A 115,343-nucleotide genomic window follows, 5' to 3' on the forward strand; every position below is an offset into this window, starting at 1 on the left:
CCCGGCCTCGACAGGAAGGACACCGCCATGGGTCGCGTCATGTTCCTGCTCGACGAGGTCGAGCAACTCGCCGATGCCTGCCTGAGCGCCAGGCGCCGAACCACCACCAACCCCGAGGCACTCCACTCGACGCCGGCAGCGCTGCGGGTCATGCACGACGAGTTCCACCGGGTCTACCTGACCGGCGACAACAGCTCCGTGGGTGAGCACCACCGCCTGCGGCCCGTCACCTGCGGCCTCGTCGGCTGGCAGGAAACCCCAGTGCTCGCCGGGGAACTCACCGGCAGGCACTACCGGCGGCTGCACCCCGGCTGTCTCGGCGACATGCCGCTGCACGGACCCGAACGCGACCTGCTGCACCTCATCCAGTCCGGCATCGACGCCGGCTGGAGCATCCTCGTCGTCGACTACGTCAACGACGCTCTCATTGCCGGTGTCGGCCGCGGGCGCTTCCGCACCCCGCGCTGACACCCTCCGATCGGGCCGGCAGCGCCATCCCTCAATCCGAAGGATGGCGCTGCCGCCCGGTCAGCCCGGCACCCCACCTCATGCCCCACCGGCTACCGCGACCGCCGCCGGTGGCCCGACCAGCCTCTGATCCCTGCGGCGGTGTCGACCGGGCACGCCGGGCCACGACCAGCCGGCACGGTTAGTCCCGCCCTCGACCCCACCTCGTAGACGGGCCGTCGTGCCTGGTCGGTGATTCGCCAGCCGCCCCTGGCAGGGGCACCTGCTGCGTCACCGGCCGACGACACGGCCGCCCTTTCCCTCTTCCACCGCCACCCCCGGTAGCGACATGTCCGCATTGGTGACCCGCCGTGGGGTCGCTCCATCGAAGTCGACGGCGACCAGGTCCCTGGTCGCTGACATCACCCTGTCTGGAAGGACGAACACGCCATGATCCAATTCCCGACCTGCCCTGTCTGCCACGACCCGGTGGTAGACCAGCCCGCCAGTGACTGGACCAGCGCCTATCGCGGCCGCGGCGGCTCCTGGTGGCACCTCGCCAACGACCGGCCCATCTGCCCGGACGCGAACGGAAACCCCTCCCCGCCGGCCTTCGTCGAGGACCACCTCCCCATCGACAGCGAGACCAGTTCCTGGCTCGAGACGATGGCCGACCTGTTCGCCATCGATGGTCCCTACAGCCCCGCCCGTCTGGGCAGCGCCCTCACCGCCGCCGAGCACCTGAACCGGTGGCTGCACACGGCCACCGGCCCCTTCAGCGCGCTGCTGTCCCTGGACACCACCGCCGACGTCGCCTCCCTGATCGGATACCTGCACCGCACCAGCCGACTCCTCGCCCGGGTCCACGTCCAGACCGGATCCCACCTGCTCGACCAAGCGCGGGAGACCTCGTTCACCGGCCTCGACGACAGCGGCAGCGTAAGCGACGCCGCCGCCGACATCCAGGTATGGCTACGCGACGCCGCCGCCTGGTCCGCCGAGTCCGCGCGGGCGACCGGCATCGCCTGGGCCCGCGCCCACACACTCGCCACCCCGACCAGAGCAACGTCCCCCACACGGACGGACCAGCAGCAGCCAGGGGGGATCAGCACGTCCCGCGAAGGGAAAAGCGCTGTGTTCCTGCGCGGCCTCGTCCAGCGATTCCGACGGTGGGTGTCCCCCGGCCCGGCCACCAGAGGCGTTCCCGGGAACCAGGTCGTGGCGTGGAAGCCGCTCGACATGTCCCCCGACCACTTGGCCGAGTTGATCGGATCGACCTTCGGTCACGACACCGACGTCAGCGCGGAACGGGCCAGCACCGCAGCGCGGATCCTCGAGATCACCGCCACCTACCTGGTCGACTACTTCAGCCCCACCCGATCCGCCGCCGTACCCACACCGCGCGATCTCACCGATCTCGCCGTTTCGCTGACCCCTCTCCTGCGGATCCTCACCACCGGGCTGCGGCACCTCGCCGACAGCCCGCAGGGCATCGACAGCTACGGCCTCGACCACGGCGACGCGACCGCGATCCAGGAAACCCTCACCGAAGCGGCCGCCGCCCTGCGCTTCGTCGCGAGCAACCTGCTTCCCGGCCCCAACACCGCCGGTTTCGAGCAGCGGACTGAGGAGCAGCGGTGACCGGCGGCAGCATCCCTGTCGGCGACGCCGACACAACCCCACCGAACCTGACGGTGGTGGACCGGAGCTTCGGCGAACGCGGGGCAGGCTACGACCTCACCGAGGTCCGCCGCACTACAGGCGGCCACCGACTGCGGGTCCGGATCCACCGCGACCCCTACCCGCAGCAGAGCCACGCCCTCGTCGAGGTCCTCACCCCCGCCATGACCTGGACCCCACTCGCGGACGAACCCACCTCCACCTGGCATCCCGCTACGCCATCGCGCAGCACCACCCCGACACCGCTGCAGAACCTCACCGAGCGGCTCTTCCAGCGGGCCGTCGCGATCCTCCACGCCGAGTAGGTCGTCCCCGCACCCGCCAACGTCCCGACCGCTACAAACCCCGCACTGGTCCGACCGCTGCGGATGCCGGCGACACGAACCGCCTACGGCGCCGAGCCGTGGCCGGACCTGACCGCCGCGCCCGGCGCGCCGACGGGCCTCCCGAGATCCGGGCACGCACTTGATCACGGCCGCCGTCGAAGCGTGCATCAGTGCACGCCACCACACATCGGACAACCAATGAGGAGAACATGATGGACAGTGAACCCGAGCAGACCGCGCCGCCCAGCGCGCTCGACCGGGTCGCCGCCGCTCTGGCGGCACTCGGCCAGGACACCGCGGCGGCGATCGCCCAACGAGCGGGGGTGGGCTACTCCACGGCCACCAAACGCCTGCGGCTGCTGGAGGACACCGGCCAGGCGGAGACGTTCCGCGCCGACGACGGGCGCACGCTCTGGCGCCAGCCAACCACGCGTTCAGAACGCCACGACGACGGCGGCCCGTCGGCCAGCACGACCGTCCCCGCCCACCCCGAGCCCGACAATCCGGAGCCCTCGGTGCCGCAGGAACAGGCCGCGACCACTGCGGTCGGGGCGGAACCGGGACACGAGCCAACCGAGAGCCCACCGGCCGGTGCGCCCTCACCGACACCCCACGACGAAGCGGACCAGCCGCCGTCGCAGGACGCGCCAGCCCGGTCAGACACCGGCGACAGCGAACATGCCCTCACCGCGACCCACGACGACGGCCAACCGGCCGGCGTCAACGAGGCGACGGCCGGGACCGCCGATGCGGCCTCCGGGCAGGTTCCCGAACCCGAGGCAAGCGACGACTCGGACGTGGCCAACCGGACAGGCGAGGCCGCGAGCGCGTCGGCCGGTGGGAAGCCACGCCGATCCAAGGGCAGCCTGCGCGGCGCGATCCGCGACGTGCTGGAAGCCCATCCCGGCCAGCCGCTGCGGACCAGCCAGTTGTGCAAGGCCATCGACGAGGCGAACGCGGGCAGCGGCGCGGCGAGGGCCAGCGCGGGCGCGGTCGTCAACGCCGTGCACAAGCTCGTCGCCGACGGCCTGGCGGTCCAGGTCGTCGAGAGGCCGGCGGCCTTCCAACTCGCCGCGCGAACCGACCGCTGATCCCACACCCGTGGTAGCCCGGGGTGGGCGTCGAACTTGGCGGAACCACGCCCACCCCGGTGCTCCTTCACCAACAAGGAGTGATGCCGAGTGTCTCACCTGTACCCCTACCTGACAGCGGCTGGCGGCGTGCTCGCCGGATTCGCCGCCGCCGTGTTGCCGCTCCTACGGCAGCGGCGGATCATCGACCACCAGCGGCGGACGCTGGACGACCGTGAACAGGACCGGTCCCACTGGCGCCGTCTGGCCACCCACAACGACACCAGTGACCTGCCGAACCGGCGTGCTCTGCGCACCGTCCTGGATGTCATGTTCTCGCTCGGGGAGCCCCTCGGGCTCGTCCTGATCGACCTCGACCGGTTCAAGCAGGTCAACGACACCCACGGCCACGAGGCGGGCAACGACCTGCTGTACGAGGTCGGCCAGCGTCTGGTCACCCTCGGCCCGGCGGTGGTCCTGGCCGCGCATCTGTCCGGCGACGAGTTCGCCCTCGTCGTCCACGGCGACGCCGCCGACGTCGAGTCCGCCGCCCGGGCCGCTCACCGGAGTATCTCGGGCGACCCGTACGACATCGCGGGCCGCCAGGTCGCGCTGACCGCCAGCGTCGGCTACGCCACCGCGGAGCCGCACATGCTGCCCCGCGACCTCCTGCACGCCGCCGACCAGGCCATGTACCTGGCCAAACACGTCCGCGGCGGTCCGCGCGCCCACGACCCGGGCCGCACCCCGGCGCCGGGGGCTGGCGTCCGCTACCGCGACCTGCGGTAACGCATCCACCCCCGCCCGACAGGAAGCCCTTCCGCCACCACGTGAGCCCCGCAGGCCGGCCGGTCTGCGGGGCTCACACACGCAAGGAGCCGATCACCGTGATGACCTTCAACGCTATCCGCGCCCTCACCGGATGCCTGCTGGACGTCGAGGCCGACGCCGACCTCCATACCTGGGGCCAACCGCCCCTGCTGCTGCTCGCCCAGGACCGGCCCGCCCCCTCATCAGCCAGCGGCACACGACGCCAGATGCGCGTCGCCCACCTCCCGCTCGACGCCCACCGCTTGGGCCGCTACCGCGCCGGACTCGTGGACTTCCTGCCCGATCTCGCCGACGCGCTGCGCGCTGACCGTCCGGTCGGCCGGCCCACCCTGGCCGCCTGCGTCGACATCTGCCTCATCGTCGACCTGCTCGCCGATCCCACTCCCGGGGTCCGGCTGCTGGCCTGGGGCATCCGCTACGAGGACGTGCGCGTCGCCTCTGACGACATCCACGAGGTCCGCCGGATCGACGCCGTCGACGTCGACCTCCGCAGCTACCAGATCACCCGGCAGCGCCACGAACCACGGCCCGTGGTCCGCGTCGACGACCACGTCGGCCACGACGACGCCCCCGCCATCCGCGCCGGGCTGACACGCCTCGTCCAGGCCACCAGCCGGCCCGCCCCGAAGCGAACGACTTGACCTTCGCGAAGAGGTAAGCGTCGATCAGTGTCGCCATCGTCCGCGCCGTTCATCAGGCACGACACCGCCGACCTCGATCGGGCGATGGCCCCTGCCCGAATCTGGAAGGAAGGTCGTCCGCCATGTCTGACCGGAGCCGCAACCGCCCCTCCCACCGGGCCCTGGTGCCCAGCGACGTCACCGACCGGCTGCTGTGGCGGCTGGCCGTTGACGTCCTCACCGCCCACCAACCCGGACCCGACAACCGATGCGTCAACCTGCGGTGCGCCGACCAGGGGACCGGCCCATGCCTCGCCGCCCGGCAGGCACAACACGCGATGCGCGCCGCCCGAGGCGCGGCATCCCCGCCACCTCCTGTGCCGCAGCCGGCCGTCACCAGCCGCCCGCGAGCACCCCAGCGGCGGGACGCCGGCGGTTTCGTCGGCTGGTTCACCGCCGGACTCGCCGCCACCGCCACACACCTGCGGTCACGCATCCCGCAGCGGCTGCCACGCCGTATCCCCGGCGCGACGCTCACCGCCGCCTACGCCGTGTGATCCCCAGCCCACACCTATACGGAGCCTGCGGGCACCTAAGCTCACCCGAGAGGACGTTCGAACCTGCTCACCGAATCACTCTTCCCGGCTTCGCGCGTGCTGACGTCACGATGAAGACCCGCACGCACGGGTACTGCGCCAGCATCGCCGGACCACCGCAAGTGGCTAGATCCACCGCACTCGGCTGATGTCTCTCCTGCCCGGCCGAAGGTCAGCGGTCACCGCTGCGGGCGAGCGTTGATCTGCTCGATGGGCGGGAACTGCCGAACGGGTTCATCGCCGATGGAGTAGGTTTCCAAACAGGACAGATAGCCCTCACCGTCGATGAGTAGCACGACGCCGGCGTAGAAATCGCTGTCACTGATGTCAGCCGATACCGGCGCACCGGACAGCACCGGGGCCGGAGCTGCGGCGTGGTCCACAACAAGGTTGACGGTCGCACAGCCGCAGCTGCAGTGACCTGCGACAGTCGTGAACGGCAACTGGGCGCGGAGCTCGTCGCGCCCAGGGAACGGCACCGCGAGCAGACGCGTGATGACGCCTCGTTCGATGTCACTAAGCGGACGAGGCGCGTCGCCTCTTGTCATAGCGCCGCCTGCTGGGGCAGGCCGGCGTGGAACCGCAGTAACCGCACCTTGTGCTCGCCGAGAATCGGGCGAGCATGCTCGATCAGCTTGTCGAGTTCGGTCGCGCGCTCGCGGGACGGACCGTGGTAGGTCGTAGCCGCCTGCCGATCGAGCCACGCGGTGAGGTCCGCCCGCGCACTGCCACGCAACCGGTCGTCGGGATCATCGAGCAGCCGCAGGTTGATGGTCAGCCGTTGCCAGGCGTTCCCCGCCCTCAAAAGCCGGTAGCCCGCGAACCGGACATGAGGCGCGTTGCCTAGACCGAGCAAGGCCTGCAGCATTCCCGGGTCAAGGATGCCGAGGTCGTGTCGCAGGGCAACCACCACCTGGCGGGTCACCGCTCCAGACTCGTCGCGCAGCAGTGGTACCAGTTCAGCCAGACCGGTCACGCCGAGGCGACGCAAGGCTCGGACCGCTTCGACCCGACCGCGCGAACGTGGATGCGCCAGCCATCGCCGAACCAGGCCGGCGTCCTCGGCGTCACCGGTCTCGCCCAGCCCGGCAATCGCCCCCGGTGCCGGTGGTTCCCACCCGGCGAGCAGGCGATAAGAGTCTGCGGGATCCGCGCCGCTGCGGCGGAACGCGCCCTGAGCGATGGCCCGCACCAGGGGATGCCGATCAGGCAGCGCCGCTTCAGCCGCCCTCAGATCACCGACTGCGGTCACGGCCTGAAGCGCCTCAGCCCGAACCAGCGCAGTACGGCTGACAAGCAGCCCACGCAGCTGAGCCGGACTCGTCGCGGACTCCACGGCAGCACGGGCACAGAGGGCCCGAATCGGCAGGTCGTCGTCTTTCATCGCGGCCGCTGTCAATCGGCGCACACTCAGCAGGCCCCTGGTTGTCGCAGCGCGATACGCAGCCCGCCGGGTCCGGCGGTCCCGCGCTATCAGCAACGGCTCCAAGCCGTCCAACGGCAGGTCCCGCAGGACACCCTCAACGCGCTCGACCAACCAGCCACCCTCACCCCGACCGCACAGGGCGAACGCCATCTCCGCAAACTGAGTCAACGACCCCTGCGATGACGACAGCCAGCTCTGTATCGCGCCCCTTGCCCGCTGACGCACCTCAGCGACCCAGTCGACCGTCCGAAGAGCCAGCACCGCCAGCGCCGCCGGGTGCGGGTGATCAGCCAGGTGAGCGACCGCCACCTCGCGGATCCGCCCGTCACGGTGGCAGCCGGCTATGACCAAGTTCAGTAGCTCCACCTCACCGTCAGCCAATTCCGCCGCGAGGCTGCGCGACCAGCGAGGCACCGACCACCACTGCTCCCGCAGCGCTCCATCCACCGCCAACCACCACCGTGCCTCGGCGGAGGCGAGCACGCCCAGGGCCGCAGCCCGCATACCCGGCTCACCATCGCGGGCCACCGCCAGCAACCCGGCAGCAAACTCCGCTGGACTAACAGTTCGATCGAGCCCGCCAACCCCAGAGGTCAGCCACTCGACGGGCGGCAGTTCAGGTAGATAATCATGTTCAGGCAACTCGCTCGACCCGACACTCATGTCGCGCAGCCACCGCAGCAGCGTTGTCCCCAGCGACACGCCCACCGGCGCTCCCGTCCCCGATCACCATGGCCGCGGCCATTCTGTCGCACTCCTCTCTGAGTGTCGTGATCCCGTCTCCGGCATTGGTCGGTGCAGTCGGGCCGCTACGGTGCGCCGCATGAACCTGGACGACACCGCCCGCGGGCAGATCATCAGCGCGTACGCCGACGGGCAGGACGCCGCCGAGATCGGACGCCGATACGGCCTCACCCGCCACGACGTCGAGCAGATCGTCGCCGGTGACAACCTCGAGCTGAGCGCAGCCGCAGCTCTCCGGCAGCCAGCGCCAGCGCCCGTCATGGCGGCCGTGGTCGTCGTCGCGCTCTACAGCACCGTGCAGCTCACCGCAATCGTCGCCCACCCATACCTCGACGGCCCGATCTTCAAGCTGATCAGCGTGGCCTTCGGTGTCCTCATCTACGGTTCGCTCGCCTACGGGATCTGGCGGGGCTGGCGGGCGGCCCAGTGGATCGGGGTCCTCGGCGGGGTCCTGGCCGTCATCGGCGCTGCGCTCGCCGACCAGCGCGACACCCTGGGCATCCTCGGCGGCGCACTGCTCGTCGGACTGCTGGTCGTGCCCGAGCAGTCGCGGGAGTGGTTCGCCCGGCGCTAGGCCGGGACGCTCTCCAGCCGGTACACGTCGATCCGGTCCAGAACCAGCGTGCCAGTGGACTCGTCCCGCTGCGGCGACTGACCCTCTTCGCGGCGAACCGACCAGGACACCCGGTAGACGACCGTCGGTACCTGGTCCAAGCGACCAGGTCGGTAACGCCGCCGCCATCGTCACCACCGGTGCCCGCCTCGCCGTGCCCGTCCAAGGGTGGGTGATCGCGGTCGCCACCGCGATGCAGGAAAGCACCCTGCGCAACCTGCCCAGCGGTGACCGGGACTCGGTCGGGTTGTTCCAGCAGCGCCCCAGCCAAGGCTGGGGCACCCCGGCCCAACTCCGGGATCCCGTCTACGCGGCGGAGAGGTTCTTCGGCAAGCTGGTCACCATCAGCGGCTGGCAGGCGATGCCGCTCACCGACGCCGCGCAGGCCGTGCAGATCAGCGCCTACCCCGACGCCTACGCCACGTGGGAGGCCCCGGCCACCGACCTCGTCACCACGATCACCGACACCACCGGCATACCGTCTGCCAGCCTGGCCGGGTGCGAGGCTGCCGCCGGCCCGTGGACCCAACCCGTGCTCGCCCCGGTCGGATCCGGATTCCACACTGCGGGCCGCCCCGGCCATCACGGCGTCGACCTGATCGCCCCACGAGGCACGGTCATCCGCGCGGCGTCCGCCGGCACGGTCCGCACCTTGCGTTGCAACGCCGTCCACGCCAGCACGGGCGCGCCGTGGGGCTGTGACCGCGACGGCGACCCCGACCTGACAAGGGGTTGCGGCTGGTACGTCGACATCGACCACGCCGCCGGACTGCTCACCCGCTACTGCCACATGGACCAGCCGCCAACGGTGGCGGTTGGGCAGCGGGTCACCGTCGGCCAACCGATCGGCGTTGTCGGCTCCACCGGCCACAGTTCCGGCCCGCACCTGCACTACGAGGTGCACCACCACGGCGACGCCAGCGCCACCGGCGCGATCGACCCGGTGCCGTTCATGGCCACGCGGAACGCCGCGCTCGTCGCGGTGCGGTGAGGGAGCACCGTTCAGGGGCGGTCGTGTAGGAACCAGGCGTCACTGCGGGTGAGGGCGATCGCGAGTTGCCACTGTTGGCACTGCAGGCTGCCGCCGACGGCCATCAGCTGTCCGGCGAGTTCCCATGCCTGCGGGCCGGGTGAGGGCTGGCGTTGCGCGGTGAACTGCAGCATGGTGCCCCAGGCGGCGATGAGGGCGGCGCCCCACCGCTGCTCCCACTGCCGCATCGCCGCCGCCCACGCCGCAACGCCGTTCCCGGAGGGCGTCCCGTGGTACTGCAGCCAGGCGGGAGCCAGCCATTGCGACGTCGTCGGCAGTAGCACCAACTGCACTTCGGAGAACGTGTGCCACTGCCGGGTGCCGATGAGGTGCTCGTAGCCGCGGACCACCCGGGCGGCGAGGTGCGGGTTGGCGAGAAGGGTGTCGTAGGTCCACCGGGCCAGCGCCTTCGCGGTGGTCGGTAGCCCCAGCTGCTCCATCGCCGGGGTGACCATCTCGTCACCCAGGAACGCCCGCACGTAGCGCTCCACGTCCGCTTGGTGCTGTGGCTCGTCGACGCGGTGACGCGTGAACACCGGCCACGGATCGAGGGTCTGCGCCTCTCGGCGCAGCTCGGCGATCTCCGCGGCGGACGGGCCGTGGTGTAGCTCGCCCGGCAACGTGAAGACGGGCCATCGGCCGGTCACCGGCATGGCCGCGTGAGCGGCCTGCCACGCCTCGAGCAGGTGCGCGGGATCGATCCCGCTCACCACGAACGTCTCGCCGATGTCCGGCCGAATCACGTGGCCCTGCAGGTAGGTCCCCCGCAGGGCGGCCGCGATGTGTTTCGCGCGCCTCATGGGTGCCGCCATGGCGCGCACGGTAGCGCCGACCACCGACAGCCCCCGTCCGCCCACGGGCTGGGCTGCGTCCCCGGCGAAGCGGTCGGCACGGAGGAACTCCCGCGCGGTGGAGAACACGCGTCTCCCCGTAGGACCCCGATCGCGGATACCGACGCGGTGCCGCGATCGACCCCAGCTCGGTGATCCCCCCTGGGCGACCACCGCGACCCCATCCCCATTCCTGAGGAGGAGAGAAGGCACATGAGTACACCCACGTTGATCGGTGTCGCCGCGTTACGCGGCAGGTACACCGCCCGTCGGCTCCAGTTCGGTGATGCTCCGGAGACCCTGGTGCCGGTGCTGCGCCGGATCTGGACCGACACGTTCGGCCGTGACACCGACGCCATGGGCGTCGCGCTGCTGGCCCACGACTGGTGGACCCTCGCCGTCAACCCCAAGCGTCGGCGGTGGGACCGGCTGCCGCCCGTACCGGGACTGGGCTACCCGACCGGGACCGGCGCGGTCCGGCAGGGCTCGCTCCGCGAGGACCTCGACGGGGTCGTCGAGTGGATGTACCTGCTGCACCTCGACCAGCGGCGGCTGGTGGTGTACGAGGCGACGGTCCACGGCCGCTGGCTGCGGCACAGCGCCCACCACCTCGACCCTGTCGAGGAACTGTTCGTCACCGAACCCGCCGACGACGGCGGCCCGGGGATGACGGTGTGCACCGTCTGCGGGGCGGTCGACGAGATCGACCACGTCGAGGTGCCGTCCATGGCCGGCTACGGCTACGACACCGTCACCAGCTGCACCCGCTGCGGCTCCTCGGTCGCCACCGACCCGATGTTCGGCGACCACCTCGTCCGCAAGCCCTGGCCCCCACAGCCCCCAACGGGCGGCACGACAGGCGGCACCCCATGAGCATGCCCACCCCGATGCCGTCGCCTCCCGGCGGCCTGTCCTGTCCCCTCACTGATCGGAGCACACCATGAACTACCAGCCCGGCCAACGCGTCACCCTGGTCCACACCGACGGCCCCCACACCCGGCTGCGGCCCGGTGACACCGGCACCGTCCGCTACCACGACCAGCGGCACCACACCGTCGAGGTCACCTGGGACAACGGCTCGACCCTGGCGATGTGCCTCGACAACGGTGACCGCATCACACCAGCCACCACGGCGGCGCCGACCGGCGGACTGGTCGACGAGGCCACCGGATGGGCCACCACGCTGCGGCGGATACGCGCCGCAGGCACCGAGGCCGGACGCACCGCCGCCCAAAGGTGGGCGCAGGACACCATCAGCGCCCGGGCCAGCGGCGACACCCGCCTGGCCGCGCGTCGGATCCTGGCCGGTGTCCAGGACGGCGACCCCGCCGTCCTCGACACCCTGCCCCACTTCACCCTGGCCGGAGAGCCGGTCGACACCCTGGGGTGGGAGCTGTTCGCCGACGCCACCGGCGACACCACGGGCTGGTTCGGGCTGCGCCTCCAGCAGCGCGACGAGGCGATGGCCGTCTACCGCGACGCCTACGACACCGCCGCCACCGACCGCGTCGCGGAACTGTGTCACCTCGCGGCCAGCCCCACCGGCCGCGACGTGTCCCACCTGCACCCCGACCGGGTCCGTATCGGCGCCGTCGGCGTGTTCGCAGGCGACTGGGCGCGCACCACCGGCCCGGACGGCGACGACCGGATCGCGGTCGGGTTCGTCGGCACCCTGATCGACTTCTTTTTCCGGGCCACGTAGTTCATCGATGTATCGAGAGTGGGATGCGAGACGATTCCTCTTATGCGCGAGCCTGCCGCCTGGCAAGCCCGCTGGGCTTTGATGAAGCCGGATTCCAGACTTAGGAGTTGGTGAAATAGCGGCTCGCCGTGTCCATCGGACACGGCGAGCCGAGTGCTATCCGGATAGTACATGCGTAAGGATCTAGCGGCAGTCCCAGAACTGCCGAATTAGCCAAGCGGCAATTTCCCGAGCGACTCCAGAAAACACGCCGCGTACCGCAGCGGCAATCAGCATCATGTGACGACGCCGCTCCTCCGAGGGGAGATCATTCATGGCCGATCCTTTCTCAACGAGGATTGCACCTCCTCAGAATCGGCGACTCCAAAAGTGCCCGAGCGATATCTGTTACGGTCGGTAAGCGGATTGACGAGAGGTCGGCTCGACCTGCCGGCGACTGACGTGCGATACTGTCACCTGACAAAACCTGACGGCGGCTGACGAGGTAGATCTGTGGCGGGGGTGCCTGTACCGGACATCCAGCGGCTACCCCCAGGGCCGCGTCGGGAGCTTGTGCTCGCAATACACCGTTTGTACGGTTTGGCCGGAAAGCCGGCAATCCGGACGCTGAGCTCGAAAATCCGCAGTCGTGACGACCTGCCTGGCACCCTCAGCCATGAGGGCGTGAGCGCAGTGCTGCGCGGTTCAGGCGCGTCACATCGATGGGCGAACCTTGAGTCGCTTGTCCGCCTGCTGGCGGAACTCGCGATCACTCCGTTAGACATCGACGCCGAGGTCGTGCGGATTCATGCGCTATGGCTAGCGGTTGATGGGGCGGATGTGTCGGGGGCGTCGACTACATTCACCTCAGCGAATAATCATCACAGGGACGTCGCGAGGAACACTGATCACGCATCTAGAGGCGGCGGCGATGGGGAAGTGTCCGTTGGTCGAGCGAGTCCTCCTGCAATACCAAAAAAGGCGCGCGGCATGGGTGCTCACACTGCGGCCGAAACGGAATTTCCAATACTGGAGGTGTCGACGCTTCCCGAAGGCGAGTCCCAAGATGCGACCGAGGCCAAGGGTGAAGCTCCATTGGTGCGCTGGAATCCGCGACTAAGGACGCTTGATGTGTTTGACAGGCAGATGGCCATTCACGTCGTTGAAAACGTGAGGGATCTCGATGACTAATCAAGATGACCGGGCCATTGCCGACGCCGCAACTCCCGATGAATCGGATTCCCGAGGAAACTTCGGCGGTCACTCGGAGCGCGAGCATGGATCGGGGGAGGTTACGGGCCCGGGCCTCTCGTCTGCGCGGCATACGAAGATCCAGTCGAAAGAAGTGTTGGCTCCAGCGCAGGAGGCGGTCAGCATCCGCAGGCGTCTGGCCGAGGCGAACCCAGACGTCTACCTGCCTGACCTCGCCGCATCCCTGAACAACCTCGCTGCATCCCTGTCCGCACTGGGTCGGCGGGAAGAGGCGTTGGCTCCAGCGCAGGAGGCGGTCAGCATCCGCAGGCGTCTGGCCCAGGCGAACCCAGACGTCTACCTGCCTGACCTCGCCACATCACTTAGCAACATGACGGCGTTCATGTCTGAGGTCGGTCGGCGGGAAGAGGCGTTGGCTCCAGCGCAGGAGGCGGTCAGCATCCGCAGGCGTCTGGCCGAGGCGAACCCAGACGTCTACCTGCCTGACCTCGCCGCATCCCTGAACAACCTCGCTGCATCCCTGTCCGCACTGGGTCGGCGGGAAGAGGCGTTGGCTCCAGCGCAGGAGGCGGTCAGCATCCGCAGGCGTCTGGCCCAGGCGAACCCAGACGTCTACCTGCCTGACCTCGCCACATCACTTAGCAACATGACGGCGTTCATGTCTGAGGTCGGTCGGCGGGAAGAGGCGTTGGCTCCAGCGCAGGAGGCGGTCAGCATCCGCAGGCGTCTGGCCCAGGCGAACCCAGACGTCTACCTGCCTGACCTCGCCGCATCCCTGAACAACCTCGCTGCATCCCTGTCCGCACTGGGTCGGCGGGAAGAGGCGTTGGCTCCAGCGCAGGAGGCGGTCAGCATCCGCAGGCGTCTGGCCCAGGCGAACCCAGACGTCTACCTGCCTGACCTCGCCACATCCCTGAACAACGTTGGAAGCACGTTGTCGAACGTAGGCCGAGTCCAGGAGTCTCTGACGATCGGTCAGGAGGTTGTGAACATCTATCGCGGCCTCGTCGCTGCGAGCCCGGACGCCTATCTGCCGGACTTGGCAATCTCGCTAAGCAACATGGCCGTGGCGCTGTCCAGGCTGGGCCGGCTCGATGAATCTCTGGCAATCGGTCAGGAGGTTGTGAACATCTATCGCGGCCTCGTCGCTGCGAGCCCGGACGCCTATCTGCCGGACTTGGCAATCTCGCTAAGCAACATGGCCGTGGCGCTGTCCAGGCTGGGCCGGCTCGATGAATCTCTGGCAATCGGTCAGGAGGTTGTGAACATCTATCGCGGCCTCGTCGCTGCGAGCCCGGACGCCTATCTGCCGGACTTGGCAATCTCGCTAAGCAACATGGCAGGTGACCTTGTGGCAATGGGCCGCATTGAAGAATCCCTCACGCTAAGCCGGGAGACAGTCGAAATTTACCGCCGGCTTGTGGCAGCCAATCCCGCTGCATACTTGGCTGACCTAGCAGCCTCGCTCGACAATCTTGCGCGCACGCTGTCCAGTATGGGGCGAATTTCGGAAGCACGGGACGCGGCCAATTCTCTGGCAAACGCTCAGCACCTTCTGCATGCCACAAAAGACGAAGACCGCAGTCTGGTCCTTCGCTTTCAGCACGGACGCGATTTCGTAGTGGCGCCAGGAAATCCAGTGGTTCTTGGCCGCGACCCAGGCCTCTCGCCATTCGCATCCGCGCTTGCACCCTTCAGTAATGTATCGCGCAGGCACGCTACGGTTCGAATCGACGCACGCGGACACGCTTGGATCCGCGATGAGCACACACCCAATGGAACTTTCGTAAACGGCACGGAACTCGCGCCTGGAAAGGATGTGCCGCTGTTTGATGGCGACCTGGTGAAGCTCGCGAGTGACGCCAGCGCCGTTGTGCAGTACTCGGCAAGCCAGACGGAAAGACCCGCTCAATATTCCTCGTTTGAGCAGTTCTTCTCGGAAGAGTACCCTCGCGTTATTCGGCTATTGTCTCGAGTTGGCGCAAGCTACGAGGAGGCCGAGGATGCAGCGACAGAGGCGATGCATGAGGCTTACCGGCGATGGGAGACCGTGACCTCGCCATCCGCCTGGGTCAGGCGGTTGGCGCTGCGGGCTCACGCTATAAGCGTATCTCGGAAAGGAAGGCAAGGTCGTGGGGTCGAGACCGCCTCCGCTATTGAGAGAAGTAGGTCATCGTCTGAAGCCTTCGAGTATCAGGGCGATACAGATCTCATAGCGCAGCTAATTCGTGCTCTGCCGACGAGGCAGCGCGAGGTGTTTGCTCTATTCTATGATGGATTGAGCACTTCCGAGATCGCTGAATCCTTGGGCATCTCCGAGGCCACTGTTCGCTCTCAGCTCCGTCTTGCTCGGTCGAAGCTTGCAAGCAGCTTCCGCCGGGATGCAGACATTGCCCAGTGAAGCGTCTCAGGTTGGGCGGCGCTCAGGATCGTGGATCATGGGAATTCCCAGTTGGACAGCGCCGGGCGACTGACCCGACCGGTCGAGGGTGGCCAGCTTGGCGCTGGCGGCGTTGAGGCTGATTTGAAGTCCCTGGACTTCACCGAGCCATCCGTTGGCCCGCGCTTCATCGATGCGGTCGGAGAGGTTGCGGATGATCTCGATCAGGCGTGGTCGCTGTTTAGGGTCGACTCGGAGCATGGAGCACCGGACACAAGCGTGCTCGTGTTTGCAGGGGGTTCCGTAGGGGCGGCCGCAGGTTCCGAGTTCGAGTTTGCGGAGTTCGAAATGTTGCTGGAATTCGCGCCACTCGTCGTCGGTGGGTTCGCGGTACTCGGCTGCCGGTCGCACCGCGCGACGTGCTTCGACGAAGGCCCGGTAGGAGCGGACGAGGTCGTCCTGGAAGACGGCGAGGTACGCCTGGGTGGTGGTCAGGCTGGCGTGGCCGAGCAATCGGGCGGCGATGTGGACGGGCAGCCCGCCGGTGACGGCGTCGGTGGCAAACATACGTCGGAAGTCGTGGGGTGTGTAGCGCAACGGCCGGCGGGCGTTGTCCCGAAGCCCCGTTCGGGTGAGGACCCCGTTGATGAGGCTTTTGACCGTGGTGGTGCTGAACACCTGGTTGCGCCACCCGTGTCGGTGCTGGAACAGGTGCGGCAGCGGCGGTCCGGTGATGCGTTCATGCTCGTCGTAGCGGGCGACAAGCGGGATGACGCCGCCGTTGGTGCTGCGGAGCCGGTTGATGATCGTCGCCAGGACGTGGGCAAGTTCGGGGGTAACCAGTAGCAGCCGCTCCTCGTTGCTCTTGGACGGCACGACCTGCAGCAGCGGCAGGATCTCGCCAGTGTCGGGTAGCCGGTAGGAGACCAGGGCCAGGTGGGTGATCTCCAGTAGTTCCTCCAGGCGGACCCCGGTGTGGCGCAGGGTCTCGATGGTCGCCCAAGCCCAGAAGGCATCCGCTTCGGCTCGAGTCACGTCGATCCGTTCGCCGGTGGCAACGTTCTCTACCAGGATCGCCGGGTGGCTGTCTGGCCCGAACCTGCCCTGGGTCTTGTGATTGACCCGCCGCCAGCGGGTTCCCTCATGGTCGAAGCTGTCCCCGACGGCAGCGGCGTTGGCCGCGACCAGCAGTGTGGCCTGCTCGGCGCGGTGCCGCTCGGCTGTTTCGACCAGGACCGGCAGCTGCGGCAGGCGCTCACGGATCCGCTGGTGCATCTGCGAGGTCACCTTCTTATGGTGAGCGGCGATGCCCTCCGTATCGATGCGGCGGATCGGGCTGGCCACTGCCCATGGTGCCCAGGACGGATCCTCCAGCGCCCATTCGGCGATGTCGAGGTAGAACGCCCGGACTCTGATCATCAGTTCCAGGTAGGACTTTCGTGGCCGGCCTTCCCGGCCCGGCTTGGTCGTGACCAGGATCCGCTGCTTCCACGCCTCGGCGACATCGGCGGGCAGGTTCAGCGTGTCCAGCCCGGGGTGGTGTTGCTCGATGTCGCTCCAGAAGCTGCCGGCCAGGGTGCCGAGCAGGGTGCGAAACGAGCTGTAGTCGATAGCGGGCCGGCGTTCGTCGAGGTAGCGCATGAGCACGTCCCGGATCGGCTGGCACTGGATCTGGTAGCTGTCGACGAGTTCGGCCGTGGGTCGTTGGCCTCGACGCAGCGCCGCTGCGAGTGATCCCTCCACGGCCAGTACGCCACTGTGACGGAGAAGTTCCCAAGCGGCATGCACGCCATGCGGCGAGTGGCCACGCGGATCGTGGCGCACGCCGTGGTTGCGGTACCTGTAGATGTCGTCGACGGTCAGCTCGCCGGGCTCGCGGCCGGTGTGCAGGACCATCTTGGAGATCACGGCCAAGCCGCCAGAGAGATCGCGGGGCCGCATCCCGGCCGCCGCGGCGGCCTGTTGGATACGGGCGAACAGCTCCGGTTGGAAGACCTGCCGGACGTTCTCATAGAGTCGCAGCGGCCGGAAGGCGGCCAGGAACTGGTAGCTGGGTACCACCACCCGGCACAACAGCAGACCGTTGACGCCACTGGTGATCGCAACGCGTTTCTGCGCGACGGAACGGGAGTGATCGTACGGGACGGCGTCGATCCATGTGGTGTCTTTGTCGGCGCCTGCCGCCAGCCACCGTTGCTGCCAGCCCTCGCCGGGAAAGGAGTGTAACCAGGTCAGGACAGCTTCGGCGCCGCGCAACCGACGCGTCTGCTCGCGGGTATCCAGTCCTGACCAGGACGGCAGTTTCGGCAGGAGCGCCAGGACGTCACCGACGGTCAGTCCATTTCCGCAGCCGGCACGGTTCTCCTCAGTCAGGTCGTCGTGCGTCGCCAGCCGCGGCCGCTTCGGTGTTGCAACGGTGGTTGCGGTCATGTCCTTGTCTCCCCGAGCAGCACGGCCAGGTCGGCTTCGGCGTAGCCGTCAGGCATCGAAGCCCGGGACGTTTGCGGTGCCGGCTCCTCCTTTGCGGTGAGGTGCTGGTGGACGCGGCGGATGACTTCGTGATCGTCCTCTTCGAGGTAGACCTGGGTCGTGGTCAGGTGAGCGTGGCCGAGGATGACCTGCACGTCGCGCAGGGTCAGATTCTTGTCGCGAAGCATCCGCAACGCGCAGGTGTGCCTCAGGTCGTGCATCGACCAGTTGGTGCCGAGCCGTTCGTTTGCCCGGCGCAGCACCGCACGCAGTGCCTCGTAGGTCATCGGCTGCCGCCGCAGTCCACCGCCGCCCCGGCGTCGCCGGCGCAGGGTCAGCCAGATCGGCTCGTTGGCCGCCACCGGGCCGATCTCCTCGAAGTAGAGGCGAAGCCACACGAACGCGTCTGGGCTCGCCGGGAGCCACTGCTCGGCGCCGGTGCCCTTGCGACGGACCCGAATCAGATGCTCGCCCCAATCGACGTCGCCGCCACGGACACCGAGCAGCTCACTGGCCCGGGCGGCGGTGCTGATCGCCAGCGCGAGGATCGCCCGGTCCCGGTTCGATTGCATCTGCGCGAACAGCGCGACCCACAGTTCATCGGGCATCGCCCGGACGCGACGCTTCGGTGGCCTTGGGTTGTACCGGAGCCGGCCCTGCGCTCGGAACGGCTCCAGCGGGTTGCGGTGCGCATACGGGCGCCGTCCGTGCACACGCTCGCGCGGCACCGGGTTGACCAACGGCCCCTCGCCCAGGTCGATCCAATACTCGTAGAAGGTGCGAAGCACGGCATTGCTGTGCCTCACTGTGGTGACCATGTACCGGTCGTCCTGGTAGCGCTTGCGGGTTACCGGGTTGACGGTGCCGGCGGTCATGGCCGACCTCTGGCGCGGTGCCGACGGCGTCTTGCGTGCCTGTTTGATCCACAGGACGAAGTCGCGGACCTCGGCGGACGTGGCCTTGTCCCACTCGACTTCGATCGCGCGGAGGAACCGCCACCAGCGCAGCAGATCGTAGGCGTAGCTTCGCACGCTGCCGGCCGCGTTCCCCCGGGCGACGAACTCCCGGAGGAACCGCCGGATCGGCTCAACCGGCCCTCCATCGGCATCAAGCACTTCGAACGGCGGGATGCCACCGCGGGGAGCGACCCGCCCCCACCGCGCCAGCCGAATTTCGCCGATATCGCGTACTGGATCGTCGGACACCATCACGCCGCAACTCCTCTCGAAGGTTGCGTGCCTTGGTACCGGTCCCTCCGCCTGGGCAGCGCCCGACACACCGGCGTGTCCGTCCGTAGTCCGGTCAATGGGCTGGAACGGATGGGCGGTGTTCTCCTGCACCCGCCCGGTGGCCGAGGAGATCGTCGCCGACCAGCAGCGCCACCGCGACCAGCACCGCCACCACCTCCGCGAGCAGGGCGTTCCGGCCGACGACCTGGACCGGCGGGTCGACGAAGCGTTGGCCGACCTGTCCTTCGACGGCGACGTCATCATCGCCGACCAACGCGCCCTGTCCGGCGACCCGGACGCCATCGACCGCATCACCCCCGACAGTGACGGCCGGTACGTGGTGATGGGCCGCACCTGGTGCTGGGAGGCCGTCGACCCGTACGCCTGCGACCGGATCATCGGCGACCTGCCCCACCCCGACCAGGCATAAGGGCCAGAGCCGGCCGGACCGGAACCGGCCAGTGGTTGCCGCCAGCCGAGACAGGGGCCGTGACGGCGCGGCCAGCACACCGGCCTGCGAATTCCGATCCCGAACGCACACGCCTACCGGTAGGCGTTCGGCCTGAACACCGCTCCGTGTAGCCGAGCACGGCTACGCGCCCTCTTCCCGCCCGCTGTGGCCCACCCTGCCGCCGGGCGTCCCCGGGAAGGGACGCGCGGCGGCCTCATTCGCCAAGGAGCAGCTCATGTCATACCTGAACACTTCAGTCCGCCAGCCACTGACCGGCCACCCACCAGCGCCGCAGCCGTGCGGACATGACTTGGTCAACCGCGGTCCCGCAGGTATCGGTTGCACCCCGACCGCACCCACCGTCGGAGGCACCCGGTGACCTCACCCGCCCGACCCGCCAAGCCCAAGGCTAAACCCCGACCCATCTTCGGGCCTGTCCTGGCCCTGCTCGCAGCCGAACCCCACCGCGCTTACTCCATCAGCGACCTAAGCAAGCACCTGCCCGGCCGATCCTCCGGAGCGATCGGATCGGTCCTGAACCGCCTCGTCGACCGCGCCTGGGCGACCATGTCCACCGGGTCACCGCGCCGGTACACGATCACCGCCGAGGGCATCGACGCGTTCACCGCCGGAGCCGGTTCCAGCCGCACCCCCACGGCCACCCCACCCACGCCCGCAGCGCCGGTGCCGGCGTCCGCCCCCACCGGCCCGGTTCCGCCGCGTCCGGGCGCGGTCCTGCGACCCAACGGGGTCTGGTACCTGCCCCGCCGCCTCGGCGACAGCACCGACATCGACGTGCTGCGCCGACTACGCCGCGACAACATCCCAGTCCTGCTCTACGGCCCGCCCGGCACCGGAAAGACCAGCCTCATCGAAGCCGCCTACCGAGACGCGATCACCGTCGCCGGCCACGGGGACACCACCGTCGAGGACCTCGTCGGCAACTACGTCCCCCTGCCCGACGGTGGCTTCGAGTTCGCGTACGGGCCCCTCGTCACCGCCATGCGTCAAGGGCACGCCCTGTTCATCGACGACGCCACCCTCATCCCACCCCGCGTCCTGGCCGCCCTCTACCCCGCCATGGACGGCCGCGCCACCATCACCATCGCCGCCCACCACAACGAGGTCGTCACCGCCACCGACGGGTTCTTCGTCTGCGCCGGCCACAACCCCGGCGTGCACGGCGCCATCCTCACCGAAGCCCTCGCCTCCCGATTCGCGGTACACATCGAGGTCACCACCGACTTCGACCTCGCCCGCTCCCTCGGCGTCCCGCACGGGGCGATTGACGCGGCAATCGCCCTCAACGCCCGGATGCGCGAACACGAGATCGACTGGGCGCCGCAGCTCCGCGAGCTCCTCGCGTTCAAACACGTCGCCGCCAGCCTCGGGCTGCCCGCCGCCGTGGCGAACCTTGCCGCGATCGCCCCGGAAACCGACCGCCCGGCGGTCGTCGAAGCCCTGCAGCGGGCCTACCGCGGCACGCCGGTCACTCCACTCACCCTCGGCAAGCAGAAATGAGGCCGATCCGACCATGACCAGCGTCTCCACGCACAGGACCAGCTCCGGACCTCACTCCACCACCACGACGACATCGACGCCGGCGGCGTCGCCCTGGGCACGGTGGTCGGCGGCCTGGACGACACAGGCCGCCCGGATCACCCGCCGAGCCGACACCACCGTCACCGTCACACCGGCCGCCGGCGGCCCACCCGGCTTCAGCTACCCCGCCACCGCGCAGATCCACATCGACGCCGGCCTCATCGCCGACCCGACGATCGCCGACCCCCGCCGACCCGCCCACCGCTCCAAGGCCCCCGTCGCCTACGGGGTCCTCCTCCACGAGTGCGCCCACGTCATCCACTCCCACTGGGACCCACCACCCGACCTGCCCCCGGTCGTTCGGGAAGTCGCGCTCCTACTCGAGGAATCCCGCGTCGAACGCCGCTACCGCGACACCCGACCCCGCGACCGGCGGTGGCTACGCCGCGCGACCACCAGCATCATCGATCCCGCCGACACCCCCACCGACACCCCATGGAGCGCCGCCTACGCCGCCGGACTACTCCTCGCCCGCGTCGACGCGAAGATCCTCTACCCCGCCGACGTCCGTACACCACGACGCCTGATCACCAAGGTCCTCGGCCGGAAACGGCTCAAGGGACTACGCGACATCTGGCGGGAGGCCCAGGCCGTCGACGACACCGACACCGCCCGCATGGTCGACCTCGCCGAACGCTGGTGCCGCCGCCTCGGCATCGACCCCACCACCAGCCCAGGGCTACCCGCCGATGACGCGGCCACCAGCACGATCGCGGCGGCCATCGCCACCACCCTCGACGCCATCCTGCTCCACCCCGCCGACACTCCGGCGCCCGCACACGGCAGTCCCCGCAGCGAAAGGCCCGGCATCCGCGTCGACACCGACGTGCCGATCACCTGGGCCGAACGCGACCCCACCGACGCCGAACGCCACGCCGCCAACCGGCTCACCGCCCTGCTACGCCGCGCACGACACCGCGAACCCACCCGCACCCGCGAACCCAGCACCGCACCACCAGGACGGCTACGCACCCGCGCCGCGGTCACCCTCGCCGCCCAACGGGCATCCGGCGCTATCCCCACCGCCCAGCCGTGGCAACGCACCGTCCACCGCCGCGTCCCCGACCCCGACCTGACCGTCGGCATCCTCATCGACGCATCCGGCTCGATGACCGCCTTCGCGAAACCCATGTCCTCGGCGGCGTGGATCGTCGCCCACGCCGCCACCCGCGCCGGAGCCACCACCGCCACCCTCGCCTACGGCGACCGCATCTCCGTCCTCATCCCACCCGGCCGCCGCCCCACCAAGATCCGCGACATGCGGGCCGACGCCGGCACCGAACGCTTCGTCGAAGCCTGCGCCGAAGCCGACCGGCTCCTACACCTGTCCACCCCCGGCACCGCCCGGCTGCTCATCGTCGTCTCCGACGGCCACTACACCAACCCCGACGAAAGCCAAGCCACCATCACCCGACTCCACCACACCGGCTGCGCCGTCCTCTGGCTCGCACCAGCCAACAACAGCTGGCCACCCCAGGTGTACGACCGCACCACCACCATCACCATCGACGACCCGACCACCTGCATCGACCTCATCGGCCGCGCCGCCATCGACGCCCTGAACAGGGCCTGAACGCGGCGGTGCCGCTCGGCGACGACCTAGACCCCCCGGTCCGACCGCCGCGCGAGGGGCACCGACAACGGCATCGGACAGGCCACGCCCTACACGGCTGGCAACGCCGCCAGCTACCCGACGCCGCCGCCGTCATGCGGCGAGGGCGCGCTTCAGCACCCACCCTCTGCCGCCCTGCCCCGACCACCCGAATCAACATCGACAGGAGCCCTCCCATGGCACTGCGCCTGCACTTCGACCTCGCCAAGACGCTGCGGCTGGCCGAACACGCCGTCGCCGCCGACGAACACGTCGCGAGCTTCACCGAACACGAGAACCACATCCGCTGTCCGGGTGCGTTGGAGTGGGTCCACGACGACGGCGTCTACCTGATGTCCAACGGCCTACCCCGCCTGCGGGCCCAGTCCGGCGCGAACCTGACCGTCCACGCCGAGGGCTGGGACCCCTGTGTCGACGACCACCGCAGCGACCCCGACCTGGGCGGCGACGACTTCGTCGAACACCTGCACCTCACCGAGCAACCCCACCCACTCATCACCGTCCTACGCGCCGCCCACGCCGCCGGTCTCGGCTGGCTGGAACTGACCGTCAGCGAAGACACCTTCGAGGTGCGAGTCACCCACACTCGCCACCGCGACTGATCTCTCCCATCCGTGTGCCCCTGCCGACGACAGCCAGCAGGGGCACACGGTGGGCGGTGCCCGGCCCGAGGGCCGGGCACCGTGTAGGTGGCTACTAAGAAACGCTGTACCAGCCGTGCTTGCCTACGGAGTGTGCGTAGTCCCAAGCGCCGCCGTCGCAGGTGCCCCCGCCGTACTCGGCACTACCGACAGCCCACTCCACGTCTACGGACGTGTTCCCGGGAGCGTAGATTTGCATGGAATAGGACCATACAGAGTGGTCGATCTCCCACTGGGTCCAAGCGCCGTACGTGGATTGCACGCGCTTCCACGTACACACATAAGGGCCGTTCCATTCGATCCAGTTCGTGCCGCAAGCGCTCGAGTAGTACATGTCGAACCGGCCACCACCCGCGTTGTACGAGTGGATTTTACTCTTACTTGCCGAGCATCCCGTGCTGTACGGATCCGTGTTGTTGTAGCCGGTTCCCGATGCCTGCGCCGGAGCTGCGAATCCGATCACTCCCAACATCACGGCCATCACCGTCGCGATCATGACGGTACGTCTCATTGCCTCACACCCTCTGGTCGGCCCCATTCCGGGGCATGCTTGGTCCGACCGGCCAACGTGTGCCGTCGGCGTCACGTGGCATCAGAACAGGACCGTGCAATCAAGGGCTAGCGCTCGTCGTGAGCTCTGGGAATTTCTTGGGAACGGAGAGCCCACCCGTCGTTAGCATCGATGATGCGCTGGTCGGGTAGCTCTGCGGGCATGTCGAGGCCGTAGGTCGCAGCCACAGGATGCGACGTCTGCACACGTAGGGGCACCGAACGTTTAGCAGCCTCGACCTTCGCGAATTGCAGCGCCACACCGGTCGCATCCAGCATGAGCGTGTGCCGGCACCACCAGTCCCCCCAGATCAAAGTGACCTGCACGACCGCAGCCCGCTGGCCGGCCGCCGTTCGAAGGTGGACGTATACCGCGCCCAGGTAGTCAGGCGGGAACACCGCCACGATGAGCCGCCGGCCGACCGGGATCGGAACAGTGCCCGCAGGGAAGAGAATCGCACGGACCTGCTCGGACACCTTGCCGTCGAGGCGGAGCACCTCATCGAGCTTGGCCGCTATCTCGATATCTGGGATTGACTGGCCCCGTTCGAAGCGGGACAGTGAGCTGTCGCTGACGCCGACTGCCTGCTCGATGTCACGCTGCCTCCTTCGGCCCCGCGCGCTGCGCAGCAACTTCCCCAGAGCTTTCGCGTGTGGCTCGTACCCCTCGGGTACACCTGGCATGGCGCGCCTCCCCACTTTGTGCGATAACGATGGTAGGTAGCCCTCATCGATCGGATGGACCCGATGACTACTGTCCTGGCTCGTTCGGCCCCCGCCTCCACCGGGACGCCCGCACCGGCAGCAGCGCCCACGCCGCTATCTAGAACGCAACTTCCCGCGCCTCCTCGAAGGGTGGCGCCATCGCCGACTTGGCGGCGCCTCGCGGCCTATGCCGTCGTGGCATTACTTACCACCGTGGTGCCTTCGGCGTCTATTGAGCCGCCTCGTCAGCCTAACCCGACGGTGCTCACCATTCAGGTGACACCTGCCTCGCAACGTGTTGCCGCAGCCGAAGATGTCGATCAATGCGCAAGGGACAGGTTATGGCGGTACGGGTTTCCGACAAGCTACCTCGGCGAGGTATACGCCCTTATTTCTGCCGGCCCGCATGCTCCTACATCGACCCGGGTCACCCTTACATGGGGGCGCTGGCGCTGGCAACGTTCCGTGATCGCGGCACCGGGTTTGGTCCATCTCCGAACTGGCGGGACCCTGTTGCTGTTTGCCAAGACCGGAGGAGTTGAGGGCCGCAACCCAGACCTGGTCCTCACGTCCGATGTACCGCTCTGCGTCCGATTCGGCACGGCGGCCGATGGCCTTGTCCGGCCGGCCTTCATCGTTGACGCCAATCCTGGCTGGGTGTTCCACTCAACCCCATACACGTGACCCTGCGGCATCCCAGGACTATCCGTGCGGCGGTCGCGAGGCCCAGACCCAGCCGTAGAAGGACCGATCAGGGTGACTGCCGGTGGCGCGCGATGCAAGCACGGAGCCGACACGGTGTTAGATCGGTCCTGGTGAGGCGAGATCGGTGATGTGGGCTGGTGAGGTAGCTGGGCTGGACCCGCGTCGCCATTCGCTGCTCGGACAAGGTGGGCAACGCGACGCGGGGCGTGGCCAGACCACACCGCGCCGGAACGAGACCGGAGCCGGAGCCGGAAGTAGACCAAGCCGACGGGGAGTCCGCACGCTGGACGGCCGCAACTCTCGAACGGACACGGCGCAGCACCGCCACAGCTCACTCTTCACCGATGCCCAGGGAGTGACCACCACCGACGCTGGAACACGAGGCACGTTCGCCGCCGTAGCCGGATGCAATGGAGCACTCCGCAGACGGTCGCCGTCCAGGAGTTGGCTAAGAGAGTGTTTGGGATGTGTGCTGGTCGGGTGTGTCGCACAGTGAGTGCGATCGATGATCCGGGCTCGATCGGTAGACGGGCATGGATCGAGTGCGGCGGTACCCGTCTGATCTGACCGATGCCGAGTGGGACCTCGTTGAGCCGATGCTGCCCTCGCCGCAGTGGATGGGCAGGCCCGAGAAGCATCCGCGTCGGGCGGTCGTCGACGGCATCCTGTACGTGGTGCGTACCGGGTGCGCGTGGCGGTATCTGCCGGTGGACTTTCCGCCCTGGCAGACGGTGTACTCCCACTTCCAACGGTGGAACCGGCGGGGTGTGACCGACCGGATCCTCACCGAACTGCGGGAGCAGGTCCGCCTGGCCCACGACCGACAGCCCGAGCCGACCGCGGGGATCATCGACTCCCAGAGCGTGCGGGCCGCCGACACCGTGCACCGCGACACCCGCGGCTACGACAGCGGGAAGAAGGTCAACGGCCGAAAACGGTTCATCGTCACCGACACCCTCGGCCTACTGGTCACCGTCTGGGTCCTGGCGGCCTCGTGGCAGGACCGTGACGGCGCGAAGGGCGCCTTGCTCGCCACGTACATGGGGACCCCGATCCGGCACGTGTTCGCCGACTCCGGGTTCGCCGGCCGTCTGGTCGACTGGGCCCGCGACATGCTGCGCACCACCCTGGAGATCATCCGCAAGCCCGCCGACCAGCAAGGGTTCGTCGTGCACCGCCGCCGCTGGGTGGTGGAGCGAACCCTTGCTAGGCTCACCACCCACCGCCGCCTGGCCCGCGACTACGAAACCCAACCGGCCACCTCGGAAGCCATCATCCGCTGGGCCGCGATCGCTGGCATGCTCGCCCGCCTCACCCGAGGCGGACCCGCCACCCGCCAACAACGCCGCACTCTCAACACACCCGACTGACATACATGCGAAACGCTCACTAATACTGCTACGGCAGTTGGTTAGGGGTAGCCGTGTCGTCGGTAGTGGCAGGTTCGGGCTTGGTGTTGGCGTCGTCTGCGCCATCGGGACCAGGCCCAGACGTGCTCTGGTGGGTGGGTTGATCGCACTGCGAGTGCGGTGAGGAGTCTTCGGATCTCCGGTACCGTGTAGCCGATCATCATGCCGTCACCGGGGCTGAATCCCCTTTTGCCGCAAGGGATCTGGCTGCGGACAGCCAGGCGTGGGCGGCCATCGCGAGGGTGATGTGGGCGTACCAGGCCCGCCAGTCACGGACCTGGTACTCGTCGAGGCCTGCTTCGTTCTTGGCCTGCTGGAAGCACTCCTCGATCGCCCACCTCGCGCCCGCGACACGGGCGAGGTCGACCAGGCGGGTCCGACGTGGTCCGTAGCAGACGTAGTAGGCGATCTCGCCGGTAGTGATGCTGCGCCGGGCCAGGAGCCAGTGTCCGCGGCCCGGCCGCCAGCAGATCCGTACCGGCACCCGAGCCCACCAGTACTCGCGTGGGCCGTGCGCGCCGGCGCCGGCCGAGAGCCGGCACCACGCCCGAGCGGGCAGACCGGCGATGAGTTGGTCGGCGCGGGCAGTTCCCATGGTGGTGGTGATCATGTCGTCGTTGCGGCGGGTCGCGACCACATAAGCCACATCCCGGTGTTCCAGCCACACCCGCAGGGACTTCGACTGCCCGTAGGCCTCGTCCATCGTCACCCACCCCACCGGCACCCCCGCGTCCAGGGCGCGGGCGAGCATGGTGCGGGCCATCTGCACCTTCGTGGCGAACTCCACCTCGTCGGGGATCCCGGCGGCCCGGCACCGGTCCCGGTCATCGGTCCACGAGGTCGGAAGGTAGAGCTGCCGGTCGATCAAGGCGTGACCCTTCGCTGACCGGTAGGCCAGGAACACCCCGACCTGGCAGTTCTCCGTCCGACCAGCCGTGCCGGAGTACTGACGCTGCACCCCCGCCGACCGGACGCCCTTCTTCAGGAACCCGGTGTCATCGACGATCAACACCCCCGCCGGGTCACCGAGATACTCGACCACGTAGTCACGCACGTCATCCCGCACGGCGTCGACGTCCCAGTCCGCCCACCGCAACAACCGCTGCATCCCGTCCGGCGACACATCCCCGGCCTGCTCCGCCAAGGTCCAGCCGTTCTTACGACCCAGACCCGAAACCAGCCCACACAGGTACTGCCGCGCCCGCCGACGCGGCTCCGACCGACGAAACCGCACCCCGACCCGAGCATGGAGCCGGTCCAGTTCCGCATGCCACCGATCGATATCAACGTCCGTCACGAGCTGACCAACGAACCCGACCCGAAGACGATTCGCCTACTGCCGTTGCAGTACTAAGCGGGCAGCTCGCCCGGGCCATCCCTGGGCATCGACTGAGAAGCCAGTCCTTTTGGCGTTGTACCAACGAATGATGGCCGCTCGGCGGGCATCACCCACGCTGGCCAGCACGTCGCACGGGGCGAGGGTGTTGACGCGTCCGGTCTCTCGCGATTCCCGGTCGTCGAGGGTAGTCCGCCGGCAGATACCGGTACACCGAACGCAATGATCCTTCTCGGCAAGCAACTCGGGGTCCATATTCGGTTCTCTGCGCAGCCAGTAGGCCACCGCTTCCGCGGTTCCCCGAGGAACCTCCGCTTCCTCGTCACCGTCAGCGACATCAGTACCGCTCTCGCTGCGACCTGACGGGTGCGCGGCAGCCGATTCGACCAGCGGCGGCACGGACGATGGTGGTGGTGGGACAGCGTCGTGGCTTCCGGCAGGCGGGTGTCGCTCTTTGCCGGAAGTGGGCTCGGATTCCCGCTCCGGCGGTGGCTGCGGCTCTCGTCCGCCATCTGCTTGCGCGTCCACTGCAAGCGGATGAGACTCGCTGATCTCAGCTACCCTCGGCATATCCGCGTGGCCCAGCCGTTTGCGCCAGCGACGACGACGGCGACCAAGAGCGTTGGCCCCGATCATGCGTTCGGGGGTGAGGTCCGTGGCGAGGAGTGTGGTCAGCCCGTGGTAGTCGGCGGCAGCGGTGAGGCGGTCGGCTATCTCGTCGAGGTCGTAGACCCGCACGGCGATGTCGGCGGTGGTGGGGTCCAGGTTCGCACGGATCTTGCGCTGCAGCAGTCGGGCGATCGCGGTGTTGCGGTATTCGCGGTCGATCGCGGTGCGGGCTTCCGTCAGGGATTCGTAGAGGTCGAGGCCGTCGGCTTTGGCGATCGTCCGGGCTCGCAGGGTGAGGGCGGGATGCCGGATCCAGTGTCCGACGAGCTCGTAGGCCGGTGGTGTCGGTGGGAGGTTCCCGGTGGCGCGGAGCCGGTCGCGGCGTTGGTTGCCGGCGTGGATGAGCCAGACGAGGTATCCGAGGGCGGACATGCCGGCATAGAAGCCGCCGAGGAGGTGGTCGGGGTGGGCGGTCCAGTTGAACGTCACCGCAGCGGCAGCGATCGCCGCCGAGAGCAGCCGGGAGGCGAGTGCCCGCTCGCCGAGGCGGCGGCGTACGTCCGCGTCGGCCATCACCACCACGCCACCGAGTTCCAGGGTGGCGACGGCGGGGACGGCGACGGCCAGGGGGATGCCGAGGGCTTGGGCGGCGCCGGTCACCTGACCGATGAGGGCCACGGCCAGGACCAGGACGTAGAACGCCTGCCGGGTCCGGGTCGCGCGCCTGAGTGCGTGGAGCACGTCGGCGTCGAGGTCGTCGCGGGTCACCGGGACGGCGTGGGATCGCCGGACGTCCGTCCGCCCGTGACCGGTCACGGGCGACGTTGTTTCGCCGGACGGGGGTGTTGATCGGAGGCCGGGACAGCCACCGGTGGCGGGTGTCGCAGGTCCGGTCAGGGTGGTGGCGGACAGACCGGCGAGGCCCTGCGGGGTGGGAGGTGACGTCATCGCTGGGGTCCGTTGCCTCGGGTCCGAGGTTGGTCTGCGGGCCGGTGGGTTGGTGGGCCGGCGGCGAGTTGGTCGGCGAGGGCGAGGGTGTCCGTGCTCGGTTCGGCGTCGATCTCGGCCAGACGACGGGTGAGGCTCTGGCGGAGGGCGTGGACCTCGTCGAGGTGCCCCAGGGCGGCGTGGGCACGCATCGCCTGTTGGTATAACGGTTCGGCGTAGGGGTCGTGTCTGATGGCGGCCTGAAGGACCGTGCGGGCCTCGTCCGGGTCTGGTGTCGTGGTGGCCAGGGCCAGGTGGGCGTCGAGTGCCTGTCGGCGGATGCCTTCGCGGTGGGCTTCGATCCACTCGTAGTCGAGGCCGTCGGCGAGGGGGCCGCCGTAGGCGTCTACGGCGCGGCGCAGCGCGTCGAGTCGGTCGGCGTCATCGGTGGCGAGGGCGGCGTCGCGCAGTGCGGCGCGCATGCGCCACAGGTCTGTGTCGATGTGCTGCCGGTTGAGGGCGTACCGGTGGGTGGGGTGTGTGAGGTAGGTGCCGTGGCCGCCGGTGCGGGTGAGGGTCTTGCGCAGCGCGGAGACGTAGGTGTGCAGCCGGTGCGGCGCTTTCGCGGCGGGCGCGTCGGGGAGCAGGTCGTCGAGGATCGCGTCCTGGGTCGCTTCGCCGTCGTGCACGGTGAGGTAGACCAGCAGTTCGAGGGCCTTCGCCCGCAGCGGCATGCCGGTGTCTCTGCCCAGGATCTGAGCCCCGCCGAGGATCTGTACTCCCACCTGCCCGCCACGGAGCTCCGATTGCCCGTCGGCGGCGGGCGATGGGGCCTGCGGGAGTTTGGCGTTCTTCGGGGCCACAGGTGTCGCGACGGGCACCGGTGGGGCGTCGTCGCCGGTGGGCGGGGCGGCGTCCGCTTCCGGCCGGCTCACTGGAGGAGTGGTTCGTGGTTCCCGGGTATCGGCATGTTGGCCCCGCGCCGGGAGTTGGCGCGGGCCGGGGTGGGTGTCGGTGAGCGTCGTGAGTAGGTCGATGGTGTCCGCGGCGGTCAGGATTGTCAGCCGGTCAAACTTCGCCAGGTCTGCCTTCTGACTCCTGTCGCTGTCGGCGGCTGTGGTGGTTCCGTCGACGGCGACGGCGAGTGTGTCGCCGTGGGGCCAGGCGCCGAGCAGGACGCCCTGGATGTCGAGGTGGTGTCCCTGGTTGAGCAGCGCGGCGGTGCGGGCACGCTCGTGCGCCTCGGTGGCGTCGGCGATGAGCAACAGCGGGGGCAGCACTTCGGCCGACGGGTGGGCTTCACGCAGGACGGCGATGGTGTCGACCTCATAGTCAAGGCATAGCCGGGTGCGGTGCAGGATCTGCTCCTCCACCACGGTCAGCGCGTCAGAGAGATCGCTGGTGACGGTCAGGTGAGGCAGGTCCCCGAGGAGGTGGGTGTGGTCCTCCAGCAGGATGGCCAGGGTCGCGGCCGGGATAACCACGTGGCCTGGCCGAGCCGGATTGCCGGTGGCGAGCGCGGACACCAGGAAACCGCGTGCCGCCGCGTACGCAGCCGGTCCGGTCAGACCACGTCCCGCCGCCGACCACACCCCGGACGCCACCTGACCGGTAGGAGCGGGAACGGCCGCGACCACACCAGGGGATCCGTGTCGATCGCTGCGAGACGACCTGGTCGAGACAGGGGCGGTGTCGACGAAGGGTGGGTCGGCGAAGGCCGCCGCGGAAACGGTTGTTGGTGTAGTCGGGCGGGAGGGGTGGTCGAGGGTTCCGCTTCTGGGGGCAGGGACAGAGGTGGCTGTGAGGCGGGGCAGGGCGCGGCGGATGTGGGCCAGGAGGGGAGGCAGCGGTGGCCGCTGCGGATCGTGCCCAAGGGCCCCGGGTGACGGGTCGCGCGGCGGGGTGTGGCGGTGTCGTCGGTGGGCGTAGGCGAGAGTGCCGGCGGCCAGTAGGGTGGCGGCCAACGCCGCGTCGATCCATCCCCGGTCGCCGAGGGACACTCCGGGCCGGTCACAGTCGGCGGACACTTCGTCGGAGCCGGTGGCGATCGGTGTTGCCTGGGTGGTGGTCGGGGCGGTCGACGGGCTGTTCGTGTCCGGTTGGTTCGGTGCCTTGTCGGCCGTGGTGTCAGGTACGGGTCGCCGGGGCGTGGAAGACGGGCGTGTGGTGGGAGCATCCGCTGGGGTGGGCAGACGCAGCTTCCAGCCGGGTTGAATGAGATCGGGGTTGGTCAGGCTGCCGGTGGTGAACCGTGCGCCACGGTTGAGGGAGTAGATGTCACGCCACCGGTCGGCGTCATCGAGCCGACGTGCGGCGATCGCGGACAGAGTGTCGCCCCGACGCACCGTGACGGTTCGCCGGGGCGACGCGTCACCGTCCTGCGGCGTCGCTGAGGCATGAGCGGTCTGGGCGTCGCGGTCGCTACTGGCAGGCGGCGGGGTGCTGTCCGGGGAGCCGGTGGGCGAGGCGGCGAGGGCGGCATGAGCCGTGCCGCTGACGCCAGCGGTCACGGCGGTGATCCCGAGCAGCGCCGCGGTTAGCCCTTGCAGTGGCCCTGGGAGGTGCAGTGGGGCGACCCGGCGCAGCGAGCGGCCGACCAAGTCGGACAGGTGAGTGAGCATGGCGGTGGCGAGTAGCGCCCAGAGAGCCCACCCCACGGTGATTGCGAGGACGGCGAGGAATTCCGGTGTCAGCGGCTGGGCGATCCACGCCTGCGCCTCGTCTGCGGTAGGCCATTGGACCCCCTGTAGGCGGCTGAGGCCGTATAGCAGGAGCGCAGGAGCACCGATGACAGTCCCGCCAATCAGTGCCCTGCCGACGCGCGCAATTGTCCGGATGCCCACGACGTCCCTTCCTGCCGGCCGATGAGATGCGCGGGGAACGCTAGGCGCGAACAGGTCGGTGGGACGGGTTTCGGCGGTTCACAGAAGGTCACAGCACCTCACGCGACCTTACAAACGCAGGTCAGAGGCTTGGCGGTTCCTCGTCGGTCGGAGGTCCCGCTGCTCGATGAGCACCGATGGGGGAAGGCAAGGCCGCATCTGCGCGGACGCCGATCGAACTCATGCTTGGTGGTCGTCGGGGCTTGTCGTAGCCAGGGGACCTGGCGTCTCGGGCGCCGGAGGATGCCTCCGCGATGGTGGCGGGGCACGGCGGGCCGGACTCGAAGCACAGTGAAGCCGCTGGCAGGGTCAGGACCCTCGGTTCATGCCCGGTCGTTGCCGACGATGTGCGCTTGGTTCTCCAGCCGGGTTCGGGTGAGCCTGGGCCGCAAAGCGGTCGGTGGCCCCTGCAGGGGCCACCGACCGCTCGACGATCTTTACGGCGCGATTCGGATCCAGAACGTATCGGAGTCAAGGATTCGCTGGTCGCGGTACAGGTAGGTATCCAAGTCCGATCCGCCGAGGCTATTGTGGTTCGCGTCGATCATGCAGGAGCTCCAGCCGGTCGATCCAGTTACCCCTGTCGGTAGGGCTGTCACCGAGCACCAGGAGAACGTGCGCCCGGTACCGCCTCCGGTCGCCGCCCCTTGATACGTTGAGGCCATCGGGTATTCGTCGCAACTCTTACCTGGAGGACGTGACCAGGTGGCAGGGCATGCCAACGCCCGATTCGCCTGCTGTGACCCCTTGTTGATCAGGCGCCTTAGGCGAGCTGTGTTTGGCCCCGTCGCAGGGTAAGCACCTGGCAGCCCCGACTGCTGCGCCTGGTTAATGTGCTTGGCCAGTTCAGCGAACGGCCCCGTCAGGCTATAGGTGTAGATGCCCGGCCAATCCGGGAAGATGCAGCCGGGGATACTCTGCCCTGGTACCGCGTTGTCGCATCGGATGGTGGGATATGAGGCCACCAATTCAGTGGTTGAACCACCACTGCCGTTCCAGCTAGGGTTGTAGAATCGGTATTTGAAGGTGCCCTTCATGGTCGCGACTTCCCCGGGACTGCTCACCGTTGATTTGAAGTAAGCCTCGCCAGCGGGAAAGCTATTCAAGACTACCTCTTGTGGCGGAAAGTTGGCACTGACGAGTGTGCACGACCCGGAACACTCCGCTGTTCCGCTGACGGTCGTTCCAGCAATCAGCCCCCATCCGTCCCACATACTGACCTGCAACTGCTGCGCGACGTTCAGATAGGTGGAGGAGCCGTATGTGTACCTGTATTCATTCAGGAACATCTGGCCGATAAGCGTATTGTTGGGAAGGCTGAGAATGTTGACGCCAATGCTATAGATGACGCACGCCTCTTCTCTTTTTCCATGCCAGGACGTGTTCAAGGCGTCGTCGCACCATTCAGGGAGAGGGAGGACGCTCCGCTGGCGCGTGTCAGCTGGAGCCGGACGCCTTGCCGGCCCACGCGTGACGCATGCGGCTACGGTCTTCCCTGCCGCGACCAAGGCCTGCCGCCTCCTCGCCAGTTCGCCACAGTCATCACCTTGTTCCGGCGCAACTTCGGGCCCAGGTCGCGAGGGCACTTCCCTAGCGTGTTTCGGGGGAGCTCCCGCAACCTTGATCCGATCGCTCGCTGCATGCGCGGGTGATTGCGCAGGGACTGGCGGCGAAACGACTGTTGCCGCAACTAGCAGCACGAGCACCGGTAGCGCTATTCTTGCTCTTGTCTTCACGACGACCCTCCATGCGACTGGGCGAAGACGAGTGTGGTGACAATGTGTCCGCATTGTCACCACACGATATGTCGCAGAGTATCTATGCAGCCACTCTCCGTGCAAGGTTGACCCACGCTCCTACTCATGTTGCCGCTACGGCGACATGAGTACGGCCCCGCTACAGCCGAAGGCCTATCCGAGGGTCACCTGCCCCTCCACGGCGGCCCTCACCTGCCGCCTGAGCTGGCACTCCTCCCGATTCCCGATACCATCGGAAACCTCCGCCCACCGACTCAGGGCATCGACCACCAGGCGCCACTGACGGCCAGACAAAGTGATAGTTATCACTTCCCCCTCCGGCAACCAGGCACGCGTGGCGTCAGTGGCCTGATCCCACCCGGCTTGACGAATACTGCCACCCAGGGAAACCACGCCGCCCGGATCGCCATTCGTTATCTCCGTGTCGACTTCGTTGTCGATAGTGGCGTCAATTATCTGCCACTGACGGACCGTCATGTCTACCGCAAAAAGTTCCGCTTCATCGAAGACCGCGCTCACCCGATCGCCCTCTCACTCCCATGACTACCTGGACGCAAATTATGACGGAGGGCACCTCGACACACAGCTAACGCCCCTTGGGGGCTACCGACGGACCGAGCGGCTCCACACCACCTGCAGGCACTCATGACACCCGCCGGCGGGTGGGAGCGAGCCTTCGACTCCGACGTTGACGATCGACCAGAGGAAACACCCAGTCGCCCCCAAAGGCGTGGGCCAGCACGGCGTACCGAACGAGCGCAGGATCATCAGCCCATCGGCCTGGGCAGCTTCCGACAGCCTTAACGAACTGATCACCGAAGGTGACCAAGTCCGTTCCACCCCCTCGCCGGGAGGTTCGACGGAGCATTGACGGGTGACGTGAGGATCTTATTCATGTTTGACTGATGTCCATGTCAGGGCCTGTGCGGCTGGCGATCGACTACGGGGCTACCAGCACCGTGGCGGTGCTGGCGTGGCCCGACGGTCGATGGGTTCCGGTGGCCGTCGACGGCAACCCGGTGATGCCCAGCGCCGCATGGGTGGCCGAGAACTCGGGCGTGTGGACCGGGCAGCAGGCGTGGCAGGCCGCCGCGCGCCAGCCGCACCGGTTCGTCGCGGCGCCTGAGCGGTTCGCCGAGCAGACCCTCACCGTCGACGGGCAGCAGGTCGAGGCGACGACGCTGGTGGCGGCGACCCTGCGCCGGGTCGCCGAGCACGCCGGTCAGGTGGCCGGCGGGCCGGTGGAGGATGTGCGGCTGGTGGTGCCGGCCGGGTGGGGGCCGCGACGGCGTACGTGGATGCGGCACGCGGCGCATCGCGCCGGCCTGGGGCAGCCCCACCTGGTGGAGGCCCCGGTCGCGGTGGCGGATCACCTGGTCGCCTCGGGTGAGCAGATGCCGGTGGGCGCGTATCTGGCGGTGGTGGACATCGGCGGTGGGGCGGAGGTGACGGTCCTGCGTCGTGGACCGTCCGGGTTCGAGGTCCTCGCGACCCTCGCCGACCCCGACGCCGGCGGGGACGCCATCGACCGTGCCCTCGCCACCGCCCTGGCCGGGGAGGCAGAGGGCGGGTGGGCGTGGGTGGCGAGCGTGCGGGCCGCGAAGGAAGCCCTCGCCCAGCACACGGCGATCACCGTGCCGCAGACCGACGGCACGGCGGTCGTGGCCACGACCATGGCCCTGGAGCAGGCGGCACGGCCGGTCCTGGACCGGGTTGGGCAGCTGACCTGCGAGGCGGTCGCCGCCGCGGAACTCACCCCGGCGGACCTGACCGGCGTGTACCTGGTTGGTGGCACGGCCCGGCTGCCGCAGGCGGCCACGATGATCACCGAACGGACCGGCCTCATACCGCAGGTCGCCCTGGATCCGACGCTGGCCGCGGCCCACGGTGCCGTCGGCGCGAGTCCCGCCGCCGCTGGTGGTGGTGATGTCGGTGGGCAGGAGCCGGTGCCGCAGGTCCGGCGGGTGCTGGGTATCGCGGTGCCCGGCTTCGCGTCGCTGATTCTGATCACGCAGATGCTGCTCACCGTCACCCGCGGCGGGGTGTATCCCCTCGAGTGGGCGGAACCGGCGTGGGGACTGTTGGCGATGGCCGCGGTGTTCGCGGTCATCGCGTGTCTGTCCGCCGGCACGATCCTCGGATCCCTGGCCGCAGCCCACAACCCCGGGCCCACGACCCAGTCTCTGGCGGGCACCGTCAGCATCGGCATCCTGTCCGCCGTCTCCTTGGGCGCGGCCACCGCGAGTCTCTACGCCGTGGTGGCCGCCCAGTACCTGAAGATGCCGGTCGGACCGTTCCTGCGTTGGGCCCTGTACCCCGTCGCCCCGATCGTCGCCCTCGCTCTCATCGCCGCCGTCGTCGCCGCCCGCCAGCGGCGCACCCCACCCGGTGGATGGTCGGCCCTGTTGGCGTTCCCCACCAGCTCCGTCCTCACCGCCGCCATCGGCATCGGCCTGGTCCAGTACTCGAACACCGCAGCACGGTGGCCCGACATGCTGGTCTGGATCGACCTCGCCGGCCGGGTCGGCGGACTACTGCTCGGCGTCGGCACGGTCCTGGCCCTGGTCCGCCCCTGGGCGCTCCGGCTCGTCCTGGGCGCGCCGCTGGCGGTCATCACCGCCGCGATCACCGCACCCCGTATCACCGGCACCCTCGCCGGCATCTACGCCACCGCTGTGGCCGGATGGTGGGTGTACCGGCTGTGGACCCGTCTCGTCCGCGCCCCGGCCACCCCATGAGCGGCCACCACCCCGCCACGCGCGGCCCCCACCGGTGCCGGCGCGTGGGCCGGCACGACCATGGTGGACGGACGCGGTGAGGTGGCCCCGTCAGATCGCCTCCGCGGCTGCGGTCACCGCCGTCCTGGCCGGCCCACCGATCGTGCTCACCTACACCGTCGGCTGGCCCTTGCCCACCCACCCCACCCAGGAGCACCTCCGCCAGTGGCTCAGTGACCCCCTCACCGAGGACACCCTCATCGCCGGGCTGGTACTTCTGGCCTGGATGCTGTGGCTCCTCATCGCTGCCCTCACCCTCCGTACCGCCGTCACCCGCGCGGCGGCGACGATCCGGCGGCTGCGGCGCCTGCCGCTGCCCACCCCGATGCAGGCCACCGCGACCGGCATGGCCGGCGCCGCCGCCCTGTGGGCACCCACCACCACCGCCACCACGACCGATGCACCACCGGCCCCCACACCCACCAGCACCGGCGAACACCCCCACCCCCAGCAGGCCGCCGACGCAGGGGTGGACGTGCCCGGGGCATGGATCCCCGCCGACACCGCACACCAGATCGCCGCCGCCGGCACCCTGGTCTGGCTCCGCCGCCGCCGCCTCTACCGACCCCCACCCCCCGGACAACGCCGCGACGACAGCGACCTGACCGCCCTGCCACCCACCGTCACCGCCGTCCAAGCCGCCCTCGCCGACACGCCACCCACCCCTGCTACCCCGCTGAGAATCCCTACCGGGGGCATCGGGCTGACCGGCCCCGCGGCCACCGACGCCGCCCGCGGCATCCTCCTCACCACCCTGCTCCGAACCCTCCGCGACACCACACAATCCACCACGATCGTGACCAGCCGCACCGACCTACACACCCTCCTCGGACCCCAAACCCTGCCCCTGCACGACCTGCCAGGCCTGACCGTCACCGACACCCCCGCCGACGCCATCACCACCATCACCCACCCGCCCCACCCAGGCCTGGCACACCCGACGCTGCTCACCCACGCACCCACCGACCCCGACACCGCCGCCCGCCTCGCCACCGCCCTGACCCACACCCCCGGCGTCCTCATCGGCACCTGGACCCACGGCCCCAACTGGCACATCACGCCCGACGGACACACCGAGCGCGGCACAGGCGGCGGACGGACCCGGCTGTGCGTACTCACCGCCACCGCCGCCCGCGACCTCCTCGCCGTCCTCACCCCCACCCCGCCCACACCACCGGCGGTAGCCGCACCCCGGCAACGACCACCCGCGCCCACCCCACCACCCGAACCGTCCTCACCGAAGCTGTTCACTCTGCGCGTCCTCGGTAACCCCACCCTGTGGGTAGCCGACAAACCCGTCAGCATCCGCCGCACCGCCGGCCTACAGGTCCTCGTCGCCCTCGCCGTCCACCCCGACGGCACCACCACCCACGACCTCGCCACCACGATCTGGCCCGGCCTCGCCGGACACACCGTCGCACGACGGCTTTACACCACCCTCAGCGACCTCCGCAAAGACATCACCACCGCCGGATACCCCCACCCCATTGCCCACACCGACGACCGGTACCACCTCAACCACCACCACACCGACGTCGATCTCTGGCGCCTCAACGCCGCCATCGACCACGCCAGCACCACCGTCGCTAACCATGCCCCCGCCCACCAAGCGGTCATCGACCTCTACACCGGCGACATCGCCGTCAACCACACCTGGCCCTGGCTGGACCTCATCCGCGAGAAGACCCGCCGCCACGTCATCGACGCCCACACCACCCTCGCCACCAGCGCACCCGACCCCCACACCCGGCTCCACCACCTCCAGAACGCCCTCCGCCTCGACCCCTACAACGAACATCTCCACCACCAAGCCGCCAACACCCTGGCCACACTCGGCAGACACCACGACGCCGACGCGCTCCTCACCCGCTACCAACAGAGACTCACCGAAGCCGGTATCACCCCACCCCACCCTGCTGTGCGGCGATAGATCCGCCGGCCCGCCGGTCAGGCGCCTCTTCGTCCCGCGAAACGACGGACCGTCGACGGGCTGCGCCAGCAGGGCTGAACTGGCCTGTCGTGCCACGGGAGCTCGCGGTCGCCCCGGACCGGTTACGCTCCTCGTCACCCGGATCAGCCTGCGAACGCCGCCGTCGACGCAGTCGCAAGGCCGACGTCGAGTAGCCCGAGCCACCCAGCGCCGTGAGATCGACGGCTAGTCGATCAATCACCGATCGCGTCTGCCGGTGAGAGCCGATCGGCCAGCCCGTCCCGCTACCGCTGGCTCGTATCGTCACGGGCATGATCAGTGAGCTGTGCGCTGCCACGGTGCGCCATCGGCATGTCGTTCTACTGCTTGGCCTGCTGGTAGCAATCGTGAACGCTGCCACCATCGGGCTCACGCCCTCCCTGGGACAGATCCTGTTCATCCCGCTTATCCTGATCACCCTGGCGGTCCTGGCCGTATCGGTCATCGCCATGGGGATACGGCCGGCCTCTTTCGTGGTGCTGCCGCACGTGCCGGCATTCGCGACACCACCGCCGGCATGGAAGGTGTTCCTCGCCCTGGGCGTCCTCTGGCCCAACTCGGCGAGCCTCGGCGCATTGGTCCGCTCCACGAGGGCGGACATCGTGTCGACGCTCGACGTGGTCCTTGCCCTTGCCTGGGTCGTGGCGGTCACGTTGCTACTGATCGATGTGTGGCGGGACAACGAGGTGCAACTACGGCCCTACGGCATACGGCAGAGCTGGCCGCTCGGCTCGCTCACCGTACCGTGGGAGGCCCTCCCCGCAGCTCAGCTCCGACCAGGGACCGATCGTCCCTCGCGGCTTCGCATGGCCTTCGCGCAACCGCTGCTCGTGAAGCGCCGTGGCATCCCGTGGAGCCGGAATGCACTGCGCACGGACAACGTCGACGCCCGGTTTCTTGCCGCCGCGATCCGACACTACGTCTGTCGTCCTGAATACCGGCCGGCTATCGGCAGCCAGGCCGAATACAAGCGACTTCTCATCGAACTGGCCAACCGGCAGGACGGAGCGGACCGTGCCGACTGATCCGGCCCTTGCATCCCGATCAGCGGTCGACGTCGACCGGCACGGCGTCAGCAGCAGGTCTGCGGCACCGGGGTCTGTGGACCTGACCGCCACACTCCCGACAGCCGTCTTTGATGTGCTTGATGCCGACCAGGGCGCGGTAGGCCCTGCTGGCTGGCCAGTTATCATCGATGGGCTGCTGCACGTCGACCGGGCCGGTTGGTCTGCCGATCGGGTTCAGGAGGAGCAGGTGTTGAGCATGCTCTGTAGTGCGGATTTCTCCGATGACTGCAGTCGTAGGCCCCAGGTGTGCTTCACGGTGATCCACATCTTGCTGTAGGTGCACCGGTACGACGACAGGGGCGGCTGCCATGTCGAGGCGTCCTGGTCGCTCTTGGACTGGTTGACGTTGTCGGTCACCGCGATCAGTTGCGGGCCGGACAGGTCGTTGGCGAAGCTCTGCCGGCGGCTGGTCGTCCAGGAACTCGCGCCGGAGCGCCAGGCCTCGGCGAGGGGGACGACGTGGTCGATGTCGACGTCCGACGCGGCAGTCCAGGTCGCCCCGTCGTAGGGGCTGTACCAGCGCCCTGACGTGGCCTGGCAGGAGGAGTTGACGACGACGGAGGTGCCGTCGCGCTTGAGGACCTGCTCGCGGGTGTCGCAGCTACCGCTGATGGTGATCCAGTGGGGGAACAGGTCCCGGGAGTAGCCGCTGGTGGAGCCCTCGGTGGCGACGGTGAGGGCGTTGAGCTGCGACTGCGCGGTCGCCTTCGAGGGGATTCCCGGCGGCGTCGCCGACGCGGTTCCCGCACCGGTGGCCGAGAAGGCTGCGCCGACAAGTGTGGCGAGTGCCAGCGTCACGGCACGCACACGGGGTCGCGCGAGTGTGGGCGTCTTCGTGGTCAGTCGTGCCATGCCGTGCCTCCAGGTCACCATCAGCAGCAGATGCACTTACCATCTTCGATGAAGATGGCGGCGGGATGGCATTGCTGTGAAGGGTTGGGAAGATCGGGAGCGCCGGCGTGGCATCTATTGGCACCATGTCACATCGATGCGGTTCTTCTTCCCTGGTCACGCACGCCCTGAGTGCGGGAGGTGGGCACGGGTGGTCTGAGCTGCGGAGTTCTGGTTCAGGGCGGTGTCACCGAGCATCCGTCGCGATAGTCGGCTGGTCGGCTTTGCCGGCGCAGTGGGGGCATCGTCGTGGGCAGGGTGTCTGCGGTACGGCGGTGGTGAGGCCGCTGGTGTGCAGGATCGTGGTGACCGTCTGGGCGAAGGTGCTGGTCTCGCCAATGACGGTTTCCCCGGGGGTGTCGAGCAGGTCGTGGTGGGTGTACCAGGTGCGCATCTCGGCGGGGGTGACGGGGATCGGCTCGTCGCGGCTGAGGTGGCGGCGGACGGTCTCGTCGAAGGACACATCTAGGTAGAACACGGCGACCGGGCCGGGATGGTCGTCGATGAGCTGATGCAGCACGGCCGCGTAGCGTTCGGTGTGCAGGATGCCTTCGAGGATGACGTGGTAGCCCAGGTCGAGGGCGGTGCGGGCGGTCGCGGTGATGAACGCCGGGGCGACCGGGTCGATGCGGGCGCTGTCGTGTTCCCTGAGCACGATTCTGCGCAGGTAGTCCTGTTCCAGCAGCGCCGCACCGCGCCCGAAACGGCGGCGTACCTCGCGGGCGGTCGTGGTCTTCCCGCTGCCGGAGTTCCCGCGAATGATCACCAACGTGGGCGGGGGCTTCATGGGGTTCGGCGTCGTCATGGCGTGCTCCGTCAGGCGGTGGTGGTACGGCGGCGCACCGTCGCGGTGTGCCCGGTGGTGTCGTAGCCGGCGGCTTGGAGGGTGAACAACTCCGCGCACCGGTGTGATCGCTTTTCAGGCGGAGCCGACAGTCGCCACGGGGGAGATACGGCAAGTCCGAACAGGTTGAGCCTGTTACCGGTGCGGGGTGGGCGGAATGTGGAGTTCCTTGGTAATGACGTGCCAGCTGAAGGTCTCGCTGTCCTTACAGGGGTTCAGGGCTTGGAGAGGTGTGAGCCTTACGCCGTGGTCGGCGAGTAGTCGTAGGTGGGCGTTGAACGCGGGATGGCGGGCGAGGGTGGATTTGACGAAGGGGGCAGCCACTATCGGTAGGCCCGTGCCGAGGGCTTCGTTGAGGACGCCGAGGGCCATGCTGTCGTTGATTCCGGTGGCCCATTTGTTGATGGTGTTGAAGGTTGCCGGGACGACGGCGATGGCATCGGCAGGTGGCAGGCTTCGGGGTTCGTCGGGGTGCCGCTGCCGGTAGCTGACGGGATGCCCCGTCAGCGCGGCCAACTGTTCTGTGGGAAGCCAGGTGTAGGCGGTTTCGGTCGCGATGATGTACACGTCCCAGCCGTCGCCTTGTGCCGCTTCCACCAACTCGGCGATGTGCCGGGCTGGTGGAGCGGCACAGACCACCAGGTAGAGCAGCCGGGGGTTCACAGGCTCGGGCATCAGGCGACGATCTCGGCTCGTTCGGCGAGTGCTCGCAGGCCGGGGGTCGCGGAGCGTCGCTCGCGGGCGAGCAGGCCGCCGATCAAGCGGCGTGTCCTGGCGTGCACGTGCACGGTCTGGGGTGCGATGCGTTCGGCTTCGAGGAGGTGCAGCACTGCTGCGGGATCGTTGTCGGACGAGCTGGCGTGTGCCGCGGCGAGGTCGAGGTGGACCTGGGCGCGGCGGCTCATCAGCGCCTTCGGCAGCGAGGAGGTGTCGAGGTGTTCGCCGAGATGGATGGCTAGCTGTGGTCGGTCGGTTCGGGTGGCGATGTTGATGCGGTGGATCATGACGTTCGTTGGTCCGAAGCCGGTCCAGAGGTCGTTGCGGTCGGCGCCGACCTGTTCGGCCAGGGCGTGCGCGTCGTTGAGGTGCCGCTCGGCTGCGGCGGGCTGGGCCTGGCGGGCGGCGACCAGTGCTGCGAGCAGGGTCAGTGCTCCCTGGGCCGATAGGGCCTGCGGCCCGCGGCCCTGTGGGGTCCGTTTGAGGTGGTCAAGGGCTGCCGTTACCACTGCCTCGGCGCTGTCGGTGCGGTGAGGCATGGCCAGCAGTGCGGTTCCCACCGAGAATGCCGCTGCGGCGACGAGGGCGACGTCCTCGGTGTGGTCGGTGGCGATACGGGCGGCTCGGTCGGCAGCTATCCAGGCGAGGCTGGGATCGCCGAGTTTGACGGCGACTTTGGAAGCGGCGAGATTCGCCCCGGCCAGGACCGCGGCAGCCCGGTTGCGGCCGGTGCCGGTGCCGGCGCGGGTCATGATGTCCGCCTGCTCGATCGTGTCGGGTAGCTCCCGGATCGTCTCGGCGTAGTTGCCCCGCTGATACAGGTTGTGGACGTGCGCGACCCGTTGACGGACCTCCGGCAACCTGATGGGGTCGATCGCCTGTTCCGGCCGGGTGGGCGCGAGCAGACGGTGGCGAAGGTGAGCCAGCAGACGGGCGGCGACGGAGTTGTCGTCTTCGCGATGGCCGGCCTCCGCGTCAGCGACTGGTGGCTGCCGATGCTGTGCCACCTCGGCGATCACCCGATGATCCAGGACCGCTCCCCAACGGGCATGACGGGCCGCCTCGGCCCTCTCCTGTTGATGCCGAACCTCAAGTGACCGGTACTCGTCATAGCCGGTGAGCAACTCGCCCCCGGCCTGCAGGAGCGAATCGCACTGCGCCCAGAAGACGCGGTCCACCACCTGCCGGCCGTTCTCGACGTTGGCGACCGTGCTCCGGGTGCTGTGCACCCGACGCGCCACGTCATCTTGAGTCAGCCCATGCGTCTTGCGCCAGCCGGCGAGCCTCCGCCCCAGCGCCCGCTTCGCGTCACTGATCTGCTGCGGATCCACGAAGATGCCCTCCACCCATCATCGGGGGCGTCGATCACCGCTCGTCACGTACCCCTCACGGCAACCTGACAGTAGCCGGTGACAGCCGGAGCGGCTGTCGGAACTTGGTGTCGAGGGTGTTCGACACCCGGGCGTGCACGTGGCGCCACCCGCTGCTCACCCGAATTCACCACCATCGTGACCAGCGGTTACCCAGAATGCAATGATCCTGACAGGGGTGCCTTCCGTTTGCGCGGCCGGTACTTTACGCCCGGTAGGCCGCCCATTCGTGGGTCCAGCAGGCGAGGTCGTGGACCCAGCTCTCTGTGCTCTGTCGTGACTTGGTGGCCCACTTTGAGGCGTTCCTCGCTGCGAAGTCGTCCAGCACTTTAGGGTCGGTCCCGGCCCAGGCGGGGAACTGGCTGAGCCAGTCTTCCGCCTGGGCTGGGGTGTGGCCGTTGCCGATCAGCCACTGAGTGAGCAACGCCAGTTCGACCCACGGTGCGGCCTTGGTCGCGTAGGCCCAATCGACGATCCGGAGTCCCTGCGGTGTCAGGATCAGGTTGGCCGGGTTGAGGTCGGAGTGCACGAGCACATCGCCGTCCATCGCCGGATGGGCGAAGCTGAGCCGCCCGGCCGGGCCGTACAGCCGCACGTCCGGCGCGGTGGTCTCTTGCAGCCGTGTAAGGGTCGCGGCGAGTGTGTCGAGGTCGGGACTGTCGGCTGACAGGTCGGGGTGGGGGCCGTCCAGGTGCTCGGCCCCCACCACCAACCAGCCGTCGGACTCGAAGTCCCACAGAACAGCGGGCGGAAACCCGTCGATGGCTCTGGTGACCGCCACCTCGTGGCGCAGTGACCGGACGCCCGGGCCCGAGAAGGCGGCCTTGACGAAGACGGTGCCGGTGGAACCGATGACGGTCGACGCGATCTCCGCGTGGTCACCACACGGAGCCGGGTACACGCCGACGATGCCGCCGACTCGATCGGCAACCGCCACCCCCACATGCTCGGGTAGGGCGGTCCAGTCGCTGCGCATGGTCACCTCTCGTTACTTGCCGGTGAAGTCCGGTTCCCCGGGCGGGCAGCACGACTCGGCTTCACCGTGCCAGAACTCCATGTCGACCCGGTACCCGGTCGCGTGCAACGCCGCGAGGGTGAACGTGACGGCGGTGCCGTCCATCATCCCCTCGGTCAGGATGGGGATGTGGTGGACGAAGCTCCCGGCGATCTGCTCGCAGGCCGCGGCGTAGGGCACCGTGTGCTGCAACACGGAATGCCACACGGCGTCGACCGGGAGGGTCGGCACGACACGGCCGATCGACCCGTCGGGCAGCAGCATCCCGAAATCCTCGTTGCCCACGGTGTCGGCGTGGGCCTTGAGGAAGATCAGGAACTGCTCCACGGCCCGCTCCGCGTACACACGGGTGACGTGCCGGTCGGCAGCGAAGTAGTCAACCAGCTTCCCGAACACCTCGGCCGTGACGAGGGTCCGAGGGTCGAGGGCGGTCGTGCTCGCGGTCGCGGTTGGTTCGTGTGCGGTGACAGTCACGACTTCTCTCCTTACACCTGGTGCGGTCAGCGGCGCTGATCAACGCCGCGTACGGAGCTGGGGGTTCCGCATGCCTGTTCTGCGGTGAAGCGGTCTTGAAGCGCAGGTGACTCGCGGCAGGGTCGAGGCAGGGGGTCCTCTCGCCCTTGGCATGGCCCTCATCAACGCGCCCTGGCCCAGGACATGAACCGCTCCGTCAGGTCGAGCCTGCGGTCCGGGTGGAGCTGGTGAAGCTGACCGCTCGCCTCGGTCATCAACGCCCCGAGGAACAGCAGCAACGCGGTCCGGTCGTTCCGGTACTCCGCCAGCAGCGCCAGCCGAGCCGGCTGGCAAGGCCACTCGGCGCCACAGTTGCGACACCGCCAGAGCGGACGCATAGCGACATGAGGAATCGGCGGCCGGACCATCAACGCAACTTTGGGGTGGTACGGCCGTCCAACGCCTCGACGGCCTGACCGACAGCGGTTGTCCTGTCGGCCCCGTCGATCCCCTTAAGGCAAATGAACAGCCCTCGGTGCCGGACGATCACTTCCCTGGCAGACGCGTGATCCAAGTCCATGACCACCGCTTCCCTTCCTCCAACGGCACCCGTCCCAGGTCTCGACGCGGTCTGGACGCGCCCTTCGCAGCCTCACCTCTACGGGTGCCGCCGCATCCGGAATGCCTCGCGACGCCACTGACGCCATCCCTGGTGGCCGGCCAGCCGCCGAACCCTCAATGCCAGGAACAAGTAGAAGCGGGTCGACGCTCGTCGAACACCCTCGACACGAACCTTCGACACGGCCTCGCGTCGGGTACGACAAGTACGGCCGGTGTTGTCGGCGTACGGCTTCGACTGCAGAGCCGGGTACGCCACCGAGCACACGGCAGCTATCGACATCTGCGAGTGCGGCTCCGGCTACGCTTGCCCTGCAAGGTCAACTACAGTCAGTCATGTTGGTCGACCCGGCGGCGTCCGGATCTGTCGATGAGCGTGCACGCGATTTTGCGTATCTAGACCCATCTTCGAGGGCTCGGCGCCATCTGCGATATGGCGGTGACGCTGGTCGACGTCCCGAGTCAGTCCCTTGCAGAATTGTGGTGCGGCGGCGGGGTGAACGGTCCGCCAGGCATCCGCCCGGCTCGCTCGGCGGCCTGCCGGGTGTCATCATCGAAAAGGACAAGTCGTACGCGCTCGATGGCTGGCGGCGGCATCTGCAATCCGGTCAACGCCTGGACGACAGCGTCCTCCTTCGGCCACCGGTACACGCCGGACGAGATCAGCGGGAACGCCACCGACGTCGCGCCGAGCTCGGCCGCGACGATCAGTGAGTTGCGGTAGCAGTCACGCAGCAATGCCGATCGGTCCTCGGTGGCGCTCCATACCGGCCCCACGGTGTGGATGACCCAGCGGGCCGGAAGGCGGCCCGCAGTAGTCGCCACGGCCCGCCCGACCGGCAGTCCCCGGCCGAACCGGCTGGCCCGCAGCGCGCGGCACTCGTCCAGGATCGCCGGGCCACCCCTACGGTGGATCGCACCGTCCACCCCGCCACCACCCAGCAACGACGAATTCGCCGCATTGACGATCGCATCCACCCGCTCCGCGGTGATATCCCCCGTGACAAGCTCGATCTCCACGACCAACATCATGAACTATCCGCATACCTCATGCCGCCGATAAACCCCGGCCGGTCACCGGCACTCCTGATCGCATGCGCACTCATCCCGCAGAGCGCGCGTCGCCAGGCGAAAGCCGTCACGTCGTGCCGCCGGCCTCTCACGCCGGCTGCTGTGCGGCCCGCTGGCGTTCGCAAGCCAGTTGAAAAATATGACACAAGGTGTCTGGTTTTGGGTGAAGCATAGTTTCCTCGGCCGCCACCGGTGATAGGCGCGGACCACGGCACAGATAGATACGGAAAGACAAGGACCTCCATGCGCGAAACCCCACAAGACCTCGCAAAACTCCAAGCCCTCCTTGACGCCTCCCTCGCCCGCTCCACCCCCCACCTCCGCTCGATCATCAACACCGCGCGCACACTGAACGCGGAGCAGCTCACCCAGGTCCTCACCGGCATGTGCACCCTCGCTCTCTCCAGCGTGACGGCGAAGGGAGAACCGCGGATCAGCGGTGTCGACGGTCACTTCCTGCGAGGCAAGTGGTACTTCGGCACGGCACCCGACGCCGCCAAGGCACGCCACCTCGCGGCGCGGCCCGCCGTCAGCGCCGCACACATGCGCGGTGAGGACCTCGGCGTCTTCACGCACGGCAAGGTGGAGATCCTCAACCCCCGAAATGGCGACCAGGCCAGGGATTGGCCGGACGTGCTTGCGTACTTGAAGGACTTCTACGGCGAAGACCTCTTCGACTGGGACAACGACGTGGTCTACTACCGGCTGCATCCGCACTGGATGACCGTCTATGCCCCAGACATCGCAAAGCTCACCGTGGCGTCCATGCCTTGATCCACAGCACGGACCAACCGACGCGCCTCCAAGCCCCGCTTCGTCAGAGGTCTCGTTACCGCCTGACCAAGGGCGACCCGTTCAAGCCGGGGGGACGGCCTGTTCGCTTCGGACAGGCCGATAACATCCGCGATGTCCTGGACGAGCTTCAGCTCGTCGGCCATGTCCACCGGTCACCGCCGGCCACCCGGCCAAGACCCCCGGCGGACGAGTCGATCAAGGTAGTCGAGCAGAACCACCTGAGCACTCATCACCGCGCCCGATTAGTTAGGTTTGAGGCTCGAAGTAGAGGCCCAGTTCGTACCGTTCGTCGGTCTCAAGGTGGCAGTCTTCCTTGTAGCGGATCGCCTCGATGACGTACCGGCCATCGTTGGAGTTGCACCACTGAGCTGCCTGAGTGAACAAGGCACCTGGTGTAGCCGCGCTGAAGTAGACGACGGAGATGCCTTCGGTTTCGGACATTGGGTCACGATAGCGTCGCGACAAGATCAACGCTGGCCGCAGGACCTCCGAGGGCTGGTGCGCGGATCTACCCCACGCATCGGCGTGCCATCCGGTCGGTCCGCAGCGTCCTCTCATGCCGCGATCCGCATGCTTTACCGGGATCATCGCGGGTCGAGCCTGCCCGGGCGTACGGAGCCGGACAGGAGGACGAAGTTCAGCCGATGATGGCGGCGAGAGTGGGGTTCGCAGCTTGCGTCGTGGTCGACGGCTGCGGCGAGCAGTCTGGCGGTACTGAAGAAGCTGGACTGCAGTTTCACCTGCCAAGTCGTCGGGGGCCGGGTCGCCGGCCTCTGCCCGCGGACCCAGAACTGCGGCGTCGGGTCGGCTGATCAGCCGGTCCGTCGACGGCACCAGGGCTGGAGAACGACACCGAAGGCACTGCGGGACGGGAAGACTCCGGTGGCGGCCATTGCGACGCCGCGATCTGGGCCCCGGTGACCGGCAGGGTGGGCGAGATCTGGTCGAGCAAGCGCTGCGCCACGGTGGCGTCGATCTCGATGTCTGCGCTGATGCGCACATCGGCCGCAGTCGCCAGGTCCACGACGTCGTCGCTGGTGAACGCATCAGCTCCGAGAGTACTCAGCCGTCGCGCGAACTCCTGGGCATTGATCATCTGTAGCCTCATCGTCGGATGGTTAATCATCCACCGTAACCCCCGCTTCGGTCGGCGGATCCTGCGCCCGCCGTGCGGCCACTGGGGCCGACAGTCGGCGCCGACAACTGGCGACCGCTGCGCGTAAGCCCGCAACTCTTCGGTGAGCTGATCGCGCGCCTGCAAGGCCGCCACGCTCTGTGTTACCCATGCTGTCCCGCGACGCCCGAAAACTCCGCGATCCGGGCGCAGCCTTCCTCGACTGGTAACCCAGCTTGAGTAGCCGAAGGCAGGCCTCTGCCGGTATCTGTACGCCGACAGGCGTGTTCCTTCCACGCCGGCGCGGCGATCCAGGTGGCGGCCGGCGCGCATCAGGTGGACGGCGTGCTCAGACAGCGGTCGACGACGTGCAGCCACATCCGACGGTGATGCAGATCCTCAACGACGCGGGTGTCGCCCGCTGCCCTGAGGCAGGGCTACGCCGGGACGGGACCTGATGCGCAGACATCCGACCGCAGCTGCGGGCATCTTGACCTGACAGGCTCACTGGCCGACCGCCACCGCAGGGCGGCCAGGTCCGAAGCGAAACCGATACGGGTCTCCAGAGGATGATGAGTCGGTAGCAAGTTGTCCAGGTAGGGACTACGTCTCGGTGCCGCCTCGTTGGTCGAACCGCAGTTGTGGCACGTCGTACAGGTCAGAGTTCGGTAGGCGGCTCATCGTCGGGGAGCTGATCTCGATGATGAGCATCTCGGTGAGGAACTGGACGGTGGCATCCAACAGGTGGCTGGTGTGCGCCGTCGCGCTGTGCTCCTTCAGTCCGACCGTGATGTGGATGTGGGGTGTGATCGTCTGGGTGTTCTCGTCCCAGGCGATGGTGCCGCCACCGAATGCCTCGACGTTGGTCAGGTCGACGTGGGACCAGACCGGGGCGTCGGGGTTGTCGAGCCGCTGGCAGGTGCCGACGATTCTCGCGGTGCTGAGGCCGGCGATGAAGACGGGGATGTAGCCCTGCTTGATGCTGTGTGCACGGCAGGTGTCGGTGAGGGCGGTGAAGAAGTCGTCGCCGTGGTCGAAGACGACGCCGATCATGCGGCCTGGGGCGAGTTCGCGGGTACGCATTCGTGGTGCTCCTCTCCGGTTGATCGTCGCTGTTCACGGCCGTAGGCCTTGGTTTGGTCCCGCTACTCAGGATGAATCGCCGGGCGGCTTGTCGTGTCGGCCGCGTTCGGGGGCCGTCCGGTCTTGGCGGGTGTTGCACGGATGACGGCTTCGGTGTCATCCAAGGCGACGGTGAGTTCGGCCAGGAAGGGTCCGGGTATGCCGCCGGCGCCCAGGCCGCAGGCGGTGACTTGGTCGGCGAGTTGTGCGGCTTGTCGTTGGGTGAGGATGGCGCGGCATCCGGGGTGGGCGAGGACGTCCCGGGCGGCGTATCCGTCGCTGCGGGCTCGTTCGATGAGGTCAGCGGCGATGGTCTGTGCGGCAGGCTGCGCGACGCCGCCGAGCGCGTCGATGAGGCACATTCCGAGGCGGGTGTGGAACACGACGAGGCCTGGCGCTGTGGTGTCCAGCGTCTGGTAGGCGACCACGGCGTGTTGTCGAGCGGTGCTCGCGGTGGGCGCTGGCTGGCACAGCAGGGTCAGGGCTGCGGTGACGGCGTGTTCCCACGGTTCGCCTGGCGCGGTGTCGCGTAGTAGGTCTAGGGCGCGGGTCCGCTTGCCGGCGGTGGCGTGGGCGATGACGGCGATCTGCCGGCCGTCGAGCATGCGTCGGCCGATGCCGTTGTGGTGGTGGAGCCGGTGGTAGGCGTCGTCCCATCGGCCGGCCGTGGCGAGAGCGTGTGCGCCGCTGGACAGCAGGACTGTCCAGAGCCACTGGCGGAGTTCGCGGTGTTCGGTGGGGTCTGGGGTGAGGCGTGCGGCGGGGATGAGGATGCCGTCGATGGTCGTGTCGGTGTGGGACGCGATGGCGCGGTGGAGGGTTTCGAGGAGTCTCCACGCTCCGGTGCCGTCGCCGGCGCGGGTGCGTAGCCGGGCGAGGTTGATGATGGGTTCGAGGCTGTGACTTGCTGTTCGGAAGTCGGGGGCGGGATGGGCGAGCGCGGTGTGGGCGAGGCGTGTCGACCATTGGTGGGCCAGGTCGGGTCGTCCGCAGTCTGATGCGAGCAGCGCGGCGAGGTTGATCACGGCGGTCGCGGTGGCGGGGTCGTGGTCGCGGGTGGCGGCGGCAGCGCGGCGGGTCAGGTCGGCGACCCGTTCGGGCAGTGGGTGGCAGGCGGGTCGGGGCCGGGCGACGAGGGGGAATCTGCGGGCTTGTGCCCCGGTCGGGTCCATCAGTTAGCGGTTTCCTCCCTGGCTGTGGTGACCGTCGTCCCGTGGTTGTGGTGGTGGGTGCCTGGTGGGGTGGTGGGGTCTGGGCCGAAGATGGCGGTGGCGGCGTGGGTGGCGAGGGCAGCCTGGGTGGCCGCGGGCAGGCCGATCCGGTTCATCGCGAAGATGACGTGGTGGGCGAGGACGTCGCGCAGCCCGCGGTGGAGGTCGCCGGTGCCGGCGAGGTGGGCCAGGTCGCGGCCGGCGGTGGTGAACGCGGCGGCCCAGTCCGCCGCTGTCAGGTGTGGCCAGGCCGGGTGGGTGAGGCTGCTCGCGTCGGTGCTCATGAGCCGGCGTAGCGCTGCCTGGAGAGCCAGGGTCTTGTTTGGGCTGGGTGTGTCGGGTGGGGGGCGGTGGTGGGCGACCTTGGACCACACGTCGCCTTGTTCGTACCAGTCGAGGCCGGCCGCGCGTAGCAGGGTGCTGGCGAGCAGGATCGCGATCTCACGGCGGCGGCGGGTGGTGGGTTCTGTTGCGGTGGTGGCGAGGTAGCTGAGGAGGTGTCGGCTGTCGGCGTGCCACAGTCGGTGGGCGACCGCCATCGCGTGGTCGCCGCCGAAGGCTTGGGTCTCGGGTTCGTAGACGACCTCGACCGCGCGGGTGATGTGCCCTTCCTGGATGAGGGCGTCGAGGCGGCTGAAGAGGTGCTTTCGCGCTGTGGTGGTCTCGTTGGTGGGGAGGTAGCGCAGCCGCCACTGGGGTGTCTTGCGGATGAAGAACCAGCCGGTGATGTGCCTGTCGGCTTCCGCTTGCATGAGCATGGGGGCGAGGTGGGTGACAGCGGTGTGCTCGGCTCGGTCCGGATCGGGCAGCTCGACGGTGATCTGAAGCCACGGCGACGGCATCATGGCGTTCCTTCAAGGGTCGGGGAGTGAGGGCCGGTGTACGGGTCGGATGGTGTCAGGCGAGCAGGAGGACCGTGTCCCATCCGGACATGGGTGGGGTTCCGGTGCCGACGGCGTGCAGCGCGAGTGCGGCACCGGTAGCGCCGTCCATGAGTTCCGGGTCGGTCGTCGGCTCGCTCAGGAGCTGGGCGGCGAGGTGGCTGGCCAGATTGGGTAGTTCAGCGGCCAGCGCGGGGCTGCGGGCGTCGATCGCCATGCGGAATGCGGCGTGGAGCAGGCCGGCTTTGCCATGGCATAGGCCGATCTCGGGGAGGAGGTCGGTTCGGGTCGGGTCGCGCAGCGCGGCCAGGATCCCGCGTTCGGCGACTGCCTGCCGGCGGGGGGCGTCGAGAGCGATGCCGGCCAACTGTTGGGCCCGTGCAGTGCCGGCGATGCCGTAGCACCAGGAGGGTCGGGGATGGTGCGACGGTGCGGGGCGGCCGGTGTGGTCGAGGGTGAGGTAGCCGGGCCACCAGGGGCCGAGGTTATCGTCTTGGCGCCACTGGTCGGTCCAGGAGCAGAGGTGGGCGAGAGCGTCGCGTAGGCCGGTGGTGGTCAGGTCGTGAAGGACGGCGAGGGAGAGCAGCGCGATGACGGCACCCATGCCGTGGGCGACCCCCAGGTTCCCGTGCCCGTGTGGGTGGCCAGGGTCGGGTTCGCCGGACAGACCGACCTGCATCCACCACGGTGGCAGTCCAGTGGTGTCGTGTTGGCCGGGTAGAGGGTGGGTGAGGCGGACCAGGTAGGCGAGCACGTCGCGGGTGACGGGGTGGCCGGGGTGGCGGTGCAGGTGGTAGACGCCGAGGCCGGTCAGGCCGTGGATCAGGTCGAACTCGCGCATCGGCAGCGGATAACTGCGGTCGATGCGGGCATGAGCGGCGGCCAGGCGCGCTCGGGTGAGGGCGAGGACGGTGTCGTCGAGTGCGGCCAGCGCACGCCGATAGCGGGTCGTGCCGGTGGCGTGCAGGGCGAGGCCGAGTGCTGGTGCGCCGTGGAACAGGTTGGCGTTGCCGCCGGTACTGATCGGCTGGGAGGTGGCGAGTTTCAGCCAGGTGTGGGCGATGGTGTCGTCGCCGTGGCCGGTGCGGGCTCGTTCGATGTGCAGCAGGGCGATACCAACCGCGCCGCCCGCGAGGGACTGCGGCCTCGCCCGCCCCTCGAATGCGGGTGGGATGGCTTGTGGATCGGCCAATGCCTCGGCGATGGTTGTCGACGCCTCGAGCGCGTATGGGTGCGCGGGGCTCATGGTTCGTTCCGGGGGCGGACGGTCCAGCTCAGCGCGGCGGCGCGGGCCAGGTGCAGGCAGGCCCGTTCGCTGTCCGGGTCGGGGCCGATCATGCGGGTGTGGTGTAGGTGCAGCAGGTCAGGCAGCACCCTGTCCACGGCGGTCCCGGCGCCGTGCAGGGTGGCACGGTAGGTGGTCAACGCCTCGCGGCGCCGCTGCCAGGCAGCCCGCAGTTCGGTGCCGTCACCGAGTACGTCCAGGCCGGTCTGGTCGGGGTTGGCGAGCGTGATCGTGCGCTGGTACACGTCGCGGGGTGGGGCGGATCGCTGCGGGCGGGTGTGGTCGATCAGCCACTGCATGCCGGCGGTGGTGTTACCGATCAGGGCGGTCGTGAGGTGCAGCAGGCTCGCTGCGGTCACCGCACGAACATCGGATGCCCGTCCACGGTCGATGGCAGCCAACTGGGTGACGGCGGCTGCGGAGTCGGCGGCGAAGACCCCGGCGGCGGCGGTGTCGGCGGTGGGACCGCCGAAGCGGCCGGTCTCCGGGTAGTCCGTGTCGATCTGTACGCGGGCGATCAGGCCGACGCGGCGCAGCCCGGCCGTCCACTCGGCGAGCGTGGCGAGGTTCGCGGAACCGGTCAACCTCAGCCGCAGGTGTGGATCCGGGTCGCCGTAGCGCAGAAACCACCACCATGTCTGTGGGTCGAGCTGGCGGAGCAGGGACGGAAGGTGGCGGGTGAGGATCGGTGTCTGCCGGTCGGGATGGCCGTACAGCTTGACGAAGAGGTGTTCACCGACGCCGGGGAGATGCCCGTGCTCGCGGACGTCGACCACGGGTGCGGTGGCGAGCGTGTGTGGTGGTGGCGCCGGATCGACTGTGGCAGCCAGGGGGACGACGATCTCGTGGGCGCGTCCGTCCATCCAGCCGGCTGTGTCAGGCGGGGGCGCGGCGCGCAGTACGGCGGTCGGGGTACGGCGCAGGTGGTCGCGTAGCAGGGCCTGATGCGCCGGCTCGGCGAGATCCAACCGGATGCGCTGGTCGCTGTCGCCGAGGTACACCTCCGGCGGGCAGCCGGTGGTGTCACGCCAGGATGCCAGTGCCCGGCTCCACTCCCGCCAGCTCGCCGCGGGGGCGGGCAGGGCATTGGCTGGTAGTAGCCAGCGTGCCGGTGACAGGATGGTCCGCTGGTAGCGCAGGGCGGGCAGGAACGGTAGACCGCTCGCAGCGCCCCAGTCGAAGCCGTCACACGGTGCCGTGAAGGCAGTGGGGGCCTCGGTGAGGAACCGCACGATCGGCAGGGTGTAGTGCACCTGTTCGACCGCGTTGAGCACGATCGGCTCCACCACGCGCCGCCGGGAGACCGACACCAGGTAGATCCGGTCGGCGTCAGCGGTGACCGCGATGTCGTCCAACGCGATCCGGTCGGGCGCGTTGTCGTGGTATTCCCCGAGCGAGACGTGGTGCGGCATCACGTGGGGGGCGCGGGCCACGTCTTCGGTGACCGTGTAGAGGGCCGCCGCCGACACCTGGACTCGCAACGCGCCGCGGGTCGCCTGCGGTAGCGCCGCGTACTCGCCGGTCATTCGCTTCCGGTCCGCAGGGTCGAGCAGGTCGAGAAATCGGCCGGTGACGGTGCCGGCGTTGCGGGACACGCCGACCACCTCCAGCTGAAACTCGCCCCGGTCGAGGTCCCGGGTGGTACGGGCATGCACGGTGACGGTCAGCTCGGTGCTCGGCTGGACGGATACGATGGGTGCGCCACCGTTGAGGTCGGCGATGGCGACGTCATCGAGCACGACCTCACGCTCGCGTCGCAGCGCCGCGTCCTGGGCGAGGGCCATCAGCTTCCGGTCCCGCGCGGTCAGGGCCGGCGGCGGCGCGGAGGTAGCGCCGCGGTAACCGGCGGGGTAGCCCAGGCCGAGATCAGCGTCCACCGCGTCACGGACCGGCACGACCGCATGAGGTCCGTAACGCTCGAGGAAACGGCGGTGCCACGCCGCCCACCCCCCATTACCGGCAGCGGCGAGACGCACCAGGGCGCCGGCTGCGCTCGCCACCTCTACCGCTACCACCTCGGGAACACACACGTCGGCGTCCAGCCGCAGGTCCATCGCGACCGGCGGCTCGTCGGCGGGGTGCAGGCCCGTCATCGTCTCGGCCAGCCGCGCACCGGGCGTCGCGGTGTCCGACACGGCCCACTCGGACAGGGTGCGCAGCACGGCGAGCGTCGCACGCGCCTGGGCGAGCGCGCTGTCGCCGGGGGTGCCGGCGTCGGCGTCGGCCATCGCCTGCTGAAGGCCGGCGGTGACGGCGGACAGCGGGTCGGTGCAGGTGGTTGGCGGCCGTAGTGCGGTCAGCAAGAGCCGTTGCGACACCATCCGCGCGAGCAGCGCATGCACCACCCCGACGGGGGCGCCGTGGTCGGCGGCAAGCACGGCGGCCAGATCCCCCAGTCGAATCGGGTCCGCCGCCGCCGTCAGCGCCGCGAGCACCGGGCCAGCGGCGCGCACGTGCACCTTGGTAGTCCGCTTCCCGGGCTTCTGGTGGGTGCGGTGCTCCAACACGATCTGCCCGTCGCGGCACGTCAGGAGGTTGTTGGCGCGGACCATCAGGTGCGGCCGAAGCACCGGATCGGCCTCCAGCCCGTCGACCAGGCCCGAAAGCCACGCCGCCCGCACCCGGAGCACCGCCCGGTGCCCGTCACCGAAGCAGACGGCGGTGGTCGGGGCCAGGCGGGCGGGCGCGACCCCGGCGAAGAAGCCGTACGGCGTCGCCCGGCCACGCATGCGCAACAGGTAGCGCAGGACCGACATCACCACCCGCCGCGCCTCACCCTCCCCGACACGGCCGTCGCAGACCGCGCGGACACGGTCGGCGAGCACGGGACTGGCGAGCTCCACCGCCGCCGCGAATCGCGGTGCCGCGAACACCTGCCCCAACCACCACCGCCACGACCCTGCGTCCTGCGCGCCGATCAGGTCCGGCCACCAGCCGACCAGCCGGTCGGCAGGGCAGGGCGTCGCGCGCACCATCAGCGCGTCCAGGTGCCGGTACACGCGTCCTCCCCTGCGAACGTGAGGCGCCCGGCCGCGCGGCATTCGCCGCACGGCCAGGCGCCCCGGAACTGCGTCCTACTTCGGGCAGCTGGTGCAGGCGGACTGGCAGGTCTTGCCGCACCCGTCGTTCGTCATGTAGATCAGCTTGTCGACGCCCTCGCCGGACTCGACGAAGCTGATGTCCAGCTCCCAGTCGTCCGGCCCGAACTCGTCCTTCTTCCCGTCCACCGCCACCGGCGGCACGGACGGAGCGATCCGCTCCTCGGTCATGATCGACAAGACAGCCTCCTTCGAGGGGGTTGTGATCCACTCGGCGTCCCGGCCGGGACGCCGGTAGCTGTCAACGCCAGGACACCGCGACGACGCCGTGGCGCTTCGGCACGTACCAGCCGTCCGGCACGCCCGCGCTCGTGGGCAGGTACTCGATCCGGGCGGCCCCGCGACGGCGGAAGTCCGCCGCCCAGCGACGCAGCAGCCCCACATACCGGTCAGCGACCGCCTCGGCCTGCGGGCCGTAGGCATAGACACCGCTCTCCCACCCGCCGAGGTCCTCGTTCTCGCGTTTCGTGCGGTAGGCCAGACTGCCGCCCTCGACCACGGCGGCCGTGCCGTAGGTCACCGCCGGGGTGAACACGCCCTGGTCCACCAGCTGCTGGCTCGCGTACAGGAACGGCACATGGGGTGCGCTGGTCACCACGAACAGCTCCAGCTCGTCGGGCATGTCGAACGCCACCCCGGACCACCGCTCGATCCTCGGCGCGTGCACCGCCTTACGCAGCGCCGGCACGTCGAAGCCCGGATCCGGCCCGTCGATGCGCAACGTCGCCTCACCGTGGATCGGCACCAGCGTCTCGGAGTACGTGCCCTCGCCCTGCATCGGCACGAACCCTCCGAGGCAGTAGCTGTGACTGACCAGACGCCCTCCGGCCAGGTCGAAGGCGATGCAGCGGGACAGGCCAGCGAACCGCAACGGCACCACGATCCGGCCGTGCTCGGACAGCTGGGCGATCCAGGCCGGAGGGATGTCCCACGCGCCGACCGTGACGATGATCCGGTCGTACGGCGCCTGCTCCGACACACCATGTTCGGCGTCGGCCTGCACAACCCGCACCCGATCCTCGTAGCCGGCGGCCTGCAGGCAGGCGCGGGCCCGCGCGACGATCTCCGGGTCGATGTCCACGGACGTCACCGCCCCCAGCGGGCCGACCAGCTCCGCGATCAGCGCCGCGTTGTACCCACCCGAACCGATCTCCAGAACCCGCATCCCTGGCTCGATCCCGGCCTGCTCCAACATCACCGCCTGGATATGCGCCGCAGACACCGAGCTGAGCGCCTTGCCGTCCGGACCGGTCTTCGTCACCAGCGGGGTGTTCGAGTCGTACACCCTGTCCAGCGGCTCTCCTGGGGCGAACAGGTGGCGCGGCACGACCGAGAACGCCGCAGCCACCGCCTTCGACCTGATCGTGTCCTCTCCCAACTCCGCCACCATCGCCGCCCGCAGCGCCAAGGGATCCCGCACAACACTCCCACTTGCGGTAGTCAAGTCATCACATCCTGGTCATGTAGTTGGTCGCCGTCGCTGGCGAAGCAAGTCAACCTGCAAACGGCTTCGCGAGAGATTGCGGAGCGGGCCGCCGCCGCCCGGCCACATGGCACCTCCGGCATCCGTGGTGCCGGGAACCAGTAGACGCACCCCGACGCCGTGTCGAACACCCTCGACACGAACCTTCGACGTGCGACCCGCCTCCACCGCCAACGTGGCGTCACCGCCACCTGCACACCCCCGCAGGCATGCACTGGCGGATCACTCGTTTCGGGCCGTCCCTGATTGCGATGACCTTGGCGTCGATCCTGGAAACACGCAGCAGGGAGAGGCGACTCCTCTGTTCGTGATCGGCGCGGAACGCGCTGGTGTTCAGTGCTCTGTCCCTGGCGGCATGGTTCTAAAGAGCCGGACGGGCAGGAACGCGAAGATGAATTTCACCCAGTAGCCTTCCAGCGTGGATCACCCGCTGCTGCCGGTCGCTGACTGGTTCACCTCACTGCCCGACATCACGTGTCCAACCTGCTCACGTGGCCTTCTACGTAAGGACGGCGAGTACGCCCTACAGCATTCCGGTGACAGTCGGCAAGCCCAACACGAGCACCCGGAGTTCTTCGAGCCTGAATGGATCGCGGGGCGGTTCACCGCAGGACTCACCTGCTCGGCGCCCGGCTGCTGGGAGACCGTCGCGGTCGCTGGGGACTTCGAGGTGATCAACAACCCGGTCTTCGATTCCGAGCAGCAGTATGTGGAACGGTTCCGGATCACCTACCTTCGGCCGGCGCCGGCGCTCGTGGTTTGCCCGCCGAAAACCTCGACCGCCGTCCGGCAGGCGACCGACGCCGCTGCGGCGGTCATCTGGATCGACGCTCCGGCCGCCGGGAACCGGCTGCGGCTGGCCGTCGAGGAACTGCTCACCCACCAGAAGATCAAACAGACCAGCAGGAACAGCAAAACTCAGAAGCGGGTCTGGCGAACCGCGCATGACCGCATTCTGGAGTTCGGCAGACGTGATCCGGACGTCGCTGACGTCCTGCTAGCGATCAAGTGGCTAGGCAACGCCGGCAGTCACGACTCCCGGCTCACCACTGCGGACGTCCTGGAATCGGCTCAGTTGCTCAGTCACGCGCTGCGGCTGCTCTACGACCCGAGCGACGCGGACCTAAGGCGGCGGGCCGCGCTGATCAACAAGCGCAAAGGCCCAGCGCCACGCCCAGTGGCCCGCCGTACCAGCGCCTAAAAGGCGCCCTGACGGACGGTCCGATCAGCGGCGGCGGCGGAGCCGGTGCCGGAAGCAAGCGATCCCGGTCCCGGATGGCGGTGTCGCTGGGCGGGCACCCGCGCGCCAAGGCCCCATTGATGGGCTTCACCGCGCAGGAAGGCTCACGAGCACCCCGCCTGTCGTCCGCGCTCACGTCGAGCGAGGCCCTGGACATCAGGAGCGCGGTCTTGGGAGCAGTAGGCCAGGCCTAGCTGGGGTCTGCTGCACTGGTAGGTGACATCTGAGATGGCTTGCCCTGCGGGCAGGCTGGAAGGATGTCGCTGTGCCCAAGCCCTACCCCCGAGAGTTCCGCGATGATGTTGTGCGGGTGGCCCGTGACCGGGACCCTGGCGCGACGGTCGAGCAGATCGCGAAGGACTTCGGAGTCCACCCGATGACGTTGTTCAAGTGGATGCGCCAGGCTGACGTGGACGCCGCGACCAGACCGGGTGTCAGCGGCAGCGACTCGGCCGAGCTGCGCGAGGCCCGCAAGCGGATCAAGCTCCTCGAGCAGGAGAACGAGGTGCTGCGCCGGGCCGCGGCCTACCTGTCGCAGGCGAGCCTGCCGGGAAAAGGCTCTACCCGCTCGTGAGCGAGCTGGCCGCTGACGGGATCCCCGTCGCGGTGACGTGCCGGGTGTTGAACATCGCTCGTCAGCCCTACTACCGGTGGCTCGCCCAGCCCGTCGGCGACGCCGAACTGGCTGCGGCGTACCGGACGGACGCGTTGTTCGACGCCCATCGCGACGATCCAAAGTTCGGCTACCGGTTCCTGGCCGACGAGGCCCGCGCCGCCGGCCAGCCGATGGTCGAGCGCACCCGCCTGGAGAATCTGCTCCGGCATGGGCTGGTTCAGCGCGTTCAGCAAGCGCAAGCGTCGGGGCAAGGGCGGCAAGGTCGCTCCGCCAGTGCACGACGACCTGGTCCAGCGGGACTTCACCGCAGACGGCCCGAACCGGTTGTGGCTGGCCGACATACCGAACACCGCACCGGCGAGGGCAAGCTCTACCTCTGTGCAATCAAGGACGTGTGGTCCCACCGGATCGTCGGCTACTCCATCGACTCACGAATGAAGTCCCGCCTGGCGGTCAACGCCCTGCACAACGCCGTAGCCCGCCGCGGTGACGTGATCGGCTGCGTGCTGCACACCGACCGCGGGTCGCAATTCCGCAGCCGGAAATTCGTCCACGCCCTCCACCAACACCACATGACCGGGTCGATGGGCAGAGTCGGCGCCGCCGGCGACAACGCCGCCATGGAATCGTTCTTCGGCCTGCTACAGAACAACGTCCTCGACCGCCGAACCTGGACCACCCGCCAGCAACTCAGGACCGCGATCGTGACCTGGATCGAGCGGACCTACCACCGCCGACGCCAACGATCCCTGTCCCGGTTGACCCCCATCGAGTACGAGACCATCATGACCCCACCGGCCAGTCAGGCCGCGTGACTGAAACTGTCACCTATCGGTGCAGCAGACCCCTGGTCGCTCATGCGGATGCCGGGGTGGTCATACCGGCACGGGTGGCGAGGCGTCGGTCGATGGTGCTCAGAAGTGTGGGCAAGGCCGGCTGGTCGAAACCTTCGTTGAGCAGCTTGAAGCGGTGCAGCTTCGGGGCCTTGTTCTTGTCGTACCCGTGGATGAGCCCTGGCTGGAAGATGTCGCGGTTCTCATCCTCCTGAACGTTGACGAGTCCGAGTCGCTCCAGCATCTGGTGGGCCTGGTAGGTGTCCCGGCCCAGCCCGAAGTGAAGGATCCTCCACTCGCCTTTGAGGAAGTGGTATTCCGCCGCCGGCCACCGGTAGCGAAGCCAGGCCAGCATCAGCAGGAAGACGATCTCGCTGTCCTCGAGGACGTGGACCCAGCCGTTGAGGAAGAAGCTGGTGGGTAGGTACGGCAGGCGGGTCACCTGGGGGACGGTGTAGGGATCATTGTCGCCACCGTCGTATGGGCGCCCTTGTTCGAGCAGGAGGGTGAAGCCCTCGTATTTCTTCGTGGCCTTGGCGAGGTTCGGCAGGTCGACCAGCTGGATTTCAGGGCTGGCGAGTCGCTGGATCGCGTCTTGGAGTTGCCGGATGCGCTTGTCGCGAGGACTGGTTACCACCTTGCCTGCGTAGCGCTCGGCAGGCACCGCGAATAGCTCTAACCAGCTGGGGCGATCTGGGTCGGCTAGCGGCCGGTGGTTCGTCGGCTTCTCGCCGGGCGAACGGGTCTGCGCTTCCAAGAGCGCTGTCAGATACAGCCGCAACGCGATCCCACGGGGAGAAACCAGGCGGGTTGCCGGTGGCCGTTCGGCCCTGTTGGGCAGACGCCGGTCTGAGGGCTCGCCCTCGAGGGGGGCCGGAGTTGTCCGGCACATGAACTCGGGCCTGATCAGGACACGGTCGCGGAGGCCGGATATCTGGGTGAACGCAATCGCGGCTCGTTGAGCGAGGGTTTCAAGCTTCGTGGCCTTGGCTCGCCGGTTCGCCAGCTTGACTGCGTCGCTGGCGGTCAAAGGGACAAGATCGTCCCAGGAAAAAATCTTGATAGAAATTTTTCACCCCTAGATCTGAACCTCTTGATCCGCCTATAAACGCTACGCTAGACACGTTGCGCATCACAGGCGGATCAAGCCGTACTCACAGCATACTCGTGATCTTGAAAGAGCGCCACCATGCTGGTCAATGGAGCCGGGCCACCGGCTCGGGCGGGAAGCGACCGACCTGATGACCAGGACGAGCGGCCCCCGGCAGCCACCGGGGACCGCTCTATGACGTCGCTCACCGCGTATCTCGAGTACCAGGAGAACGTCAATGACCAGCCTACGAGACTCCCCCGACCGGGGCGAGCGTGAGCAGGAACCCCGTCGTCTCCCGCTGCGGTGGGCGATGATCATCGCGGTCGCGGGGGGCCTCGCCCTCGCCGCCGGGTCGAAAGGTGGGTTGGAAACCGCCGCGATCATCTTCTTCACGGCGGCCGGTGGCATGCACATCATGATCGACTAGAGGAAGCGGTGCCCGGTTTCTCTGGACCGGGCACCGCTTACCTAGCCGGGTCTGGGGGGCGTGCTCTCCACTGCAGCGCCGGGCCTGCCGGTGTGTTCCTGCAAGCAGCTGATGGTCACCGGCGGCAGGAGCATCAGGTCGTATGCGGCGGCTGCGGCTTTCGCGATGGTGCAGGCGACGATCGTGTCTGTCAGTAGGGATAGGTGATCGCCGTGCTGCGCGAAACTGCCCACCAGCAGTACGGCGACGTCCGCGCGTTGGGTGGCTGCATCTGTGGTCGTCGCCGTGGTCATAAGGTCCGCGATCATTCCGCGTCTCCCGCGACCATCACGGTCAGCAACGCACCCTTACCTGGCATCTGTCATCGGCAGAAGCTGGTCCTCAAGCCGGTAGAAGATCTTGTCGCCGTTCTGTGCGACACCGAGCTTCTCGTAGAAACGCTGCGCCTGCGTGTTGTCGCGATCGGTGGTCCACTCGATCCGGCTGCAGGAGTTCGTGGCCGCAATCTCGATGAGGCGGTCCATGAGGAGCTTCCCGACGCCGCGTCCCCTGGCCGTCTCCGCCACGTACAGCTCCTTCAGGTAGAGCGAGCGGGTGAGGCCGGCTGCGGGCCACAGGAAGGAGTACGTCGCGAGCCCGACCAGCGCTTCGGCGTCCCAGGCCAGCACGGCAAAAGCCAGGGGCGGGTCACCGAACAGCGCCTCGTTGATCTGGCGCACCCGCACATCGAGCGGCTCCACGTCGGTGTCGCCGTAGAACTTGTCCAGCTCTTCGAGCAGTACGACGACCGCATCGACGTGGACGGGCTCGGCGGCTGCTACCAGGGTCAAGGAACTGCCCTTCCTATCGAACGTCAGCCAAGGCTGCTCGGAGGTCTCGTGCGGTAGAGGATGAGCGCTGCGTGGGAGGAAGCCCGTCGAGCGCGATGCGCGCTCGCTCGGCGATTATGCCCTGACGCTTCGCCCCGTCGAGGCTCCCGATCGTCTCCGCGAGCGACTCCACCGCATCAGACGCCTGACCCATCCTGGTCAGGCAGATGGCACGGTCCAGTCGAGTCAGTGCCCAGTCGGTGTAGTCACCAGGGGAACACAGTTCGAGTGCCCGATCCTGCGCGGCCAGCGCCGCATCGACCACCCTCAGACGGGTATAGGCGTTCCCCTCGTGAAAACGGAGTTGGGCCTCGTTGTAACCGAACGCGGAGGCACTCAGTGAGTCTCCCTCCAACCGGGACAAGAGGCCCTCGGCGTGCCCCAGAGCGGCCCGGGTCTCCTCACGCTTCCCCATCGCGGCCAACGCCCGTGCTTCGATCGCCGCCGCCAGCACGGTCCCCACCGACGCCTCAGGTCCGGCGACGTCCTGCGCGTGGCGTGCGAGGTTCACAGTCTCGCGGAAGTCTGCGCTGTAGTAGTAGACATGGGCCTCCTGCGCGAGCACCCAGGATCGAGTCACCGGGTCGTCCGCCTCGACGGCCGCGAGCCGGGCCGTACGCGCCCACTGAGACGCTGCGGTCCTGTCGTCGATCCTGCACAGGACGAGGCACATCAGACCAGACATCTGCGCGGCCATTCCGGTCAGACGACGCAGAGCGGAAGCGGACGGGCTCCGCCCGATGAGCTCCGTCAACTCGCCGAGGTCACCAGCGATCTCTCGCAGCAGCGTGCCCGTCGAGTGATCACGAGTCGCACGGCCGTGGTGGGCGACGATCCGCTCCCACTCATCGAGTCCGGCCGCAGTGACCGCCCCCATGCTCAGGGCCTCATGAAGCGAGCGGCGCAGACCGCCGACCTCGTCCATGACGGCCGGGAAACCAACTTCAGCGGAGCTAGTCGACCGACGATCACGGCGAAGCCCATTAGCAGGACCGGACACCGCCGACACAAGTGACGTGTGGCGGTCCTGGCCTCGGTCGGCTGCACTCGCCTCGACGATCGCCTGATGATCGAGGACCGCTCCCCACCGGGCCTGGCGCGCCGCCTCGGCTTTCTCTTCCTTGTGCCGCACCTCGAGGAAGCGGTACTCGTCATAGCCTGTGATCAACTCACCGCTGGCCTGAAGGAGCGAATCGCACTGCACCCAGAAGACCCGGTCCACCACCTGCCGGCCGCTCTCGACATTGGCCACCGTGCTTCGCGTGCTATGCACCCGCCGCGCCACGTCATCCTGAGTCAGGCCACGCCTCCGACGCCAACCAGCGAGTCCCCGCCCAAGCGACCGCTTCATGTCACTGATCTGCTGCGGATCCACGAAGATGCCCTCCACCATCACCGGAGGCGGCGATCACCGTTCGCTACACATCCCTCACGGCAACGTGACACTAGCCGAAAACGACCGCGACGGATTACCCAGACACCAGCCCTGCCACAAACAGCTCGACATGCCGCGAACCAACCTGGTGCGTTGCAGATTGCCAAGAGAAGCCGTCCCAGCATCCGGGCGTCAGGGTCAGTACGCCAAACCATGATCAAAACCCAGCCGGACACGACAACCGCGCACCGGACAGGCCCGGACGTGAGGGATGCTCGTCGCACGAGCACCCACCGAGCACCCAACCGACCACAAGGGACAGAAACGCAAAGGGGCCTGACCGCCATTCCGGCAGGTCAGACCCCTCATGATCTTGTGCGCCCGAAGGGACTCGAACCCCTAACCTTCTGATCCGTAGTCAGATGCTCTATCCATTGAGCTACGGGCGCCCGGTGCTCGACCAGTCTACACAACCGGTTTTGCGCGGAGACTCCGGGATTCGAACCCGGGAGGGGCTTTAAGACCCCAACCGCATTAGCAGTGCGGCGCCATAGACCAGACTAGGCGAAGTCTCCTCGGTGACCCTGCGGACCACCGCGGACGAGGATACAGGTCCGCCCCCACCCGGGGCAAAGCGACTATCCCGACGGGCGGCAACCCCTGGTGGGGCCGCGCCGGGGGGTGCCGCCGCACCGCCCGGCGCGGCGTATTCCCGCGTGTGCGAGGTCACGTTCGCCGCTACGCTCCTTTTCCATGCAGGAGCAGCCGCCGAGCGACCCGCCCCGCCGCCCCGCCAGTGACCGGGCGCGTCGCCGCTCGCCGGAGGCGACCTTCACGCCACCGCCCGCACCGCCCCGGCAGCAGCAGCCCTCCGCCGACGACGCGACGCCCCGGCCGAAGCGGGTCCGCCCGACGAAGGCGGCACCGGCCGTGCTGTTCCAACCGCCTGCCGCCGAGTCGCCCGTACCGCCGCCGGCGGCTCCCGCCCGACCGCGCCGTGCGGGCGGGGGCCGGCCGGCGACGGAGCCGACCGACGCGGCGGACGACCCACCGACGACACCGACGCCACCCCCGCGACGCCCGACGCCGCGGCACGCCCCACGACCACGCGGACGCCGGCCACACGACGCACCCCCCGCACCCGGGCGGCGGGCGCGGTCGCCGACAGCACCACCGACGCATCCCAGGGGCAACTACCACCGGACCAGGCCACCGGCCCCGCCGGCATCCCCACCCCCGCGAACACACCCCCGGAAACAGCCACAGCGACAGAGCCGGGCACAGGAACAACAGCACCGGGCACACCGCCACGGAAGCGGGCCGCGCGAAAGGCGACGACGGCGGAGACCGCCCCGACCATCACCGGCCGGACCGTGCCCCGCACAAGGGCGACCCCACCGAAGAAGGCTTCACCGCAATCCACCCCCGAACCGACCACCACTCCGGCCACGGAAACCACCCCGCCCGTGAGGCGGCGACCGACCACCCGGCAGCGTCCGCCCGCCGGACCGGACCCCGTCGGCGCCCCGACCGCCGCCAGCACACCCGCCGTACCGACGACGGCGGACCCGGGCGGCGCGGCAGCGGGACGTCTGGAGCTGGCGGTGCTCCGGACCCGGCTACTGGCCCATCCGGGGTTCGCGCCGGAGTTGCTGGCCCTGGCGGCCGTCGAGGGAATCGGACCGCAGGCCCGGGAGTGGGCGCGCGGGCTGCGCGAGGCGTACCCGGATGCCGGTCCGGACGGCCTGGCCCGGCTGGCCACCCGGCGGTTCGTCAGGTGGGCCGGGGTGGGTGGGGCCACGGCGGCGGTGGCCGGGCTGTTCGCGCCGCTGGCCGAACTGGTGGCGGTGCTCTGGACGCAGTCGGCGCTGGTGCTGCACGTGGCGGCGGCGTACGGCCGGGACCCGGCCGACCCGGAGCGGGCGGTGGAGCTACTGGTGCTGACCCGGGTGCACCCGGACGCGGACAGTGCCCGCACCGCGCTGGACGCGGCGCGGGCGGCGGACGGGCCCGGCGACGGGCCGTGGCCGCGTGCGGCGGAGGCCGCGTGGCGGCTGGCGGCGCCGTTGGCCGCGCAGGCGGGTGGCTGGGCCGCGCTGCGGCTGGCGGCCCGGCTGCTGCCGGGGGCGGCGGTGCTGGCGACGGCGGCGGGTGACGTGGCGGCGGCCGACCTGCTGGCCGCCCGCGCGGTGGCCCGCTACCGGCCCGCCCGGACCGGCAGCTAGGAAGCCCGAAGAGCGGCGGCGACCGGCGACGCGGCGGGGACAGCGGCGGTCAGAGCCAGTCGAACCAGTCCCTGGGCAACAGCGAGTACCCGACGAAGGCGACCACGTCGAGCAGGGTGTGCGCCACGATCAGCGGCATCACCCGCCGGGTACGCAGGTAGAACAGGCTGAACACGACGCCCATCACGGCGTTGCCGACGAACGCGCCGAAGCCCTGGTAGAGGTGGTAGGAGCCGCGCAGGACCGCGCTGGTCGCGATGACCGCGCCGAGCCGCCACTGGAGTTGGCGCAGCCGGGTGACCAGGTAGCCGACCACGATCACCTCTTCCAGCACGGCGTTCTGCACGGCGGCGAGGACCAGCACCGGCACCGCCCACCACAGCGGCGGCAGGCCGGCGGGGACCAGGGTGGCGTTGATGCCGAGTTGCGCCGCCGCCCAGAACAGGGCCAGGCCGGGCAGGCCGATCAGCGCGGCCAGCCCGGCGCCCCGGGCGAGGTCCGACCCGGGCCGCCGCAGGTCCGCCCCGAGGGTCCGCGCCGGGTCGCCGGGGTCACGCGCCAGCAGGTGTACGGCGAGCAGCACCGGCAGCAGCGCGAAGACGATGCCGAGCAGCTGGTACGTCAGGTCGAGCCAGGGTCGGGCGGACCGTGAGGTGTTGAGCGAGGCGGTCTGCTGGGACAGCGGCCCGTCGGCGGTCAGTTTCGCGGCCAGCGACACCACGGCGTAGACGGCCGACTGCCCGAGTGACAGGCCGAGGACCAGCAGGGTCTCGGTGCCGAGGACCCGCCGGGACACCGGGTGGGTGTGCTGCTCAACGGTCACCGCACCACTCTGCCCGACGGGGTGGCCCGATCGCACCGGCCGGTGGGCCCAGATGAGCCGATCGCACATTCTGTGCGACCGGTGCATACGCTCCGTGGACATTCTATCGGGGCCCGATCCGCCGTCAGGAGGAGGACCGCCCCCCGTGGACAACTTCGCTCGGCTGCTGAAGGAGAGTTGGACCCTGGTCGAGGAGGACCGGGGCCGGCTGAGCGGTCGCTTCTACGCCCGGCTGTTCCTGCTCGATCCGGAGCTGCGCCGGCTGTTCCCGGTGGAGATGACGGGCCAGGGCGACCGGATCCTGGACGCGATCGTCACCGCCACCCAGGTGATGGACGACCCGGAGAGCTTCGACGAGTACCTGCGCTCGCTGGGGCGGGACCACCGCAAGTACCACGTCGACGCCGCGCACTACGCGACGATGGGGGTGGCGCTGCTCGACGCGCTGCGTACCACCGCCGGTGACGGCTGGAACCTGGAGTACGACCAGGCGTGGCGGGACGCGTACGCGGCGATCACGGCGACGATGCTGGCCGGGGCGGAGTCGGACGAGAACCCGCCGTACTGGCACGCGGAGGTGCTCACCCACGAGCGGTACGGCAGCGACACCGCCGTGCTGACCGTCCGCGCCCTCCAGCATCCGCTGGTGTGGAAGGCCGGCCAGTACGTCAGCGTCGAGGTGCCCCGGCACCTGCCCCGGGTGTGGCGCACGTACTCGGTGGCGAACGCGCCGAACGACGACAACGTGCTGGAGTTCCACGTGCGTACGCCGGTCGGCGCGGGCTGGGTCTCGGGGGCGTTGGTGCGCCGGACCAAACCGGGTGACCTGCTGCGGGTGGCCGCCCCGATGGGGTCGATGACGGTGGACCGCGATTCCGGGCGGGACATCCTCTGCGTGGCCGGCGGGGTGGGCCTGGCCCCGGTGAAGGCGATGGTGGAGGAACTGGCCGGCTGGAACCGGGCCCGCTGGGTGCACGTCTTCTACGGCGCCCGGCACGCCGACGAGCTGTACGGCCTGGCCGGGCTGGAGGAGCTGGTCGCCGCCCACCCCTGGTTGTCGGTGACCCCGTCGTGCAGCGACGACCCGGAGTTCGACGGCGAGCGGGGGGACGTCCCCGACGTGGTGGCCCGGTACGGCCCGTGGACGTCGCACGACTGTTACGTCTCCGGTTCCGCCGCGATGGTCCGGGCGACGTTGCGGGCTCTCGCCGAGGACGAGGTCCCGCCGCAGCACATCCGGTACGACACGTTCGGCAACCTGTAGAGCTTTACTCCCCCCGAACCGGGGCGCGTGCCCCCGCCCCCTGGGGCACGCGCCCCGGTCCCCTCCGTGCCCACCCGGATCGGCGTCCGGCGGGTCGAGCCGCGTTCAGACGTTGCTCTCGCGGTACTCCTCGACGGGGACCAGCGGCACGCCGGGGGCCATCCGGTCGGTCCAGGCCCGGCCGTCGAGGTGGTCGATCTCGTGGGCGACCAGCCGGGCCATCCCGTACGCGAACGAGGTGATCATCCGGCTGCCGTCGGCGCGGGCGTGTTCGACCTCGATGCGCAGCGGCCGGGCCACCAGGCCACGGTGGTCGGCGGCGGCGAGGCAGCCCTCGTACTGTTCGACGGTTTCCGGGCTCTCCCCGACCACCCGGGGGTTGACCAGGACGACCGGCGGGGCGGACCGGTCGGCGGGGCGGACCACGGCGACCGCGACGTCCAGGCCGATCTGCGGCGCGGCGAGACCGGTGCCGGCGCTGAGCGGGTGCACCTCCTCGGCCCGGGTCAGCAGGTCGGTGAGGCGGTCGGCCACTTCGCGGGCGGCGGCGGCCTCCCGGGGCAGGTGCAGGGGGCGGGCGGGTCGGCCGGGTGGGGTGGCCTCGGGGGGCAGCACGCCGAGGGCGCGCATCCGGTCGGCCGGGCGGGTCGGCACGGGGGGCGTCTCGACGGCTTCCTGCCGGAACCGCCACTGGAGGCGGAAGCGGGTGTTGAGCGGCGGGTCGTCGGTGGACCAGTCGAAGACCACCCGGTCCCCCCGGTCGTGGCGGCGTACCGGGGTGCGCAGCGGCCCCTCGTCGGCGGAGAGGGAGGTCTCCACCCCCCACACCCGGGGGTCGAGGGCCGCCGGGAGGTCCAGTCGTACGGCCAGGTGCCGGGTGGGCAGGCGGACGGCCCGTTGGAACCAGGGGCCCCACTTGACCCGGCCGACCCGGTAGGCGTACTCGACCTCGGCGCGTTCGCCAGGGTGCAGCGGGAACCGCCCCTCGGCGTTCTCGAACAGCAGCCAGATCTCCTTGTACGCGTCCCGGTCGTGGCGGACCCGCCAGTGCATCGGTTCGCGGGCGCCGTCGTCGTGGTGGACGGCCCGGAAGCGCAGCTCGGCGAAGGTGAGGGGGTGTTCGCGGTGGTGCCGGTTGGAGCGTCCGGGGTCGTCGGGCCACCTGTCGACGGCGACCCGGACGAGGTACCGGGTGACCGGTTCGGTGCCGGCGTTGTGCAGCCGACGGCGGATCACGCACCGGTAGGTGCCGTCGACCAGGGTGAGGGTGGCGGTCTCCCGTTCGACGACGAGCCCGGTGCCCGGGGGGAGCCACCGGCCGGGGGGTGCGGGTTCGCGGGGGCCGGGGGTGGCCCGGGTCTGCCGGAGCTGGTCGTACTCGCGGAACCGTTGCCAGATGACGCCCCCGGCGTCGAGGACGGCTTCGGCGCGGCGGGCGAAGTCCTCGGTGGGCCGGTGTCGCCGTCCCTCGACGTGGCTCACGTACGACGGGTCGAAGCCCATCATCGTGGCGAGTTGCTTCTTGGTCAGCCCTCGCCCCGTCCGGTGCCGGGCGAGTTCCGCCGCGAACGAATCGGCGGCCCGCTCCAGGGGAGAGGTCGTCATCAGCTTCCTCACGCAGCGCAGCCGGGATGACAAGTCTTCACGTTCTTCCCGCCGCCCTGCACCGAACTGGCACGTTGCCGACATATGCCTTGACATCGCCCGCGTTTTCCCCGCGTTCGGCCGGGTAGAGCCGAGTCGGGCCGATCCGCACCGACGGGACGGACATGGTGATCCCGGCCTCCCGATCCGCCTGCACAGAGGCTTCCCTCGGAGCCCCAGGCATGGTTAGGCTAGCCTTAGCTTCGCGGACGAAGATTCACGGACGACCCCTCCGGCACCGGAGTGGCCGAGGAGACCGCCACCACCCGTGGCGGGCCGAGCGGGACGGGAGGGGGTCCGGATGACGGCGGTGATGCCCGGCCAGGATCTCGCCGGCCGACTCGCCCCGGTCACCGCCACCCTGCGCGCCATGTTCGGCACCGATGCGCTGCCCGGTCTCGCGCCCGGCCTGGTGGTCACCGACGAGATCGGCTGGAGCCCGGCCACCACCCTCGTCGACGGCACCCGGATGCCCGAGTTCCTGCGCGCCGCCGCCCGCCGCTGGGGTGGCACCCCGCACGCCTGCGCCGCGCTGGCCTGGAAGTCCTACAGCTACTGGACGGCGCTGCCGGTGGTGCTCGGCTGGGCCTCGGCCCGCCGGGTGCCGCTGCTCGACCCGGCCGACGTGCTGATCCACTTCGAGGACCACCGGCAACTGCTCACCATGGGCCTGCGCCGCTCGACGACCGTCGCGGTGCTGCCCGGTGACCCGCTCGCCCTCACCGGCCAGCCCGGCGTCCGGGTCGCCGCCGACGAGGCCGAGCTGCTCGGTCTCCTGCGTGCCTCGCTGCTCGACGCCCACCTCGCCCCGATGGTCACCGCGATCCAGGCGGAGGTACGGGTGGGTGCGCGTACCCTGCTCGGCTCGGTGGCCTCGGGGATCGCGCACGGCATCCTGCGCGCGACGGACGCCCTGCCCGGCCCGTCGGTGACCACCATCGACACCCTGCTCGGCACCCTCGGGCTGGCCGACCTGGTCGAACTGGTCCCCGGCCGCAGCGGCGAGCCGACCGTGCAGCGGCGCACCTGCTGCCTGGCGTTCACCCTGCCCAGCCCGAAGGTCTGCCAGGGCTGCTGCGTCCGCACGGCCTGACCCGGCGCCCCGGCGGGCTCACCCGCTATCCCGGCGGGCTCATCCGGTGAGCGGCCGGACGTCCCACCGCCACACCCCGCCGGTCCGGACGGGGGTGATGCCGGTCAGCGCGGTCATCGCCCGGCGCAACGCGTCGGCGTGCGGGTGCGGGCCGAGGATCACCATGCCGGCCCGCCAGTAGCGCAGGTCGGTGACGGCGGCCCGCCGGTCGGCGGCGGTGATCGGCGGTACGGTGCCGGTCCGCGCGATCCCGCCGAAGAAGTTGCTGGTCCGCCGGTAGGGGGCGGTGAACAGGGCGGCGTCCGGTTCGGGCGACCACGGCCGGGTGTCGGGGGCCAGGAAGTAACCCCGGGCCAGCGGCATCTCCAGCCCGGTCCGGGCCGACCAGCGCAGCGGGTCGGCGTAGGTGTTGTCGGGCGGCGGCAGGGTCACCACGCTGCGCCCTCCCGCCACGTACGGCCGCCAACCGCCGCTGGTGACGAACTGCGGCACCGGGTCGAGCCGGGTCGCCGGCAGCGGGGTCGGCAGCAGCGGCACCAGGGCCATCAGCAGGACGGTCACCGTGGCGAAGCGGATCTGCCGGCGGGCGGCCGGATGCCGGCGGGCGAGGTCGCGGGCCCGCTGGGTGCCGAGGGCCAGCAGCACCCCGACGATCGGGGTGATCGCCAGCGACCAGCGGGTGGGCACCACGGAGTGCAGCAGCGGCAGGTCCTCCAGCAACGCCCAGGGGGCGGGGACGCCGGTGTCGCGCCCGTTGAGTTGCACCTCCCGACCCAGGGACAGGACGGCGAAGAGCAGACCGAGGACGGCCAGGCCGACCACCAGCGCGCTGCGCCGCAGCCACCAGACCAGGGCGACCGTGAGCACGGCCAGCGGCCAGCCGAAGAAGGCGTTCTCCTCGGTGGGATTGCGGGCCAGCGGGCCGGCGGAGCGGGCGTCCCCGGCCAGCGACTCCCGGGACCAGCCGACGAACGCGCCGAGGTCGGTGCGGTAGCCCCGGATCAGCCGGGACAGCCCGTGGTAGGAGCCCGGCCCGAACAGCTGCACGTACAGCGGGTAGGCGAGCAGCACGGCGGACAGCAGCGCCGCCACGCCGAGCCCGGCGACGAACGGTCGGGTCGCCGCGCGCAGCGGCGGTCGGCCGATGGCGAGGGCGCCGATCACCACCGCCAGGCCGATCGCGGTCATCAGCAGGATCTCCAGGTTGAGGAAGGCCTGCCAGACGATCAGCAGACCGAGCAGGAGCCCGTTGCGCAGCCACCGGCCCGGCTCGGCCAGCCGCAGGGTGCGCCAGATGATCAGTGGGACGACGAACTGGGAGACGATGTTCGGGTGGGCGTTGGCGTGCGACACCATCGCCGGGGCGTACGCGCAGAAGGCCGCGCCGAGCCAGGCCGGCCCCCGGGAGCGGGTGACCACCCGGGACAGGAAGAAGTACCAGGCGGTGCCGGTGGCCGCCATTCCCAGGGTGAGAAAGACAAGAAATGACCAGTGCGGCCCGAAGAGGACAGTGACCGGGGTCATCGGGATTGAGACGGATAATACCGAGGTATTCGCCATCAGGTTGACGCCGTCGGGCACGTTCATCCGGTCCGAACCGAACGGATAGCTCCATTCCGTGACCACTCGCGCGCCGTGCGCCATCATCCACTCGAACTGCGCCTGGTCCGACCGGTTGTCGCGTACCCCGGCCGCCGGGTCGCGCCAGAACCGGGCGGTCACCCAGAACGCCAGCAGGAGGTAGCTGACCACGGCCGACACGTCCCACCGCCACCCGGCGGCCGACGGCCGAGCCGGCGCCGACGGACCGGCGCGCGGCGAACGGCCTGCCGGGAGCACCCGCCGCCAGCGTCGCCGGACGACCCGTCGGGCCGGTGTCGGTCCGGCGTCCCCGACGTCGGATCGACCGGTCCCGCGCTCCGATTCGGGAGTAGTCATAACAATTCAGAGCGTAGTTGGCCTATGGCGGTCACGTGACATGTTTCGGGTACTGCCGTACTATGTGCCGGGTTCGCCGACCGCCGATCACGTGCCCTCCCCCGACCACATTTCGGCCCTCACAGTGCCCCGTTTCCTCCGCCCCTGACGCGGATGATTCACTCTGTCGGTCCAGGCGCGGGTCAGTCATATCGTGAGGAATCGACGCATGGCAGAAATCACTGGGGATCAGCGCGTCCAGTCAGAGGTGCTGGAGGGCCTGGCCACCGCGGTCAACCACCGTCGGTGGTTCGTCGAACTGGCGGTGCCCCACCTCGGTGACGACCCGATCGAGATCGGCAGTGGCCTGGGCGACTACGCCCTGGAGTGGGCGCGGCACGTGCCCCGGTTCACCGCCACCGAGGCCGACCCGGACCGGCTGATCCTGCTCAAGGAGCGGCTGGTCGACGAGCCGACCATCGAGGTCCGCGAAATGCTGCTGCCGCACCCGGGCGGCGGCGACTACAGCGCGGCCGTCTCGTACAACGTGCTGGAGCACATCGAGGACCACGTGGGCGCGCTGCGCAGCATGCGCGACCTGGTCCGGCCCGGCGGCGCGGTGATCATCATCGTGCCGGCGTTCCAGTTCGCGATGGGCCCCGCCGACATCGCCACCGGTCACGTGCGCCGCTACACCAAGAAGACCCTCGGCGACGCGATGACCGCGGCCGGGCTGCGGGTCGAGACGATGCACTACGCCAACGCCCTCGGCCTGATCGGCTACTTCATGGCCACCAAGGTCTTCCGGCTGATGCCGAAGGAGGGGCCGATGGTCAAGGTGTACGACACCCTCGTCCTGCCCGCCACCAAGGCTGCCGAGCAGCTCGTCCGGCCGCCGTTCGGCCAGTCCGTCTTCGCCGTCGCCCGGGTGCCCGGCTGACCGGACCGCGCGCCCGCCGGTCCCGCGCACGCGGGACCGGCGGACCACCGGTCACTCCTTGATCTGGTACGTCGGGCGGATGACCGCCCGCGCCAGGGTGTGGAACGCCAGGTTGAAGCCGACGTACGCGGGGCTGGCGTCCGGCCCGACGGCGAGCGTGTCGACGTCGACCGCGTGCACGGCGAAGACGTACCGGTGCGGGCGGTCACCCGGAGGTGGGGCGGCACCGCCGTAGCCGGTGTCGCCGTAGTCGTTACGGACGCTGAACGCGCCGCCCAGGTCCGCCTCCCGTACGCCGGTCGGCAGGCTGGTCGTCGCGGCGGGCACGTCGACCAGCACCCAGTGCCAGAAGCCGCTGCCGGTGGGGGCGTCCGGGTCGAAGCAGGTCACCACGAAACTCTTCGTCCCGGCCGGGAAGCCCGACCAGGCCAGGTGCGGGGAGACGTTCTCGCCACCGGTGCTGCCGTGCGCGTACCGGGCGTCCATCGGCTCGCCGTTGTGCACGTCGTCACTGGTCAGGTCGAACGCCGAGACGGTCGGCAGCAGCTCGTACGGGTCCGGGGCGATCGGTCGTTCCAGGGTCATCGGGAAGGTCCTTCCGGTGTACGCGATGTTCTCCGCCCTTCTTACCCCGCCGGGCCCGGACAACGAACCGGAAGCACCGCGCACCGTCGGGCCGCCAGAATGAGGGGACGCGGCGGACGACCGGGAGGGCACATGCAGGACACCGAACGTGAGGCGGAACTGTTGGAGGCGGAGCGCCGTCTCCAGGCCGCCCAGCGGGCCGGCGACGTGGCCGCGCTCGACGCCCTGCTCGACGACCGCCTGATCGCCGTCGGGCCGGACGGTCGCACCTTCGGCAAGGAGGACGACCTGTCCGCCCACCGCAGCGGCACCTCGGTGCTCGACGAACTGGTGGAGGAGGAACTGGAGCTGGTCGTGGCCGGCACCACCGGGGTGACGTTCTTCCGGGGGCGGGTCAGCGGCACCTTCGCGGGCGAGCCGTTCGCGGCGCGGTTGCGCTACACCCGCACCTGGGCCTACGACGACGGGTACGGCTGGCGCATCCTCGCCGCCCACCTCAGCCCCGTCCCCTGACCCGGCTGTCCGGGCTGCTCGCTGGCCGACGCAGGGCGGCTGTCACCGGTCAGGACTCCGTCGGGGCGGCGACGCGCACCCGGGGATCGCCGCTGTTCAGGCCGGCCGACGGGTTGCCTGCTCTCCAGCTTCGCGGGCTGCACGAAGATCGACCGACGAGCGACCGCGTCGCCTCTGGCGTCCAGTTGGTAGACGTCCAACCAGCACCACCCGTCGTAGGTGATCCAGTCGAGCACCCGGATGACCCGGCACGAGATCGGCTTGACGAACTGCACGCTCGCGGCGCGGGTGACGTAGACCAGGTCGCCGGCCTCCGGCAGCGGCGCCTTCATCGATGGCCCCGGATGTGACGTAGCCTGCGCCACGCCCTGATCCGGGCACGGGCGGCCTCGACCAGCGGGCAGAAGCCACCCTCGGCGCATCTGCCGCACCGGCTGTGGCGGTGGTGCTCCAGGCAGTCCCACGCCGACCGGACCAGGAGCGGCACTCCGCTGCGCGCATCCACCGCGCCCCGGCGGACAACCCTCAGCCGGCAGGGGCAGTCAGCACGGGCGGCGCGCGGATAGGGCTGTGGTGGCGTGCTCCGGACCCGAGCCCACGCGCCGGCCTGATTCGGATAGGCGGTGGCCGGACCAGTGCGATCCAACGGCGGGGAGGCACCCGGACGACCAGCCAGCCGGCGCAGGGCATGCATCACCAATGAGCGCAGCATTAGCGTCCGGTCCTTCCTCCAACGTTTACGACCCAACCAAACGGTAATGCAACTGGTTCGATAAGTATAGGAGGTTCAGCTTGTATAGTAGGTGTAGTACCTACCTGACGATCCGGGCTTCCTGGTCGTCCGTAGGTTGACGTCATGGTCGACCAGTTCTCGCCGACACCCCTCTACGTGCAGCTCGCCGACCTGATCACCAAGCGCATCGAGTCGGGCGAGTTGCAGCCGCTCAAGCCGCTACCGAGCGAGCTGCGGCTACAGCAGGAGTACGGGGTAGCGCGCGGCACGGTCCGCGCGGCGATCGCCCTGCTACGGAAGCGCGGACTGGTCATGACCATGCCCCAGCGCGGCACCTACGTCACCGAGAGCCGCACTAAGACGTAGGCCCCGGCCAGGCGTGGGACGCCAGAAGGAGATCATCATCGGGCCGGAGGATGGCCTCATCAGCCCGGCCGTGGTCGCCGAACGGATTGAACTGGTCACCGTTCACCATCTGGTGATGAAACGGCTCCGGGACTGGATCGCGAGATACCTGCCGGCGACATGACCTGCCGTCAGCCTCTGGAGCGGGGACAGGCCCGGACGGCGGGGCTGTTGGTGGACCCACTGACCGGCGGAGGGTGTGGGATTCGAACCCACGAAGACATCGCTGCCTTACCGGTTTTCAAGACCAGCGCCATCGGCCACTAGGCGAACCCTCCCGAACCGCCACCCGGGGGTGCGCGGCCCGTGCCTAGTCTGCCACGAACCGCGTCCGGACGAGCCGGCCCATCGCCGTCGGGCGCGGTTCGGCGTACCGGAAGGGGGTCCTTGATCCCTGGCATGACCAGCATGACCTCACCCGGACGGTCCACTGTGGCCGAAATTCCGGCCGTCGTGGGCGAGTGGTGGACCGCCCGGGACGACGGCCGGTGGATATTGCCGGCCGGACCTGCCCGCATGGCGCTTGTCGTCGGACGGGCGTGGTTCGTGGCCCGGATCGGGTAAGACTGGGCCATGCACGCGATCACGATCCCGAAACCCGGTGGACCCGACGCGCTCGTCTGGGCGGAGGTGCCCGACCCGGAGCCCGGCGCGGGTGAGGTGGTCGTCGAGGTGACCGCCAGCGCGGTCAACCGGGCCGACCTGCTCCAGCGGCAGGGGCAGTATCCGCCGCCGCCGGGCGCGCCCGCGTACCCCGGGTTGGAGTGTTCGGGGGTGATCGGCGCGGTCGGCGCGGGGGTGACCGGGTGGGCGGTGGGTCAGCCGGTGTGCGCGCTGCTGGCCGGCGGCGGGTACGCCGAGCGGGTGGCCGTGCCGGCCGGGCAGCTGCTGCCGGTGCCGGCCGGTGTCGACCCGGTCGACGCCGCCGCGCTGCCCGAGGTGGCCTGTACGGTCTGGTCGAACCTGGTCCGGGTGGCCCACCTGGGCCGGGGCGAGACGCTGCTGGTGCACGGCGGCGGCAGCGGCATCGGCACGTTCGCGGTGCAGTTCGGCGCGGCGCTGGGCGCGACGGTGGTGGCGACCGCCCGGTCGGCCAAGCACGACCGGCTGCGCGAGCTGGGGGCCGTGCACACCGTCGACTACCGCGAGCAGGATTTCGTGGCGGAGGTCCGGCGGGTCACCGACGGGCGGGGGGCGGACGTGATCCTCGACATCATGGGCGCGTCCTACCTGGCCCGGAACGTGGCGGCGCTGGCCGACGGCGGCCGGCTGGTGGTGATCGGCATGCAGGGCGGCCGGAAGGCGGAGCTGGACCTGGGCGCGCTGCTGGCGAAGCGGGCCTCGGTGGCGGCGACCGCGCTACGGTCCCGTCCGCTGGCCGACAAGGCGGACATCGTGCGGGGCGTACGGGAGCAGGTGTGGCCCCTGGTCGAGGCGGGCGCGGTCCGGCCGATCGTGGACCGGCGGCTACCGATGCGCGACGCCGCGCAGGCACACCGGCTGGTCGAGTCGAGCCACCACGTGGGCAAGGTGCTGCTCACGACCGCGTGACGATCCGCCGGGCCACGAGCTGGTACCGCCCGACCGGGAACGCTCAGGCCGGCGGACGCGGGCCGTCCCGGCGGGGCAGCACCAGGCGGGCACCGGGGCCTTCGCCGGCCAGCGTGTCGCCCGGGTTGTAGAGGGTGCAGCGCTGCAACGAGAGGCAGCCGCAGCCGATGCAGCCGTCGAGGTCGTCGCGGAGCTTGCCGAGCAGCTTGATCCGTTCGTCCAGCCGTTCCCGCCAGGTGCGGGAGAGGGCGGCCCAGTCGTCGGGGCTGGGGGCGCGGGACGAGGGCAGCGAGTCCAGCGCGGCACGGATCTCGTCCAGCGAGATGCCGACCTGCTGGGAGATCCGGATGAACGCCACCCGGCGTAGCTCGGTGCGGGCGTAGCGGCGCTGGTTGCCGCCGGTGCGCTCGGCGTGGATCAGCCCGAGGCGTTCGTAGTAGCGCAGCGCCGACTGGGCTACCCCGCTGCGCGCGGAGAGCTGACCGATGGTGAGTGACTCGTGCATCACTGCCCTTGAGTTGAAGTTAACTTCAAGTAGCACGCTAGCCACATGACCACACCGACCGCAACCCGCCCGCCGGGCCGCGTCCTGCCCGCCCCCGTCGTCGGGCCGCTGGAGCGCATCCGCGCCGGTAGCACCTACGACGCCAACGTGTACTCCACCGTCGACGTGCACTGGGTGCTCTACGACCGGGTCCTGCGGGTCACCCCGGCCACCGTCGACGACCCGGACCGGGACCGTTTCCTGCTCTCCAAGGGGCACGCCGTGGCCGGCTACTACGCCGTACTCGCCGCGAAGGGGTTCATCCCCGTCGACTGGCTCGACGACGCGGGCGGGCCCGACAGCCGCCTCGGCGGCCATCCCGACCGCACCCTCGTCCCCGGGGTCGAGATCGGCTCCGGCTCCCTCGGCCACGGCCTCGGGCTGGGCGTGGGCACCGCGCTCGGCCTGCGTGCCCAGGGCCGCGCCACCCCCCGGGTGTACGTCCTGCTCGGCGACGCCGAACTCGACGAGGGCTCCAACCACGAGGCGATCGCGTACGCCGGTGCGACCGGCCTGGCCGGGCTCACCGCGATCGTGGTCGACAACGCGTCGGCCAGTCACGGCTGGCCGGGCGGGGTGGCCAGCCGGTTCACCGTCAACGGCTGGACCGCCGCCACCGTCGACGGGCACGACCACGACGCCCTGCACGCCGCCCTCACCCGCCACGACGGCCACCGCCCCCACGTCGTCGTCGCGGTCGACGGACCGACCCCGGGGAGCGAAAAATGACCATGCGGGACACCTTCGTCGCCAGCGCCACCGGGTTCCTCGCCGACCCCCGGACCACGATCGTGCTGGCCGACATCTCCGCCGACGCCTTCACCGAGGCGGGCCGACGGTATCCGGACCGGGTGGTCAACGTGGGCATCCGGGAACAGTTGATGATCGGGGTGGCCGGTGGGCTCGCCCTCACCGGGCAGCGCCCGATCGTGCACAGCTACGCCCCGTTCCTCGTCGAGCGGGCGTACGAGCAGATCAAGCTGGACCTCGACCACCAGGGCGTCGGCGCGGTGCTGGTCAGCATCGGCGCGTCGTACGACCGGGCGGAGGCCGGACGGACCCACCTCGCCCCGGCCGACGTCGCCCTGATCGACACCCTCGACGGCTGGACCGTGCACGTGCCCGGCCACCCCGACGAGGTGCCCGACCTGCTCCGCGAGGCGGTCTGCGGGCAGCACTCGACCTACCTGCGGCTGTCGCTGCGCAGCAACGCGCGGGCGTACCCGAAGGCGGGTGGGTTGCAGGTGGTACGCGACGCCGGGGCGGACGCGGCGCTGCTGGTGGCGGTCGGTCCGGTGCTCGACGCCGCGCTCGCGGCGGTGGCCGGCCTGCCGGTGACAGTGGCCTACACGCACCGGCCCCGGCCGTTCGACGTGAGCGGGCTGCGGGCGTTGGCCGGCGGCGAGGTGATCGTGGTGGAGCCCTACCTGGCCGGCACCTCGACACGGGTGGTGGCCGAGGCGCTGGCCGACCGGCCGCACCGGCTGCTCAGCCTCGGCGTTGGTCGGGCGGAACTGCGGCGCTACGGCACGGCCGAGGACCACGACCGGTGGCACGGCCTCGACCCGGCCGGGCTGCGCCGGGCGATCGACGGGTTCCTGACCCCGGCGGGATGACCGAGGGCGAACCGGGAGGGCGGGTCAGCGGGGCGTGCGGTCGGGCCGGGGGCGGGTCCGCTCCCGGCCGAGGATCCAGATCGCCTCGACCCCGTCCCTCCAGGTGATCTTCTTGCCCTCCTCGCGCCCGCGCGCCCGGTAGCTGATCGGCACCTCGTACGGGCGGATGCGCCGACGCAGCAGCTTGCCGGTCACCTCCGCCTCCATCCCGAAACCCCGGGACCGGATGCCCAACGACCGGTACAGCGCGACCGGCATCAGCTTGAAACACGTCTCCAGGTCGCCGATGTAGGAGTTGAACAGCACGTTCGCCGCCATCGTGACGCCCTTGTTGCCCATCACGTACCAGAAGCTGTAGGCGCTGTGGCTGCCGAAGGTGCGGTTGCCGTAGACCACGGTGGCCCGCCCGTCGAGCACCGGGGCGAGCAGCCGGGGAATGTCCTGCGGGTCGTACTCCAGGTCGGCGTCGAGGATGACCATGTACTCACCCTCGGCGCTGGCCACGGCCGTCTTGATGGCCGCGCCCTTGCCCGCGTTGCGGGGGTGGGTGATCACCCGCAGCCGCGAGTCGTCCGCCCGGCCGAGGATCTCCCCGGTGCCGTCCCGGCTGCCGTCGTCCACCACGACCAGCTCGATCTCGCAGGGATAATCGACCGCCAATGCCTGCTTGAGGGCATCCGCGATGCGTTCTTCCTCGTTGTAGACCGGCATGAGGATCGAGAGCTTCACGGGAATCTCCACGGTGGCGACAGTGAGTCGGGCCTAGCCTAGCCTGGCAGGTCAGCCGCGCGAGGGTCGCCACCGCAGCGGCGGGGTGCCCGTCCAGCCGTCGCCACCGCACGGCCGGCACCCGGTCATTCAGGAGGATGGTGTTTACTTCCGCCCATGTCGGCAGCCGGCTGGATGCTCGTGGCGGCCCCCGTCGCGGCGCTCGTGCTACTCACCGCCCTCCTGCGCCCCCGGGCCGCCGGGGTGGTCGCCCCGCACCGCCTCGGCGTGGTCCGGGCCGCCCTGCTGACCGGCGTCTTCGCCGTGCTGACCGTGGAGGTGCTGGGCGCCCTCGACGCGCTCACCCTGCCCGCCTTCGCCCTGGCCTGGCTGCTCTTCGTCGCCGGGGTCGCGGTGGCGGCCGGCCGGCGACGCGACCCCGCCGCACCCCCGGCCGCCGTCGCAGGCAGCCGGCGGGCGGTGCTGGTCGGCGCGGCCGTGGGCGGCCCGCCGGCGGACCACCCGACCGCCGGCGCGGCCGGGCCGCGGCCGCCGGCCGACGCTGCGGCGCCCCCGGCCACCGTCCGGGGCGGCGTCGCGGCGCTGCTGACCGGCTGGGCGGACCGGCTCACCCACCTCCGGCGTACGGCGACCCGGGGCGAACGGCTGCTCGCCGGCACCGTGCTCGCGGTGGTGCTGATCGAGCTGGTGGTGGCGCTGCTGGCCGAGCCGAACAACTTCGACTCGCAGACCTACCACCTGCCGAAGGTGGAGCACTGGGTGGCCCAGGGCAGCCTGGAGTTCTGGCCCACCGCCATCCACCGGCAGGTGACCATCCCGCCCGGCGCGGAATACCTGCTGCTGCACCTGCGCCTGTTCACCGGCGGGGACGCCCTGCACAACCTGGTGCAGTGGGCCGCCGGGATCGGTTGCCTGCTCGCGGCCACCCGGATCACCGCCCAGCTCGGCGGTGGCCGGCGGGCCCAGCTCGTCACCGCGTTCCTGCTCGCCACCACGCCGATGGTGGCCCTCCAGGCGACCAGCACCCAGACCGACCTGGTCGCCGCCGCCTGGGCCGCCTGCGCCGCCACCCTGGTGCTGGACGGTCTGCGCCGCCGGGCCGGCCTGACCGACGCGCTGGCGCTCGGCGCGGCCACCGGCCTGACCGCGCTGACCAAGACCAGCGGGCTGATCGCCGTCGGGCCGCTGCTGCTGCTCTGGGGCCTGGCCCAGCTCCGCCTGGCCCGCCGCCCCGCAGAGGGCGTCGCCGACCGGGCGACGCCGACCGGGGCCCGGCAGGTGGCCCGGACGGTGGGCGGTTCACTGCTGGTGCTGCTGGTCGCGGCGACGGTGGTGGGGCCGTTCCTGGCCCGGGAGACGGCCGAGTTCGGCCACCCGTTGGGGCCGCCCCGACTGCGGGAGTCCATCCCGATGGAACGGCACGACCCGGCCGCCGTGCTGGTCAACGCGCTGCGGATCGGGCACACCGCGTTCGACACCCCGCTGGCCCCGCTGCGCGCCGGCACCGCCTCGGCCATCATGGACGGCTCCCGGGCGATCGGCGTCGACCCGCAGGACCGGGCCATCACGTTCGGCCGGGAGGTCTTCCCGGTGCCCGCCTGGTATCCCGACGAGGACCGGGTGGCCTTCCCGCTGGTCGGGGCGCTGGCGCTGATCGGGGCGGTCGTCGCGCTGACCCGGCCCCGCCGGGTCGTCCCCGGTCGGTCGGGGATGCTGCGGGCGTACGCGGGGGTGGTGGTGGGCGCGGTGGTCCTGCACACCGCGATGATCAAGTGGCAGCCGTGGGGGAACCGGCTGCTGCTGTACGCGCTGGTGCTGGCCGTACCCCTGGCGGGGCTCTGGGTCGACGCGGTGCTGCGGCGGCGGGCCGGGGCGGGCCGCCGGTCGGTGGCCGCCGGGTTGGTGGTGACCGTGCTGGCCACCTCCGCGCTGGCCGGCGTGCTGGCCCTGTCCTACGGCTTCCCCCGCCGGCTGGTCGGCGCGGGTTCGGTCTTCACCACCACCGAGTGGGACACCCGGTTCCTGCGCCGGCCGCAGTGGGCCGACGAGTTCCGCTGGGCCGCCTCGGCGGTACGGGCCAGCGACGCCCGACGGATCGGCCTGGTGCAGCAGAACGACAACTGGGAGTACCCCTGGTGGCTGCTGCTGCGCGACGACGACGGCCGGTCGCCCGACCTGGTGGCGTTGCAGTCGGTGCTGCCGGACCGGCCGCCGGCCGACCCCACCTCGGTCGACGCGATCGTCTGCACCGGCCCCCGCACGGAGTGCGCCCGGCTCGTTCCGGCGGGCTGGACGATCGAGTACCGCGACCACGTCGGCTACGCGCTGCCCCCGACCCGCTGAGCCACGGGCAACACACGTCGGGGCCGGCGTGGTGGTCCACGCCGGCCCCGACCGGTCCCCCACGGGTCACTTCTGCTTGATCGGCACCACGATCAGCCGGGCGACGCTGGCGTCCCCGTCCCTGGCCCCGGCCACGTTGACCTTGGTGCCCACCTTCACGTCGCTGGCCTTGACGGTGGTCCGCCGCTCGACCACCCGGAGCTGGTCGCCCAGCTTCCAGGTCAGGGTGAAGCCGTCGGTGGACTTCACCGTCGCCGAGTCCCCGTCGATCGCGGTCACCTCGCCGCGCTGCACGACGACGGTCTTCGTGCCGTCCTTGGTCTGCACCACCGCCTCGCCGTGCAGGCCGTTGCGGCCCAGCTGCACCCGGGCCTGCCGGCGCTGCCGCAGCTCCTGCGCCCGCTCGCCACGCTTGCCCTTCGCCCCGGCCTGCGGGGACGGCGTGGTCGACGCGGCGGGCGCGGCGAGCAGGTCCAACTCGGCCGGGTCGAGGCCCCACGCGGCCAGCGCCAACCCCTCGACGCCCAGCGCGGCGGCCACGTCGACCGTGGCGGCCTTCGTGCCGTCCTGCGCGACCTGGGCCGTTCCGCAGCCGGCGACGCCGAACGTGAGCGCCGCGAGCAGCGAGGTGGCGGTGACGGCGATTCCCCGATGTGCCATGACTGTCCTCTCGTCCGTGATGCCACCAGCGTCGCGGCACGGGATGGGCGCGGGGTCAGGCCGATGTTCGGGTCAGGTAAGGATGGGCGGGCAGCCGGACGGTGAACGCCGCGCCCCCCTCGGCGGCGTGCCCGGCGACGATATCCCCGCCGAGCCGGCGGACCAGCCCCGCGGCCAGCGCCAGCCCCAACCCGCTGCCCACCTTCCGGAGCCCCCGGTAGCGCTGGTGCAGCGCCCCCCGCTCGAAGGCCACCGCCAGGTCGTCGTCGGTGAAACCGGGTCCGCCGTCGCGGACCTCGACCAACCCACCGGCGGTCGGGCCGGCACCGGTCGGTCGGACCGCGAGCACCACCGGCGCCCCCGGCGGTACGACCCGCAGCGCGTTCTCCAGCAGCCCGTCCACCACCTGCCTGATCCGCCCCGGATCGGTGTACGCGGGCACCGCCGCGCCCGGCGTCTCCAGCCGGAACGGCACACCGACCACCGCACACCGCTCCGACCAGGTGCGTTCGGCGTCGGCGGCCAGCCGGGTGAGGTCCACCGGCACCGGTTCCAGCGGGAAGTCCACCGCCTCCAGCCGGGCCAGCGCCAACAGGTCGGCGACCAGCCGGTCCAGGTGCTGCGCCTCGGCGAGCATGGTCCGGCCGGTCGCGGTGGCCTCGTCCGCGCCGATCACCCCGTCGGCGAGCGCCTCCGCCCACCCCCGGATCGCGGTCAACGGGGTCCGCAGCTCGTGCGAGACGGAGAGCAGGAACTCCCGCTGCCGGCCCTCGCTGGTGGCCAGCGCGGCGGCCAACCCGTTCAACGCGTACGCCAGGTCGGCGACCTCGTCGGGCGGTTCGACGGGCACCCGGACGGCCCGGTCACCGGCGCGCAGCCGGGCGGCGGCGGTGGCGGCGTGCCGGATCGGCCGGGCCAGTCGACGGGCGAGCAGCAGCCCGGCCGCCGCCCCTGCGGTGAGCCCGGCCAGCAGCGGCAGCCACAGCGCGCGCAGCACCTGCCGCCACGGTCCCTGCGGGGTGCCCCGGGTCAGCACCACCCCCTCGCCGCCGGGCAGCGCCCGTCCCTCGACGAGGGTCCGTTGGCCGTTGACGAACCGGCGGCCGGAGACGTCCCGGCCGGCGGAGATCCGGTTCACCACCTGCCGGGGCAGGCCGGGGCGGTCGGCCAGCCCGCCCTGGACGACGTACACCTCGATCTGCTGGTCCTTGAGCTGGCGGATCAGCCGGTCGCCGGCCGCGTCGCGCTGGCGGCTGGGGCGGACCCGGAGCACGTCGGCGGCGAGCCGGGCCTGCGCGGCTAGCGCCTCCTGGTCGCGGCGCTCCACCCCGCGTACCGCCAGGGGGACCGCGACCAGGGCGGTGACCAGCACCGACACCAGCGCCACCGCGCAGCTGACCAGCACCGCGCGGGCGGTCAGCGTGTGCAGGGACCGGCGGCGGCGCGGGGCGACGCCCCGGCGGGGAGCGGCCGACGGGGTGGGAGGTTCAGCCATTGGCGGCGTACCCGACGCCCCGGTGGGTGCGGATCACGCTGGCCGCGCCGAGCTTGGCCCGGACCTGGGCGACGTGCACGTCGACGGTACGGGTGCCGGCGTGCGCCGCGTACCCCCAGACCCCGGCCAGCAGTTCCTCCCGGGTGAAGACCCGGCCGGGACGGGCCATCAGGTGGGCGAGCAGGTCGAACTCGGTGGAGGTGAGCTGGACGGGGGTGCCGGCCGCGAGCACCGTACGCCGGGCCGGGTCGAGGGTGACCGGGCCGACGGTGCGGGGCCGGTCCGCGCCGTCGGGGGCACCTACGGTCCGCCGCAGCACCGCCCGGACCCGGGCCACCAGTTCCCGGGGGCTGAACGGTTTGGTGACGTAGTCGTCGGCGCCCAACTCCAGGCCGACGATCCGGTCGACCTCGTCGTCGCGGGCGGTGAGGAAGATGACCGGGGTCCAGTCGCCGGACTCGCGCAGCCGCCGGCAGACCTCGGTGCCGGCCAGGCCCGGCAGGGTGATGTCGAGTACGCAGGCCACCGGGCGCAGCCGGCGGGCGGCGGCCAGTCCGGCCGTGCCGTCCCGTTCCAGGTGTACGCCGAACCCGTCCCGGCCCAGGTAGAGCCGGACCAGGTCGGCGATGGCCGGCTCGTCCTCCACGACGAGGACGAGCCCACGTGGTGCGGTGGCATCGACGGTCACCGGCCCATGATGACCGACCCGGGCTCGGGCGGTGCGGACGGCCGTGTTCGGGTCAGGTAAGGAACCGGTCGGCGGGCCGGCAGCGGACGTGGGGACGCGGCGGACGGTCAGCGGGCCGGCAGCGGGCGCAGCAGCGGGGCCGGCGCGACGGTCGGGGTGTCACCGATGGTGGCGACGACCCGTTCCTCGGGCCGGCGCAGCCGGGTCCGGAACGCGTGGTGCAGCAGCGTGTCGAGCTGCCACACCTGCTTCGGGTGCTGGGTGCGGATGACGAACCGCTCCCGTACCCCGTCGATCGCGGTGGCGGCCAGCTCGACGGCCTGCGCGCGCGGGTCGGGGCTCCAGGTGACGTTGCTCAGCTCCCGCAGCTCGGTGTTGAGGTGCAGGCGCAGCCGGTGCAGCACCCGGGTCTGCCGGGTCACCACCAGCCGGCGGTGGGTGAGCAGCAGGAGGTAGTCGCCGTCGACCGGGCGGTCGGGGCGGGCGCACCGGGCGACCAGGATGGTGGCGTCCCCCGACCCGACGCACTGGCGGAAGACCGGCATGTGCCGGCTCACCGTCTGGACCGCCAGCCCGGTCTCGGCGGCGGCCGGGAGGAAGGTGCGCGAGAAGACGTCCATACCTGGCCAACGAGCCGTGACCAGGGGTGATGTGGGTCACTGTCGACTTTTGGAACTTCCACTCCCCCGGGTCGCACCACCGGTGCGTCTTTTCCGCACCGACGACCCGACCCGGGGGGCTCGGAGGTCACACCGGCATCGGCGCGAACAGTTCACCGAGCCAGCCCGGCACCGCGTCGGCGTACTCGGCGCGGGTCGGGTCGGTGGTGGCCAGCGCCCGCCGCCAGGACAGCGCCCGGCTCACCGTGGTCACCCGTACGGCCAGCCCGGCGGCCTCCCGCAGGGCTGGCCGGTCGTGGCGGTCGGTCCACGCCTCCAGGTAGGCGTCCCGCAGCCGCAGCAGCACCGGATCCCCCTCGGGCAGCGAGTAGGTGTGCGCCACCGACCGCAGGGTCACCAGCAGGGTGCCGAACGGGTGCGCCACGGAGGCGTCGCCCCAGTCGAAGAAGCGGTAGCCGTCGGCGGCGAACACGTTCCCGTCGTGCAGGTCGTCGTGCTGCACGCTGGCCGGGATGCCGGTGTCGGCGAGCCGCCCGCAGTCCTCGGCGAAGCGCGGCTGGTACGCCCGCAGCCGCTCGTAGGTCGCCGCGTCCAGCCCACCGTCGTCGCTCCCGGCACCGTCGCCGTCGTCCCCGGCGGCCGTGCGGGTGTCGGGGGCGTCGTGTCCGGGGTCGAGGAGCAGGGCGGCCCGGTCGTCGAGCAGGTCGGCGAGCAGGGCCGGCAGGGCCGCCGGCCGCTGGTCGGGCACGCCGAGCGCGACGAGTTCGTCGGCCCGGGGAGCCACCGTCCGTTGGAGATCGGCGTAGGCGACCAGCACGTCGGCCCACCGGGCCGGATCGGGTTCGGCCAGGTCACGCAGGGACGGGCCACCGTGGGGCAGCAGCGACCAGCCCCGCGCGGGGTCCACGGCGACCGGGTCGAGCACCCGGCCGGGGGCACTGCGGGGCAGTTCGGCCAGCAGCACCGCCTCGTACGCCGTGCCGGGGTTGTTCGCCTTGAACCAGTACGGCCCGGCGTCGGTGGGCACCCGCCAGACCAGCGACCAGGGGCGTTGCCGGGCCTCGACCGGGCCGGTGACCCGCCGGCCGTGCCGGTCGAGCTGCCCGGTCACCCAGTCCAGCGCGGTGGCCCGCCACTGCGGGTCGGCCCACCCGGGGGCCACAGAGACGATCGTCACGCCGCGCAGATTAGGCCACCCACCCGCCCCGACACCCGTCATTTTCCGGCCGGGCGGGATCGCAATGGGGCCGATGTAGCGGCATCAAGGCCACCCGGACACCGCAACCTCGACCCCGTTGCGGGGCGCGCGGGCGGGCGTCGTCAGAGGAGTTCGAGGATGGTGGCGTTGGCCATGCCGCCGCCCTCGCACATGGTCTGCAGGCCGTACCGGAGGTCGTTGTCCCGCATGTGCTGGAGCATCGTCGTCATGATCCGGGCACCGGACGCGCCGAGCGGGTGCCCCAGCGCGATCGCCCCGCCGCGCGGGTTCAACCGCTCCGGGTCGGCCTCGGTCTCGGCGAGCCAGGCCAGCGGCACCGGCGCGAACGCCTCGTTCACCTCGTACACGCCGATCTCCTCGATGCCCAGGCCGGCGCGGCGCAGCACCTTCGCGGTGGCCGGGATGGGGGCGGTGAGCATGGCGACCGGGTCGTCGGCGGCGACCACGGCGGTGTGCACCCGGGCCAGCGGGCGCAGGCCGTGCCGGCTGGCCCACTCGCTGGTGGTGACGGCGAGCGCGGCGGCACCGTCGGAGATCTGCGACGCGGACCCGGCGGTCACCACCCCGTCGGCGCGGAACGGGGTCTTCAGCTCGCCGAGCGCGGCGAGGGAGGTGTCCCGGCGGATGCCCTCGTCGGCGGCGAACGAGCGGCCGTCGCTCAGTGGCACCGGGGCCAGCTCGGGGTCGAACGCCCCGGCGTCCTGCGCGGCGGCGGCCTTCTCGTGGCTGGCCAGGGCGAACTCGTCGAGCTGACTGCGGGAGAAGCACCACCGGGCGGCGATCAGCTCGGCGCCGACCCCCTGGTTGAACGGGAGCGGCTGGTCGTCGGCGAAGCCCTCGACGCCCCGGTAGCGGGCCCGGATGCGGTCGCTGAACGGCATGCCGTCGCCGACGCTGGACCCCATCGGCACCCGGGTCATCGACTCGACACCACCGGCCACCACCAGGTCGGCCTGCCCGGAGACGACCGTCGCGGCGGCGAAGTGCAGGGCCTGCTGGCTGGAACCGCACTGCCGGTCGAGGGTGGTGCCGGGCACCGACTCGGGCCAGCCGGCGGCGAGCACGGCGTTGCGGGCCACGTTCCAGGACTGCTCGCCGACCTGGGACACGCAGCCCCAGACCACGTCGTCGACCTGGCCGGGATCGATGCCGGTGCGGTCGGCGAGGGCGCGCAGCACGTGCGCCGACAGGTCGACCGGGTGCACCTCGGCCAGGCCGCCCTTGCGTCGCCCGACCGGGGTACGCACCGCACCGACGATGACTGCGTCACTCATGACTACTCCCCGGTAACTTCGGCTGTGTCGATACTACGTCGCCGACCGCCGGTCCGCCCCCCGCGTCGCCGGGGCCGGCCCGGCGCGGCTGGCATGCTGGGACGGTGCATCCACCAACGTCTCCGGCCCGTCAGTGGCGGGTCCCCCCGGCGGTCCCGGCGGTGAAGCTGGCCGGCGCGGTCGGGCTGGTCGCCCTCGGACTGCTGCTCGCCGACGGCGACCCGGTCCGGCTGGCGCTGGCCGTCGCCGCTGCCGTGGGCCTGGCCGCCTGGGCGGCACGCGACCTGCTCGCCCCGGTCCGGCTCGCGGTCGACGCCGCCGGGATCACCGTCGTCCGGGGGTACGCCGGGCGGCGGCACCTGCCGTGGGAGGCGGTGGAGGCGGTCACCGTGGACCGGCGGACCCGGTTCGGGCTGACCGGCGAAACGTTGGAGATCGACGCGGGCGAGACCCTGCACCTGCTCGGCCGCTCCGACCTGGGCGCGCCCCCGGCCGAGGTGGCCGAGGCGGTCCGGGCCGCCCGCCCCTGACCGACCCCGACGGGGCCGACGTAGCGGTATCCGGTCGACCCCGACACCGCCACCTCGGCGCATCAGCGGCAGGGCCGGGTCAGCCGAGCAGCATCACCGTACGGACGATCACCAGGCCGAGCAGCGCGAGCAGGATGACCCCCGCACCGGCCGCCTGGAACACCGAACGCCGCATCCGGGGGGCGTACGCCAGCACGAGCGCCATCAGCGCCCCGACGATCAGCCCGCCGACGTGGCCCGGGATGGAGATGCCCGGCACGGTGAACGTGAAGATCAGGTTGATCACCAGGATCGGCAGGATCGCCGAGGTGTCCCGGCCGAGCCGGCGCATCAGCACGAAGACCGCCGCGAACAGCCCGAAGATCGCCGTCGAGGCACCGGCCGAGGCGGTGTTGGGGCTGCTGAACAGGTAGGCCGCGACGTTGCCGCCGAGACCGGCCATCAGGTAGAGGCCGAGGAAGCGCAGCGGCCCGAGCAGTGCCTCCAGCTCCCGTCCCAGCACCCAGAGCGCCCACATGTTGAGCAGCAGGTGCACCACGCCGTAGTGCAGGAACATCGCGGTGACCAGCCGGTACCACTCGCCGGAGGCGACGCCGTGCGCCTCGCCGAACGGCACGTACGAGGCGTAGCTGAGCACCGAACCCCACTGGGTCAGCGGGGTTCCGCCACCGAGCAGGCCGCCGAAGCCTGAGCCGCCGATCAGCGAGTCGCCGCCCCGGTCACTGAGCACCGAGACGATCATCACCAGCACGTTCAGCGCGATCAGGGTGCGGGTGACCAGGCCGCGACGGCCGGCGGCACCGCCACCGAAGGCGGTACGCGCCGGCCGTACGCTGCGGCGTCCCTCGTTCACGCACTCCGGGCACTGGTGGCCGACGGGAGCGTCCCGCATGCAGTCCGGGCAGATCGGCCGGTCGCAGCGGGAGCACCTGAGGTACGTCTCCCGGTCGGAGTGGCGGTAGCAGACCGGGGTGGTCGGCACCGACCCGCCGGTGGCGTCGCCGGCCGGCCCGGAGCGTTCAGTCATGCGTGCAAAGGTACCTCGCAGCTGCGGTCAGGCCCCGGTGCGCTCGATCTCGACCCGCTCGATCACCACGTCCTGCAACGGCCGGTCGCTCGGGCCGGTGGGGGTGTTGGCGATCGAGTCCACCACCTTCGCCGACTGCTCGTCGGCCACCTGGCCGAAGATGGTGTGCCGGTTGTTCAGGTGCGGGGTCGCCCCGACGGTGATGAAGAACTGCGAGCCGTTGGTGCCCGGCCCGGCGTTCGCCATCGCCAGCAGGTACGGCCGGTCGAAGCGCAGCTCCGGGTGGAACTCGTCGGCGAACGTGTAACCCGGGCCACCCCGGCCGGTGCCGGTCGGGTCACCCATCTGGATCATGAAGCCGCTGATCACCCGGTGCGAGATGGTGCCGTCGTAGTACGGCCCGTTGCCCGGCTGACCGGTGCGGGGATCGGTGTATTCCTTGTTGCCCTCGGCCAGGTCGACGAAGTTACGAACCGTCTTCGGAGCGTGATTGCCGAAGAGTTCCAGCCGGATCGGGCCAGCGTTGGTGTGCAAGGTGGCGTAGACAGCCTCGGCCACGGGTACTCCTCACTCGTTGGTCAGTTCCATGCGGATCCTCCCATGTGCCCCATCTGGCAGTGCGGAGGCATCCGTTGGTGGAGGATGACGAAGGAACAACTCCCAGGAGGTGGGACCGTGTTTGGAATCGGGCGGCGCAAGACCCAGGGGCAGCTGGCAAAGGTGGAGCTGCACCAGGGCATCGGTCACCTGAGGCAGGCCGCCACGCACGCGGCGAAGGGTGCCGGCGCCACGGTCGGCCCACGGGTCCAGGCGGCCCGCAGCGCCGTCGCGCCGACCGCGGTCGTGGTGCGGGACCGGGCCTCCAGCGGCCTGGCGACGACGGCCGCGGCGCTCGCCCCGGTGGCCCTGGCGGTGCGCAACGCCCAGGCCGAGGCCGCCGGCAAGGCGGTGGCCGGCAAGAAGGCCGCCGCCGCCAAGCAGGCCAAGGTGACCAAGAAGATCAAGGCGAAGAGCCCGAAGGCCCGGAAGCGGAAGCGGACCTCGCGCGGCATGATGGCCGGCCTGCTGGTCGCCGGCACGGTGGCCGGGGTGGCCGGCGCGATGGCCCTGCGTCGCCGCCGTGAGCAGCAGGAGTGGGCCGAGTACGACCCGACCCGCAGCATCGGCACCGCCCCCGTCCCGCCGGCCGCCGGTGCCGGCACCGCCTCGGCCGCCGCCGGTGCCTCCACCGCCTCGGCCGCCACCGGCGTCGACGCCCCCCGCGACGACGTCGACATCCTGGTGGTCGAGACCCCGTCGGCGGGCGGCACCACGCCCACCGGTTCGGCCACCCCGGCCACCGGCGTCGGCAGTTCCGCCGTGGCGGCCGGCACCCCGGCCGGCACCCCGGTGATCCACCCGAACGACAAGGTCCCCTCGGTCGCCGAGGGTGCCACCGACGTCTCCGGCCGGCCGGCCGACGACCTCGGCAAGGCGCTCGACACCGGGAAGACCACGTCCAGCACCCGGCGCTGATCCCCCGCACCTCGTCGGCGGCGCGGTGACGACCCCCCGGTCGTCCCGCGCCGCAGCCGGCTTCCGGCCCCCGGCGGGGTCCGGGCTACCCGGCACGCCGACGCGCCGCCCGTAACCGGAGCCCCCGGCACGGTACGGCCCGCCACCGGCGTCAGACCCGCCCCGGGCTGCGCCCCCCACGACAACGTAAGGATTTTTCAGGGTTCTCCCCGACCGTTACGGGCTCACCCGGCGGGCGTCCGGCTCCTACAGTGCTCGTATGTCGCCGACCACCGACCCGGAGCGTCCGGCTGCGGAGCCGAGCGGCGCTCCCTCGACGGGGCGCCGGGACCAGTCCGCCGAGCGCCCGGCCGGGCGTGACCGGGCGCTGTCCCGGCGGCGGGTGCTCTCCGGCACCGCCGCCGCCCTGGCCGGCGCCGGGGTGGCGCTGACCGGCGAGTTCGGGTATGCGGAGGCGACCGCCGACAGCAAACTGCCCGTCTACGGCGGGTACGCCGCCACCGTGCACGCCGACCGGCGCACCCCGCCCCGGTCGTCCCGGGTCGACGTGGTGTGGAGCGTGGACACCACCCGCCGGCTGATCGCGCTCACCTTCGACGACGGGCCCGCACCGAACTGGACCCCCCGGGTGCTGTCGATCCTCGCGCAGACCGACACCCCGGCCACGTTCTTCATGGTCGGCCGCCGTGCCCGCGAGTACGGCCGGCTGGTGGCGCACCGGCTCGACGGTCACGAGATCGGCAACCACACCTGGGCCCACCAGGACCTCGCGAAGATGACCTACGAGCAGGCGTGCACCGCGATCAGCCGGGCGCACAACGAGCTGACCCGGCTCTGCGGCCGGGAGCCCACCCTGCTCCGCCCGCCGTACGGGCACCTCGCCGGCAGCACCCTGCTCGCCGCCAACGACCTCGGCTACCAGGTGGTCCTGTGGAACCGGCAGATGCTCGAATCCCGGTTCACCCAGAATCCGGACGGCCTGGTCGACTACGTCGTCGACTCCTGTGAGCCGGGCACCATCCTGCTCGCCCACGACACCGGGCCGGCGGACCGGCTGGTCGCGATCCGGGGGCTGGCCGCGATGATCACCGGGCTGCGGCGGCGGGGCTTCGAGTTCGTCACCGTCTCCGAGCTGATGGCGGCGGCCACCCCGGCAGCCGTCCCGGCCCACTGACCGGGCGTCGGTCAGAGCCAGCCGTTGCGGCGGAACCACCGGTAGAGCGCCAGTGAGATGGCGAGCATCAACGCGAGCACCCCCGGATAGCCGTACGTCCATTTCAGCTCGGGCATGTTCTCGAAGTTCATGCCGTAGACGCCGGCGAACGCGGTCCACACCGCCGCGATGGCCGCCCACGCGGCGATCTTGCGCATGTCGTTGTTCTGGTCGACGGTGACCTGCGCCAGCCGGGCCTGGAGGATCGAGTTGAGCAGGTCGTCGTAGGAGTTGACCTGCTCGACGGTGCGGCTGAGGTGGTCCTGCACGTCGCGGAAGTACCGCCGTACCTCCTGCGGCACCTCGCGGTTGACCTGCGCGGTCAGCGTCATCAGCGGCCGTTGCAGCGGGATCACCGCCCGCTTGAACTCCACCAGTTCCCGCTTCATCTGGTAGATCCGCTGGATCCGCCCGCTGCCCTGCCGGTCGAAGACGTCGGCCTCCAGCACGTCGAGGTCGTCCTCCAGCTGGTCGGCCACCTCCAGGTAGAGGTCCACCACCCGGTCAGTGATCGCGTACGCCACCGCCCACGGCCCGTGCCGCAGCAGGTCCCGCTTGGCCTCCAGGTCGGCCCGGACGGGCGACAGCCGGCAGGCGTCCCCGTGCCGGACGCTGATCAGGAAGTTCGGCCCGATGAAGAGCATCACCTGGCCGGTCTCCACCACCTCGGAGGTCTCGGTCAGCTCGGTGTGCTCGCAGTAGCGGGCCGTCCGCAGCACCAGGAAGCTGACCTCGCCGAAGCGTTCCAGCTTGGGCCGCTGCTGGGCCTTCACCGCGTCCTCGACGGCCAGTTCGTGCAGGCCGTACGTCTCGGCGATGGCGGTCATCTCGGCCAGTTCCGGTTCGTGCAGCCCGAGCCAGACGAACCCGTCGCGCTCGTCGCGGGCGGCGGCCAGCGCCTCGGCGTACCGCCACTGGCCGGGGCGGCGTTCGCCGTCGACGTAGAGGCCGCAGTCGACCACCCCGCTGCGCCCCGGGCCTGCCGGCGCGGGGGTACGGGGGGAGCCGTCGGCGTTGAGGATGCGGGACATCGCGCGCACCGGGGACACCCAGGCGCGGGGGTTCAGCACCCGACCGCCGTGGGGTGTCGCCGACCGCTCCCGTGCCGCCCGGTCCGTCATGGCGTTCCCCCTCCCGGGTGTCCTGCTGCGGCTTGCAGGCTACGCCGCCGCCGGGGGTGGCGGGTGTGGGCGCCGGGCGGGTCGGGCCGCGTTCAGGGGGGTGAGGGGGCGACCCGACCCACCCGGCACCGCTGGGGGCGGGGGTAATGCTGCCGCGTCGATCAACCGTTCGGCGGGAACAACCGGGTCACCGGCCGAACGTGAGTGACGCTCGCAGCATTGTGGGTCGCCGGGCCGGTCGAGGGGAGCCCTCGACCGGCCGACGTCGTACTTTTGTCAGAAACCCGACAGATATTTCAGCCGCGGACGGCTGCCACCGCATCCGCGAGCCGGCGCACACCCTCGTCGATCCGGTCCGCGGTCACCGCGGAGAAGGCCAGCCGCAACGCGTGCCGCCCACCGTCGACCATGAAGTCGCTGCCCTTGACCACGGCGACACCCCGCTCGGCGGCGGCCGGGGCCAACCGGTCCACGTCCACGTCCTCGGGGAACTCCACCCAGAGGAAGTAGCCGCCGTCCGGCTCGACGAAGGTCACCTCCGGCAGGTGCCGGCGCAGCGACTCGGCCAGCACCCCGGCCCGCTCGCCCAGCGCCGACGACACCGTGGCGATCGACCGCTGGATGTCACCCGAGACGCAGAACTGGTGGACGATCGCCTGCGACACCATGCCCGGCGAGATGTAGAGGCTGGTCGCCGTCTTGGCGATGTCGGCGATCAGGCTCGCCGGCCCGACCAGGTAACCGACCCGGACGCCGGGGCAGACGGTCTTGGTGAAGCTCGACGCGTGCACCACCACGCCCCGGGTGTCCATCGACAGCATCGACGGCAGCGGCTCGCCCCGGAACCGGATGTCGGCGTACGGGTCGTCCTCGAAGATGGTGAAGCCGTACTCGGCGGCAAGATCGAGCAGCTCACGGCGCTTGTCCAGGGAGAGGGTCACCCCGGCCGGGTTCTGGTAGTTCGGGATCACGTGGGCCAGCCGGGGGCGTACCCCGGACTCCAGCAGCTTGCGCAGCTCGGCGGTGTCCAGGCCGTCCGGCTCGATGCCCACGCCGTGGATCTCGCCGCCCATCCGCTGGAGGTTGAGCAGCGTCCGGTCGTACGTGGGACGCTCCACCACCACGGCGTCCCCGCGCCGGACCAGGTGGTCGAAGAGGAACGCGTCGGCCTGGAGCGAGCCGTTGGTGACCAGCACCTGATCCGCCTCGACGCCGTGCTTCTCGGCGATCCACTTCCGCAGGGGGGGGTAACCCACGGAGGTGCCGTAGGCGGTGACCCCGGCGGGGTCGGCGTCGAAGGCACGGACGGCGGCGGCCTTCAGCCCCTCGACATCCACGATGTCCAGCGAGGGCGCGCCACGGGCGAACGAGATCAGCTGCTCGGCGGTCATGCGCACGAGCCTAGGGCCTGTCCGGGCCGGTCCGGCCGGCATACACGCCAAGTTCAACATGCGGGCACGCCGCACGGGGCGGTAAGGGTCGAACCGGTCGACTCCGGTGCAGGTCGGGACGGGACCGGGCATCGGCGCGGCCGGCCCGCGCTCGCTACTGTCGAAGCGTGCCCACCGAGCCCCTCCGCAGCGCCGGCGCGTTGATCACGGACGATGGCGTCGAGCTGGCACCGCACCGCTTCGCCGGGCTGGTCGCCCCGGCGGTCGAGCGGGCGTTCGTCGCCGGGATGCTCGCCGGCCGCGACGGCGGCGGCGCCGAACTGAGCCAACGGTACGGCGGGCCCGCCGCCACCGGCTTCCTGGTGGAGTTCCGCACCCGGCTCGCCGCGCCGGGCGGCACCGTCGACCGGGCCGGCTTCGCCGCCGTCAACCGCTACCGCGACCCGGCCACCTGCCAACGGGCGCTGGACAAACAGGTCGCCCACGGCACGATCGCCCGCCGGCCCGACGGCGGGATCACCGCCACCGAACGGGGTGTCGACTTCCTCACCGAGCTGTACCAGGTGCACGCCGAGGTGACCGAGGAACTGTGGGCCGGGCACGACGACCGGGTGCGTCGGCTCGTCGAGGCGTACGGGCGGTTGGTGGCGTACGCGGTGCTGCTGGCCGGGGAGCCGGACGCCGGGCCGGGGCCCGCGTTCGCGGCGGTGGCCCCGCCGTACGAGCCGGACGGCACCCCGCCGGGCGTGCTGCTGCTCAACCGGATCGGCGCGCTGCGGTACCACCGGGCCGACGCGTACGCCGACGCGTGGACCGCCGCCGGGCACACCGCCGGCAGCATCGGCAAGCTGCCGGACGGGCCGGAACGGCGGGCCATCGAGCTGGAGACCGACCGTCGGGCGGCCGGCCCGTACGCGACGCTGACCGCCGACGAGCGGCTGGGCGTGCTCGCCGACCTGGCCGCCCTGCCCGGCTGAACCCCCGGTCGGCCCGGCTGAACTCCCGGTTGGCGGCGGCCGGCCGGTCACGCGGGGCTATCCTCCACGGTGACCTGGAGTCGTACGAGGGAGGCCCCGCATGATCGGGATGGTGCTCGCGGCCGGTGCGGGACGCCGACTGCGCCCATACACCGACACCCTGCCCAAGGCGTTGGTGCCGGTGGACGGTGAGACCACCATCCTGGACATCGCGCTGCGCAACCTGGCCGAGGTGGGGCTCACCGAGATCGTGATCGTGGTCGGCTACGCCGCCGACGCGGTCGTGCAGCGGCAGTCGGCGCTGGAGGAGAAGTACGGCGTCACCCTCACCCTGGTGCACAACGACAAGGCCGAGGAGTGGAACAACGCCTACTCGCTGTGGCTGGCCCGGGAGCACTTCGCCCGGGGGGTGCTGCTGGTCAACGGGGACACCGTGCACCCGGTGAGCGTGGAGAAGACCCTGCTGGCCGAGCGGGGGCCGGGCATCCTGCTCGCCGTCGACACCCTCAAGGCGCTGGCCGACGAGGAGATGAAGACCACCTTCGACGCCGCCGGCCAGCTCACCCGGATCACCAAGCTGATGGACCCCGGCGAGGCGTACGGCGAGTACATCGGCGCGACGCTGATCGAACCGCAGGTGGCCGGGGCGCTCGCCGACGCCCTGGAGGCGACCTGGCGACGCGACCCGAACCTCTACTACGAGGACGGCTACCAGGAGTTCGCCGACCGGGGCGGCGAGGTGCGGGCCGCGCCGATCGGGGACGTCTCCTGGGTCGAGGTCGACAACCACGACGACCTGACCCGGGCACGGGAGATCGCGTGCCGCTACTAGCCCGTACCATCCTGACCCCGCTGCACATCGACGTGCGGCGCGGCGCGGTCGCCGACCTCGCCACCATCCTCGCCGACGGGCGGATCTCCGCCGGGGGTGACGTGGCGGTGGTGGTCGGCCCCGGTCAGGGCGGGCAGATCGCCGACCTGCTGCGGCCGTCGCTGCGTTCGGCGGACGTGTTCACCGTGGCCGGCGGCACCCTCGACGCCGCCGACGAGTTGGGCGGCAAGCTCCGCGAGCGGTCGTACGACGCGGTGGTCGGCATCGGCGGCGGCAAGACCATCGACGTGGCGAAGTACGCGGCCACCCGACGCGGCCTGCCGATGGTGACCATGGCGACCAGCCTCGCCAACGACGGCATCGCCTCCCCGGTGGCCAGCCTGATCACCGGCGGCATCAAGGGCTCCTACGGGGTGCACATCCCGATCGCGGTGATCGTCGACCTCGACTTCGTGGCGGCCGGCCCCGACCGGCACAACCGGGCCGGCATCGGCGACGTGGTCAGCAACATCAGCGCCCTGGCCGACTGGGAACTGGCCCGCCAGGTACGCGGCGAACCGGTCGACGGACTCGCCGCCTCGCTGGCCCGGATGGGCGCGGAGGCGGTGCTCGCGCACGGCGGCGACATGAGCGACGACGCGTTCGTCACGGTGCTGGCCGAGGCGCTGATCTCCAGCGGCCTGGCGATGGCCGTATGCGGCAGCAGCCGACCGGCCAGCGGCGGCTGCCACGAGATCATGCACGCGGTCGACGCCCTCTTCCCCGGCACCTCGTCGCACGGCGAACTGGCCGGCCTCGGCGCGCTGTTCTGCACGTTCCTGCGCGGTGACCAACGGCGCTTCGCCGAGATGTCGGCCTGCCTCGCCCGGCACCGGCTGCCCCGGCACCCCGCCGACGTGGGGCTCACCGACGACCAGTTCGTCGAGGCGGTGCAGTTCGCCCCGGCCACCCGCCCCGACCGGTACACCATCCTGGAGCACCTGGCCATGTCGGTTACCGAGACGCGGGAGCGGCTGGCAGACTACGCCGGTGCACTCCGCGACCACAGTGGCTGAACCCCGTCCCACCGTTGCCGACTTCCACCGGGTCAACCGGGGCGGCGGCCTGTTCAGCGAGTCGGTCAGCCAGTGGCTGGGTGCCGTCTTCGCCCTCGTCGCCCATCGGCTCGGGCTGCGCCCGACCGCGCTGACCATCACCAACCTGGTGCTCGGCCTGGCTGCCTCGGTGACCGTGGTGGCGCTCGCCGACCGGGTCGCCGCCGGTGCCGTCCCGGCCTGGCTGGTCGGGCTGGTCGCGCTGGTCGGCTGGCAGGTGGCGTACGCCCTGGACTGCGCCGACGGGCAGCTCGCCCGGGTGACCGGTCAGGGCAGCGCGGCCGGTGCCCGGGTCGACGTGCTCTGCGACGTGGCCGCCCAGATCGCCCTGGTCGCCGCCCTGTCCGCCACCGCCGTGGCGCAGCGCCCCTCCACGCCGACCTGGCTGGTGGCGACCTTCGCCGGCACCTGGATGGTCAACCTGGTGACCTCGGTGATGCAGTCCGGCCCGAACGCCGCCAGCATGGTCACCTCCACCTCCCTGCCGGTACGCCTGGTCAAGCTGGTCCGCGACTACGGCGCGGTGATTTTCGTGGCGGGGTTGGTGCTGATGCTGGTGCCGGCGCTGGTGTTCTGGGTGGTCGTGGCGTTCACGGTGGTCAACGGCGGTTTCCTGCTGGCCAGCATCGCCTTCTCGGCCCGCGCCTCGCTGTAGGGCCGCACTGTCGACGGGGTCGGGTGCTGCCGGAAAGTGGACTTACCGTGCGGTAGTTGTCGGGAAGCGTTGACCCGACGAGTGGTGAAACTCGATGATACGAGTCGGTCACTCTCCGTCCATCGTGGGCGGGGCCATCGGAGACGGAGCCCCCGCGATGTCACGTTCACGCCGGTTGACTGCCATGATTCTTGCCCTGGCGATGCCGATGCTCGTGTTCGCCGGTGCGGCACCCGCTGTCGCCGCCGCCCCCACTCTCGAGATCAGCTCGGTGACGCTTGTCGCCAAGGGCGCCGGGGTGCGCCTGGACTACGTGGTGAGCTGCGACGAGGGTGCCTCCGGCGAGTTGCGCGCCACGATCACCCAGGCCGTCGGTAACCGCATCGCCCACGGGTCCGTCCCGCAGTACCGCACCTGGACCTGCACCGGGCAGACGCAACCCCTGTCGGCGGTGATCCCGGCTGACGTGGTTGGTGCCCCGTTCCGCGCCGGAGAGGCCCTGCTGCTCGCACGGATCTCCGTCTGCCCCGGCGCGAACTGCGAGGACGTCGAAACCGAACAGGTGGTGCGGATCGTCCGCTGACGCTTTCTACCGTCAGGGTCCCGTGGGCGGTCCGGACGGGTGGCCTTCGGCTCGTTCCCGTCGGAGTTGTTCGAGGACGGCGGTGTCGTCTTCGAGGTCGGGGTGGTCGACCTGCCGGTCGAGGTCGACCACCTGTTCGAGTTCCCGGATCGCCTGGTCGAAGTCGCCGTTCGCCCGGAGGACCATCGCGATGTTGAACCGGGTGACGGCTTCGCCGGCACGGTCACCGACCTCCCGCGTGATGGGGAGAGCCTGGTGGTAGTGGTCCAGGGCCCGCTGCCGATCCCCCAGGTTGTCGTACACGTGACCAATGTTGTTGAGGGTGGCGGCTTCGCCGGCCCGGTCACCGACCTCCCGCCGGATAGGCAGGGCCTGGTGGTAGTGGTCCAGAGCCCGCTGCCGATCCCCCAACCCGTGATACACGCTGCCGATGTTGCTGAGGGTGACGGCTTCGCCGGCCCGGTCACCGACCTCCCGCACGATGGGGAGAGCCTGGTGGTAGTGGTCCAGAGCCCGCTGCCGATCCCCCAACCCGTTGTAAGCGAGGCCAATGTTGTTGAGGGTGACGGCTTCGCCGGCCCGATCGCCGACCTCCCGCTGGACGGGTAGGGCCTGGTGGTAGTGGTCCAGAGCCCGCTGCCGATCCCCCAACCCGTGATACACGCTGCCGATGTTGTTGAGGGTGACGGCTTCGCCGGCCCGGTCGCCGACCTCCCGCCGGATAGGCAGGGCCTGGTGGTAGTGGTCCAGAGCCCGCTGCCGATCCCCCAACCCGTCGTACACGTGACCAATGTTGTTGAGGGTAGTGGCTTCGCCGGCCCGATTGCCGACCTCCCGCACGACGGGGAGAGCTTGGTGGTAGTGGTCCAGAGCCCGCTGCCGATCCCCCAACCTGCTGTACACGCCGCCGATGTTGTTGAGGGTGGCGGCTTCGTTGCCCCGGTGGCCGGCCTGTTGGTACATGGTCAGGGCCTGCTGATAATCCTCCAGTGCCTGCCAGGGCCGACCGGTCGACGACCGTGCCCCGCCCCGGTCGTAGAAGGAGCCGGCGTCCGGGCCCAGGGTCAGGGTCGCGGTGGACATGGCCTCGACGGCGGCGAATCGCGAGATGCGCAACCACACCCGACACACTCGGTCACCGACGTTCCGGGCGATCTCCGGCTGCTGCCCGGCGACCGCGAGCCGGTGCACCTCGACCCAGCGGGCGAGGTCCCTGGGGTCAGTGGCCATCGGCGGGGGTGGGGGCGAGGACCCAGAGTTGGTAGAGGGACCGGGCGGCGGCGGCGCACGCCTCGGTGTGTTCGTCGTCGGTGAGCAGGGGACGGACGAGGGGGTGCAGGACGTTGGAGACGAAGTAGCGCGCCTCGCGGGTCTCCGGGTCGGTGCCCTCTTCGAGCAGGCCGAGTTCGACGGCCCGTTGGAGGTGTCGGGCGGCGTCGGGGTGTGGGTGCAGGGCGTGGACGGTGGCGGCGGGGATCGGTAGTTCGACGACGTTGACCCGGGCGAGCATCCGGCGCAGTTCGAGGGGTTGGGAGTCGAGGAGGTTGTCGGCGAGGACCGTCTCCCGGCGGAACCGGTCGGCTTCGCCCTCGATGGCGGCGAGCAGGCCGTCGACGTCGAGGGCGGCGTCGCCGACGATCCGGTTGAGCCAGTCGAGCAGGCGGGGGTTGCCGGCTGCGGCCTCGATCGCCCGGTTCCGGATGGTGGGGTTGATGATGGATTCGGGGCGCAGGTTGGTCAGGTTGGCGATCTTCTTGGTCTGCTCGACGGTGGTGAGGCTTTCCAGGGCCTCGACGGCGAGGGTGGTACCGGCCGGGGTGGGGAAGCGGTAGCGGCTGGTGATGACGACGCGGCTCGGGCTGCCGGTGTCGCGGATGGCGGTGAGCAGGGCGGGCAGGATCTCGGCCATCGCCGGGGCGAGGACCCGGCTGCCGTCGTCGCGGGAGTCGAGGTTTCCGGTCTCGAAGTCGTCGAACACGAACAGGCAGGGCGTCCCGCCGAGCGGCCCGTCGACGTCGAGCAGGTACCGCAGCCGAATCGGAAGCGGGAGCTGTTCGTTGTCGAGGAGTTTGGCGGCCTCGGTCCTATGGTCGACGTCGTCGAAGCGGACCTTGTCGATCAGCTCGCGGAACTTGATGGCGTCGACCCGGCCGTACCAGACGGCGCGCTGGTGGGTGGGCATGCGTTCCAGGAGCCGGGAGGCGAGGCTGCTCTTGCCGAGCCCGCCCATGCCGGCCAGCAGCAGGCCCTGGGCCGCGCCGGGGGTGTCGGCGGGTTGCCGCAGGACGCGCAGGCAGCGTTGGATGACCCGTCGCCGGCCGACGAACTCGGCGCGGGACGCGACCCGGGACAGTTGGGTCTGCGGGTCCAGGAACTGCTGGTCGGCGGCGCGTACCTGCAACCGCTTGCGACCCTTGGTGTGCAGCGGGGTGACCAGGGGTGCCAGCGGGGACCGGTCGGCGTAGACGCGGAGCAGATGCCAGTAGCTGCTTCTCCTGTCGTGGAACAGGTGACGGCGGGCCGCGATGATGGCCCGGTCCAACGACCCTCCGTCGGCCAGGGCCTGGTAGAGCGCGGCGGCGAAGTCGGTGGCGGCGACGTCCCCGACCGGCAGCGCCCAGCCCAGCACCACCGGGGCACCGGCCTGCACCAGGCTCTCGCTCATCGACGGGAACACGCCGCCTTCCGGAGCGTCGGCGGTGAGGCAGCCGGAGACGAACACCAGCCTCGGCCAGTGCCCCTGCATCGCCTCGGCCAACTGGTCGGCCGTCGCCCTGGTGGGCCTGCCGTACTCGTCCTCCAGGAGGAAGACCGGCTGCCCACCGGCGGTGGTGGCGTGCCCGCTCAGGTGCAGCACGTCGAAGTGGCCGGGCCCGTAGTCGTGGCTGAGGAACCGCAGCCCCTCCAGGGTGCCGCTCTCCTCCACCATCAGATCGGTGCCGGTGCGCCGGGTCACGGCCAGGATCGCCGCTTCCTCGGCCTCGAAGTTGAGCACCGGCTCGACACCCTCAGGCGAGGCCGCCATGAACAGCACCCGCAACGGCCGGTTGCCCGGCGCGACCGGGCCGGGCAACACCGCGTGTTCGCCGACCGCCCGGACCGGCAACAGCGGCGCCCGCCCGGCCACGGTCAGGAACGCCCCTTCCCGGGCCAGCAACTCCCACGGCAGGTGCCGCAGCCGCTGTTCGGCGGTAATCCGTAGCACCACCCCGGCGGGATGGGCCAGCATCGGGGTGAGCCACCGCTCGTCGCCATCGAGGAAGTCCGCCAGCCGGGTCCCCAGCTCGGCCAGCCGGGTCGCGCCATACACCTTCTGCGCGGTGGCGTCGGTGCTGTAGTCGCGGCGTACCAGGGTGATCAGCTCGTCGACCGCGGCCCGGTCCAGGCTGCGGGTCCGGGGTGGCTGGCCGGCGGCGGACAGCCGCAGCTCGTAGTGGTTCGAGGTCTGCTCGAAGACCTCCAGGTCGAAGGTGCTCATCTGCCATCCCCGTCATGGTGGTCAGGTCAGTGCGGCCCGCAGCTCCGCCGCCCAGCTCGCGGCCCGCGCCCCGGACACCTCCACTGTGGCGCTTTCCATGACCACGTCTCCCCTGATGCGCCTGGTCAAGCCGGTCCGAGGCCGCCCACCGCCGGCCCCGGCCAGGTGATCGACGGTGGACCTTGGGTGGCTACTGTACGTTTCCTTCGCGTCGCGCGACCGCTTCGTGAACCCGGCTCGGGTGACGACTTTCCGACTTACTGACCGGCTCCCTGCCATCGGGGGTAAGAACGTTCACGACCGATGCACTGCCGCCCGCCGGGTAGTGCCACGGTCCGGTGGCGACCGCGTCGGCAACAAGGAGCATCAGGATGACCGAGGTGGAGTCGGGGATCGAGGATCGGGAAGCAGCACGACTCCGACCCGTCACTCCCACTGCGGCGGTCACCGTTGCCCGGTGGGTCGAGGTGCACCGGCTCGCGGTGGCCGGGCGGCAGTCGGCGATCGCCCGGGACGTCGGTAGCCGGGTGTGCCGGGGGTGGCTGCGTACCTCGCGGTTCGCCGCGGTCGAGGCCATGGCCACCGCGACCCTGACCCTGGGCCCGTACGCCGACGCCCTCTACGAGCGGGGTGAGGCGTGGTCCTCGACCGGTCGGCCCTGGCCGGCCCTGGAGGATTTCCAGCAGGCCCTGGCCATGTACCAGCAGGCCGGCGACCGGAGCAACGAGGCCGCCACCCTCAACAACATCGGCCACGTGCACAGCGGCTTGGGCGACCAACAGCGGGCCCTCGACCACTACCACCAGGCCCTCCCCATCACCCGGGAGGTCGGCGACCGGGCCGGCGAAGCCACCACCCTCAACAACATCGGCAGCGTCCACCACAGCCTGGGGGATCGGCGGCGGGCCCTCGACCACTACCAGCAGGCTCTGCCCATCCGGCAGGAGGTCGGCGACCGGGCCGGCGAAGCCACCACCCTCAACAACATCGGCCACGTGTACCACCGGTTGGGGGATCAGCAGCGGGCCCTCGACCACTACCACCAGGCTCTGCCCATCCGGCGGGAGGTCGGCGACCGGGCCGGCGAAGCCGTCACTCTCAACAACATCGGCCTCCTGTACAACAGCCTGGGAGAACGGCAGCGGGCCCTCGACCACTACCAGCAGGCCCTGCCCATCCGGCAGGAGGTCGGCGACCGGGCCGGCGAAGCCACCACCCTCCACAACATCGGCAGCATCTACCACCGGTTGGGAGATCGGCAGCGGGCCCTCGACCACTATCAGCAAGCCCTCACCATCACCCGAGATGTCGGTGACCGGGCCGGTGAGGCCACCACTCTCACCAACATCGGCATCGTGCACCACAGCCTGGGGGATCGGCAGCGGGCCCTGGACCACCTCCACCAGGCGCTGTCCATCCAGCGGGAGGTCGGCGACCGGGCCGGCGAAACCAGCACCCGGTACAACCTCGCGATGGTCCACCGGGCGGACGGTGACCTCGACCAGGCGATCCGCGAACTCGAACGCGTCGTCGACCTCGACCGTCAGGTCGAGCACCCCGACCTCGAAGCCGACACCGCCGCCCTCGAACAACTCCGCCGGCAACGCACAGAAGCCCAGTAGAACCGGGCACAGGGTCCGCACCTCCTGTCGGCGTTCTCGGTCCCGACAGGAGACGCTCCCTGCACCGGCTGTGCGGCGTCACGCGTCGATTCCGGCACCACGAACGTCGACGCCGCCAGGAAGCCCTTTCGTTCCATCGACGAGTGTCGTAACGTATCAGGTTGCGGGCAAGCGCTTTCCCGGTGCGAAGGCGGGTAGTGGAAGGCGCTCCTGCGCGTTCGGACCGGCTGTCCGCAGCCACCACCACCCCGCCCATCACCCGTCTCGGAGGACACGTGAACTCACGTGACAACGGCGCGACGCCGCGCCGCCGACGGTGGCAGGTCGCCCTGCTGCCGTTCGCCACCGTCGGGCTGGTCGCCGCCGGCCTGGTCGTCACCCAGACCGGTGCCCAGGCCGCCACCTGGCCCACCGCCAAGAGCACCACCACCGTCACCAGCACCCAGTCGGTCAGCGGCACCAAGGACTACGGCCTGGTGCGCTACAAGGCCGGCGGCGCGATGGGCGACGGCGGCCAGAGCGAGAGCCAGAAGCCGATCTTCGAGCTGGCCGACGGCGCGACGATCAAAAACGTGATCATCGGTTCGCCCGCCGCCGACGGCATCCACTGCAAGGGCAGCTGCACGCTGATCAACGTGTGGTGGGAGGACGTCGGCGAGGACGCAGCCACGTTCAAGGGCGGCTCGTCGGCGAACTACACCGTCGACGGCGGCGGTGCCCGATCCGCCTCCGACAAGGTGTTCCAGCACAACGGCGGCGGCAAGCTGACCATCAAGAACTTCGACGTCAGCAACTTCGGCAAGCTGTACCGGTCGTGCGGCAACTGCTCGACCCAGTACAAGCGGACCGTCGTTATCCAGAACGTCACCGTGACCGCCCCCGGCAAGGTGCTGGCCGGCATCAACACCAACTACGGCGACACCGCGACGTTCTCGGGCATCACCATCTACGGCGACAGCAGCCGGAAGATCTCCATCTGCGACCGCTACACGGGCAACAGCTCCGGTGCCGAGCCCGTCAAGACCGGCAGCGGCCCCGACGGTACGTACTGCAAGTACACCTCGTCGAACATCGTCTACAAGTAGAACTCGCTCGTAGCCGGGGCGGGCCGCGTACCCCCGAGGGGGCGCGGCCCGCCCCGGCTACCTCTCCGGAGATGGCGGCCCGTCCCCCGGTTTTCCCGGGGTCTTCGGACCCGCCGGGTGATCGGGTCGGCCGGCTTAGAAGGTGGCCGGGTCGACTGTCGGCCAGCCGGATCCAGTCCGGGTCCGGCGGCGGGGCGAGCGCGGTCCACCCATGAGTTGGTCTATCACCCCGCCCCACACGCCCGACTCCGTTTGGACCAGCCTGACCGACTCAGCCGGGAACGGTGGTCGACCGATCCAGTTGGGCGACAGATGGCGATGTCCGAGCGTGATTGGCACCACCATGTCGCCCCGACACAGTGCGCCCACTGGTACGCGCCTCCCGTGTCGGGAAGACGACGCACTGACGTATGGTGCTAAGCCAGCCGGTAGAAAGATTTGGTGATCTAAGGGACGCGTAGCGGAGACGGGCCGGTCATGGTTGATCAGTTTCAACGCGGCACACGATGGATACTCTCCAGGGCGCTGGGAGCGATGCTGATCGCCACCCTGTCAGCAGTCGTAGGATTTCCGCCGGGTTCCGCTTCGGCTGGCTTGAACGAAGATGACTACCCGAGCAATTTGAAAAGCGCCCCTCTCGATTCGATGATCGACCCGTGGGGCTTCTACAACCGCAACTGCACCTCGTTCGTCGCCTGGCGAATAAATCAACTCATGGGGCGCACGTCAGCGCCATGGGCGTTCACCAACGGAATGGCAGGCGGCAGGTGGGGGAACGCGAACCACTGGGATGACAATGCTCGTGGGCTGGGCTATCCGGTAGACGGCACGCCGAAGGTCGGAGCAATCGCACAGACCGACGCTGGATCCTCCGGGCACGTCGCTGTGGTTACTGCCGTGAACGGCAACGAGGTTAGCATCGAGGAGTACAACCGGAGCTTTACCGGCAGCTACGGTACCCGCAGGGTGTCCGCAGCCAGCTTTACCTATATCCACATCCCGGGCGCGGAGCCTACGACAGGTGGCGAACCCAATAGTCGGGTCGTGTCGCTGCCGGGAAACTGGACCGGCGATAGCCGCGAGGATTTCGTTTATATCACGCGGCGTGCTGATGGTGGCTTCGACCTTGCCGTCATGGAGACAACGAGCGCCGGCCTCGCCTGGCGGGGCCTGTGGTGGTCGGAGCCGACTCAACGTTTCGACACCACAAAGTTCATACCTGCTGACACGGACAACGACGGCCGGCTGGATCTTTACTACGCGACCGCCCGTCCGGGCGGGTTCGATGTCGCGCTCATGCACAACACTGGCAACACCTTCTCCTGGTGGGGGCACCAGTGGAATCCCAACATGGACCTCACGAAGATCACCTTTCTTCCCGGCAACTGGGTTGGCGACCCCCGTGAGGAGTTCGCCTACGTCACCCCTCGCGGCAGCGGTGGTTTCGATTTCGCGGTCATGGAAACAACCGATGCTGGATTCGTCTGGCGTGGCCTGTGGTGGTCCGACGACAACCTCTCTTTCGCCACCATAGCGTTCGTTCCGGCCGACAATGACAACGACGGCAAGCTGGATCTCTTCTATGCCTCACCCAACGCGAACGGCTTCGATCTCGCCCTGATGCATAATTCCGGTAGCGCCTTCACGTGGTGGGGCCATCAGTGGAATCCGACAGGGCTCAGCCTGACCAACACTCGCTTTCTTCCGGGAAACTGGGGCGGCAGCCCCGCCGGTGACTTCGCCTATGTGACCCCGCGTGGTGACGGCGGGTTCGACCTTGCGGCCTTTATCAGCACCCCTACCGGAATCGTCTGGCAGGAGCGGCTACACGAGCCGGGTTTAAGCTCCCGAACTGTCCAGTTCGTAACTGCCGATGCTACCGGCGATGGCCTGTCTGATCTGTATTATGTGACTCCTCGTGGTGGTGGTGGCTTCACCATGGCCCTTTTCGACAACACAGGTGCCGCCTTCGCCTGGGCGGGCGAGCAATGGAACCCGTCCAGCCTCAGCCAACAACAGACGATCTTCCTACCTCAAGGTTAGTTTCAATCCGTCAGGTTAGGCGCCAATGGCAACTCTGTCAGGCCAACCTAGCCACTGCTGTTGATACTGGCGCCTCGTCACGCAGCCTTGTACGGGTAATCTGGGTTGACGGATCTTGGATGCGGCTGGCGAGACCGGACTAGAGGTGGCGTTCGGGCGGGCTTGATCGACTCAGTTGGGCCGAAATAGCGATATCGACCGCGCCCGGATACCACTACTTCGCCCCAACACAGGCTGACCAGCGAACCGGGACCGCCAGATCTCCGGTGGTGGGGGTTCGTCCGCGCCTCGGGCCTTCCACGGCTGGTGTTCGGTGATCCAGGCTTCCACGTCGTCCACGAGCCAGAACGATCCGCCCGCCAGCCCGTCATCGAGCCCAGACAAGGTGGAAGAGCAGCGCACCCCAGCCTCCGAGACGGGAGCTGGGGCAAATCACTGCCGCAAGGGTAGGAAAGGTGACGGGGTACGAGGGCGGTGTCAGTTGTGCTTGAGGGAGTCGATGAAGGTGTGCCAGCCCCGGGCGTCGAAGGCCAACGTGGGGCCGGACTTGTCCTTGCTGTCCCGGACGGCCACCCCGTTGCGGAGGTCGGCCACCTCGACGCACGCGCCGCCGTTGCCGTCGCTGCGGGTGGACTTGCGCCACACCGCGCCGGTGAGGTCCGGGTTCGACATGGCAGCCTCTACTTCATCTCGCCTGCAATCCGCAGCATGAGCCTGCGGGACTCCGCCGGCCCCAAGGCCGCAGCCTGGAGACGACCCCACAGCCGGTTGTAGGCCCGGAGCGCCTCGGGGCTGTCGAGGTAATCCGCGTCCGTGAACGTCTCCAGGTAGACGACGTCCGAGGCGACCTCCTCCCCGAACCGAAGGATGATGAAGTTGTACGAGGCGGTCAGGTAAGTCTCGGCACCCAGCGGGAAGATCTGGATCGTGACGTTCGAGCGGTTGGCGAGCGTGGCGATGTGCGTCAACTGCTCCCGCATTGCCGCCGGGTCGCCGAGGTCGCGCCGGAGGGCGGACTCGCTGAGGATGAGGTTCAGCTCCGGGCCGTCCGGGCGGTCGATGACCTTCTGCCGTTCGAGGCGCACCTCGACCTGCCGCTCCACGTCATCCCGGTCCCGCACGCCCCGGCCACCATCGTCCAGCTCGCCGCCGCCCTCGGGGTGACCTGACCATGACCGCGCCGCACCTGTCGCTGGCGCAGATCCGCAACCGGCTGATCCTCACCGCCCGCGCGGTCCTCCGCGACCACCGCACCGACCCGGACGGCCGATGCCGGGTCTGCCGGGTCGCGGACTGCCGGGTGTCGGCCGCCGCCCGCGACGTCCTCGACGCCGCCGCTGCCTGCCGGCAAACCCTGGCCGGCAAGCCGGCTCCGCCCGGCCAGGAGTGCAGGCTCGCTAATCGGTGCCGGGAGCCGCCACCGGCAGGCCCACCGAGGCGGCGATATCCGCCATCCGCTTGTCGTATGTGACCAGCACGTCGAGCGCATCGCCAAGGATCTGGGCGCTTGCCACGTGCAATGCGTCCAACGTCCGAATCCCGGTAGGAAGCGCTGCTGCGGAATCCCGGACCTCCTCGGTCAACAGGATCTCGGTGAAGTTACGAGCCAGCATCTGCATGGCATCCGGATAGTCTCCGATCCGGTCGAGGGTGCGTACCGTCTCGACGAATCCGACGGAGCTGGTCGCCATCGGCATGCCGGCCCGGTCCGCCAGAAACTCCTTCAGCTGCGTCGCGTAGGTGCGGCCGGAGAGCAGCGTGATCAAGGCGGACGAGTCGAGGTAGATCACCGATCATCGTCCTCGCGGTCTGCCAGGAGCAGATCGAGAGGCGACACGTCGGACGGCACGTCGTAACGAGGCAACCGATCGAGGTCGCTCGTGGTGGTCGCCTTGAGGCGGATCACCCCTTTAGCCACCAAGGACGCGTACCTGCCGAGCGTCCCCGAACCCGGTAGCAGAACGGCGATCACGCTGCCGTGCCGCGTCACCTCGATCGACTCGCCTCGCTCGACCCGGGCGAACATCGCGCTGGGGTTGTAGGAGAACTCACGCACGGAAACGGTGCTCACACCACGCCCCCCTTGTGCCGACAACACGGTCATTGTACCCACAAGACTGGCTGATCACCTGCACAACGCGCAAGCGGAGTGGTCAGTTGGCGCGGGTGAGGGAGGCGTAGATGGCCAGGTGCCGCTTGAGGACCACGTCCGGGTGGAAGGTCTGCTCGTACCGCAGCCGGGCCGGGGCGGACAGCAGCGCGGCACCGGCCCGCGCGACCGGGAGCGCGGCGGCCAGCGCGGCCGGGTCCGGCGGGACCACCCAGCCGGCGGTGCCGCCGAGCAGGCCGGCCGGGACCGCTGGCGGACCGGCCGGCGGCGGGGCATGGCCGGCGACGGCCGAGGCGACGGCGGCCGGGCCGGTGCCGGCGGGCTCGTGCGGGACGTCCGCGCCGACCAGGTACGGGATGCCGCCGAGCGCGGTGCCGAGCACCGGCCGCCCGCTGGCCAACGCCTCGATGATCACGGTGGGCAGTACGTCGTGCCACATCGACGCGGCGATCACCACGGCACTCGCCTCGACGGCGGCGCGTACCCCGGCCCGGTCGAGCTGGCCCAGGTAGACGACGTCGGCGCGCTCGGCGGCGGCGGCCTCGACCAGCGGACGCAGCTCGCCGTCGCCGGCCACCCGCAGCGTGCCGAGGCTGCCCACCGGGTGCCGCCGCCAGGCGTCCAACAGCAGGTCGAGGCCCTTCTCCGGGGTGAGCCGGGCCAGATAGAGGAAACCGTCGCCGAGCGGGGTGGGGGCCCCCGGGTCGGGCACCGCGTTCGGCTTGACCACGATCCGCTCGGCCGGGATGCCGTAGTCGGTCAGGTGGTCGGCGATGGCCGAGGTGAGCGCGATGAACCGGTCCACCGAGCGCCAGGTGCCCCGGTGCACGGCCAGGGTGGCCGCCATCAGCGCGCTCTGCGCCCGCGAGTCCCGGTAGCAGCGGTGCACGATCGACGGCACGGCCAGCGCCCGCCCCTTGCAGTCCTGGCAGATGACGCCGTCGCGGAAGTAGATCCCCGACGAGCAGACCTGCCGGTAGTTGTGCACCGTCTGCACCACCGGCACGCCGTGCTTGTGCGCGGTCCGCACCACCCAGGGCGAGAGCAGGGGGTACGGGTTGTGCAGGTGCAGCACGTCCGGCCGGTGCTCGGTGAGCAGCCGGGACAGGTCCTGCTGGGCGCGCGGGGCGTAGATCGGTGAGATCGGCAGCAGCGCCTTGGCCGACTTCGGCATCAACGGGATCTCGTCCGAGCTGCGAATGAACGGCAGCACCTCGACCCCGGCTGCGGTGAGCTGCCCGATCTCCGAGTCGACCATCGTGTTCTCACCCGACGGCTGGGCTTCCCGGTACCGGTTGTGCGCCACCACGATTCTCACAGAGCTTGTCCTTCGTTCGCGACTGCGGGACTCGCAAGCTCATTCCTCGCGCTCACGGGAAGGAAGGCTACCGTGATGTGATGCCCGAACTACCGGAGGTGGAGGCGCTCGCGGGGTACCTGCGTGAGCGCGCCGTTGGGCGACGCGTCGACCGGGTCGAGGTCGCCGCGATCAGCGCCCTGAAGACGTACGACCCGGCACCCACGGCGGTGTCGGGCCGGGCGGTGGCCGACGCCCGGCGGCACGGCAAGTTCCTCGACGTGATCTTCGACGGTGACCTGCACCTGGTGGTGCACCTGGCCCGCGCCGGCTGGCTGCACTACCGGGAGGCGTTCCCGTCCACCACCCCGCTGCGCCCCGGCAAGGGCCCGATCGCCCTGCGGGTACGCCTCGACGACGGCTCCGGGTTCGACCTCACCGAGGCGGGCACCCAGAAGAAGCTCGCCGCCTACCTGGTGACCGACCCGGCGCAGGTCCCCGGGGTCGCCAAGCTCGGGCCGGACGCGCTCGACGCCGACCTGGCCACCTTCACCGAACGGCTGCGCAGCCGACGGGGGCAGGTCAAGGGGGTGCTGACCGATCAGGCGGTGCTCGCCGGGGTCGGCAACGCGTACTCCGACGAGATCCTGCACGCGGCGAAGCTGTCCCCGTTCGCGATCACCGACCGGCTCACCGACGACCAGCTCGCCACCCTGCACGCCGCCACCCGGACGGTGCTGGGCGACGCGGTACGCCGGTCGGCCGGGCACCGGGCGGCGGAGCTGAAGGGCGAGAAGCGTTCCGGGTTGAAGGTGCACGCCCGCACCGGGCTGCCCTGCCCGGTCTGTGGCGACACCGTACGCGAGGTCTCGTTCGCCGATTCGAGCCTCCAGTACTGCCCGACCTGCCAGACCGGGGGCAAACCGCTCGCTGACCGTCGGTTGTCCCGTCTCGTACGGTGAGTCACATCGCGCCATTGTTACGGAGAGGTATCGTCCCTGGCGCACGGAACGTCCCCGTCCGCGCTCTACCCCGGTGGCCGTCCATCGGTATAGTGGCTCGGTCCCCGGCTTCGAAAACTGACGTGAAGTCGGCCGGTTCCCCGTTGGCAACCCCAGACGCAAAGCCCCTCGGCCCCGCGTTTGACCCGCTGCCAGCGTGGGAGACTGGAACGGTGGGCGACCCGGGCCCCTCACGGCGAGTGAGCGGCGCGTGTCATGCGGGAGGACATGGGTTGAGGTGACGACAAGCCTCCAGCGCCCGGTAACCAACACAGGCCGGAGCAGACTCGTGCGGCACGTGGACAGCTTCGAGATCCAGCCGCCGACACCGCCGTCGCACAACGGGGTGCCCCGGTCGGCATGGGCCCGCGCCCGACGCCGGGTCTCCACCTGGCACCGCCCGTACACGGCGGCGCTGCTGCTGCTCGACTTCGCCGCCGTGGTGCTGGCCGACTGGATCGCACAGGAGGCGTTCGGTCAGGCGCGGGCCGGCTTCTACAACGCGCAGGCGGACCCGACCTGGTTCTACACGGTGGTCTTCCTGCTGGTGCCGCTCGGCTGGCTGGCGGCCCTGTGGGGCAACCGGGCCTACGACCGGCGTTACCTCGGTCTCGGCCCAGAGGAGTACAAGCGGGTCATCCGGGGCGGCGTCGCAGTCACCGCCACCGTCTCCTTCATCGCCTTCGCCACCAAGACCGACCTGTCCCGGTACACGGTCGGTTTCGCCCTCGCCGGGGCGTTGGTGCTGGTCCTGTTCTTCCGGATCTCCGCGCGGTTCGTGCTGCACCGGGTCCGGGGTCGCGCCGGGCACGCCGGGCACCGGATGGTGCTGGTGGGCACCCTGCCGGAGTGCCTGGAGGTCTACACGGCGGTCACCCGCAACCCGAGCGCCGGCCTGGTGCCGGTGGCCATCCACATCACCGACGGGTACGCCGCCGCCCGGGGCATCCAGACCCCCGTCCCGGTGTACGCCGGGCGGGACGTGCTGGCTCTGGTGCGGGAGGTCGGCGGGGACACCATCGCGGTCTGCGGCTCGGCCAGCGCCGAGCCGGGTGAGCTGCGCCGGCTGGCCTGGCAACTGGAGGGCTCCGGCGTCGACCTGGTGGTCGCCCCGCAGCTCACCGACATCGCCGGCCCCCGGGTGCACATCCGCCCGATCGAGGGCCTGCCGCTGCTGCACGTGGAGGAGCCGACCCTGTCCGGGCCGGCGCTGCTGGCCAAGAACCTGATGGACCGGGTCGCCGCCGGGCTGGGCCTGCTACTGCTCGTCCCGGTCTTCCTCGCCATCGGGCTGGCCATCCGGCTGTCCGACCCCGGGCCGGTCTTCTTCCGCCAGCCCCGGGTGGGCCACGAGGGGCGGACCTTCCGGGTGTGGAAGTTCCGCACCATGTACGTCAACGCCGAGGAGCGGCTGGCCGGCCTGGTCGACCAGAACGAGACCGACGGCATGCTGTTCAAGATGAAGCAGGACCCCCGGGTCTTCCCGGTGGGCCGCTTCCTGCGGGCCTCCTCGCTGGACGAGCTGCCCCAGTTGATCAACGTGCTGTGGGGGGAGATGTCGCTGGTGGGGCCGCGTCCGCTGCCCGCCGACGACGGCGACTTCCTCGGTGACGTACGCCGGCGGCTGCTGGTCCGTCCCGGGATGACCGGGCTGTGGCAGGTGTCCGGCCGCTCCGACCTGTCCTGGGACGAGGCGGTCCGGCTCGACCTGTACTACGTCGACAACTGGTCGCTGGCGTACGACCTGAGCATCCTGTGGCGCACGGTCGGTGTGGTGCTGGCCCGCAAGGGCGCGTACTGAACCCCTTGGCGTGGCGGGCCGGACAGGCCAGGATCGCGGGGTGGGTGGCAACCTCTCCGCCGTGGCCGGCGTCGTCTCGCTGGTGACCGCGCTCGCCGCCGCGCTCTGGGCGGCGCTGCGGCTGCGCGGTCGACGGGGCATCGCCACCGCCACCCAACGGGCCACCTACGAGGTGCTGCACACCGCCGGGCTGGCCGCCGAGCCGCTGCGTACCGGCCTGCACCCGGCGGGCGCGGCGAAGGCCGTACGCCATCTGCGGGCCCTGGTGGGGGCGGCCGGACTGGCGTTGACGGACGCCGACACGCTGCTCGCCCTCGACGGGCGCGGCGGCCACCACGGCGGGCAACTGCTCGCGGCGGCCCGGCGGGTGGCCGAGACCGGCCGGTCGACGGTGCTGGGCGAGTCGGAGCTGCACTGCGACCGGGTGGACTGTCTGGTCCGGGGGGCGGTGGTGGCGCCGCTGTCGGCCGACGGCCGGGTGGTG

Annotated in this window: 104 protein-coding genes, 3 tRNA genes and 5 pseudogenes (1 of these 112 running past the window's edge); 51 read left to right on the forward strand and 61 right to left on the reverse strand. The window is 70.2% G+C overall.

Translation table 11 applies throughout. The features are described 5' to 3' along the window. The first annotated feature begins 39 nt into the window (after positions 1–39). The 7 genes from FJK98_RS31890 to FJK98_RS31920 all read left to right on the forward strand — a co-directional run bounded on the left by FJK98_RS31890 (position 40) and on the right by FJK98_RS31920 (position 5,531). Entirely contained in the window at positions 40–468 is a 429-nt protein-coding gene (locus tag FJK98_RS31890; RefSeq protein ID WP_240762479.1) for a hypothetical protein, read from the forward strand. Positions 469–897: 429 nt separating this feature from the next. Next, positions 898–2,088 carry a hypothetical protein gene (locus tag FJK98_RS31895; protein WP_145922317.1) on the forward strand — a complete coding sequence of 397 codons (1,191 nt, stop codon included), beginning with the start codon at positions 898–900 and terminating at the stop codon, positions 2,086–2,088. Next, a complete protein-coding gene (locus tag FJK98_RS31900) occupies positions 2,085–2,432 on the forward strand; it encodes a hypothetical protein (RefSeq protein ID WP_145922318.1) in 348 nt (115 codons plus the stop codon). The genes FJK98_RS31895 and FJK98_RS31900 overlap by 4 nt, the downstream gene beginning before the upstream one ends. Before the next feature lie 191 nt (positions 2,433–2,623). Next, positions 2,624–3,544 carry a hypothetical protein gene (locus tag FJK98_RS31905; protein WP_145922319.1) on the forward strand — a complete coding sequence of 307 codons (921 nt, stop codon included), beginning with the start codon at positions 2,624–2,626 and terminating at the stop codon, positions 3,542–3,544. Between the two features lie 90 nt (positions 3,545–3,634). Next, on the forward strand, positions 3,635–4,312 hold the full coding sequence (locus FJK98_RS31910; protein WP_145922320.1) for a GGDEF domain-containing protein: 678 nt from the start codon (positions 3,635–3,637) through the stop codon (positions 4,310–4,312). Positions 4,313–4,413: 101 nt separating this feature from the next. Then, complete coding sequence (locus FJK98_RS31915; RefSeq protein WP_240762480.1) at positions 4,414–4,995, forward strand: hypothetical protein; 582 nt, start codon at positions 4,414–4,416, stop codon at positions 4,993–4,995. Positions 4,996–5,117: 122 nt separating this feature from the next. Next, on the forward strand, positions 5,118–5,531 hold the full coding sequence (locus FJK98_RS31920) for a hypothetical protein (protein WP_145922322.1): 414 nt from the start codon (positions 5,118–5,120) through the stop codon (positions 5,529–5,531). A gap of 218 nt (positions 5,532–5,749) precedes the next feature. On the opposite strand, the gene FJK98_RS31925 is transcribed toward FJK98_RS31920, so the two are convergent. Both FJK98_RS31925 and FJK98_RS31930 read right to left on the reverse strand, forming a co-directional pair. Continuing rightward, a complete protein-coding gene (locus tag FJK98_RS31925) occupies positions 5,750–6,118 on the reverse strand; it encodes a hypothetical protein (protein ID WP_145922323.1) in 369 nt (122 codons plus the stop codon). Beyond that, a complete protein-coding gene (locus tag FJK98_RS31930; RefSeq protein ID WP_240762482.1) occupies positions 6,115–7,704 on the reverse strand; it encodes a hypothetical protein in 1,590 nt (529 codons plus the stop codon). Before FJK98_RS31930 ends, FJK98_RS31925 begins: the two co-directional genes overlap by 4 nt. Positions 7,705–7,819: 115 nt before the next feature. Between FJK98_RS31930 and FJK98_RS31935 the strand changes: the two genes are divergently transcribed. Continuing rightward, positions 7,820–8,314 carry a hypothetical protein gene (locus FJK98_RS31935; RefSeq protein WP_145922324.1) on the forward strand — a complete coding sequence of 165 codons (495 nt, stop codon included), beginning with the start codon at positions 7,820–7,822 and terminating at the stop codon, positions 8,312–8,314. On the opposite strand, the gene FJK98_RS33470 is transcribed toward FJK98_RS31935, so the two are convergent. Next, a complete protein-coding gene (locus tag FJK98_RS33470; protein ID WP_168222354.1) occupies positions 8,311–8,454 on the reverse strand; it encodes a hypothetical protein in 144 nt (47 codons plus the stop codon). The two genes, FJK98_RS31935 and FJK98_RS33470, sit on opposite strands and share 4 nt — an antisense overlap. Here FJK98_RS33470 and FJK98_RS31940 point away from each other — a divergent pair. Next, positions 8,454–9,344, forward strand: a pseudogene (locus FJK98_RS31940) (M23 family metallopeptidase); the annotation flags it as partial. The gene FJK98_RS33470 and the pseudogene FJK98_RS31940 overlap by 1 nt on opposite strands. Positions 9,345–9,355: 11 nt before the next feature. On the opposite strand, the gene FJK98_RS31945 reads toward FJK98_RS31940, so the two are convergent. Then, on the reverse strand, positions 9,356–10,303 hold the full coding sequence (locus FJK98_RS31945) for a DUF4253 domain-containing protein (protein WP_145922325.1): 948 nt from the start codon (positions 10,301–10,303) through the stop codon (positions 9,356–9,358). 123 nt (positions 10,304–10,426) lie between these two features. Here FJK98_RS31945 and FJK98_RS31950 point away from each other — a divergent pair, with 123 nt between their 5' ends. The 4 genes and pseudogenes from FJK98_RS31950 to FJK98_RS31965 all read left to right on the forward strand — a co-directional run bounded on the left by FJK98_RS31950 (position 10,427) and on the right by FJK98_RS31965 (position 15,507). Then, positions 10,427–11,086 carry a hypothetical protein gene (locus tag FJK98_RS31950; RefSeq protein WP_145922326.1) on the forward strand — a complete coding sequence of 220 codons (660 nt, stop codon included), beginning with the start codon at positions 10,427–10,429 and terminating at the stop codon, positions 11,084–11,086. Between the two features lie 67 nt (positions 11,087–11,153). Further along, positions 11,154–11,900, forward strand: a pseudogene (locus tag FJK98_RS31955) (DUF4314 domain-containing protein); the annotation flags it as partial. 678 nt (positions 11,901–12,578) lie between these two features. Continuing rightward, on the forward strand, positions 12,579–13,085 hold the full coding sequence (locus FJK98_RS31960; protein ID WP_145922327.1) for a hypothetical protein: 507 nt from the start codon (positions 12,579–12,581) through the stop codon (positions 13,083–13,085). After that, positions 13,078–15,507, forward strand: coding sequence for a sigma-70 family RNA polymerase sigma factor (locus FJK98_RS31965; protein ID WP_145922328.1), 2,430 nt, complete (start codon positions 13,078–13,080; stop codon positions 15,505–15,507). The genes FJK98_RS31960 and FJK98_RS31965 overlap by 8 nt, the downstream gene beginning before the upstream one ends. Before the next feature lie 6 nt (positions 15,508–15,513). Here FJK98_RS31965 and FJK98_RS31970 read toward each other — a convergent pair whose 3' ends face one another. Together FJK98_RS31970 and FJK98_RS31975 are read right to left on the reverse strand one after the other, a co-directional pair. After that, positions 15,514–17,916, reverse strand: a complete 2,403-nt coding sequence (locus tag FJK98_RS31970; protein ID WP_145922329.1) for a site-specific integrase — start codon at positions 17,914–17,916, stop codon at positions 15,514–15,516. Next, complete coding sequence (locus FJK98_RS31975; protein WP_145923107.1) at positions 17,913–19,163, reverse strand: site-specific integrase; 1,251 nt, start codon at positions 19,161–19,163, stop codon at positions 17,913–17,915. The genes FJK98_RS31970 and FJK98_RS31975 overlap by 4 nt, the downstream gene beginning before the upstream one ends. A 97-nt stretch (positions 19,164–19,260) precedes the next feature. Between FJK98_RS31975 and FJK98_RS31980 the strand changes: the two genes are divergently transcribed. The 4 genes from FJK98_RS31980 to FJK98_RS31995 all read left to right on the forward strand — a co-directional run bounded on the left by FJK98_RS31980 (position 19,261) and on the right by FJK98_RS31995 (position 23,451). Next, positions 19,261–19,614 carry a hypothetical protein gene (locus FJK98_RS31980; protein WP_240762486.1) on the forward strand — a complete coding sequence of 118 codons (354 nt, stop codon included), beginning with the start codon at positions 19,261–19,263 and terminating at the stop codon, positions 19,612–19,614. 588 nt (positions 19,615–20,202) lie between these two features. Further along, the gene (locus tag FJK98_RS31985; RefSeq protein ID WP_240762488.1) at positions 20,203–21,156 is read left to right on the forward strand and encodes an AAA family ATPase; all 954 of its coding nucleotides are present in this window, start codon (positions 20,203–20,205) and stop codon (positions 21,154–21,156) included. Between the two features lie 13 nt (positions 21,157–21,169). Continuing rightward, positions 21,170–22,810 (forward strand): VWA domain-containing protein, encoded by a 1,641-nt coding sequence (locus FJK98_RS31990; protein WP_145922330.1) that lies wholly within the window; start codon positions 21,170–21,172, stop codon positions 22,808–22,810. A gap of 215 nt (positions 22,811–23,025) precedes the next feature. Continuing rightward, positions 23,026–23,451 (forward strand): DUF3085 domain-containing protein, encoded by a 426-nt coding sequence (locus FJK98_RS31995; protein ID WP_168222594.1) that lies wholly within the window; start codon positions 23,026–23,028, stop codon positions 23,449–23,451. 94 nt (positions 23,452–23,545) lie between these two features. Here the strand turns inward: FJK98_RS31995 and FJK98_RS32000 are convergent, their stop codons facing one another. Together FJK98_RS32000 and FJK98_RS32005 are read right to left on the reverse strand one after the other, a co-directional pair. Then, positions 23,546–24,001, reverse strand: a complete 456-nt coding sequence (locus FJK98_RS32000) for a DUF2690 domain-containing protein (protein ID WP_145922332.1) — start codon at positions 23,999–24,001, stop codon at positions 23,546–23,548. 107 nt (positions 24,002–24,108) lie between these two features. Continuing rightward, positions 24,109–24,723 carry a helix-turn-helix transcriptional regulator gene (locus FJK98_RS32005; protein ID WP_145922333.1) on the reverse strand — a complete coding sequence of 205 codons (615 nt, stop codon included), beginning with the start codon at positions 24,721–24,723 and terminating at the stop codon, positions 24,109–24,111. A 1,259-nt stretch (positions 24,724–25,982) separates the two neighbouring features. On the opposite strand from FJK98_RS32005, the gene FJK98_RS32010 reads away from it, so the two are divergent. Further along, positions 25,983–26,819 carry an IS5 family transposase gene (locus FJK98_RS32010; protein WP_145922276.1) on the forward strand — a complete coding sequence of 279 codons (837 nt, stop codon included), beginning with the start codon at positions 25,983–25,985 and terminating at the stop codon, positions 26,817–26,819. Between the two features lie 41 nt (positions 26,820–26,860). On the opposite strand, the pseudogene FJK98_RS32015 reads toward FJK98_RS32010, so the two are convergent. The 5 genes and pseudogenes from FJK98_RS32015 to FJK98_RS32035 form a co-directional block, all read right to left on the reverse strand. Then, positions 26,861–28,155: pseudogene (locus FJK98_RS32015) on the reverse strand (IS701 family transposase). Positions 28,156–28,191: 36 nt separating this feature from the next. Continuing rightward, the gene (locus FJK98_RS32020; protein WP_145922334.1) at positions 28,192–29,571 is read right to left on the reverse strand and encodes a hypothetical protein; all 1,380 of its coding nucleotides are present in this window, start codon (positions 29,569–29,571) and stop codon (positions 28,192–28,194) included. Between the two features lie 176 nt (positions 29,572–29,747). After that, positions 29,748–32,573 (reverse strand): BTAD domain-containing putative transcriptional regulator, encoded by a 2,826-nt coding sequence (locus FJK98_RS32025; protein WP_145922335.1) that lies wholly within the window; start codon positions 32,571–32,573, stop codon positions 29,748–29,750. A 476-nt stretch (positions 32,574–33,049) separates the two neighbouring features. Further along, positions 33,050–34,000: a hypothetical protein gene (locus FJK98_RS32030; protein ID WP_145922336.1), complete on the reverse strand. Its 951-nt coding sequence runs from the start codon at positions 33,998–34,000 to the stop codon at positions 33,050–33,052. A gap of 522 nt (positions 34,001–34,522) precedes the next feature. Next, positions 34,523–34,888 carry a hypothetical protein gene (locus FJK98_RS32035; RefSeq protein WP_145922337.1) on the reverse strand — a complete coding sequence of 122 codons (366 nt, stop codon included), beginning with the start codon at positions 34,886–34,888 and terminating at the stop codon, positions 34,523–34,525. 392 nt (positions 34,889–35,280) lie between these two features. On the opposite strand from FJK98_RS32035, the gene FJK98_RS32040 reads away from it, so the two are divergent. The 3 genes from FJK98_RS32040 to FJK98_RS32050 all read left to right on the forward strand — a co-directional run bounded on the left by FJK98_RS32040 (position 35,281) and on the right by FJK98_RS32050 (position 40,140). Then, entirely contained in the window at positions 35,281–37,107 is a 1,827-nt protein-coding gene (locus tag FJK98_RS32040; RefSeq protein WP_145922338.1) for an Hsp70 family protein, read from the forward strand. Positions 37,108–37,183: 76 nt separating this feature from the next. Continuing rightward, the gene (locus FJK98_RS34750) at positions 37,184–39,076 is read left to right on the forward strand and encodes a bacterial transcriptional activator domain-containing protein (protein ID WP_145922339.1); all 1,893 of its coding nucleotides are present in this window, start codon (positions 37,184–37,186) and stop codon (positions 39,074–39,076) included. 311 nt (positions 39,077–39,387) lie between these two features. Continuing rightward, entirely contained in the window at positions 39,388–40,140 is a 753-nt protein-coding gene (locus FJK98_RS32050; RefSeq protein WP_145922340.1) for a hypothetical protein, read from the forward strand. 216 nt (positions 40,141–40,356) lie between these two features. On the opposite strand, the gene FJK98_RS32055 is transcribed toward FJK98_RS32050, so the two are convergent. The 8 genes from FJK98_RS32055 to FJK98_RS32095 all read right to left on the reverse strand — a co-directional run bounded on the left by FJK98_RS32055 (position 40,357) and on the right by FJK98_RS32095 (position 47,110). Beyond that, a complete protein-coding gene (locus FJK98_RS32055) occupies positions 40,357–41,034 on the reverse strand; it encodes an HNH endonuclease family protein (protein ID WP_145922341.1) in 678 nt (225 codons plus the stop codon). Between the two features lie 226 nt (positions 41,035–41,260). After that, complete coding sequence (locus FJK98_RS32060; protein WP_145922342.1) at positions 41,261–41,878, reverse strand: AAA family ATPase; 618 nt, start codon at positions 41,876–41,878, stop codon at positions 41,261–41,263. 174 nt (positions 41,879–42,052) lie between these two features. Next, on the reverse strand, positions 42,053–42,592 hold the full coding sequence (locus FJK98_RS32065) for a flavoprotein (RefSeq protein WP_145922343.1): 540 nt from the start codon (positions 42,590–42,592) through the stop codon (positions 42,053–42,055). Beyond that, positions 42,592–43,980, reverse strand: a complete 1,389-nt coding sequence (locus FJK98_RS32070) for a helix-turn-helix transcriptional regulator (protein ID WP_240762490.1) — start codon at positions 43,978–43,980, stop codon at positions 42,592–42,594. Before FJK98_RS32070 ends, FJK98_RS32065 begins: the two co-directional genes overlap by 1 nt. A 229-nt stretch (positions 43,981–44,209) precedes the next feature. Further along, a complete protein-coding gene (locus FJK98_RS32075) occupies positions 44,210–44,980 on the reverse strand; it encodes a phosphotransferase (RefSeq protein ID WP_145922344.1) in 771 nt (256 codons plus the stop codon). A gap of 12 nt (positions 44,981–44,992) precedes the next feature. Next, on the reverse strand, positions 44,993–45,493 hold the full coding sequence (locus FJK98_RS32080; protein ID WP_145922345.1) for a hypothetical protein: 501 nt from the start codon (positions 45,491–45,493) through the stop codon (positions 44,993–44,995). 161 nt (positions 45,494–45,654) lie between these two features. Then, a complete protein-coding gene (locus tag FJK98_RS32085) occupies positions 45,655–45,870 on the reverse strand; it encodes a flavin reductase (RefSeq protein ID WP_240762492.1) in 216 nt (71 codons plus the stop codon). Positions 45,871–46,552: 682 nt separating this feature from the next. Beyond that, complete coding sequence (locus FJK98_RS32095) at positions 46,553–47,110, reverse strand: O-acetyl-ADP-ribose deacetylase (RefSeq protein WP_205789312.1); 558 nt, start codon at positions 47,108–47,110, stop codon at positions 46,553–46,555. A 294-nt stretch (positions 47,111–47,404) separates the two neighbouring features. Here FJK98_RS32095 and FJK98_RS32100 point away from each other — a divergent pair, with 294 nt between their 5' ends. Further along, positions 47,405–47,935 carry a pyridoxamine 5'-phosphate oxidase family protein gene (locus tag FJK98_RS32100; RefSeq protein WP_145922348.1) on the forward strand — a complete coding sequence of 177 codons (531 nt, stop codon included), beginning with the start codon at positions 47,405–47,407 and terminating at the stop codon, positions 47,933–47,935. 267 nt (positions 47,936–48,202) lie between these two features. Here the strand turns inward: FJK98_RS32100 and FJK98_RS32105 are convergent, their stop codons facing one another. From FJK98_RS32105 to fxlM, 9 genes are all read right to left on the reverse strand, one after another. Continuing rightward, positions 48,203–48,397 carry a hypothetical protein gene (locus FJK98_RS32105; RefSeq protein ID WP_145922349.1) on the reverse strand — a complete coding sequence of 65 codons (195 nt, stop codon included), beginning with the start codon at positions 48,395–48,397 and terminating at the stop codon, positions 48,203–48,205. A gap of 295 nt (positions 48,398–48,692) precedes the next feature. After that, positions 48,693–49,064 (reverse strand): hypothetical protein, encoded by a 372-nt coding sequence (locus FJK98_RS32110; protein WP_145922350.1) that lies wholly within the window; start codon positions 49,062–49,064, stop codon positions 48,693–48,695. Between the two features lie 609 nt (positions 49,065–49,673). After that, entirely contained in the window at positions 49,674–50,153 is a 480-nt protein-coding gene (locus FJK98_RS32115; RefSeq protein ID WP_145922351.1) for a PPC domain-containing DNA-binding protein, read from the reverse strand. A gap of 62 nt (positions 50,154–50,215) precedes the next feature. Beyond that, a complete protein-coding gene (locus tag FJK98_RS32120; protein ID WP_145922352.1) occupies positions 50,216–51,217 on the reverse strand; it encodes a hypothetical protein in 1,002 nt (333 codons plus the stop codon). A 146-nt stretch (positions 51,218–51,363) separates the two neighbouring features. Then, entirely contained in the window at positions 51,364–52,248 is an 885-nt protein-coding gene (locus tag FJK98_RS32125) for a thiopeptide-type bacteriocin biosynthesis protein (protein ID WP_205789320.1), read from the reverse strand. A 52-nt stretch (positions 52,249–52,300) separates the two neighbouring features. Beyond that, positions 52,301–53,530, reverse strand: a complete 1,230-nt coding sequence (locus tag FJK98_RS32130; protein ID WP_145922353.1) for a lanthionine synthetase C family protein — start codon at positions 53,528–53,530, stop codon at positions 52,301–52,303. Further along, positions 53,527–56,568 (reverse strand): lantibiotic dehydratase, encoded by a 3,042-nt coding sequence (locus tag FJK98_RS32135; protein ID WP_145922354.1) that lies wholly within the window; start codon positions 56,566–56,568, stop codon positions 53,527–53,529. Before FJK98_RS32135 ends, FJK98_RS32130 begins: the two co-directional genes overlap by 4 nt. A gap of 75 nt (positions 56,569–56,643) precedes the next feature. After that, on the reverse strand, positions 56,644–56,838 hold the full coding sequence (locus FJK98_RS32140; RefSeq protein WP_145923113.1) for an FxLD family lanthipeptide: 195 nt from the start codon (positions 56,836–56,838) through the stop codon (positions 56,644–56,646). Positions 56,839–56,908: 70 nt separating this feature from the next. Continuing rightward, positions 56,909–58,087 (reverse strand): methyltransferase, FxLD system, encoded by a 1,179-nt coding sequence (gene fxlM, locus FJK98_RS32145; protein WP_240762494.1) that lies wholly within the window; start codon positions 58,085–58,087, stop codon positions 56,909–56,911. A 481-nt stretch (positions 58,088–58,568) separates the two neighbouring features. On the opposite strand from fxlM, the gene FJK98_RS32150 reads away from it, so the two are divergent. The 3 genes from FJK98_RS32150 (at position 58,569) to FJK98_RS32155 (ending at position 60,821) form a co-directional block, all read left to right on the forward strand. Beyond that, a complete protein-coding gene (locus tag FJK98_RS32150) occupies positions 58,569–59,351 on the forward strand; it encodes a DUF4145 domain-containing protein (RefSeq protein WP_145922355.1) in 783 nt (260 codons plus the stop codon). 304 nt (positions 59,352–59,655) lie between these two features. After that, a complete protein-coding gene (locus tag FJK98_RS34480) occupies positions 59,656–59,964 on the forward strand; it encodes a transposase (RefSeq protein WP_240762496.1) in 309 nt (102 codons plus the stop codon). Beyond that, positions 59,961–60,821 carry an IS3 family transposase gene (locus tag FJK98_RS32155; protein ID WP_240762498.1) on the forward strand — a complete coding sequence of 287 codons (861 nt, stop codon included), beginning with the start codon at positions 59,961–59,963 and terminating at the stop codon, positions 60,819–60,821. The genes FJK98_RS34480 and FJK98_RS32155 overlap by 4 nt, the downstream gene beginning before the upstream one ends. A 40-nt stretch (positions 60,822–60,861) precedes the next feature. Here the strand turns inward: FJK98_RS32155 and FJK98_RS32160 are convergent, their stop codons facing one another. Further along, the gene (locus FJK98_RS32160) at positions 60,862–61,869 is read right to left on the reverse strand and encodes a hypothetical protein (RefSeq protein ID WP_145922356.1); all 1,008 of its coding nucleotides are present in this window, start codon (positions 61,867–61,869) and stop codon (positions 60,862–60,864) included. Positions 61,870–62,167: 298 nt separating this feature from the next. Between FJK98_RS32160 and FJK98_RS32165 the strand changes: the two genes are divergently transcribed. Further along, on the forward strand, positions 62,168–62,359 hold the full coding sequence (locus FJK98_RS32165; RefSeq protein WP_145922357.1) for a hypothetical protein: 192 nt from the start codon (positions 62,168–62,170) through the stop codon (positions 62,357–62,359). Between the two features lie 77 nt (positions 62,360–62,436). Here FJK98_RS32165 and FJK98_RS32170 read toward each other — a convergent pair. From FJK98_RS32170 to FJK98_RS32190, 5 genes and pseudogenes are all read right to left on the reverse strand, one after another. Beyond that, positions 62,437–62,667 (reverse strand): annotated as a pseudogene (locus tag FJK98_RS32170) (creatininase family protein); the annotation flags it as partial. Between the two features lie 39 nt (positions 62,668–62,706). After that, the gene (locus tag FJK98_RS32175; RefSeq protein WP_240762500.1) at positions 62,707–63,189 is read right to left on the reverse strand and encodes a GNAT family N-acetyltransferase; all 483 of its coding nucleotides are present in this window, start codon (positions 63,187–63,189) and stop codon (positions 62,707–62,709) included. Between the two features lie 13 nt (positions 63,190–63,202). Next, the gene (locus tag FJK98_RS32180; RefSeq protein WP_240762502.1) at positions 63,203–64,621 is read right to left on the reverse strand and encodes a helix-turn-helix transcriptional regulator; all 1,419 of its coding nucleotides are present in this window, start codon (positions 64,619–64,621) and stop codon (positions 63,203–63,205) included. Positions 64,622–64,979: 358 nt separating this feature from the next. Then, positions 64,980–65,052 (reverse strand) — tRNA-Arg (locus FJK98_RS32185). 35 nt (positions 65,053–65,087) lie between these two features. Then, positions 65,088–65,178, reverse strand: a tRNA-Ser gene (locus tag FJK98_RS32190). A gap of 891 nt (positions 65,179–66,069) precedes the next feature. On the opposite strand from FJK98_RS32190, the gene FJK98_RS32195 reads away from it, so the two are divergent. Further along, positions 66,070–66,828: a hypothetical protein gene (locus tag FJK98_RS32195; RefSeq protein WP_228544504.1), complete on the forward strand. Its 759-nt coding sequence runs from the start codon at positions 66,070–66,072 to the stop codon at positions 66,826–66,828. A gap of 49 nt (positions 66,829–66,877) precedes the next feature. Here the strand turns inward: FJK98_RS32195 and FJK98_RS32200 are convergent, their stop codons facing one another. Next, positions 66,878–67,651: a CPBP family intramembrane glutamic endopeptidase gene (locus FJK98_RS32200; protein WP_145922360.1), complete on the reverse strand. Its 774-nt coding sequence runs from the start codon at positions 67,649–67,651 to the stop codon at positions 66,878–66,880. A gap of 145 nt (positions 67,652–67,796) precedes the next feature. Here FJK98_RS32200 and FJK98_RS32205 point away from each other — a divergent pair, with 145 nt between their 5' ends. Further along, positions 67,797–68,915, forward strand: a complete 1,119-nt coding sequence (locus tag FJK98_RS32205) for a globin domain-containing protein (RefSeq protein ID WP_145922361.1) — start codon at positions 67,797–67,799, stop codon at positions 68,913–68,915. Between the two features lie 105 nt (positions 68,916–69,020). On the opposite strand, the gene FJK98_RS32210 is transcribed toward FJK98_RS32205, so the two are convergent. After that, on the reverse strand, positions 69,021–70,520 hold the full coding sequence (locus FJK98_RS32210; protein ID WP_145922362.1) for a peptide deformylase: 1,500 nt from the start codon (positions 70,518–70,520) through the stop codon (positions 69,021–69,023). Positions 70,521–70,872: 352 nt separating this feature from the next. Here FJK98_RS32210 and FJK98_RS32215 point away from each other — a divergent pair, with 352 nt between their 5' ends. Beyond that, on the forward strand, positions 70,873–71,652 hold the full coding sequence (locus tag FJK98_RS32215) for a hypothetical protein (RefSeq protein ID WP_145923117.1): 780 nt from the start codon (positions 70,873–70,875) through the stop codon (positions 71,650–71,652). A gap of 39 nt (positions 71,653–71,691) precedes the next feature. On the opposite strand, the gene FJK98_RS32220 is transcribed toward FJK98_RS32215, so the two are convergent. Further along, complete coding sequence (locus FJK98_RS32220) at positions 71,692–73,413, reverse strand: hypothetical protein (RefSeq protein ID WP_145922363.1); 1,722 nt, start codon at positions 73,411–73,413, stop codon at positions 71,692–71,694. Positions 73,414–73,798: 385 nt separating this feature from the next. Between FJK98_RS32220 and FJK98_RS32225 the strand changes: the two genes are divergently transcribed. Next, positions 73,799–74,509 (forward strand): class I SAM-dependent methyltransferase, encoded by a 711-nt coding sequence (locus tag FJK98_RS32225; protein ID WP_145922364.1) that lies wholly within the window; start codon positions 73,799–73,801, stop codon positions 74,507–74,509. A 51-nt stretch (positions 74,510–74,560) separates the two neighbouring features. Here the strand turns inward: FJK98_RS32225 and FJK98_RS32230 are convergent, their stop codons facing one another. Continuing rightward, entirely contained in the window at positions 74,561–75,094 is a 534-nt protein-coding gene (locus FJK98_RS32230; protein WP_145922365.1) for a YbhB/YbcL family Raf kinase inhibitor-like protein, read from the reverse strand. Positions 75,095–75,226: 132 nt separating this feature from the next. Here FJK98_RS32230 and FJK98_RS32235 point away from each other — a divergent pair, with 132 nt between their 5' ends. Next, positions 75,227–75,607 (forward strand): nuclear transport factor 2 family protein, encoded by a 381-nt coding sequence (locus FJK98_RS32235; protein WP_145922366.1) that lies wholly within the window; start codon positions 75,227–75,229, stop codon positions 75,605–75,607. 110 nt (positions 75,608–75,717) lie between these two features. Here FJK98_RS32235 and FJK98_RS32240 read toward each other — a convergent pair. Beyond that, positions 75,718–75,939 (reverse strand): annotated as a pseudogene (locus tag FJK98_RS32240) (hypothetical protein); the annotation flags it as partial. Positions 75,940–76,463: 524 nt separating this feature from the next. Between FJK98_RS32240 and FJK98_RS32245 the strand changes: the two are divergent. Both FJK98_RS32245 and FJK98_RS33475 read left to right on the forward strand, forming a co-directional pair. Beyond that, entirely contained in the window at positions 76,464–76,706 is a 243-nt protein-coding gene (locus FJK98_RS32245; protein WP_145922367.1) for a winged helix-turn-helix domain-containing protein, read from the forward strand. 13 nt (positions 76,707–76,719) lie between these two features. Beyond that, positions 76,720–76,869 carry a hypothetical protein gene (locus tag FJK98_RS33475; protein WP_168222355.1) on the forward strand — a complete coding sequence of 50 codons (150 nt, stop codon included), beginning with the start codon at positions 76,720–76,722 and terminating at the stop codon, positions 76,867–76,869. Between the two features lie 67 nt (positions 76,870–76,936). Here the strand turns inward: FJK98_RS33475 and FJK98_RS32250 are convergent. Continuing rightward, positions 76,937–77,023: transfer RNA gene (locus tag FJK98_RS32250), tRNA-Ser, on the reverse strand. Positions 77,024–77,318: 295 nt separating this feature from the next. On the opposite strand from FJK98_RS32250, the gene FJK98_RS32255 reads away from it, so the two are divergent. Next, on the forward strand, positions 77,319–78,296 hold the full coding sequence (locus FJK98_RS32255) for an NAD(P)H-quinone oxidoreductase (RefSeq protein WP_145922368.1): 978 nt from the start codon (positions 77,319–77,321) through the stop codon (positions 78,294–78,296). 43 nt (positions 78,297–78,339) lie between these two features. On the opposite strand, the gene soxR is transcribed toward FJK98_RS32255, so the two are convergent. Next, positions 78,340–78,801, reverse strand: a complete 462-nt coding sequence (soxR, locus tag FJK98_RS32260) for a redox-sensitive transcriptional activator SoxR (RefSeq protein WP_145923118.1) — start codon at positions 78,799–78,801, stop codon at positions 78,340–78,342. A 45-nt stretch (positions 78,802–78,846) separates the two neighbouring features. Between soxR and FJK98_RS32265 the strand changes: the two genes are divergently transcribed. Together FJK98_RS32265 and FJK98_RS32270 are read left to right on the forward strand one after the other, a co-directional pair. Next, entirely contained in the window at positions 78,847–79,569 is a 723-nt protein-coding gene (locus FJK98_RS32265; RefSeq protein ID WP_145922369.1) for a transketolase, read from the forward strand. 2 nt (positions 79,570–79,571) lie between these two features. Further along, a complete protein-coding gene (locus FJK98_RS32270; protein WP_145923119.1) occupies positions 79,572–80,456 on the forward strand; it encodes a transketolase family protein in 885 nt (294 codons plus the stop codon). A 24-nt stretch (positions 80,457–80,480) separates the two neighbouring features. Here FJK98_RS32270 and FJK98_RS32275 read toward each other — a convergent pair whose 3' ends face one another. Then, entirely contained in the window at positions 80,481–81,185 is a 705-nt protein-coding gene (locus FJK98_RS32275) for a glycosyltransferase family 2 protein (protein WP_145922370.1), read from the reverse strand. A 156-nt stretch (positions 81,186–81,341) separates the two neighbouring features. On the opposite strand from FJK98_RS32275, the gene FJK98_RS32280 reads away from it, so the two are divergent. After that, positions 81,342–83,528, forward strand: coding sequence for a phospholipid carrier-dependent glycosyltransferase (locus FJK98_RS32280; RefSeq protein WP_168222595.1), 2,187 nt, complete (start codon positions 81,342–81,344; stop codon positions 83,526–83,528). 66 nt (positions 83,529–83,594) lie between these two features. Here FJK98_RS32280 and FJK98_RS32285 read toward each other — a convergent pair whose 3' ends face one another. The 6 genes from FJK98_RS32285 to FJK98_RS32310 form a co-directional block, all read right to left on the reverse strand. Continuing rightward, entirely contained in the window at positions 83,595–84,188 is a 594-nt protein-coding gene (locus FJK98_RS32285; RefSeq protein ID WP_145922371.1) for a hypothetical protein, read from the reverse strand. 55 nt (positions 84,189–84,243) lie between these two features. Beyond that, the gene (locus FJK98_RS32290; RefSeq protein WP_145922372.1) at positions 84,244–85,683 is read right to left on the reverse strand and encodes a cell wall metabolism sensor histidine kinase WalK; all 1,440 of its coding nucleotides are present in this window, start codon (positions 85,681–85,683) and stop codon (positions 84,244–84,246) included. Next, the gene (locus FJK98_RS32295) at positions 85,676–86,371 is read right to left on the reverse strand and encodes a response regulator transcription factor (RefSeq protein ID WP_145922373.1); all 696 of its coding nucleotides are present in this window, start codon (positions 86,369–86,371) and stop codon (positions 85,676–85,678) included. The genes FJK98_RS32290 and FJK98_RS32295 overlap by 8 nt, the downstream gene beginning before the upstream one ends. 107 nt (positions 86,372–86,478) lie before the next feature. After that, positions 86,479–86,991, reverse strand: coding sequence for a hypothetical protein (locus tag FJK98_RS32300; protein WP_145922374.1), 513 nt, complete (start codon positions 86,989–86,991; stop codon positions 86,479–86,481). Positions 86,992–87,118: 127 nt separating this feature from the next. After that, the gene (locus FJK98_RS32305) at positions 87,119–88,168 is read right to left on the reverse strand and encodes a phosphotransferase (protein WP_240762504.1); all 1,050 of its coding nucleotides are present in this window, start codon (positions 88,166–88,168) and stop codon (positions 87,119–87,121) included. A gap of 143 nt (positions 88,169–88,311) precedes the next feature. Then, entirely contained in the window at positions 88,312–89,484 is a 1,173-nt protein-coding gene (locus FJK98_RS32310) for an acetyl-CoA C-acyltransferase (RefSeq protein ID WP_145922376.1), read from the reverse strand. A 104-nt stretch (positions 89,485–89,588) separates the two neighbouring features. On the opposite strand from FJK98_RS32310, the gene FJK98_RS32315 reads away from it, so the two are divergent. Further along, entirely contained in the window at positions 89,589–90,014 is a 426-nt protein-coding gene (locus FJK98_RS32315; protein ID WP_145922377.1) for a PH domain-containing protein, read from the forward strand. Positions 90,015–90,093: 79 nt separating this feature from the next. Here FJK98_RS32315 and FJK98_RS32320 read toward each other — a convergent pair whose 3' ends face one another. Together FJK98_RS32320 and FJK98_RS32325 are read right to left on the reverse strand one after the other, a co-directional pair. Beyond that, entirely contained in the window at positions 90,094–91,041 is a 948-nt protein-coding gene (locus tag FJK98_RS32320) for a rhomboid family intramembrane serine protease (RefSeq protein WP_145922378.1), read from the reverse strand. Between the two features lie 27 nt (positions 91,042–91,068). Continuing rightward, positions 91,069–91,599: a peptidylprolyl isomerase gene (locus FJK98_RS32325; protein ID WP_088642360.1), complete on the reverse strand. Its 531-nt coding sequence runs from the start codon at positions 91,597–91,599 to the stop codon at positions 91,069–91,071. An 84-nt stretch (positions 91,600–91,683) separates the two neighbouring features. On the opposite strand from FJK98_RS32325, the gene FJK98_RS32330 reads away from it, so the two are divergent. After that, positions 91,684–92,556 carry a hypothetical protein gene (locus FJK98_RS32330; protein ID WP_145922379.1) on the forward strand — a complete coding sequence of 291 codons (873 nt, stop codon included), beginning with the start codon at positions 91,684–91,686 and terminating at the stop codon, positions 92,554–92,556. 259 nt (positions 92,557–92,815) lie between these two features. Continuing rightward, positions 92,816–93,730, forward strand: a complete 915-nt coding sequence (locus FJK98_RS32335) for a polysaccharide deacetylase family protein (RefSeq protein ID WP_145922380.1) — start codon at positions 92,816–92,818, stop codon at positions 93,728–93,730. 11 nt (positions 93,731–93,741) lie between these two features. Here FJK98_RS32335 and corA read toward each other — a convergent pair whose 3' ends face one another. Together corA and FJK98_RS32345 are read right to left on the reverse strand one after the other, a co-directional pair. Beyond that, complete coding sequence (corA, locus tag FJK98_RS32340; protein WP_145922381.1) at positions 93,742–94,890, reverse strand: magnesium/cobalt transporter CorA; 1,149 nt, start codon at positions 94,888–94,890, stop codon at positions 93,742–93,744. A gap of 296 nt (positions 94,891–95,186) precedes the next feature. Next, positions 95,187–96,281: a PLP-dependent aminotransferase family protein gene (locus FJK98_RS32345; protein WP_145922382.1), complete on the reverse strand. Its 1,095-nt coding sequence runs from the start codon at positions 96,279–96,281 to the stop codon at positions 95,187–95,189. A gap of 167 nt (positions 96,282–96,448) precedes the next feature. On the opposite strand from FJK98_RS32345, the gene FJK98_RS32350 reads away from it, so the two are divergent. From FJK98_RS32350 to FJK98_RS32370, 5 genes are all read left to right on the forward strand, one after another. Continuing rightward, positions 96,449–97,258, forward strand: a complete 810-nt coding sequence (locus tag FJK98_RS32350) for a hypothetical protein (RefSeq protein ID WP_240762506.1) — start codon at positions 96,449–96,451, stop codon at positions 97,256–97,258. Between the two features lie 100 nt (positions 97,259–97,358). Continuing rightward, positions 97,359–98,090 (forward strand): sugar phosphate nucleotidyltransferase, encoded by a 732-nt coding sequence (locus FJK98_RS32355; protein ID WP_145922383.1) that lies wholly within the window; start codon positions 97,359–97,361, stop codon positions 98,088–98,090. Further along, positions 98,078–99,145 carry an iron-containing alcohol dehydrogenase family protein gene (locus tag FJK98_RS32360; RefSeq protein ID WP_145922384.1) on the forward strand — a complete coding sequence of 356 codons (1,068 nt, stop codon included), beginning with the start codon at positions 98,078–98,080 and terminating at the stop codon, positions 99,143–99,145. The genes FJK98_RS32355 and FJK98_RS32360 overlap by 13 nt, the downstream gene beginning before the upstream one ends. Further along, positions 99,120–99,839 carry a CDP-alcohol phosphatidyltransferase family protein gene (locus tag FJK98_RS32365; protein WP_145922385.1) on the forward strand — a complete coding sequence of 240 codons (720 nt, stop codon included), beginning with the start codon at positions 99,120–99,122 and terminating at the stop codon, positions 99,837–99,839. The genes FJK98_RS32360 and FJK98_RS32365 overlap by 26 nt, the downstream gene beginning before the upstream one ends. A 184-nt stretch (positions 99,840–100,023) precedes the next feature. Further along, positions 100,024–100,422: a hypothetical protein gene (locus FJK98_RS32370; RefSeq protein WP_145922386.1), complete on the forward strand. Its 399-nt coding sequence runs from the start codon at positions 100,024–100,026 to the stop codon at positions 100,420–100,422. Positions 100,423–100,434: 12 nt separating this feature from the next. Here FJK98_RS32370 and FJK98_RS32375 read toward each other — a convergent pair whose 3' ends face one another. Both FJK98_RS32375 and FJK98_RS32380 read right to left on the reverse strand, forming a co-directional pair. Beyond that, positions 100,435–101,652: a tetratricopeptide repeat protein gene (locus FJK98_RS32375; protein WP_145922387.1), complete on the reverse strand. Its 1,218-nt coding sequence runs from the start codon at positions 101,650–101,652 to the stop codon at positions 100,435–100,437. Next, positions 101,642–103,900: a CHAT domain-containing protein gene (locus tag FJK98_RS32380; protein WP_145922388.1), complete on the reverse strand. Its 2,259-nt coding sequence runs from the start codon at positions 103,898–103,900 to the stop codon at positions 101,642–101,644. The genes FJK98_RS32375 and FJK98_RS32380 overlap by 11 nt, the downstream gene beginning before the upstream one ends. A 371-nt stretch (positions 103,901–104,271) precedes the next feature. Between FJK98_RS32380 and FJK98_RS32385 the strand changes: the two genes are divergently transcribed. The 3 genes from FJK98_RS32385 to FJK98_RS32395 all read left to right on the forward strand — a co-directional run bounded on the left by FJK98_RS32385 (position 104,272) and on the right by FJK98_RS32395 (position 108,650). After that, on the forward strand, positions 104,272–105,522 hold the full coding sequence (locus FJK98_RS32385) for a tetratricopeptide repeat protein (protein WP_145922389.1): 1,251 nt from the start codon (positions 104,272–104,274) through the stop codon (positions 105,520–105,522). 275 nt (positions 105,523–105,797) lie between these two features. Then, entirely contained in the window at positions 105,798–106,607 is an 810-nt protein-coding gene (locus FJK98_RS32390; RefSeq protein ID WP_240762508.1) for a pectate lyase, read from the forward strand. 534 nt (positions 106,608–107,141) lie between these two features. After that, on the forward strand, positions 107,142–108,650 hold the full coding sequence (locus FJK98_RS32395; protein ID WP_168222596.1) for a CHAP domain-containing protein: 1,509 nt from the start codon (positions 107,142–107,144) through the stop codon (positions 108,648–108,650). Between the two features lie 477 nt (positions 108,651–109,127). Here the strand turns inward: FJK98_RS32395 and FJK98_RS32400 are convergent, their stop codons facing one another. The 5 genes from FJK98_RS32400 to FJK98_RS32420 all read right to left on the reverse strand — a co-directional run bounded on the left by FJK98_RS32400 (position 109,128) and on the right by FJK98_RS32420 (position 112,078). After that, entirely contained in the window at positions 109,128–109,322 is a 195-nt protein-coding gene (locus FJK98_RS32400) for a DUF397 domain-containing protein (RefSeq protein WP_145922391.1), read from the reverse strand. An 8-nt stretch (positions 109,323–109,330) separates the two neighbouring features. Further along, positions 109,331–109,771 carry a DUF5753 domain-containing protein gene (locus tag FJK98_RS32405; RefSeq protein WP_145922392.1) on the reverse strand — a complete coding sequence of 147 codons (441 nt, stop codon included), beginning with the start codon at positions 109,769–109,771 and terminating at the stop codon, positions 109,331–109,333. A gap of 276 nt (positions 109,772–110,047) precedes the next feature. Continuing rightward, entirely contained in the window at positions 110,048–110,440 is a 393-nt protein-coding gene (locus FJK98_RS32410) for a type II toxin-antitoxin system VapC family toxin (RefSeq protein ID WP_145922393.1), read from the reverse strand. Further along, a complete protein-coding gene (locus FJK98_RS32415; RefSeq protein WP_145922394.1) occupies positions 110,437–110,721 on the reverse strand; it encodes a type II toxin-antitoxin system Phd/YefM family antitoxin in 285 nt (94 codons plus the stop codon). The genes FJK98_RS32410 and FJK98_RS32415 overlap by 4 nt, the downstream gene beginning before the upstream one ends. Before the next feature lie 82 nt (positions 110,722–110,803). Further along, positions 110,804–112,078, reverse strand: a complete 1,275-nt coding sequence (locus FJK98_RS32420) for a glycosyltransferase (protein WP_145922395.1) — start codon at positions 112,076–112,078, stop codon at positions 110,804–110,806. A gap of 80 nt (positions 112,079–112,158) precedes the next feature. On the opposite strand from FJK98_RS32420, the gene FJK98_RS32425 reads away from it, so the two are divergent. The 3 genes from FJK98_RS32425 to FJK98_RS32435 form a co-directional block, all read left to right on the forward strand. Continuing rightward, a complete protein-coding gene (locus tag FJK98_RS32425; protein WP_088643573.1) occupies positions 112,159–113,019 on the forward strand; it encodes an Fpg/Nei family DNA glycosylase in 861 nt (286 codons plus the stop codon). A 328-nt stretch (positions 113,020–113,347) separates the two neighbouring features. Then, positions 113,348–114,859, forward strand: a complete 1,512-nt coding sequence (locus FJK98_RS32430; RefSeq protein WP_145922396.1) for a sugar transferase — start codon at positions 113,348–113,350, stop codon at positions 114,857–114,859. A gap of 40 nt (positions 114,860–114,899) precedes the next feature. Beyond that, on the forward strand, positions 114,900–115,343 hold the 5' end (the start) of the coding sequence (locus FJK98_RS32435; RefSeq protein ID WP_145922397.1) for a sensor histidine kinase. The gene runs 780 nt beyond the window's last position; the window shows 444 of its 1,224 coding nt (coding positions 1–444); its start codon is at positions 114,900–114,902; the stop codon falls past the right edge of the window.

It is taken from the genome of Micromonospora sp. HM134, from assembly GCF_007833915.1.
Classification (GTDB): domain Bacteria; phylum Actinomycetota; class Actinomycetes; order Mycobacteriales; family Micromonosporaceae; genus Micromonospora; species Micromonospora wenchangensis.

Coding starts and splice junctions, on each gene's coding strand:
- FJK98_RS32265 (WP_145922369.1), top strand. CDS start 78,847: ATGACCACACCGACCGCAACCCGCCCGCCGGGCCGCGTCCTGCCCGCC.
- FJK98_RS32280 (WP_168222595.1), top strand. CDS start 81,342: ATGTCGGCAGCCGGCTGGATGCTCGTGGCGGCCCCCGTCGCGGCGCTC.
- FJK98_RS31975 (WP_145923107.1), bottom strand. CDS start 19,163: ATGGTGTCCGACGATCCAGTACGCGATATCGGCGAAATTCGGCTGGCG.
- FJK98_RS32375 (WP_145922387.1), bottom strand. CDS start 101,652: ATGGCCACTGACCCCAGGGACCTCGCCCGCTGGGTCGAGGTGCACCGG.
- FJK98_RS31890 (WP_240762479.1), top strand. CDS start 40: ATGTTCCTGCTCGACGAGGTCGAGCAACTCGCCGATGCCTGCCTGAGC.
- FJK98_RS32425 (WP_088643573.1), top strand. CDS start 112,159: ATGCCCGAACTACCGGAGGTGGAGGCGCTCGCGGGGTACCTGCGTGAG.
- FJK98_RS32130 (WP_145922353.1), bottom strand. CDS start 53,530: ATGAGCCCCGCGCACCCATACGCGCTCGAGGCGTCGACAACCATCGCC.
- FJK98_RS32345 (WP_145922382.1), bottom strand. CDS start 96,281: ATGACCGCCGAGCAGCTGATCTCGTTCGCCCGTGGCGCGCCCTCGCTG.
- FJK98_RS32125 (WP_205789320.1), bottom strand. CDS start 52,248: ATGATGCCGTCGCCGTGGCTTCAGATCACCGTCGAGCTGCCCGATCCG.
- FJK98_RS32165 (WP_145922357.1), top strand. CDS start 62,168: ATGACCAGCCTACGAGACTCCCCCGACCGGGGCGAGCGTGAGCAGGAA.
- FJK98_RS32060 (WP_145922342.1), bottom strand. CDS start 41,878: ATGACGACGCCGAACCCCATGAAGCCCCCGCCCACGTTGGTGATCATT.
- FJK98_RS32000 (WP_145922332.1), bottom strand. CDS start 24,001: ATGAGACGTACCGTCATGATCGCGACGGTGATGGCCGTGATGTTGGGA.
- FJK98_RS32285 (WP_145922371.1), bottom strand. CDS start 84,188: ATGGCACATCGGGGAATCGCCGTCACCGCCACCTCGCTGCTCGCGGCG.
- FJK98_RS32380 (WP_145922388.1), bottom strand. CDS start 103,900: ATGAGCACCTTCGACCTGGAGGTCTTCGAGCAGACCTCGAACCACTAC.
- FJK98_RS32270 (WP_145923119.1), top strand. CDS start 79,572: ATGCGGGACACCTTCGTCGCCAGCGCCACCGGGTTCCTCGCCGACCCC.
- FJK98_RS32180 (WP_240762502.1), bottom strand. CDS start 64,621: ATGGTGGAGGGCATCTTCGTGGATCCGCAGCAGATCAGTGACATGAAG.
- FJK98_RS32005 (WP_145922333.1), bottom strand. CDS start 24,723: ATGCCAGGTGTACCCGAGGGGTACGAGCCACACGCGAAAGCTCTGGGG.
- FJK98_RS32105 (WP_145922349.1), bottom strand. CDS start 48,397: ATGTCCGAAACCGAAGGCATCTCCGTCGTCTACTTCAGCGCGGCTACA.
- FJK98_RS32075 (WP_145922344.1), bottom strand. CDS start 44,980: ATGCGCAGCGACTGGACCGCCCTACCCGAGCATGTGGGGGTGGCGGTT.
- FJK98_RS31895 (WP_145922317.1), top strand. CDS start 898: ATGATCCAATTCCCGACCTGCCCTGTCTGCCACGACCCGGTGGTAGAC.
- FJK98_RS32355 (WP_145922383.1), top strand. CDS start 97,359: ATGATCGGGATGGTGCTCGCGGCCGGTGCGGGACGCCGACTGCGCCCA.
- FJK98_RS31965 (WP_145922328.1), top strand. CDS start 13,078: ATGACTAATCAAGATGACCGGGCCATTGCCGACGCCGCAACTCCCGAT.
- FJK98_RS32055 (WP_145922341.1), bottom strand. CDS start 41,034: ATGGCACGACTGACCACGAAGACGCCCACACTCGCGCGACCCCGTGTG.
- FJK98_RS32140 (WP_145923113.1), bottom strand. CDS start 56,838: ATGACCGAGGAGCGGATCGCTCCGTCCGTGCCGCCGGTGGCGGTGGAC.
- FJK98_RS32235 (WP_145922366.1), top strand. CDS start 75,227: ATGCAGGACACCGAACGTGAGGCGGAACTGTTGGAGGCGGAGCGCCGT.
- FJK98_RS31995 (WP_168222594.1), top strand. CDS start 23,026: ATGGCACTGCGCCTGCACTTCGACCTCGCCAAGACGCTGCGGCTGGCC.
- FJK98_RS32010 (WP_145922276.1), top strand. CDS start 25,983: ATGGATCGAGTGCGGCGGTACCCGTCTGATCTGACCGATGCCGAGTGG.
- FJK98_RS32400 (WP_145922391.1), bottom strand. CDS start 109,322: ATGTCGAACCCGGACCTCACCGGCGCGGTGTGGCGCAAGTCCACCCGC.
- FJK98_RS32330 (WP_145922379.1), top strand. CDS start 91,684: ATGACGAAGGAACAACTCCCAGGAGGTGGGACCGTGTTTGGAATCGGG.
- FJK98_RS32255 (WP_145922368.1), top strand. CDS start 77,319: ATGCACGCGATCACGATCCCGAAACCCGGTGGACCCGACGCGCTCGTC.
- FJK98_RS31925 (WP_145922323.1), bottom strand. CDS start 6,118: ATGACAAGAGGCGACGCGCCTCGTCCGCTTAGTGACATCGAACGAGGC.
- FJK98_RS32210 (WP_145922362.1), bottom strand. CDS start 70,520: ATGACGACCTCTCCCCTGGAGCGGGCCGCCGATTCGTTCGCGGCGGAA.
- FJK98_RS31985 (WP_240762488.1), top strand. CDS start 20,203: ATGTCCACCGGGTCACCGCGCCGGTACACGATCACCGCCGAGGGCATC.
- FJK98_RS32110 (WP_145922350.1), bottom strand. CDS start 49,064: ATGAGGCTACAGATGATCAATGCCCAGGAGTTCGCGCGACGGCTGAGT.
- soxR (WP_145923118.1), bottom strand. CDS start 78,801: ATGCACGAGTCACTCACCATCGGTCAGCTCTCCGCGCGCAGCGGGGTA.
- FJK98_RS32370 (WP_145922386.1), top strand. CDS start 100,024: ATGATTCTTGCCCTGGCGATGCCGATGCTCGTGTTCGCCGGTGCGGCA.
- FJK98_RS32290 (WP_145922372.1), bottom strand. CDS start 85,683: ATGGCTGAACCTCCCACCCCGTCGGCCGCTCCCCGCCGGGGCGTCGCC.
- FJK98_RS32085 (WP_240762492.1), bottom strand. CDS start 45,870: ATGCGTCCGCTCTGGCGGTGTCGCAACTGTGGCGCCGAGTGGCCTTGC.
- FJK98_RS32230 (WP_145922365.1), bottom strand. CDS start 75,094: ATGACCCTGGAACGACCGATCGCCCCGGACCCGTACGAGCTGCTGCCG.
- FJK98_RS31970 (WP_145922329.1), bottom strand. CDS start 17,916: ATGACCGCAACCACCGTTGCAACACCGAAGCGGCCGCGGCTGGCGACG.
- FJK98_RS32300 (WP_145922374.1), bottom strand. CDS start 86,991: ATGGACGTCTTCTCGCGCACCTTCCTCCCGGCCGCCGCCGAGACCGGG.
- FJK98_RS31980 (WP_240762486.1), top strand. CDS start 19,261: ATGGGCTGGAACGGATGGGCGGTGTTCTCCTGCACCCGCCCGGTGGCC.
- FJK98_RS32395 (WP_168222596.1), top strand. CDS start 107,142: ATGCTGATCGCCACCCTGTCAGCAGTCGTAGGATTTCCGCCGGGTTCC.
- FJK98_RS32245 (WP_145922367.1), top strand. CDS start 76,464: ATGGTCGACCAGTTCTCGCCGACACCCCTCTACGTGCAGCTCGCCGAC.
- FJK98_RS32335 (WP_145922380.1), top strand. CDS start 92,816: ATGTCGCCGACCACCGACCCGGAGCGTCCGGCTGCGGAGCCGAGCGGC.
- corA (WP_145922381.1), bottom strand. CDS start 94,890: ATGACGGACCGGGCGGCACGGGAGCGGTCGGCGACACCCCACGGCGGT.
- FJK98_RS31915 (WP_240762480.1), top strand. CDS start 4,414: ATGACCTTCAACGCTATCCGCGCCCTCACCGGATGCCTGCTGGACGTC.
- FJK98_RS32050 (WP_145922340.1), top strand. CDS start 39,388: ATGATCAGTGAGCTGTGCGCTGCCACGGTGCGCCATCGGCATGTCGTT.
- FJK98_RS31920 (WP_145922322.1), top strand. CDS start 5,118: ATGTCTGACCGGAGCCGCAACCGCCCCTCCCACCGGGCCCTGGTGCCC.
- FJK98_RS32225 (WP_145922364.1), top strand. CDS start 73,799: ATGGCAGAAATCACTGGGGATCAGCGCGTCCAGTCAGAGGTGCTGGAG.
- FJK98_RS32215 (WP_145923117.1), top strand. CDS start 70,873: ATGCCCGGCCAGGATCTCGCCGGCCGACTCGCCCCGGTCACCGCCACC.
- FJK98_RS31950 (WP_145922326.1), top strand. CDS start 10,427: ATGAGTACACCCACGTTGATCGGTGTCGCCGCGTTACGCGGCAGGTAC.
- FJK98_RS32065 (WP_145922343.1), bottom strand. CDS start 42,592: ATGCCCGAGCCTGTGAACCCCCGGCTGCTCTACCTGGTGGTCTGTGCC.
- FJK98_RS32040 (WP_145922338.1), top strand. CDS start 35,281: ATGTCAGGGCCTGTGCGGCTGGCGATCGACTACGGGGCTACCAGCACC.
- FJK98_RS32100 (WP_145922348.1), top strand. CDS start 47,405: ATGCGCGAAACCCCACAAGACCTCGCAAAACTCCAAGCCCTCCTTGAC.
- FJK98_RS31990 (WP_145922330.1), top strand. CDS start 21,170: ATGACCAGCGTCTCCACGCACAGGACCAGCTCCGGACCTCACTCCACC.
- FJK98_RS32385 (WP_145922389.1), top strand. CDS start 104,272: ATGACCGAGGTGGAGTCGGGGATCGAGGATCGGGAAGCAGCACGACTC.
- FJK98_RS32320 (WP_145922378.1), bottom strand. CDS start 91,041: ATGACTGAACGCTCCGGGCCGGCCGGCGACGCCACCGGCGGGTCGGTG.
- FJK98_RS31935 (WP_145922324.1), top strand. CDS start 7,820: ATGAACCTGGACGACACCGCCCGCGGGCAGATCATCAGCGCGTACGCC.
- FJK98_RS32115 (WP_145922351.1), bottom strand. CDS start 50,153: ATGCGTACCCGCGAACTCGCCCCAGGCCGCATGATCGGCGTCGTCTTC.
- FJK98_RS32310 (WP_145922376.1), bottom strand. CDS start 89,484: ATGAGTGACGCAGTCATCGTCGGTGCGGTGCGTACCCCGGTCGGGCGA.